Below are 114,709 nucleotides of genomic sequence, written 5' to 3' on the forward strand. Positions count from 1 at the left end.
CTTATCACCGGCGTCGTCGACAGCGGCGTCTGGGTAAGCTGACCCCGGTTGAATACGAGACCGTTTACAAAACGACCGTCGCTCTGGCGACGTAAACCCCGAGGTCAACTAAACCGTCAGCAGACCCCAGGAGCACTCCGAGACCTTGACAACTCAGGGCCTCCACGGTGCCAGGTGAACCGGCGCAAAGGGCGCCCCTTAGTGATCTTGGGCTTCGTCAGAAGCTCCTGAACACGAAAACACCCCCCTCGGGGCCTGCCTCAGTTGTGTAGTCCAGCCCGAGGTCTCTAGTCCAGGCATTCCAATCGAAGTAACATGTGACGTTCTCGGGCACTTCAGACAACAGCCCGATTTCTTCGGCGAGATTCTGGGCAAAATCGAAGAAGCTTGGCCATTCCCCGCAGTAACGCTCCGCGAATTCGCTAATGACCGGCAGTTTGCTATCACCCTCGGTAATGCAGTCGCCAGACCGCACCCAAGCACCGAGCGCATCTCGCTCATGCTTGGGCGCTTCAAGAAGCCTGTGAGCCCAGGCTGAGGCTTCGGTCGGGTCAAGTTCTCCAGTGAGGGGCAACCCCTCGTGGTCGAATACCCACAACTCTTCGTGGGTCTGGGACACGATCACTGCGTCATGTACATCGCCGGAAGTGACCTCGACAGCCTCAACAGCCGGGAACCAATCACCCATTAGAGTGCCTTCGTTGTAACACGCTAGGCATCCAACCCAGGCCCTCGGTCCGCTTGGTGTAGTTGTGGTCGCACTCATAATCAAGCCTCCAAGTCGTGAACGCGCGAGGTGCTCGCTCTCCATACGTGTTCCCGCCCCGGCTGTGCCGGGTTGCCGCGCCCTATGAGTGTTCTTGGCATTGCGCAGGTAGTCTGATTGACAGATTTTTGATTCAAACGACTCACATTTTCGTAGGAGCAAGGTATGCGCACAGAGGACCAAGTAAGGGACATAGCAAGTGGGATCCTCAATCTTGCCGGGGTCTCCCCCAAAATTGCTCAGAGCGGCGTCGGACAGATCACGACGATGAAGCAGCTTGGATTCAGCGGCGAAGGTAGCTCAAACAAGCCTGACGGCTGGTACCTACCCGTCGACAAGGGTGCGGTGGCTCTCGTGCTCGAAACCAAGGCTACGGACTCTATGCCAATCGACGCGCCAGCACTGCGCGCTCAAGTCGAAAAGTACTGCGCGATGGTGCGCAGTCAGTACGACCTTGTTGTCGGAGTCGTTTACGACGGCGAACGGACCCGCGCCTATGTGAATGGCAAACCGCTGGACGTCCCCGAGGACCTTCAACCGAAGGAGTACTACTTCGAAAAGCTCACAGATCGTCCGATCGACAAGGACCGTATCTATGAGCTGACGATGAAGATCAACAACTCACTGCATTCAGATTTTGGCATCAAGAATCTCTACCACCGAATGATCTTCACTGCTTGTGCACTCGTCGCGCGGCGGTACGACGCCATCTTGGTTCGCGGCATGGACTACGCGGCATTCCACGGTGGAGTATTGAACGCTCTGAACAAGGCCATCAGGTCTGACGTACAGCAGAACGCGAAGCTATCGCTTCTCTCCGAGGTCTACTCGGACATCAAGATGAACGTCTCGACCGATGAAGAGGATCCGCGCGCGGTCGCAAGGCTTACGAACCTTATCGGAGATTTCATTGACTGGGTGACGGAGATCTCCGGCCTCATCAATTCCAACGCTTGGAATGGTGAGGATGTGATGGCCATCTTCTTTAACGAATTCAACCGTTACAAAAAGAAGAGTGAGTCGGGTCAGGTCTTCACGCCCGATCACATCACAGGCTTCATGTACCGGCTTCTAGGCGTCGACAAGGACGATCGTGTTCTCGACGCATGCGCTGGGTCCGGGTCGTTCCTGGTCAAATCCATGAGCAACATGATCCGTGAAGCAGGCGGTGTCAACACCCCTAAGGCGAAGCAGATTAAGGCACAGCAACTTTTCGGTATCGAGTTCGATCGCGAGATCTACGCCCTCGCATGTGCCAACATGTTGATCCACAAAGATGGAAAAACAAACCTAGGTCACATGGATGCACGGACCGAGACAGCTGGAAGCTGGATCGCGCAGACTGGCGCGACGAAAGTTCTGATGAACCCGCCGTACGAAACCAAGTTCGGATGTATGAAGATCGTAGAGAACGTGCTCGATCACGTTGACCGTGGAACGCTATGCGGCTTCATTCTCCCGGACAAGAAGTTGGAGAAGACCAGCAAGGGCCAGATGTCGCGTATCCTCCGGCACCACCGCCTGGTGAAGGTGGTGAAGATCCCCGAGAACCTGTTCTTCGGTGTGGGCGTAACGACGAGCATCTTCATCTTTGAAGCCGGGAGGCCCCAGGACGGCAAGAAATTCTTTGCGGTGAACATCGAAGATGATGGCCTGATTACCGTCAAGAACAAGGGACGCCACGACGTGCGGGGGAAATGGCCCGCACACGAGGACTACTGGGTAGACGCTATTGATCGAAATGACGATAGCTACTATGGCACGGGCCAATGGGTGGACCCGACGGAGAAGCTGAGCTGGCAAGCACCTGCGAAACCATTCGTTCTTACAGAAGAGGATCTGGCGCGCACGTCTATGGATTACGCCATGTTCCGTCGCGGGGTCGATGCGAAGGCGCTGCGAGAAAGCATCGGTCGAATAGCCTTGTACTCAGCCCGATTCCACGAGACCGACGACAGCGTGGTGCTGGAGATTCCCAAGTCAACCCAAGAAGTTGACACGAGCACGTGGCAGACCTTCATGCTGTCAGAGGTGTTCGACATGAAGAACACCAAGAGCATCACATCGGCAAATCTAGTTCCTGATAGTGGACTCACACCTTATGTGACCGCCCAGGATGGAAATAACGGCGTGCAGATGTATGTCGACTGTCCTGATGAGTGGCTCGATGCTGGCGAATGCATCATGATCGGCGGCAAAACACTTTCGCTCTCATATCAAGCCGTCGATTTTTGCTCGAACGACAGTCACAACATCGCGCTCTACTCGAAGGAACGCGAGTCCAGGTCAGATAACTCCCAGCTCTTCCTAATGGCCGTGCTAAGTGCGACGCTCTCCCCAAAGTACTCGTGGGGGGACTCTATCTCGATGAAGCGTTTGCGTGAGGAATCACTTCTCTTGCCTGTAACTCCGAGCGGCTCCCCAGACTGGTCGTTCATGGACACCATGATGCAGAGTGTGTCTGACCAAGTCACGGAGAACTTGGGCGCCCTAACTGCCCTGGCTAACACCGCATCTGTCCTTGCAGAGCCAGTCAACGCATGAGCCGCCCTCCTGGCAACGCCAAAGGGTTCGGAAGGGTCGTCCAGGCCGCACGGCTTGACCGTGGATGGTCTCAAGAACAGCTCGCGGAAAGCGCTGGTGTTTCGCGTCCGACGGTTTCGCGCGTCGAACTCGGTGAGGAACCTTCAATGCGCACGGCCAAGAAGTTGGCTACTGCTCTGGGCTTGACGCTCAACCTCCGCGCTGCCGAGGACGAGTGACCTTCTAAATTGACATCTGGGACCGGGGCCCAAAGAGAGCTTCCGCGCAATGGGGGCGAGACCTCGCTCGTGGGCAACTCTATTGCACGTTGCCTAGGCTGACTCATCTCTGTTTGAATCAGTATCTCCGCTCACCGCGGTCAGGTGGCTCAGTCCGGCGGCGCGCATCGCCTCGCTGAGCTCCTCTTCCTGGTGTGTCCGGTCACCGAGGATCAGCCCCGGCAGCAGCCCGGGGGCGTCACCGACGGCGTGTGACGATGCGGCCGCCGTGGCAGAGCGCAGCCCGTTGAAGATCTGCGTGAACTCGGCGCGACCATCTGCGCGAAGCCGCTCCAGGGCCCCACCGAAGGGGAAGGCCACTGCGGTCTCGCGCTGACCTGGGTCGGTCGGGTTGAGCTTCACCAGTCCCTGGTAGCGCTGACCCGTGATCAGGGGCAGCACCTCCGCTGCGGACCTCGCGCCGGACCCCCGGGCAGGGCGTTCGCCGGACTCCCCCGCAGCTTCTTCTCCGGTCTCAGGATCCGACTGCGCTGCGGCGTCCTGGATGATCACCACCGGGGCGTCCACGGGGACCGGGCGCTGCTCCCCCGGCATGGTCGCCGCCTCCACCATCGCGTGGGCCATGACCCGGTCGGCACCGTCGAACCCCGGGGTGGCCAGGATCTCGGGCTGCCCAGAGATCCGCAGCGTCACCATCACCGGTGTGTCACCCGCCACCGCCTGCGCCCATCCGCTCATCTGGTGCGCTCGGGCATCTGTCCCGGCCTGGAGAACGACGACTCCCGCCAGGACGCAGCAGAGCAGCACATGCAGCGCTACTGGAGCGGTCACGAGTCGATTCAGCAAAGAGGCGATCATGGTCAGCAGCACTCCTGCGCCGAGCAAGCACCATCCCAGCTGCAACGTTGGTTGCCAGGGAAGATGCACCGCCAGCAGGGCTGCGGCCCAGGCCGTCAGCGCGGCGGGAAGCAGCCGCAGATCCAGCGGTCTCGCGGTGGTCACCAGGTCACCAGACCTTCTACATCCGCCAGAATCACCGGCCCGATGCCGCTGACTCCGGCGAGCTCCTCCAACGAGCCGAAGGGGCCGTTGGTCTCGCGGTGGCTGATGATCCGCTCCGAGAGCGCCGGACCGATTCCGGGCAGCTCCTGGAGAGCCGTGGCATCGGCGGTGTTGAGGTTGATCAGGTCTCCGGTGCCCGACCCAGGCGCTGCTCCGGCCGCCGATCCAGGTGCCGCGCCCGCTCCTGTGCCCGCTTCGGCGCCGGGTGCCGTCCCTGGCGGGCCGGCGGGGTCCTGCCCGGCGGTCGGTGGACCCGTCCCGGCCTCGAGCTCCTCCGGCGTCGGCACCCAGATCACCGTGCCGTCCTGGACCGGAGCGGCCAGATTCACACCACCCGGATCCGCCTTCGAGGTCATCCCACCTGCGGCCTCGATCGCCTCATGCACGCGCGCACCGGAGGGGAGCTCCACCACGCCCGGGGACGCGACCGCTCCGCCCACATGGACCACGACTGGAATCGACTCCGCGGCACCCTGCTGCGTATCTGCCGACCCTGGGTCGGCGGGGGCACCGGAGGGGTTCGGGGGCGCTGGCCCCTCGGCCTGCCCTGACATCTCCGTGGGGCCGCCTCCGGTCTGCGCCACCCCCTGCAGCGGTGGAGGTTCCGGCACGGGCGCCCCCGCCGGGCTGGTGCTGCTGAGCCAGGACACGGCCAGCCAGGTCAGCAGCGCGATGACGATCACCAGCACTCCGGCGAGCTTCAGCCGGATCCGTGCCGGGGCGGCGTGCTCAAGTTCGCGCTCCGCGCGCAGCCGCTCGCGCCGTGTCAGCTGATCCTCGGCCCAGACCTCCATGAGGCCACGCTAGAGCCGTTCTCAGCTCTGCTGCGCGGTGGAGAACCTGCTGTGCGCAGCGGGCCGCGGCGTCGTCGTCAAGCAGGAGTTGGGGAAAACCGTTCTGCGGAACGGTCCCCTCCGCAGCGTCAGGAGCCGGCGGGCAGGGCGGGATTCAACGACACCGCAAGCGCTCCGAGCCCGAGGTGGGCGCCCAGGGCGGGAGGAAGATCCACCACCGGCACCGGGGCCGCCGAGAGCGGGGCCAGAGCTTCGGCGAGCTCCAGGGCCTGTGCTGGATTGCCGAATCCGTGGACCCCCAGCCGCGGGGCGTCCATGCCGTGGGCGTGCTGCGCGACCCGGGCATGGAGTCGCTCCAGGGCGCGCGGCATGGTGCGTGGGCGCTCCACCGGCTGGATCTCGCCCTCGATGAGCTGCAGCAGCGGTTTCACCCAGAGCAGTCCCCCGATCAGCGTGGACATCGCGTTGATCCGGCCGCCGCGGCGCAGCTGGTCCAGGTTGGGCAGCACGAACAACGATTCTGCCCGCTCGGCGCTGGTCGTCGCGGCTGCGGCCACCCTCGCCAGCGAGCCGCCGAGCTGCGCGGTCATCGCCGCGTCGATCACGCTGTGCCCGAGGCCCAGCCCGGCCTGGCGGGAATCGACGACCGTGACCGGGAAGTCCAATTGACCGGCGGCCAGCCGGGCGGCCTCCACGGTGCCGGAGAGCTTCGCGGAGAGGTGGATGGACACCACCCCGGCGTAGCCCTGGTCCTGCAGCGACTGATAGGACTCCAGCAGTCGTCCCGGCGAGGGCCGTGAGGTCCGCACCGTGGTCCCCTGAGCCAGGGCAAGCGGGAGGTCCCGGTCCAGCTCCTCGCTGGTCTCCGGGTAGATCTGCTCACCGATCATCACCGGGATCGGCACCGAGATGATGTTCGCCCCGATCTGGCCCAGCAGCACCTCCTGGGTCCGGCGGTCCACCGGAAGCGAACAGGAGGAGTCGGTGACCACCGCGATGCGCCCCTTCTTGCGGCGCAGATTCGGCTTGCGCCCCGGCACCGCGGCGCGCCGCGCGAGCAGGTCGGCCTCGATGGCGCTGCGCCATCGGGCCAGACTCTGCTGGCAGCGTTCCGCGGGCCGGTCGGTCATCAGCCGGTCACGACGTTGACCAGCTTCGGTGCGCGCACGATCACCTTGCGCACCCCGCCGCCGTCGGCGATGTACTTCTGGATCCGGGGCAGCGCGAGCGCCTGCGCCTCGAGATCCGACTCGGTGATGTCTGCGGCGACCTCCAGCTTGTCGCGCAGCTTGCCCTTGACCTGGACCACCGCGGTGACGGTGTCCTGGACCAGCAGCGATTCATCCACGGCAGGCCAGGCGGAGTTCGCCACCGAGGGGGCGTGGCCGAGCATCGCCCACATATCCTCGGCGGTGTAGGGCGCGACCAGGGAGAGGATCTGCGCGGTGACCTCGGCGGCCTCGCGCACGGCAGGATCAGCCGCGCCGGCGCCCGCGTCGATCTCCTTGCGGGCGGCGTTGACCAGCTCCATGGTCCGGGCGATCACCACGTTGAACTTCTTGTCCTCGATCAGCTGCGCGGCGTCCTGGATGGTCCGGTGGGTGACCGTACGCAGCGCCTTGGTCCCGCTCGCAGGGTCAGACCCGGCGTCGGAGCTGACGTCCTGGGCGAGCCGCCAGGCGCGGGCCAGGAACTTCGCCGAGCCGAAGGGTGACACGTCGGCCCAGTCTACGTCGTCCTCCGGCGGGGAGGCGAAGACCATGGTCAGCCGAATGGCGTCGACCCCGTAGATGTCGAGCTGCTCGCCGAGGTTCACCCCGTTGCCCAGGGACTTCGACATGGCCCTGCCCCCGTTGAGCACCTGGCCCTGGTTCAGCAGCGCCTTGAACGGCTCCGTGAAGTTCACCAGGTTCAGGTCGAAGAGCACCTTGGTGAAGAACCGGGAGTAGAGCAGGTGCAGGATGGCGTGTTCGACGCCGCCCACATACTGATCGACCGGCAGCCACTTGTTGATCTCTTCGCTGGGGAAGATCTCGGCGTCGTTGTTCGGGTCGATATAGCGCAGGTAGTACCAGGAGGAGTCCACGAAGGTGTCCATGGTGTCGGTGTCCCGGGTGGCGGCGCCGCCGCAGGACGGACAGTCCACGTTGACCCAGTCGGTGGCACCGGCCAGCGGGGACTTGCCCTTCGGCGCCAGCTGCTCGCCGCGCATGCCGGTGGGCAGCTTCACCGGCAGCTGGTCCTCCGGGACCGGGACCTCGCCGCAGCCGGCGCAGTGGATGATCGGGATCGGGGCGCCCCAGAAGCGCTGCCGCGAGAGCAGCCAGTCGCGCAGCCGGTAGTTGACCTTGGCCTCGCCCACGGACTTCTCCGCGAGCACCTCGATGGCACGGGCGATCGCGGCGTCCTTGTTCAGGCCCTCCCAGGCCGGGGAGTTGATCGCGGTGCCCTCCCCGGCGGTGGCGACGCCGGTCTCGGCCGGATCCTCCGCGCCGGTGTCGACCACCACGCGGACCTTGAGCCCCATGGTGCGGGCGAACTCCAGGTCGCGCTGGTCGTGGGCGGGCACGCCCATCACGGCGCCGGTGCCGTAGTCGGCGAGCACGTAGTCAGAGGCCCACAGCGGCAGCTCTTCACCGGTGACCGGGTGGATCGCGTGGCGGCCCAGGAAGACGCCGGTGCGTTCCCGCTCGGCGGACTGGCGCTCGATGTCGGAGACGCTGCCCAGCGCCTGCCGGTAGGCCTCCAGCTCTGCCCGCTTCTCCTCGGTGACCAGCTCCATGGCCAGGTCGGCGTCGGCGGCGACCACCATGAAGGTGACCCCGTAGAGGGTGTCGGGGCGGGTGGTGAAGACCTCCACCGGCGGGTGCTCGGCGGCGCCCTGAGCGGAGGTGATGTCGAAGCGCACCGAGGCGCCGGTGGAGCGGCCGATCCAGTTGCGCTGCATGGAGAGCACCCGGTCAGGCCAGTGGCCCTTGAGCTCGTCCATGTCTTCGAGGAGCCGGTCGGCGTAGTCGGTGATCTTGAAGTACCACTGGTTCAGCGACTTCTTGATGACCGCGGTGCTGCAGCGTTCGCAGGCGCCGTCGACGACCTGCTCGTTGGCCAGCACGGTCTGGTCCTTCGGGCACCAGTTGACCGGGGAGTCCTTCTTGTACGCCAGGCCCTTGTTGTAGAACTGCAGGAACAGCCACTGGGTCCAGCGGTAGTAGGACTCATCCGAGGTGTGCAGCCGGCGGGTCCAGTCGGTGCTGATCCCGTAGCGCTTGAAGGAGGCCGCCTGGGTCTCGATGTTGGCGTAGGTCCAGTCCGCGGGGTGGGCGTCGTTCTTGATCGCGGCGTTCTCGGCGGGCAGGCCGAAGGAGTCCCAGCCGATCGGGTGCAGCACGTTGTAGCCGCGCAGCCGGGCGTACCGGGCGGGGATGTCACCGATGGCGAAGGCCTCGGCGTGACCCATGTGCAGATCGCCGGAGGGGTACGGGAACATGTCCAGCACGTATTTCTTCTCCCGAGTGTCGGCCGGATCCACCACGAAGGTGCCCTGTTCCTCCCAGAGGGGCAGCCAGCGGGCCTCCATCTCCTGGAAGGAGTACTGCTTCTTCTCGCCGCCCTGGGAGTCAGTCGAAGGGCTGCTGGGCTGAGTCGCAGTGGTATCGGCTGCAGCGGTTTCGCTCGCGTGGCTCACCTGGGGGGCACCTCGTCGTCGTCGGGTCGTATCTTGGACCCCGCTAGTCTAATTGAGTTCACCGGTAGGCTGGGCCAGTGAGCCGCACGTGGACCGAGCACCCAGCCCGGACAGGAATCAGACGAGACGTCCCGCTGGACTTCGCCTCCCCCAAGCCCGAGATGGACACCGGGATCAGCGACAAGACCGACGACGGCGCGGAGCGGCTGAGCACCTCTGCGGCGGTCTGGCACTACCCCGCCGGGGTGCCCTCGCCCGCCGCGACCGCCGTCCCGGCGGCTTCGCCGGGTCATGCGCGCCGGCTGCTGCTGATCCACGGCTTCCGCGGGGACCATCACGGGATGGCGCTGATCGTGGACGCGCTGCCGGAGTTCGAGGTCTTCGTCCCGGATCTCCCCGGTTTCGGCGCCACACCGCCGCTGCAGCGCGGGCCCGACGGTCCCGCTGAACACAGCCTGGCGACCTATGCGGCCTGCGTGGAGGCCTTGGCCGAGGCACTTCAGCTGGGGCCCGACGATGTGCTGGTGGGCCACTCCTTCGGCTCGATCGTCGTCGCGGCCCACGCCGCGCAGAGAAACCCAGCGGCCCACGCCGCGCAGAGAAACCCAGCGGCCCACGCCGCGCAGAGAAACCCAGCGGCCCACGCCGCGCAGAGAAACCCAGCGGCCCACGCCGCGCAGAGCAGACCAGCCGCCCACTCGAACAAGCCGCGGCGCTGGGCAGGGCTCGCACTGTTCGCCCCGATCAGCAATGACATCTTCACCGGCAGCCTGCTGCCCGGCGCCGCCGCCGTCGACCTCTACTACCGGTCCAGCCAGTGGCTGCCCGAACGATGGGCGCAGGCACTGCTGCGGTCGCCGCTGGCGCAGGCGGTCACGAACGTCTCTATGATCGTCACCAGGGTGCCGGAACAGGTGGCGTATATCCGGGATCAGCACCGACGGCACTTCAGCGGCTTCGCAGATCCGCACTCGCTGCTGCAGGCCTATTGGGCCTCCAGCCGGCACACCGTCACCGAATTCGCAGAGCTGCTCGACCTGCCGGTGCTCCTGGTCCCGGGGGCGCAGGACCAGTTGAGCACCCCCGCCGGACAGCGGGCGCTGCGCCGGATGATCCCGCAGGCTCACGCGGAGGTGCTGTGCGGCACCGGACACCTGCTGCACTATGAGAAGCCCGCCCAGGCGGCCCGTGCGCTGCGCCGCTTCATCGCCACCTTGGACTGAGCGCCGCCGATCGAGTCGGAACCCTGAGCTCAGATCTGCAGGCGAAGAGCCGCAGGCTCAGAACTGCAGGCTGGCGATGTCGTCCATCGCGATCCGCAGGCCACGGCCGCCGCGCGCGGCTCCCGGAGGCGCGGCGCTGTGGGTGCGGCGGATCCGGCGGATCTCGGTGACCACCGCGGCGGCCTCCGCGTAGCCGAAGAACAGCAGATAGCGGTGCCGCCCGTCGTCCAGCGGGGCCGGCCCGATCCAGCTTCGGCCCGCGGGCAGCTGCACCTGGCCGAGGAAGGCCTCCGCCTCGGCCGGGTCACCGGTGAGGCTGAGCATCCGCTGCGCCGGCGGCAGCCCCAGTTCCAGCCGGTTGTAGAGCTCCCGACGGGCATAGGTCACCGGGTCCCAGCGCACCAGGGCGGCGGTGAGCTCCTCGGCGTCGGCGGTGATGACCACGGTGCCGCCGTGGGTCTTGTGCGGGCGGACCAGGGAGGCCGCCCGGAACCAGCGTGAGAGCACCTGGCGCGGCACGTCCAGGCCCTCGCGGCTGAGCTGGGTGTCCCCGTCGAGCAGCAGCGCGGTCGCGTACCCGGCTTCCGCCACCGGCTCCACCCCGGGGGTGCTGACCACCAGGGCGGGCTCCTGGCCCACCTCGGCGATCGGGTGATCCGCGGTGGAGGAGATGACCGGGGTGTTGGGGAAGGCGCGGCCGAGCTCCTGGGCGGTGCGATCGGCTCCGCGGGTGCCGGCCCGGAAGGTGGTGGAACCGCACTCGGTGCAGCGGTGGTTGCGGTGGTGCAGCCCGCACCAGCGGCACTTCAGCGTCCGCGACTGCCCGTGGTGGGCGGGCAGGCTCAACGGTCCGTGGCACTGCGGGCACTGCTGGCGGCTGCGGCAGCGTTCACAGAGGACCGCCGGGATGAACCCGCTGCGCGCGACCTGGATCAGCACCGGTCCTTCCTGCAGCCCGTCCCGGGCCGCCTTGTACGCGGCCGCGGGAAGCCGGGCCTGCCGGAACGCCGGTTCGCGCTCCTGCTCGTAGGAGTCCGCGGTGGCGATCATCCGGGGCGCGGCGGCGCGGCGCTCTTCCCGCTCAGGGGCGGCCTCGGTGAGCCAGCCGCGCTCGATGAGTCGCTGGACCTCGAGGCTGCGTGAGGTGGAGAGCATCACCAGCTCAGCTCCGGTCTGCACCGTGCGCAGCAGCGCCACCTCGCGCACGTGGTGATACGGAGCCCTAGGCGCGGCGTGGGTCTGCTCGCCGTCTTCGAAGACCATCAGCAGCCGCAGTCGGGGCACCGGGGCGAAGACCGCCGACCGGGTGCCGACCGCCACCCGGGCCTGCCCGTAGCGCAGCTGCAGAAACGATCGGTACCTCGCGGAGGGGCCCATCTCCGCGGTGAGCTGGACCGCCACCCCACTGCCCAGCGTGCCGGTGAGCACCTCCATCAGTGCCTCGACGTCGCGCTGGTCCGGGACCACGACGACGGCGTCACCCTCCCCTGCCAGACACTCCTGCACCCGGTGCAGCACCTGCCGCGTCCAGGACTGCTCGCCATAGGACTTCAGTGCCAGCGCGGCGCTGCGCGGTCGGGGATTCTCTGGGTCAAGCACTGTGGCCGGAACGCGCAGACCGGCGTAGTCCTTCTCCACCCGGGCAGCGCGCGGGGGGATGGCGGCGCGCAGCACGTCGGCGGTGACCCCCGCGCCGCGTTCGGCGACCTGCTGGGAGAGGTGCAGGATGTCTTCACCGAGCACCGGCAGGGCGGTGACGAGCTTGGTGATCAGGGAGAGCCGAGAGGCGGTGGAGGGCTCCTGCTTGCGACGCAGAACGTAGCCGGTCATCTCCCGTCCCGAGAAGCGCAGCTTCACCCGGCATCCCGGAACGATCTTCTCGGCCAGATCGATGGGCACCACATAGTCGAAGGGGCGATCCAGATGCGGCACGGCTGATTCCAGCAGCACCTCCGCCACGGGGAGGTCATCGGTGGCCCCGGCGGGCAGCTGCGGGGCGGGCTGCGGCGCCAGCGAGTCCAGCAGGGCAGGCTGGTTCGACTGCTGCTGCACCTGTGATGCTGGCTCTTCCGCCATGCTGGTTCACCCCCTACCGAGATTTCCGCTGCCCTGCGATCGTATCTCTCACCATGGACACAGACCGATGCGTAGAGTTGACCCAATGAGCGAAAAAGCCCTCGGTCCCGCCTGGGGCTCCTTCATCCGCAACGCACTGCTCGTGGCCGTGCTCCTGGGCATGATCTACGCCGCCTTCAATCTGCGGCTTCCCCCCTTGGATGAGCTGCAGCAGCGCATCGAGGACTTCGGCTGGGCCGCATGGTTCGTGTTCATCCTGCTCTACGCGGCGGTAGCCATGACCCCGATCCCGGTCACCATCATGGCCGTCAGCGGCGGACTGATCTTCGGCACCCTGCTGGGCAGCCTGCTCTCGGTGGTCGGTGTGCTGATCGGCTGTTTCGCCGCCTACCATCTGGCCCGCTTCCTGGGCACCCAGGCCGTGCGGAAGCTGCTGGGATCCTACGCAGAGAAGGTCGAGGCGCACCTGCGGGGTGCCGGCTTCGAGGCCGTCTTCGCCCTGCGGCTCATGCCTGGGGTTCCCTATTGGCCGGTGAACTACGGCAGTGGTGCGTTCGGTGTCTCGCAGCGCGACTTCGTGGTGGCCAGCGCGATCTCCACCGTGCCCGGACAGGTCTCGCTGGTGGCGCTGGGGGCGTTCATCGCCGATCGCACCATCGTCAACGGCGTGGTGATCGGCGTGTCCTGGGCCATCGTGGTGGCGCTGACGATCTGGGCCTACCGCAGCTGGCGCGGGACCTCGAGCCACCGCCTCCCCGGCGCCTGAGCCGGCAGCCGCAGGAGAACCGGAAGCCTCGACCGGCCTGCGGCTGCTCCTGCTCGTGGGTCAGGCGTTGAAGAAGGACTTCAGCTGCTCGACCCGGTCCAGGCGCTCCCAGGGGAAGTTCTCCCCCTCCCGGCCGAAGTGCCCGTTCTTGGAGGTCTCGCGGTAGATCGGACGCAGCAGGTCCAGATCCTCGATGATGCCCAGCGGACGCAGGTCGAAGATCGCGTCGATCGCGGCCGAGATCTGCATCGGATCGACCTTCTCGGTGCCGAAGGTCTCCACGTAGATGCCCACCGGGTGGGCGCGACCGATCGCGTAGGCGATCTGGATCTCGGCGCGGTCGGCGAGTCCGGCGGCCACCACGTTCTTGGCCACCCAGCGCATCGCGTAGGCGGCGGAGCGGTCCACCTTTGAAGGGTCCTTGCCGGAGAAGGCGCCGCCGCCGTGGCGCGAGAACCCGCCGTAGGTGTCGACGATGATCTTGCGTCCGGTCAGCCCGGCGTCGCCGACGGGTCCGCCGACCACGAAGGGGCCCGACGGGTTGATGATCTCGGAGAGCGTGCCGAGGTCCAGCCCGGTGTGCTCCAGCACCGGGGCGATGACCTGGGCGCTGATGTCGCCCTGGAGCTGCTCCTGGGAGATCTCAGCGGTGTGCTGGGTGGAGACCACCACGGTGTCGAGGCTGACCGGGCGGTCGCCGTCATAGCCGATGGTGACCTGGGTCTTGCCGTCGGGACGCAGGTAGGCCAGCTGGCCGTCCTGGCGGACCCTGGTCAGCTGCGCGGAGAGCTGGTGGGCCAGCGAGATGGCGCTGGGCATGTAGGACGGGGTCTCGTTGGTGGCGTAGCCGAACATGATGCCCTGGTCACCCGCGCCCTGGGCGTCCCGGCGGTCCTCGGCACCGCCACGGGCCTCCATCGAGTTGAAGACCCCGGCGAAGATCTCCGGGGACTGCTGGCCGATGGAGATCGAGACGCCGCAGCGGGCACCGTCGAACCCGTTGGCGGAGGAGTCATAGCCGATGTCGAGCAGCGTGTTGCGCACGATCTGCGGGATCTCCACGTAGCCCGAGGTGGTCACCTCGCCGGCGACATGCACCAGACCGGTGGTGGTCAGCGTCTCCACCGCCACGCGGGAGTTCTTGTCCACGGCGAGCAGCGCGTCGAGGATCGCGTCGGAGATCTGGTCACAGATCTTGTCCGGGTGACCGATGGTCACGGATTCGGAGCTGAAGAGGCGCAGCGAGGACGCAGCCGCGGGGGTGTTGGAATTCGTCACTCCGTCATCCTACGGCAGGCCGATCAGCACCTGACCAGCGTGCTTCACACGACGTAAGCGGCGGCCGCGGCGATGATCGCCTCGGCGGCCTCATGCTTGGTACCGCGCAGGGTCACCACCGCGGAGCCTTCGACGGTGAGCCTCGGTGGGGTGAGGATGTGGATCTCGGTCTCGTCGCGTCCGAAGACCAGCGTCTCCCCCACCTGGTTGAGCACCAGCAGGTCACAGCCCTTGCGCAGCAGCTTCGCTCGGGCCAGTTCCAGCGGGTCAGCCTCTGCACTGCCGGTCTCCGCCGCGAAGCCGACGATGACGGCCGGCCCGGTTCCTGCGGACCGGCGGTGCTGGACCGTCTCGGCGAGGATGTCGGGGGTCCGCTCCAGCGTGATGACCGGGTTCTCGCCGTCCTCGGTCTTCTTGATCTTCTGCGCGGCGTAGGCGGCCGGGCGGAAGTCGGCGACGGCGGCGGCCATGATCAGCATGTCGGCAGCCGGTGCGGCGCGCTGCACCGCCGCCTGCAGCTGAGCGGCGGTCTCGATGTGCTCCACGGTGATGTTGGGAAGCTGTGCGGGGGGCCGGACGTCCATGGTCCCGGCGATCAGGTGCACCTTCGCGCCTGCGGCCGCGGCGGTCTCGGCCAGGGCCATGCCCTGTTTGCCCGAGGAGCGGTTCCCCAGGTAGCGCACCGGGTCGAGGGGTTCGCGGGTGCCGCCGGCGGTGATGACGACGGTCCGGCCCCGCAGGCGCCCTGGGGTCGGAGCTGCGGCTGGCCCCTGGTCCAGAGCCTGGTCCGGAGCTGAGGCCGAGGCTTCCGGCGTGCCATGTCCGGCCGCACCGTCGATCTCGTGGAGAAGTTCGGTGACCCGGGCGTAGATCTCCTCGGGTTCGGGGAGCCGTCCGGGCCCGGTGTCCTTGCCGGTGAGCCGGCCGACGGCGGGTTCCATGACCTCGATGCCGCGGGTCCGCAGCACCTCGACGTTCTCGGTGGTGGCCGCGCTGTTCCACATCTCGGTGTGCATCGCGGGGACCAGCAGCGTGGGGGCCTCGGAGGCCAGCAGCGTGGTGGTGAGCAGGTCATCGGCCATTCCGGCGCGGGCCCGGGCCAGGAGGTCAGCGGTGGCCGGGGCGACGACGACCAGGTCGGCCTCCTGGCCGAGCCTGACGTGGCGGACCTCGTCGACTCCGGAGAAGACCGAGGTGGTCACCGGACGGCCGCTGATCGCCTCCCAGGTGGCGCGCCCGACGAACTTCTCCGACGCGGGGGTGGGGATCACGTCGACCTGGTGGCCGGCTTCTCGCATGAGTCGCAGGAGGTGGACCGCCTTATAGGCGGCGATGCCGGCACTGACTCCAAGAACGATGCGCATCCGCCCAGATTACCCCGCAGGCCCTGTCGAGGGTGACTGCGGGGTCGGGCCGCTGAGCCGGCAGTGCCGCTGCGCAGCAGATCCTGATCAGGAGGCGGGGTTGACCGCGGGGTGGTTGACCAGCAGGTCTTCGTTGATCTCGCGCAGGGCGATGGACATCGACTTCTCGTTGAGCTTGGTGTCCACCAGCGGTCCCACGTACTCGAAGAGGCCCTCGTGCAGCTGGGCGTAGTACGCGTTGATCTGGCGGGCCCGCTTCGAGGCGAAGAGGACCAGCGAGTACTTCGAGGCGCTCTTCTCCAGGAGGGAGTCGATCGACGGGTAGATGATGCCTTCGGTCTGCTCAGTCACTTGGGGAGATGTCCTTCAGATTGGGGTGATGCATGGGTGAAGCCCATGCGGGCTACAAGTTCGGCTGCGGCACGGTCGAGCTCGTCATTGATGATCGAAACATCGAATTCCTGCTCTGCGGCAAGCTCTATCTTAGCCGTTTCCAGCCTGCGCCGCTGTTCCTCCTCGGATTCGGTGCCGCGTCCGACCAGCCGGGAGACCAGGTCCTCCCACGAGGGGGGTGCCAGGAACACGAACTGCGCCTCGGGCATCGTGGCCCTGACCTGGCGGGCTCCCTGCAGATCGATCTCAAGCAGGACCAGCCTCCCGTCCGTCAGTGCGGCGTCCACGGTGGAGCGCAGGGTGCCGTAGCGGTGCTTCCCGTGCACGGTGGCCCATTCCAGGAACTCGCCGTGCTCGATGAGCTCGTCGAAGCGTGCGGGGTCGATGAAGTGATAGTCGACACCGTCCACCTCGCTCGGGCGCGGCTCGCGGGTGGTCGCGGAGACCGAGAAGTGCACCTCGGGATAGTGGGTGCGGATGAATCGGCTCAGCGTCGACTTGCCGACGGAGGTCGGTCCGGCGAGCACGGTGACGGCGGGACTGCCGGGGACTGCTGACAATGCACTGGCTCCTTGGGCTGGGATGGTCAGCCCAATTCTGCCAGATACTCCTTCAAGGCTCGTCGCTGCTTGACCCCGAGTCCGCCGAGTCGGCGGTTCACCGAGATCCCCAGGTCCTCCAGCGCCTTGGTGGCGGTGACGCGACCGACCCCGGGGAGGGACTCCAGCAGCTCGAGCGTCTTCAGCCGAGCCACCGCCTCGGAGCTGGAAGCGCGTTCGAGGACCTCGTCGAAGCCGATGCCCCCGTTGCCGAACTCCTTCTTGAGCTGGGCCCGTTCGACGCGGGCGGCCAGTGCCTTGCGACGGGCGGTGTCCCGCTCTTCCTTGGTCAGTTCTCGCAGTGCCACGATTCTCCCCCAACGTCCGTGGTGCAGTCGCTCGGGACGGTTGTCAGCCGACAGCACCAGGTGATATTGAGCAGAATCTAGTGGCTGGGCGGTCGAACATCAATAGAGAACGGCCTGGCGAGTTCTCAGCCCAGATCCGCCTTCGCCAGTTCAATGGCCCTGGTCAGAGAATCCGGGTCCGGCCCCTGACCCAGGATCCCGCGGGAGGAGTTCACCAGGACCTGTTCGGCGTAGCGCTCACCGAAGCCTGCGCGCAGCGCCTCGGCGTCGGCGCCCTGCGCCCCGTAGCCCGGTGCCAGCAGCGGCATCCGGCCAGCTCCGAGGTCGATCCCGTGTTCGACGGCGAGCCCCGCCGTCGTCGCTCCGACGACGAGCCCGATGCTGCCCAGCCCAACGGCTGCGCCGACCTCAGCGCCCACCCCGGAGCGGGTCTCTCCGGCTGCTCCGGCTGCGGGTGCGGTCTGGGCCAGCGCCGCGGAGGCGGCCGCCGCCTCGGCGGCGATCTGCCCGGCCACGGTGACGCCCCGGGCGTCGCGCGCGAGCTGAACCTGCTGGCCCTCCGGGTTCGAGGTCAGCGCCAGCACGAAGAGTCCGGCCCGGTGCCGGGCGGCGGCGTCGATCGCTGGCTGCAGCGAGCCGAAGCCCAGGTAGGGGCTCACGGTGAGCGCATCGGCCCCGAAGTCCGCATCCGGGTCCAGCCAGGCCTCTGCGTAGCCGGCCATGGTGGAGCCGATGTCTCCGCGCTTGGCGTCGGCGATCACCAGCAGCCCGGCGGCGCGGGCCTGGTGCTGGACTTCGCTGAGCACCTGCATGCCGGAGACCCCGAAGCGTTCGAAGAACGCCACCTGGGGCTTGAGCACGCCGACCCGACCGGCACAGGCTTCGAGCACCCGGGCGCTGAACTCGCGCAGCCCGGCGGCGTCCTGGGTGAGCCCCCAGTCGGTGAGGAGCTGCGGATGCGGGTCCAGACCCACGCAGAGCCTGCCGTGGGCGCTCATCGCCGCCGCGAGCCGTCCGCCGAAGGGCATCCCGGCGGACTGGCCCGCGAGGCTGGAGGTCATGCCCCGGCCTGCCTCGCCGGCTTGCGCTGGACATCCTGCTTGCGCTGGTCGGCCTGTCTGGCCAGTTCGGCCTGGTTCAGCCGCTCGGCCTGCTTCAGTCGCTCGGCGTGCTCCTGCAGCGAGGCCACCGACCAGCTGAACTGGCCCAGCGCCTCGATGGCCTGCACGGCCGCGCCGAACTCGGCCACGGTGGTGATGACCGGGGTGCCCACCGAGGTGGCGGCGGCGCGGATCTCGTAACCGTCGCTGCGGGCGTTCCCGCCGGAGGGGGTGTTGATGATCAGCGCGATCTCCCCGCTCTCCACCCGTTCCAGGATGGTGCCGCCCTGCGTCTCGGCGTCGGCGATCTTCGCCACCGTGGTGGTCTCGACCCCGTTGCGGCGCAGCACATCGGCGGTGCCTCCTGTGGAGACGATGGAGAAGCCCAGGTCGGCCAGGCGCTTGACCGGCATGATGATCGCTCGCTTGTCCCGATTGGCCACCGAGACGAAGACGTTGCCGGAGGTGGGCAGCGGGTTGTTCGCCGCCTGCTGGGCCTTGGCGAAGGCGGTGTCGAAATGCTTGTCGATGCCCATCACCTCGCCGGTGGAGCGCATCTCCGGGCCGAGCAGGGAATCGACCACGCGTCCCTCGGGGGTGCGGAAGCGGGCGAAGGGCAGCACCGCCTCCTTCACCGAGACCGGCGCGCCCGGGGGCAGCTCGGAGCCGTCCCCGGTGGCCGGCAGCAGGCCGGAGAGCCTGTGGCCCGAGCCTGCGCGCAGCTGCGCGATGGCCACCCCGGTGCCGATGTGCGCCGCGGCCTTGGCCATCTGCACCCCGGTGGCCTTGGAGACGAACGGCACGGTGCGGGAGGCGCGCGGGTTGGCCTCGATCACGTAGAGGATGTCGGAGGCCAGGGCGAACTGGATGTTGATCAGCCCCTTCACCCCCACCCCCTCGGCGATGACCCGGGTGGCGACCCGGACGCGTTCGAGCACGTCAGGGCCCAGGGTGATCGGGGGCAGCACGCAGGCGGAGTCGCCGGAGTGGATCCCTGCCTCCTCGATGTGTTCCATGATGCCGCCCACGTAGAGCTGTTCGCCGTCGTAGAGGGCGTCCACGTCGACCTCGATCGCGTCCTCGAGGAACCGGTCCACCAGCACCGGGTGCTCCGGGGTGACCTCGGTGGCGTTGGCGATGTAGCGCTCCAGGCCGGGCTCGTCGTAGACGATCTCCATGCCGCGTCCGCCGAGCACGTAGCTGGGCCGGACCAGCACCGGGTATCCGATGCTGTCGGCGACCTTCTTGGCGTCCTCGAAGCTCACTGCGGTGCCGTTCTTCGGCGCGATCAGCCCGCCGCGCTGGAGCACCTGGTCGAACTCTCCACGGTCCTCGGCGAGGTCGATCGCCTCCGGGGAGGTGCCCAGGATGGTCACCCCGGCGTCGGCGAGCTGCTGGGCGAGCTTCAGCGGGGTCTGCCCGCCGAGCTGGACGAAGACCCCGGCCACTCCCCCGCTGCGCTCCTCGGCCGCGATGACCTCGAGCACGTCTTCCAGCGTGAGCGGCTCGAAGTAGAGCCGGGTGGAGACGTCGTAGTCGGTGGAGACGGTCTCGGGATTGCAGTTGACCATCACGGTCTCATAGCCGGCCTCGCGCAGCGCCATGGTGGCGTGCACGCAGGAGTAGTCGAACTCGATGCCCTGTCCGATCCGGTTGGGCCCGGAGCCCAGGATGATCACCGAGGGCTGATCGTGGTGCACGATCTCGTCCTCGAGGTCATAGGAGGAGTAGTGGTACGGGGTGAAGGCTTCGAACTCGGCGGCGCAGGTGTCCACGGTCTTGTAGACGGGGCGGATCCCCAGCGCGTGACGGACTCCGCGGACCACCGCGGCGTCCATGTGCCGCAGCGCGCCGATCTGTTCGTCGGAGAAGCCGTGCCGCTTGGCCAGGCGCAGCGCGGCGACGTCGAGCTCAGGCGCAGCTGCCACCGCCATCGCGGTCTCGTTGATCAGCTGGAGCTGATCCAGGTACCAGGGGTCGATCCAGGTGATCTCATGGACCGCCTCGATCGAAGCCCCGGAGAGCAGCGCCCGCTGGACCTGGTGGAGCCGCTCGGTGGTCGCTGTGGCCATCTTCTCGAGCAGCTCTTCGAGCTCTTCCGGGTCGGCGACGGTGAAGTCGAACTCGCTGCCGCGCTGTTCCAGGGAGCGCAGCGCCTTCTGCATGGCCTCGGTGAAGTTGCGCCCGAAGGCCATCGCCTCGCCCACGGACTTCATCGTGGTGGTCAGCGTGGGGTCCGCGGCGGGGAACTTCTCGAAGGCGAAGCGCGGGACCTTCACCACCACATAGTCCAGCACCGGCTCGAAGCTGGCCGGGGTCTTCTTGGTGATGTCATTGGGGATCTCGTCCAAGGTGTAGCCCAGGGCCAGCTTGGTGGCGATCTTGGCGATCGCGAAGCCGGTGGCCTTCGAGGCCAGAGCCGAGGAGCGCGAGACCCGCGGGTTCATCTCGATGACGACGACGCGACCGGTCCCGGGCTCGATGGCGAACTGGATGTTGCAGCCACCGGTGGCCACCCCGACCTCGCGGATCACGTTGATGGAGATGTCGCGCAGCCGCTGGTACTCGCGGTCGGTCAGGGTCATGGCCGGAGCCACCGTGATGGAGTCGCCGGTGTGCACCCCCACCGGGTCGAAGTTCTCGATGGAGCAGACCACGACCACGTTGTCCTTGGAGTCGCGCATCATCTCCAGCTCGTACTCCTTCCAGCCCAGGATGGACTCCTCCAGGAGCACCTCGGTGGTCGGCGAATATTGCAGGCCGGCGCCGGCGATCCGGTGCAGGTCCGTCTCGTTGTACGCCAGCCCGGAGCCCAGTCCGCCCATGGTGAAGGAGGGGCGCACCACCATCGGGTAGCCCAGCTGCTCGGCGGCGACCAGCGCCTCCGCCATGGAGTGCACGATCAGCGACTTGGCGGACTCGGCGCCGCAGCGCTCCACCACGCCCTTGAACTTCTGCCGGTCCTCGCCGAGCTCGATGGCGGCGATGTTCGCCCCGATCAGCTCGACGCCGAACTTGTCCAGCACGCCGTCCTTGTCCAGCGCGATCGCGGTGTTAAGCGCGGTCTGCCCGCCGAGGGTGGGCAGCAGCGCGTCGGGGCGCTCCTTCTCGATGATCTTCGCGACCACCTCGGGGCTGATCGGCTCCACGTAGGTGGCGTCGGCGAACTCCGGGTCGGTCATGATGGTGGCCGGGTTGGAGTTGACCAGGATGACCCGCAGGCCCTCCTCCTTGAGCACTCGCAGGGCCTGGGTGCCGGAGTAGTCGAACTCGGCGGCCTGTCCGATCACGATCGGGCCGGAGCCGATGACCATGACGGACTTGAGGTCTTGACGCTTAGGCATTGAGTGGGTTCCCTCCACGGGTCTCAGTGTCGGTGGTGGTCACGGTGTGGGTGGTGGTCTCAGTGTCGGCGGCAGTGACGGTGTCGGCGCCGGTCTTGGTGCGCGCGGCGGTCATCAGCTCGACGAAGCGGTCGAAGAGGTAGGCCGAGTCATGCGGGCCGGCGGCGGCCTCGGGGTGGTACTGGACGCTGAAGGCTGGGATGTCGAGGCAGCGCAGGCCTTCCACGACGCCGTCGTTGAGGCTGGAGTGGCTCACCTCGACCCGGCCGAAGCGGTCCTGCGGGGCGGTGACCACCTCGCCCACGGGCGCGTCCACGGCGAAGCCGTGGTTCTGCGAGGTGATCTCGACCTTGCCGGTGGCGTGGTCCATCACCGGCTGGTTGATCCCGCGGTGGCCGAAGGGCAGCTTGTACGTGCCGAAGCCCAGCGCCCGGCCCAGGATCTGGTTGCCGAAGCAGATCCCGAAGAACGGGGTCCTGGCGTCGAGCACCTCGCGCAGCAGCCCGATCTGGTTCGCCGCGGTGGCGGGATCTCCGGGCCCGTTGGAGAGGAAGACCCCGTCGGGGTCCAGCGCCTCGATCTCGGCGAAGCTGCTGGCGGCGGGGAGCACATGCACCCGCAGTCCGCGTTCGGCCATCCGCACCGGGGTCATGGTCTTGATGCCGAGGTCGATGGCGGCCACGGTGGCGACGACGCCCTGGGTCCAGCCGTGGTCGCGGGGCTCGATCACATAGGCCGTGTCGGTGGAGACCTCTTCGGCCAGGCGCGCGCCGGCCATCGAGGGCTGGGCCTTCACCTCGGCGACCAGCTCAGCGACCGGCCGGGCGGCCTGGTCGCCGGAGAAGATCCCAGCCTTCATCGATCCTGCGCTGCGCAGGTGCCGGGTGATCGCCCGGGTGTCGACGTCCTTGATGCCGATGATCTCCTGGGAGCTGAGCTCCTCGTCCAGGGTGCGCCGGGAGCGCCAGTTCGAGGGGCGGCGGGCGGCGTCGCGCACCACATAGCCGGCGACCCAGATCTTGCGGGACTCGGCGTCCTCGTCGTTGATCCCGGTGTTGCCGATGTGCGGGGCGGTCTGCACCACGATCTGGCGGGCGTAGGAGGGGTCGGTGAGCGTCTCCTGGTAGCCGGTCATCCCGGTGGCGAAGACCGCCTCACCCAGGCGTGCGCCCTGGGCGCCGTAGGCGGAGCCGTGGTGCACGGTGCCGTCCTCGAGGACCAGCAGCGCGGGCGCCGAGGTCGGCGTCGAGGCCGGTGACTGTGTCGGTGTGGACGCCGGCGCCCGGGTCGGGGCCTGTGTGGCGGAGTTGTGGTGTGTCATGAAGGTGTTGACTCCTCGTCGGAGGGACGGATGACGGATGTGAGCTCGTCGAGGAGCTCCTGGTGGGCTTCTGCGTGCCGGGCTCTGAAGGCGGTCTCCACGGGCTCCTCGCCGAGCCGCCAGCCGATGATGATGGCGCCGTCGCGTTCGACGAACTTGCCCACCACTCCCCGGTCGGTGCGCACGTGGTCCAGCGCCGTGGCGGAGATCAGGAAGTTCGGCGCCCCGGAGCGGAAGACGGCGATGCCCTGCTCGTGGACCTCGACGCGTCCGTTGGTGCGCACGCCAAGTCCGTGGACGGCGACCCGGTCGAGGTAGTCACCGGCCTTCACGGTGCCGATGACCATGCCCTCGGCGGCGGCGCGCGGCTGGGCCTCGAACAGCTCGGCGGGGACCTGGTCCGGCACCGGAAGTCCGCGCTGGCGGCGTTGGCGTCCGCGCCAGCCGAGCCAGAGCAGGCCCAGCAGCACCGCGATGATGCCCAGCGCGATCCACAGATAGGACAGGTAGGTGCCGGTCATGTCCGCGGCGGTCGTGGCAAGGGTCGTGGGCGGGATCGTGGGAAGCTGCACCGTCATGACTGCACCTGCGACTCTTCCGCCGCGCGCGCCGCGGCCTCGCTCAGCGGGCTGTTGAGCTCGCCGTCGAGCACCACCGGGTGCCCCTGCAGGAAGGTCGCGCGCACCGCGCCGGGCAGCTCCATCCCGCGGAAGGGCGAGTTCCGACCCTTGCTGGCGTGGCCGGCGGGGTCCACGGTCTGGGTCGCGCTCGCGTCCACCAGGATCAGGTTGGCGGGCTCGCCGGGCTTCAGCGGTCGCCCCTGGTGGGCGTGGCGGTAGATCTGCGCCGGCTTGATCGAGGTGACCTCGGCGAAGCGTCGCCAGCCCATGAGCCCGGTGGAGATCATCGTCTTGATGACCACCGGCAGCGCGGTCTCCAGCCCGGTCATGCCCATGGCCGCGGCGGACCATTCACATTCCTTGGCCTGGGTGGGGTGCGGGGCGTGGTCGGTGCCGATGATGTCGATGGTGCCGTCGGCGAGGCCGGCGCGCAGCGCCTCGACGTCGGCGCCGGTGCGCAGCGGCGGGTTGACCTTGTACACCGGGTCATAGCCGCGGACCAGCTCGTCGGTGAGCAGCAGGTGGTGCGGGGTGACCTCCGCGGTGACGTCGATGCCGCGCTCCTTGGCCCAGCGGATGATCTCCACCGAGCCGGCGGTGGAGACGTGGCAGATGTGCAGCCTCGAGCCCACATGCTGGGCCAGCAGCACGTCGCGGGCGATGATGGACTCCTCGGCCACGGCGGGCCAGCCGGGCAGTCCCAGGACCGCGGAGACGTCGCCCTCGTTCATCTGCGCGCCCTCGGTGAGCAGCGGCTCCTGGGCGTGCTGGGCGATGAACCCGTCCACGGTCTTCACGTACTCCAGCGCCCGGCGCATCAGCACCGGGTTGTGCACGCACATCCCGTCGTCGGAGAACATCCTCACCTGCGCGGAGGACTCCGCCATGGCCCCGAGCTCGGCGAGTCGTTCGCCGGCGAGTCCGACCGTGACGGCGCCGACCGGGTAGACCTCGGTCCAGCCGGAGGCTCGGCCGAGCCGGTGCACCTGCTCGACGACGCCGGCGGAGTCCGCCACCGGGGAGGAGTTCGCCATCGCGTGGACCGCGGTGAAGCCGCCCTTGGCGGCGGCGCGGCTGCCGGTCTCCACGGTCTCGGCGTCCTCCCGGCCGGGCTCGCGCAGATGGGTGTGCAGGTCCACCATGCCCGGGAGCATGATCAGTCCCGCCGCCTCGATGGTGGTGACCTCCTGCAGCTGCTCGGCCTGAATCCGGGCGTCGGGTCCGACGGCGGCGATCCGGCCATCCGCGATGAGCACGTCCTCGGGCGCCTCGCCGTAGGGCAGGGCCCCCAGGATCAGGGTGGCGGCGGTGGGGGTGCTTCTCATGCGGTGTTCCTCTCTGAGCTGCTCAGCAGCAGGTGCAGCACGGCCATGCGGACGGAGACTCCGTGGGAGACCTGGTCCAGGACCTGGTTCATCGGGGAGTCGGCGGCGGCGGCGGAGATCTCGACTCCGCGGTTCATCGGTCCCGGGTGCAGGATCATAGGTCGCTGCCCGGCGGCTCCGCGGTGGGCTTCGAGCCGGGCCAGCCGCTCATCGGTGAGGCCCCAGCGGCGGGTGTACTCGGCGGCGGTCGGGAAGTAGGCGCCGCCCATCCGCTCGGCCTGGACCCGCAGCATCATGATCGCGTCGGGGCCGGCCTCCGGGCCGGAGCCCAGCGCCTCGTCGAGGCTGTAGTACACGCTCACCGGCCATTTCTCCACGCCCACCGGCAGCAGCGTGGCCGGGGCGACTAGGCCGACGTCGGCGCCCAAGGTGCGCAGCAGCCAGATGTTGGAGCGGGCCACCCGGGAGTGCAGGATGTCTCCGACGATCAATACCCGCATCCCGGTCAGGTCGGTGCCGCGCGGGTACTGGCCCTGGGCGGCGGACCAGCCGCGGCGCAGGGTCAGCGCGTCGAGCAGCGCCTGGGTGGGGTGTTCGTGGGTGCCGTCGCCGGCGTTGATGACCGCGCAGTCGGTCCAGTCCGAGGCGGCGAGCTGCGCGGCAGCGCCGGAGGCCCAGTGCCGCATCACGATCGCGTCTGCGCCGATGGCCTCCAGGGTCTGCACGGTGTCCTTCAGCGACTCCCCCTTCGAGACCGAGGAGCCCTTGGCGGAGAAGTTCATGACGTCTGCGGAGAGTCGTTTGGCGGCGGCCTCGAAGGAGATCCGGGTGCGGGTGGAGTCCTCGAAGAAGAGGTTCACCACGGTGCGACCGCGCAGGGTGGGCAGCTTCTTGACCTCGCGGGTGGAGACGGCGGCCATCTCCTCGGCGGTGTCGAGGATGCTCAGCGCCTGCGCGTGGCTGAGATCGGCGGTGGAGAGCAGATGTCGCATCAGCGCTCACCCGCCTGGGACGCGCGGCCGCGCTGGATGACCACGGCCTCCTCGCTGCGGGGCACACGATCGACCTCGTCGAGGAGCACCGAGACGCGTTCGTCGCGGGAGGTCGGGAGGTTCTTGCCGACATGGTCCGAGCGGATCGGCAGTTCGCGGTGGCCGCGGTCCACCAGCACGGCGAGCCGGACGACGGCGGGGCGGCCAAGCGCCTGCAGGGCGTCCAGGGCGGCGCGCACGGTCCGTCCGGAGTAGAGCACGTCATCGACCAGGACCACTGTGGCGCCGTCGATCCCGGCGCCGGGGATCTTGGTGGGTTCGGGGGTGCGGGCCCCGTGGGCGCGCAGGTCATCGCGGTAGAGCGTGATGTCCAGGGAGCCGATGGCCTGTTCGGGATCGAAGGCTGGATCGATCCGGGCCAGCCGTTCACCCAGGCGGCGGGCCAGGATGGTTCCGCGGCGTGGGATGCCGAGCAGCAGGAGACCTTCGACTCCGCGGTGGGATTCGACGATCTCGTGGGCTATGCGCGTGAGCGCCCGGTCCATGTCGGAGGCGGACATCACGTGAGAGGTCTCGGGTGAGCGTGTCACCGTACGACTCCTTCCTCGCCTCACTGGACGATGTTTAAAGGAAGTCTGAATCTTCAGTTATGGCCTGCGCCGCCGCACCGCGGTGCAGCTGCTCGAGCCGTGCTGCGGCGCTGAGCTGAAGCGCCGCGTTCACTCTACGTCATCAACCTCGACCAGCGTGGGCTTGAGCACCTGGATCCTGCCGAGCAGTCCGTTGACGAAGCTGGGCGAGTCATCGGTGGAGAGCTCCTTGACCAGCGTCACGGCCTCGGAGACCGCCACATTGTCGGGGATCTCGTTGTTGCACAGCAGCTCCCAGGCGCCGATGCGCAGCGCCATCAGGTCCACCCGCGGCATCCGTTCAAGCGTCCAGCCGCGCGCGTAGGTGGCCAGGATCTCGTCGATGTGCTCCTGTTCGGACTTCACACCGTCGATGAGCTCGAGGACGTATTCGTTGACGATCAGGTCCGCGCGCTCGCGGCGGACCCGCAGGACCTCGAAGGGGTCCATGTCTCGCTGTTCGGCCTCGAAGAGGATCTCGAGGGCCCGGCGGCGGGCTTTGCTTCGCTTTGCCACTGGAGGGATCAGTCCGTGACTCGGCCGAGGTATGCGGAGGTGCGGGTGTCGACCTTCACGCGGGTGCCCTGGTCCACGAACAGCGGGACCTGGATCTCGTGTCCGGTCTCCAGCGTGGCGGACTTGGTGCCGGCGTTGGAGCGGTCACCCTGCAGGCCCGGCTCGGTGTAGGTGATCTCCAGGACGACCGAGGGGGGCAGGTCGAGGTAGAGCGGGGTGCCGTCATGCAGGGCGATGGTCACCTCGTGGGACTCCAGCAGAAAGTTCGCGGCGTCGCCGACCACCGTGGCGGGCACGGTGATCTGGTCATAGTCGCGCAGGTCCATGAAGACGAAGTCCTCACCGTCCTGGTAGAGGTACTGGTAGTTGGAGCGGTCGACCGTGGCGAACTCCACCTTGGCGCCGGCGTTGAACGTCTTGTCCACGGCCTTGCCGGTGCGGATGTTCTTCAGCTTGGTGCGAACGAACGCACCGCCCTTGCCCGGCTTGACGTGCTGGAACTCGAGCGTGTTCCACAGCTGTCCCTCCATCTTGAGGACGGAGCCGTTCTTGATGTCGTTCGAGCTGGCCACAATCTGCCTTTCCTGGGTCGTGGGGGCATGGAGTGTTGTGCACAGCGAATGCTGGACGCCATGGTCGCTCCACGCGGCGCCAAACGATTCTACAGGCTCGAGCGCTGGCTTCAGAGCGAGATCATGCTGCCCGTCTCCGGCTGGGCGATCTCCTGGTAGGTGGCGAAGAGGATCGAGGCGTCCGGGATCTCCACGGTGACCGGCTGCCCCTGACCATTGAGCAGCACGAACCGCAGCTGGTCGCCGCGGTTCTTCTTGTCCCGGCGGATGCCTTCGAGCAGCTGGCTCCAGCGGTCATCGCGGTAGGTGGTGGGCAGCCCGAGCAGGTTCAGCACGGCGTGGTGACGGTCCGCAGTGGCGTCATCGAGTCGGCCCAGGCTGCGCCCGAGCTCGGCGGCGAAGATCATGCCCACCGAGATGGCCGCGCCGTGGCGCCACTGGTAGCGCTCGGCGAGTTCGATGGCGTGGCCCAGGGTGTGGCCATAGTTCAGCGACTCGCGGATGCCGGATTCGAGCATGTCCGCACCCACCACCTTGGCCTTGACCGCTACGGCGCGCTCGATGAGCTCGCGGATCTGCCAGGAGTGCGGGTTCTGCGCCTGTTCCGGGCTGGCTTCGATGATGTCGAGGATCCGCTCGTCGGCGATGAATCCACATTTCACGACCTCGGCGAGTCCGGCGACCAGCTCGTTGCGGGGCAGGGTGAGCAGCGTGTCCAGATCGGCGAGCACTCCGGCGGGCTGGTGGAAGGAGCCGACCAGGTTCTTGCCCTCGGAGGTGTTGATCCCGGTCTTCCCGCCCACAGCGGCGTCGACCATGCCCAGCAGCGTGGTGGGCATGTGGACCACGCGGATGCCGCGCAGCCAGGTCGCGGCCACGAAGCCGGCGGCATCGGTCACCGCGCCCCCGCCGACGGCGACGATCGCGTCGGAGCGGGTGAAGTCGTTCTGCCCCAGGACCTGCCAGCAGAACGCGGCGACCTGGATGTGCTTGCCCTCCTCGGCGTCCGGGATCTCGGCGACCAGCGCCTGATACCCGGCCTTCTCGAGGTCCTCGCGGACCACGTCGCCGGTGGCGCGCAGCGCCCGGGGGTGGATCACCAGCACCCGTTCGGCCTGTGGGCCGACGAGCCCGGGCAGCCGGGAGAGCAGCCCGTTGCCGATGATGACGTCGTAGCCCAGCTCTTGACCGCCGGTGCCCGCGCCCTCCCCGACGGTGATGATGGTGGGTTCAGGGGCGGAAGCCTCGGTCTCGGCCTGGTGGCTCATACGCTTGGATCTCTCCTGGAGGTGGTGTTGAGGGCTCGCACGATGTGGTCGACTCGCACGTCGATGTGCGCATCGTCCGGGCTCATGACGATATCAGCGCAGTCTCGGTAGATCTGCTCGCGTTCGGCATAGATGCGCTTCCAGGCCTGCACCGGGTGCGCGCCGAGGATCGGCCGGCTGGAGCCGTCCCCCAGGCGCAGCGCGGCCTGGTCCTCGGTGAGATCCAGCATGATCACCAGCTGGTCGAGGAGGAGTCCGCGGGTGTCGGCGCTGAGCACCGCTCCCCCGCCGAGGCTGATCACCGAGGGGCGTGGGGAGTCGAGCAGCTCGGCCACGATGCTGCGCTCCTCGGCCCGAAAGGCGTCCTCCCCGTGCAGCGAGAAGTACTCCGGGATGGATCCGTGGCGGGCGACGAAGAAGTGATCGCTGTCCACGTGCGGCCGGTGCAGCCGGCGGGCCAGGGCGGCACCGACGGTGGACTTCCCGGAGCCCATCGGCCCGATCAGCACGATGTTGCGGCCGTCGCCTCGCTGCTCGGCGGCTGCGGGTTGGCGCATCAGTCTTGCATCGCGGCGGGGGCCTGCAGCGGGTCTCCGTCCGCACCGGCGCCCGAGGGGTCGCCGCCGAGCTCGGGGAGGTGGTCGAGATAGCTGCGCAGGTTGCGCTGCACCTCGCTCACCGAGTCCCCGCCGAACTTCTCCAGCACGGCTTCGGCGATGACCAGGGCCACCATGGCCTCCGCCACGACGCCGGCCGCCGGGACGGCGCAGACGTCGGAGCGCTGGTGGTGGGCGGTGGTCTGCTCGCCGGTGGCGGTGTCCACGGTGCGCAGCGCGCGCGGCACGGTGGCGATGGGCTTCATCCCGGCGCGGACCCGCAGCGGGCCGCCGATGCTCATGCCGCCTTCGATGCCGCCGGCGCGGTTGGAGGTGCGCGCGATCTGCCCGTGCTCGTCCAGGGTGATCTCGTCGTGGGCGGCCGAGCCGCGGCGTCGGGTGGTCTCGAAGCCGTCGCCGACCTCCACGCCCTTGATGGCCTGGATGCCCATGAGCGCTCCGGCCAGGCGTGAATCCAGCCGTCGGTCCCAGTGCACATAGCTGCCCAGGCCCGGGGGAAGTCCCTCCACGACCACTTCGACGACGCCGCCGAGGGTCTCCCCCGCGCGGTGGGCGTCGTCGACCTCGGCGACCATCCGTTCGGAGGTCTCCGCGTCGAAGCAGCGCAGCGGGTCGGCGTCCAGGGCTTGTGCATCGGCGGCGCGGGGCAGCGGGGCGTCGGCGGGGATCTGCACCGGGCCGATGGCGGTGGTGTGCGAGACCGTGGTGATCCCGAGCTCGCTCAGGAAGGACTGGGCGGCCGCACCGAGGGCGACGCGGGTGGCGGTCTCCCGCGCCGAGGCGCGTTCCAGGACCGGGCGGGCCTCGCTGAAGCCGTACTTCTGCATGCCGGTGTAGTCGGCGTGACCTGGGCGGGGGCGGGTCAGCGGGGCGTTGCGGGCGAGGTGCTCCAGCTCGGCGGGGTCCACCGGGTCGGCTGACATGACCTTCTCCCACTTGGGCCACTCGGTGTTGCCGACCTCGATGGTCAGCGGTCCGCCGATGGTGACGCCGTGGCGCACGCCGGCCAGCAGCGCGACCTGGTCCTGTTCGAACTTCATCCGGGCTCCGCGGCCGTACCCGAGACGGCGGCGGGCGAGCTTCTCCTGCACCGCGTCGGTGCTCAGCGTGACGCCGGCGGGAAGCCCTTCCAGGATTCCGACGAGGGATTTGCCGTGTGATTCTCCGGAAGTGAGCCAGCGCAACATGGGGTCCATCATAAACCGATCGCGCGCCTCATCTTGGCCACCATCTGGGCGTGGGACTCCGCGGAGAGCTCACCGGCCGGGGTCGAGGTGGCCGCGCTGAACAGCTCCACCTGTTTCACCGCCTGGTGCAGCAGCATCACCAGACCGCTGACCACCCGGCCGCCGCCCGCCTCCCAGGAGCTGGCCAGGAGCGAGGGCCAGGGGTCGTAGGCGACGTCGAGCAGCGGAATCGGGCGGTCCAGTCTGGGCAGCGTGGCGGCGATCTCATCGGCGGCGCGCGGGGGAAGGGTCGACACCACGGCGTCGAGCTGCCCGGAGTTCCCCCGGCCCGTGTCCAGGTCGTGGATTGCCGAGAGGTCGTGGGTTGCCGGAAGCTCGTCCGTGCCAGCGAGGTCATGCGGCAGCCCGGACAGCTGGGCCACGCTGAGCCGAAGACCCAGCGCGGCGGCCACCGGTTCCAGCTCCAGCCCGCGCTGGACGGAGCGGGCGTAGCTGCGCACCTGGGTGTAGCCGAGCTCGGAGGCGGCGGCCAGCGCGGCGGTGGCGGTGGCGCCGGCACCGATGATGCCGAAGCTGCCCCGGCTCGACGACGACGCCTGGTGCAGCCCGGCCTCGCCCAGGGCCGCGACGATGCCGTCCACGTCGGTGTTCTCACCGGAGAGCATGCGCGCGCCCTCCGGTGTGCCGGCGGGACCGTGGACGACGGTGTTGAGCACGCCCAGCGCGGTGACCCGCGCCGACGGGTGGTCCACGGCGCTCACCATGGCGGCCTTCAGCGGCATCGTGACCGACCAGCCCAGCCAGCCCGGCGCCGCGCCCTCTCCGCGCAGGAACTCCTGCAGCGAAGATTCTTCGACGTCGATCCGCCGGTAGTCGGCGTCGAGCCCCAGATGCTCGTAGGCCGCGGCGTGCAGCAGCGGGGAGAGCGAGTGGGCGATCGGGTGGCCCAGCACAGCGGCCTGACGAGTCACGGTCCGGCGTTCTCCTGGGTCGGTTCTCCGTCGCAGATCTCGGCGTTGTCCTCGCAGTACGCGTTGAACTCCTCCACGTAGCCGAGGTGCTCCTCATAGTCTTCGGCGAACTTCGTCTCACCGGTCTCGAGGTCCACGGTGACCCAGTAGAAGTAGTCGTTCTCCTCCGGGTTCGCGGCGGCCTCGAGGGTCGCCATGTTGGGTGCGGCGACAGGTCCGGGGGGCAGGCCCGGGTTCTGGTAGGTGTTGTACTCGTTGGAGGCGTCGGCTCGCTCCTCCTCGGTGAAGTGCACGCTCTGCGTCCCGAGTCCGTAGATCACGGTGGCATCGATCTGCAGCAGCCCGTCGGTCTCGGAGTTGTTCGGGGCCAGCCGGTTCTCGATGATCCCGGCGATCTCTTCGTAGTCGCCGGGCAGGCCCTCCGCGGTGAGCAGGGAGGCGACGATCACCGTGCGCCACTGCTCATCCTCCTCGGTGATGCCGAGCTCCTCGAGCCGTTCGAAGGTGGTGTCCACCATCTGCTGGAGGATCTCCTCGGGGGTCGCCTCCAGGCTCGGCTGGTACTCCCCGGCGGCGAGATAGCCTTCGAGCGTCTCGGCCTCGTCGGGCAGTCCATAGGCGCCGGGGTCAGCCGCCGCTCGGCCGATGTCGCTCTCGGGGATCCCGGTCTGCGCCGCGATGGAGCTCAGCGCCGCGTCGATGCGGGTGTTGTCCTGGAGCGAGATGTAGTGCAGCGCCTCGCCCTCCTCGAAGATCACCGCCAGCGCATCCGCGGCCGGCATCTGTTCGCGCAGCTGGAACTCCCCCGGCTGCAGCTCAGGTGCTCCGTCGAGCGCCGCGAAGGCGTCGTCGAACGCGTCGTCGCTGGCGATGATCCCGGCTTCCAGGAGGCGGTTGCGCACCAGCGCGGGACCGTCTCCCTCTTCGACGGTGAACTCCACGACCTCCCCGGCCTGGGTCTCGAAGTCTTCCGGGCCGCCGCCGCCGAACAGCGACTGCAGCACGACCACGAATCCCACGAGCAGCGCCGCGAACAGTCCGAAGGCCACGCTCAGGGTGAGGTTGCGGCGCCGCCGTCGGGTGCGCCGCTTCTCCAACACCGCCTGGGTCGCGCCCCCCTCGACGCCGGAGACCGTCTGGTAGCTGCGGCCGTGGCTTGAGGATGAGATCAGCAGCGGAGTGCCGTCGTCGTCGTGAGCGATGCGGGTACCTTCGTAATAGTCGTCCTCGAGGTCGTCCTCGAGGGGGAAGTCCGACTCCTCCGCCAGCGCGTACTCGTAATCCGCGTCGTAGTCGACGTCGGACTCGTAGTCGACGTCATAGTCAGCCTCGTCCGGGGAGAGGACCTGGTCGAAGGGGGTCACGGCCGAGGGAGCAGTGGGCTCAGAGTCAGGGTCGTCACCCGTGGCGGGGACGACGGGGTGCAGGTCAGGGTGGTGCGGGTCGGCGTGCTGGGTGTCTTCGCGCTCCAGCTTGCCTTCGCTGACGTATTCCTGGTTGAAGATCACCGAGCCCTGCACCGGCGCAATGGTGGGCAGGGACGCCGGGGACGGTGCCGCGCCGGGATCCGCCGCGGTGGGCTCATCGCGCTCTACCGCGGGCCCCGCCGAGGCCGCCGAGCGGGCGCGCGGAGTGCGCAGCGTCTCCTCCAGAGCACGCTGCTCAGCAAGTTCGAGCTCCCGAGCCTCGCGAATCTCGCGGCGGCTGCGCTGGGAGCCCGACTCATGCGGCTGTTGATCGCTCACGCGGGGTCCTCACTGGATGTCGACGGCACAAGTCCAGTGACCCACAGGGAATAGCAAATGGGTCACCAGATCTTTGACGAGTGTAATCTATTCGTTACTTCAACATATCCCGCCAGCTTCTTCGCGCGTCCAATGCCTCTTTAGCTTCTGCAATCGCCTGGGTGTCTCCGCTGACCTGGGCGGCCTCGAGTGCCGCTTCAAGTTCAGCGATGGCGTCGTCGAGCTGGGTGAGCATCGAATTCTGTCGCGCGATCGTCTCGGGGTCGGTCTTTCGCCAATGGGACTTCTCGGCGTCGTGGAACGCATCCTGGACGCGCTTGAGCCGACTCTCGATGGACTTCATGTCCCCACGAGGCACCCGACCGGCGGCGTCCCAGCGGTTCAGCAGCGCCTGGTACTGCTCCCGGACCGCCTCGGGGTTCTCGATCGGCATCAGGGCCTCGAAGTCCTCGAGGAGCGCCAGCTTCACCGTGAGGTTCTCGGCGTACTCCGCGTCGGTCTCTGCGTTGATCTTGTCCCGGGCGCCGAAGAACACGTCCTGGGCGGCGCGGAAGCGGGCCCACTGCGCGTCGTCGGTCTTGCGGGCGCCGCGGCCCAGGGCCTTCCAGTCATCCATCAGCCGGTGATAGGCCTTGGTGGTCGCGCCATAGTCGTCGGAGTCCTTGAGCTGCTCCGCCTCGACGATCAGCGCCTCCTTCGCGGCCTTGATATCACCGTGCTCCTTGTCCCGGGAGGCGAAGAACGCGCGCCGGTTCTTCTCGAAGAGATTCCGCGCGGCGCGGAAACGCTTCCAATAGGGGTCTTCCTGGGACTTGGTCAGCCGCGGCGGCTTCTTCTGCTCGAACTTCCAGGCCTCGAAGAGCTCGTTCATCCGCGCCTGGGCGCTCTTCCAGTGCTGTGTGGTCGGATCGGCCTCGGCCAGCAGCTCCACCTCGGCCACGATCTGCTCACGGACCGCCAGGTGCTCGGCGAGCACCGCTTCAGCCTCCTGCGCCTCGACCGCTGCGCGCTGATCGATCTCCGTGGAGATCTCCCCAAGCAGCGAGCTCAGGGCCGCGACGTCGCCGACCCAGGTGCCGTCGGTGAGCTCCTGGCGAATGTGTCTCAAAGACTCGTGCAGCGCCTTGGCGGAGTCGGCGCCGGCCGCGGCGCGAGCCCTCAGCAGCAGCGCACGGTTGTAGAGCTCATCGAACTTCCGGGTGAAGTAGTGCAGGGCCTCATCGGCGCTGGCTCCGGAGAACTGCCCCACATAGCTCTCGGCGGCCTTCGGCCCGGGGGTCTCGGCGGCCTCGGCGGTCTCAGGGTGCGCCGCCGCGACGCCGTCGGCCTCCGGCGCTGTGACATGGACGGCCTCCGGAGCGGCGCCGTCGGCTGTCTCGGTCTGCGCGGGAGCGGAGGCCAGTGCATAGACATGGCCTTCCTCATCCACCCGGGCGAATCGGTGGGCGTCGGCGAGGGAGGTCTCATGGTGGTCGGGCTTGACTGCAGGACTCATGCCCACCAGCGTACCGGAGCCGTTATGCTGAACGGGCCCGATTCCAGGCTCCCCCGACGACCCAAGGACTGCGCGCACACTCATGGCACGAACCACCTCTCTCTCCGGCTTCATCGAATGGCTCCCCGAGGAGCGTCTGGTGGAGCTGCACGTGCTGGACACGCTTCGCGAGGTGTTCGAACGCCACGGCTTCGCCTCCATCGAGTCCCGGGCGGTGGAGACCATCGACACGCTGCTGCAGAAGGGCGAGATCGACAAGGAGATCTACGCCGTCTCCCGGCTGCAGGAGGAAGAGGGCCGCGAGGCCCGACTGGCCCTGCACTTCGACCTCACCGTGCCCTTCGCCCGCTACGTGGTGGAGAACGCCGGGCACCTGGATTTCCCTTTCCGGCGGTACCAGATCCAGAAGGTCTGGCGCGGTGAACGCCCCCAGGACGGGCGCTACCGCGAGTTCACCCAGGCCGACATCGACCTGGTGGGCGACGGCGCGCTCCCCTTCCGCAGCGACGTGGAGATCGGCGTGGTCATGGCCAAGGCGCTCGAGGCGCTGCCGATCGGCGACTTCATGCTCCGGGTCAACAACCGCAAGCTCTCCGAGGGGTTCTACCGCTCCATCGGTCTCAGCGACACCACCGCGGTGCTGCGCGCGATCGACAAGCTGGAGAAGATCGGCGCCGAGAAGGTCAGCGAGGAGCTGGTCTCCACCGGTGCCGCCACCCCGCAGCAGGCGCAGCAGGCGCTCGAGCTCGCCCAGATCCGCGCCACCGACACCTCCTTCGTCACCGCGGTGCGCGCCCTGCTGGGCACCGTGGAGGCCGATGAGCTGCTCGACGCCGGGCTGGCCGAGCTTGAAGAGGTCGTCGCGGAGCTGAACAAGCGGGTCCCCGGTCGGGTCACCGCTGATCTCTCCATCGCCCGCGGCCTCGACTACTACACCGGCACCGTCTACGAGACCGTGCTGATCGGTCACGAATCGCTGGGCTCGGTCTGCTCCGGCGGCCGCTATGAATCACTGGCCTCCAAGGGCAGGCGCACCTTCCCCGGCGTCGGGCTCTCCATCGGGGTCACCCGACTGATCTCCCGGATCCTGGCCGAGGGCGGGCTCTCCGCCAGCCGGAAGGTCCCCACCGCAGTCTTCGTGGCGCTGCGCTCCGACGAGGACTGGGGGGCCGCCCAGGACGTGGCCGACGCGCTGCGCCTCCGGGGGATCAATGTGGAGGTCGCGCTGAAGGCTGAGAAGTTCGGCAAGCAGATCCGCCACGCTGACCGCCGCGGCATCCCTTATGTCTGGTTCACCGACGACGACGGCGCCCATGAGGTCAAGGACATCCGCACCGGTGCCCAGAGCCCCGCGGATCCGGCCAGCTGGACGCCCCCGGCCGAGGACGCGCTCCCGCGGATAGTAGAATCGGCCACCGACTGACTCCCCGGGCCGCAGGCCCGCACCAGCAACTGATCCCTCAGGAAGGACACCGTGCTCCGCACACACACCTCCGGCTCACTCACCGCCGAGAACATAGGCCAGACCGTCACCCTCACCGGATGGGTGGCGCGGCGCCGAGATCACGGCGGAGTGGCCTTCCTCGATCTGCGTGACTCCTCGGGCGTGGCCCAGGTCGTGGTGCGCGAGGAGGCCGACTTCGATCCGCTGCGCAACGAGTTCGTGCTGCAGGTGACCGGTTCGGTGGAGCGCCGTCCCGCGGGCAACGAGAACCCCAACCTGCCCTCGGGCGAGGTCGAGGTGCTGGCCGAGACCGTCACGGTGCTCAACACCGCGGCACCGCTGCCCTTCCAGATCGATGAGCACGTCGAGGTCGGCGAGGAGGCGCGGCTGCGCCACCGCTACCTCGACATGCGCCGGGAAGGGCCGCAGCGCGCGCTGCGGCTGCGCTCCGAGGCCAACCGGGTCGCCCGCGACCTGCTGCACCACGAGTCCTTCACCGAGATCGAGACGCCGACGCTGACCCGCTCCACCCCAGAGGGTGCCCGCGACTTCCTGGTCCCGGCGCGCCTGGCACCGGGCGCCTGGTACGCGCTGCCGCAGTCCCCCCAGCTGTTCAAGCAGCTGCTCCAGGTCGGTGGCTTCGAGAAGTACTACCAGCTCGCCCGCTGCTACCGCGACGAGGACTTCCGCGCGGACCGCCAGCCCGAGTTCACGCAGCTCGACATCGAAGCCAGCTTCGTGGAGCAGGAGGACATCCTCTCCCTCGGCGAGGAGCTCGTGCGCAGGCTCTGGAAGCTCATCGACGTGGACCTGCCCGCCGAGATCCCGCACATCACCTACCACGAGGCGATGGCCCGCTACGGCTCGGACAAGCCTGATCTGCGCTTCGAGCTGGAGCTCACCGAGCTCACCGACTACTTCAAGGACACCCCCTTCAGGGTCTTCAAGGCTCCCTATGTCGGTGCCGTGGTGATGCCCGGCGGCGCCTCGCAGCCCCGCCGCACCCTCGACGCCTGGCAGGAATGGGCCAAGCAGCGCGGCGCCAAGGGCCTGGCGTATGTGCTCATCGGTGAGGACGGCGAGCTCGGCGGCCCCGTGGCCAAGAACCTCTCCGAGCCGGAGAAGGCCGGACTGGCAGCCGCCACCGGGGCCTCCCCCGGGGACTGCGTCTTCTTCGCCGCCGGTGAGGTCTCGCCCTCCCGCGGACTCCTCGGCGCCGCGCGCAACGAGATCGCCGCGCGTGTGGGACTCATCGATCAGGACGCGTGGTCCTTCGTCTGGGTGGTCGACGCCCCGATGTTCGAGCCCGCAGCCCTGGCCCAGGCCGCCGGCGATGTGGCCGTGGGATCCGGTGCCTGGACCGCCGTGCACCACGCGTTCACCGCCCCCAAGCCGGAGTTCGCCGAGAGCTTCGACACCGATCCGGCCTCGGCGCTGGCCAACGCCTACGACCTGGTCTGCAACGGCAACGAGATCGCCGGCGGCTCGCTGCGCGTGTACCGCCGCGACGTCCAGGAGCGGATCTTCAAGGTCATGGGCATTCCCGAGGACGAGGCGCAGGAGAAGTTCGGGTTCCTGCTCGACGCCTTCAAGTTCGGCGCTCCCCCGCACGGCGGCATCGCCTTTGGCTGGGACCGCGTGGTCTCGCTGCTCGCCGGTGAGGACTCCATCCGCGAGGTCATCGCCTTCCCCAAGTCCGGCGGCGGCTACGACCCGCTCACCGCGGCGCCCGCCCCGATCACCGCGCAGCAGCGCAAGGAGGCCGGCGTCGACGCCAAGCCCGAGCCGAAGGCTGAGGCCGGCACCGAGGCCAAGGCAGAGGGCAGGACCGGCACCAAGGGCTGAGCCTGAGTCCCAGGCCTGAGCCGCACCGGGTAGCCTGGAACGGATTCTTATCGAATCTATCTACGAACCCAGCTCTAGGAGGCGCAGTGGCCGATCCCATCACGGGGGACCTCTTCGCCTCCGATGACTTCGGCGACGACGACGCGCCCGCCCCGGCCTCCACGGCGGAGGCGGGCGCGCGTCGTCGGCATACTCCGCTGGCGGTGCGGATGCGACCGCGCACCCTCGCGGAGGTGCTCGGCCAGCAGCATCTGCTCGAGCAGGGGTCCCCGCTGCGCGTCCTGGCTGAAGGGTCCCGCGGACCCGCCGGCGCCTCCTCGGTGATCCTCTACGGCCCTCCCGGCACCGGCAAGACCACGCTGGCCCATGTGCTCGCCCGTGGCGCCTCGCGGAAGTTCGTGGAGCTCTCCGCCATCCGGGCCGGTGTGAAGGACGTCCGACAGGTCATGGACCGTGCGCTGGAGGATCGAGATCTCCGCGGGCAGACCACCGTGCTGTTCCTCGATGAGATCCATCGGTTCAACAAGGCCCAGCAGGATGCCCTGCTGCCGGGAGTGGAGAACGGCTGGGTCATCCTGGTCGCCGCGACCACGGAGAACCCGTCCTTCTCGATCATCGCCCCGCTGCTCTCCCGGTCACTGATGCTCACCCTGCGCTCACTGACCCAGGATGACCTCTCCGGACTGATCACCCGGGCGCTGCAGGACACCCGCGGCCTCGACTCGGCCTTCGAGCTCGAAGACACGGCCAGGGATCATATTCTGCGCATGGCCGGAGGTGATGCGCGCCGGGTGCTGACCACCCTGGAGGCCGCCGCCGCCGTCGCCATGGGCCGCTCCCCCGAGGACGCTTCGGATGTGTCTGAAGGAGCCTCGGCCGATGAGCCGGCGTCGGACGCCCCGGTGCTGATCACCGCCCGGGACGCCGAACAGGCGATGGACTTCGCCGTGCAGCGGTACGACCGAGACGGGGACCAGCACTACGACATCGTCTCCGCCTTCATCAAGTCGCTGCGCGGCTCGGACCCCGACGCCGCGCTGCACTACCTGGCGCGGATGGTGGTCGCCGGAGAGGACCCGCGCTTCATCGCCCGCCGGCTGGTCATCGCCGCCGGAGAAGAAGTCGGCATGGCCGACCCCACGGCGCTGCAGACCGCCATGGCGGCGGCAGATGCCGTGCAGCTCATCGGCATGCCGGAGGGACGGATCCTGCTCGCCCAGGCCACGGTGCACATCGCCACCGCGCCGAAGTCCAACGCCTCCTATAAGGCCCTCGACGCCGCCATAGCCGACGTGCGCGCCGGGAAGTCCGGCGCGGTCCCGCCGCATCTGCGTGACGCACACTATTCCGGGGCACACCGGATGGGCCATGGCAAGGGCTACATCTACGCCCATGACCAGCCGCATCACGTCGCGACCCAGCAGTACGTGCCCGATGAGCTGATCGGGGTGGACTACTACAAGCCCACCGGCAACGGCGCCGAACGCGCCGTCTCGGAGCGGCTGGAGAAGCTGCGCTCGATCATCCGGGGCACGGACAACAGGTGACGGGCACGAGATGACGGGCAAGCGACAGCTCGCCCGCGGCACCGACAGAACCCGCTGACGCCGCAGACGCCGCAGACGACGAAGCGGCCGCCTCCCGAGAGGGAGACGGCCGCTTCTCTGCGTCCAGCGCCGGATGATCAGCGCCTCACGATGCTCAGTTCTTCTTGGACTCGATGGCTCCGACCGAACCGGCGGGCAGCTCGGCGGCAGTCCCGTGGTCATCGTGGGAGAGCGCCTCGATGTACTCCTCGCGGCTGACCGGTGCGACCCGGTCCTCGAAGAAGGTCCGGTTGAGCCTCACCCGTGACTTCTCGAGCAGTCCGACCTTGCCCCGGGAGTTGGGGCGGGCCGCGGTGACCTCGGGAGACTCGTAGGAGACCAGCGTGTAGAGCTCGTAGTCGCTGACCCGGGTGTGCTTCTCACGGAACTCACCGTGCGGAAGCATCTCGATGACGCCCGCCTCGTTGCCGTGCAGCACGATCTCGCGATCCTTGCGCTGCAGGGCCAGACAGATCCGCTTGGTGATGATGAACGTGAGGATCGGTCCGGCGAAGAACAGCACCCGGAGCCAGATGAGCACGTCGTTGAACGAGAGCGAGAAGTGGGTCGCGATCAGGTCCGAGGACGCGGCAGCCCACATCACGAAGTACCAGATCATCATGGCCATGCCGAAGGCGGTGCGTCCGGGGACGTTTCGCGGGCGGTCCAGGATGTGGTGTTCCCTCTTGTCACCGGTGATCCAGGCCTCGATCCAGGGCCAGACGAACAGACCGAGCAGCAGAGCGGTGATCGGGATGAACGTGACCAGCACAGGCGTAGCCACGCTGTTGCCGCCCCAAGGCGTCGGCAGCACGAACTCCAGCGGTATGTCGCCGATGTAGCCCGGCATCAGGCGCAGCAAGCCGTCGAACCAGCCGATGTACCAGTCAGGCTGGGTGCCTGCCTGCACCGGAGACGGGTCATAGGGCCCGTAGTTCCACAGTGCGTTGATCTGGAAGGTGCCTGCCAGCAGGGCCAGGACACCGAAGACCACGAAGAAGAAGCCGCCGGCCTTGGCCGCGTAGACGGGTCCGATCGGGTAGCCGACCACGTTGCGCTCGGTGCGGCCTGGGCCGGGGTACTGGGTGTGCTTGTGGGTGACCACCATGAACAGGTGGACCGCGATAAGGATCAGGATCACCGCAGGGATGATGAAGATGTGCAGCGAGTAGAGCCGCGGGATGACCTCGTCGCCGGGGAACTCCCCGCCGAAGAGGAAGAAGGAGATGTAGGTGCCGACCACGGGAATCGCCTTGAGCATGCCGTCGATGATGCGCAGACCGTTGCCGGAGAGCACCTCATCGGGCAGCGAGTAGCCGGTGAAGCCGGCGCCCAGGCCTGCCAGCAGCAGGGTGCAGCCGACGACCCAGTTCAGCTCGCGCGGCTTGCGGAACGCGCCGGTGAAGAAGACGCGCAGCATGTGGATCGCCATCGCCATGATGAACATCAAGGCGGCCCAATGGTGGAGCTGGCGCATGAAGAGGCCGCCGCGCACATCGAAGGAGAGCTCCAGCGAAGTGGCGTAGGCGGTGGACATCTCCACGCCCTGCAGCGGGACGTAGGCCCCGTCGTAGCGCGTGCTGGCCATGGAGGGATCGAACCAGAAGGTCAGGAACGCACCTGAGATCACGGTGATGACGAAGCTGTAGAGCGCGACCTCGCCGAACATGAAGGTCCAGTGGTCCGGGAAGACCTTGCGGCCGAACTCGCGGACCATGCCGGTACCGCCCACGCGCTGATCGACGTAGTTCGCGATCTTGCCGGTGCGGGTCGCCGGCTGGTACTGGTCCACCTCGGAGTACTGCTCCTCGGTGTACTTGGATTCTAGAGACTGACTGCTCATGAGTTTTAGCCACGCTCCCAGTAGGTGGGGCCGACGGGTTCGGTGAAGTCGCTGCGAGCGATGAGGAAGCCCTCATCGTCGACGGTGATGGGCAGCTGGGGCAGCGGCCGGCCTGCCGGACCGAAGGTGACCTTGAACTCCGCAGCGGCGTCAAAGGTCGACTGGTGACAGGGGCACAGCAGGTGATGCGTGTGACGTTCATAGAGCGCCACCGGGCAGCCGACATGCGTGCAGACCTTGGAACAGGCGATGATTCCCTCGTGCTTCCAGTCCTCGCGACCTGGGGTCACGGCCTCGAAGTCATCGGGATTCATCCGGATCAGCAGGACGACGGCTTTGGCCTTCTCGGCCAGGCGATCGCCGTGCCCGGAGACCTCGCGGAGGGTCTCCGGGATGGCGTGCACCGCCGAGCCGACCGTGAGGTCGGAAGCGCGGATCGGGGTGCCGGTGGGGTCGCGCACCAGGCGCACCCCCTCGGTCCACAGCGTGTGCCGCATCCGCTCGGGCCCGAAGTCCTCGGAGCGATCAAGATCGCGGAAGACGACGACGGCGGGCAGCGGGGCCAGCAGGGCGGCGCCGATGAGCGTGTTGCGCAGCAGCGGACGCCGCTTGATCTGGGTCTCGTCGAGGATCTCGTCGACCGTCTGGGCAGCCTCGGCGCGGTCCTCTTCCTTGCGCAGCGGCTTGCGGTCTTCGACGACCTCGTGGTCCGGCATCAGTGCGCGGGCCCACTGGACGACTCCGAGTCCGATGCCCAGCATGGCAAAGGCCACGCCGACTCCGAGCAGCGTGTTCTGCAGCCGGAGCATGCTCAGATCCCCGGCGGTGACGCCGACGGCGAAGTAGCCGACGAAGAACATCACGGTACCGATGATCGAGATCAGGAAGAGCGCAGAGACCTGCCGCTCGGCGCGCTTGGCGGCCTTCTCGTCCGCGTCTGCCAACCGCGGGCGGTGCGGGGGCAGGCCCGGGTTGTCGATGGCGTAGCCGCTCGACCTTCCCTCACCTGCTTTGATGACGGCGCCCGTGCTCGGATCACCGTTACCGTGCTCGCCCATATGGTTCTCGTCCTTTGCTTCAGTGTTTACGTGTGCGGGTGCTTAGGTGCTGCGGCGGATGCTCAGGAGGACCGTGAGGTCAGCCAGACCATCGAGCCGATCAGCAGGGCCAGTCCGAGGGTCCAGATCAGCAGACCTTCCGAGACCGGTCCCAGCGAGCCCAGGGCGAAGCCGCCCGGCGCGCTTTGAGATTCGTTGTTCTTCAGGAAGGCGATGATGTCGCGCTTGTCCTCGGGAGGGATGTTGGCGTCGGTGAACTCAGGCATGTTCTGCGGGCCGGTGACCATGGCCTCGTAGATGTGCACTGACTCCACGCCGTCCAGCCCGGGGGCGTACTTGCCTTCGGTCAGCGCGCCGCCGGCGGCGGCGGCGTTGTGGCACATGGCGCAGTTGATCCGGAAGAGCTCGCCGCCGCGGGCGATGTTGCCCTCTTCGACATCGAGGTACTCGGCCGCGGGCACCGCGGGGCCGGAGCCCAGCGAGGCGACGTAGGCCGAGAGCTGCATGGTCTGTTCATCGTTGAACTGAGCCGGCTTCTTCTGCGCCTGCGGACCTGACATCTGCATCGGCATGCGTCCGGTGCCGACCTGGAAGTCGACCGCGGCGGCACCGGAGCCGATCAGCGAGGGGCCGGCGTCGGAGCCTTCTGCGTTGATGCCGTGGCAGGTGGCGCAGTTGGCCACGAAGAGCCGCTCGCCCTCCTCCACGTCGGAGGCGGAGTAGACGTCAGCGGCGTTCGATGCCTGAGCCTCGTTGATGGAGGTCGCCGCGGCGTAGAGCCCTCCGGTGAGCAAGAGGCCCAGGAGGAGCAGCGCCACTGCCGCGAGCGGGTGGCGACGCTTCTGTGAGAGTGCCTTCACGTGCCGGTTCCTAACTTTTCGATGCGATACAAGCTGGTGTGCTTCGGCTGGGCGCGTTGATCAGGCGAACAGCGGCAGCAGGTAGACGATGCCGAACAGTGCGATCCACACGACGTCGACGAAGTGCCAGTAATACGACACGACGACGGCGGCGTGAGCCTCCTTGTGGGTGAACTTCACGCTGAAGTACGCCCGCGCAATCACATAGAGGAAGGCCACGAGACCACCGATGACGTGCAGCCCGTGGAAGCCGGTGGTGATGTAGAAGGCGGAGCCGAACGCGTTCGATGAGACGGTGATCCCATGGGAGACCATCACCGCGAACTCGTAGGTCTGACCGCCGATGAAGATGGCGCCCATGATGAACGAGAGGATGTACCACTCGACCATGCCCCAGTGCTTGATCTGGAATGTGCCGCCGGTGCGGCGCGGCTGGTGCCGCTCAGCAGCGAAGACACCGAACTGAGCCGTCACCGAGCTTGCAACCAGGATCACCGTGATCGTGGTGGCCAACGGGATGTCCAGTTCACTGGCACCCTCGGCGAACATCTCAGACTGCGTGGAACGCAGTGTGAAGAACATGGCGAACAGGCCGGCGAAGAACATGAGCTCACTGGTGAGCCAGACCATGGTGCCCACGGACACCATGTTCGGGCGGTTCGGCAGTGTTCGCGCCGGAGCGATTGGGGCTTGGGTTGCAGTCGTCACGCATTCATTATGTCCTGAAAGCCCAGCAGTTTGCGACACCGTCGGTCACTATGGCGTGGTTCCAGATCCTTGTCAGGGGGCGGATTCCGCGCCATTCCCAGGATCCGCCAAGGTGGAGCCGGTCAAAAAAGTCGACAATATTTCTACAGCGTGTCGAAATTGGTCGGACCCGGACCGTGATCGGCCGATAGTCTGGGGCTGTGAAACTTCCACACTCACCCGATCCGCTGCTCCGCGCGACCCCGGTGCCCGCGAGCTGGTCCGAGCTGCTGGAGACGCTCCTGGCCGGAGAGCACCTCAGCGCAGCCACCTCAGCCTGGGCGATGGAGAGGCTCATGAGCGGGGCCCTCGGTGACGGGCAGATCGCCGCCTTCCTGGTCGCGCTGCGTGCCAAGGGCGAGGTCGCCGAGGAGCTCGTCGGGCTCAGCGCCACGATGATGGACAAGGCCGTCCCGCTGAGCATCCCCGGACCCACCCTGGACATCGTGGGCACCGGTGGAGACATGCTGGGCACCGTGAACATCTCCACGATGGCCTCACTGACCGCCGTGGGGGCCGGGGCACGCGTGGTCAAGCACGGCAACCGCGGCGCCTCCACCACTGCCGGCGCGGCCGATGTCATCGAGGCACTGGGAGTGGACCTCAGCATGGGCGCCGAGCAGGTGGCCCGCGCCGCGGAGGAGGTCGGGATCACCTTCCTCTTCGCGCAGAGCTTCCATCCCTCGATGCGCCACGTCGGGCCGGTGCGGCGTCAGCTCGGCATCCGCACGGTCTTCAACTTCCTGGGGCCGCTGTCGAACCCGGCACGTGTGACCGCCCAGGCGCTGGGCTGCGCCAGCCCCACGCTGGCACCGAAGATGGCTGAGGTGCTCGCCATGCGCGGCACCCGCGGCCTGGTGTTCCGCGGGAGGGACGGGCGGGACAAGATCACCACCTCCGCCGCCACCGACATCTGGGAGATCCGCTCCGGCGAGGTCTCACACACCGCCCTGGAGCCTGAGGATGTCGGACTCCCCCGCGTGTCCGTGGCGGACCTGCGCGGTGGTTCCGGCACCGAGAACGCGCAGATCGTGCGGCAGATGCTCTCCGGGGAGCCTGGGCCCGTGCGAGACGCCGTCGTGCTCAATGCCGCGGCCGGACTGACCAGCCTCGATGAAATGGCCCAGGGGCCGCTGGTGGACCGGCTGACGGCCAACATGCGCCGGGCCGAAGAGTCCATCGACTCTGGCGCCGCGGCTGATGTGCTGCGCCGCTGGGTGGCGTTCAGCCAGAGTGTGAGCTGACGCCCCGCTCGGCCTGACCGGCGTCGTCGGATTGACCGGCGTCCCTTGACGCTGGGTCTTCGGCACGAGCCGGGTCTTCGGGCTCGTCATGGCCGAATGGATCAGGGTCGACTCCGGGGAGCCAGGTGAGGCCGGGCTGGTTCCAGCCCTCCTTCTTCACGACCTTCTTCCAGCGCCGCGCCCATCTGGGGTCCAGCCGATTGACATAGAGGTAGCCGTCAAGGTGGTCGTACTCGTGCTGCAGGATTCGGGCGAACCATCCGGTAGCCTCGAACTGCAGCGGCTCCCCCGCGACGTCGAGCCCGGTGATCTCCACGTGCTCGCTGCGCTTGAGCGGGTAGTTGTACCCCGGCGCGGACAGGCAGCCCTCGGATTCCTCCTCGGGGTCGGCGGACTCCTTGGAGACCTTGCCGATCAGGCGGAGCCGCGGGTTGATGATCACTCCACGGGAGGGCTGATCGCCTGAATCGGCGAAGCTGTAGGTGAAGATGCGCAGCCCGACGCCGATCTGCGGGGCCGCCAGTCCCACCCCGTGGGCGGCGTCCTGGGTCTCGAACATGTCGGCCACCAGCTCGCGGATGGAGTCGTCGATGGTCTCGACCTCCTGTGCGCGTCGGTGCAGCACCGGTTCACCGTGGATCGTGATGGGGCGGATCGTCATAGCAAGGATTCTACGCACCGCGCGGGGCGTCCGGGGACGAGAAGGCCCGCCGTGAGTCGATGCTCACGGCGGGCCTTCTCCAGCGGTGCGTCTGGGCTGATCAGTGCGCGTAGCGCTTGCGGTTGAACTCCAGCACCCAGCCGGTGATGAAGAACAGACCGGGGATCAGCGCGATGAAGAACACCCACCAGTCGATGGCCAGGCCGAAGAACGCGAACGCTGCGGAGAAGCCGAGGCCCAGCGGCCACCAGCTCCAGGGAGCGAACTCGCCGTAGTTGCCGGCCATGTGCTCGATCTCGCCCGCCGGGTTGTCCCCGTCGAGCACGTCGTGGTTCTTCGCGACCATCCGCAGGTAGAACCAGAGCATGAACGCCATGCCTGCGGTGAGCAGGAGCAGCGGGAACCCGGCCATGTCTGACCATCCGCTCCAGAAGCCGTAGATGAAGGCCACGATGAGGACGAAGACGCCCAGGCCTAGGAACAACCCGATATTTGCCTTCATCAGACGCCTTCCTTGTCCTGCTGATCCGCTGGACCGAAGATCTTGCCCGCAGGTGTCTGCAGGGTGTGCCGGTCAGCGAGCTCAGGGTGGTGCAGATCCAGCGCGGGACGCTCGGAGCGGATGCGCGGCAGCGAGTAGAAGTTGTGCCGCGGCGGTGGGCAGGAGGTCGCCCATTCGAGCGAGCCGCCGAAGCCCCACGGGTCATCCACCAGCACCTTCTTGCCCTTGCGTGCGGTGATCCAGACGTTCCAGAAGAACGGGATCAGCGAGGCGCCCAGCAGCATCGAGAACACCGTGGAGAACTGGTTCATGGTGGTGAACCCGTCCTCGACCATGTAGTCCGCGTAACGACGCGGCATGCCCATGACGCCGAGCCAGTGCTGGATCATGAAGGTGCCGTGGAAGCCGACGAAGAGCATCCAGAAGCTGATCTTGCCCAGGCGCTCGTTGAGCATCTTGCCGGTCCACTTGGGCCACCAGAAGTGGAATCCGGCGAACATCGCGAAGACCACGGTGCCGAAGACCACGTAGTGGAAGTGAGCGACCACGAAGTAGGTGTCCGAGAGGTGGAAGTTCAGCGGCGGCGCGGCCAGGATGATGCCGGTGAGTCCGCCGAAGAGGAACGTCACCAGGAAGCCGAGGCTCCAGAGCATCGGCGTCTCGAAGGTCAGCGACCCTCGCCACATCGTGCCTATCCAGTTGAAGAACTTCACCCCTGTGGGCACCGCGATCAGCATGGTCATCAGCGCGAAGAACGGCAGCAGCACGGCTCCGGTGACATACATGTGGTGGGCCCACACGGTCACCGAGAGCGCGGCGATCGCGATCGTCGCGTAGACCAGGCCCTTATAGCCGAAGATCGGTTTGCGGCTGAAGACCGGCAGGATCTCGGAGACGATGCCGAAGAACGGCAGCGCGATGATGTAGACCTCCGGGTGTCCGAAGAACCAGAACAGGTGCTGCCAGAGGACCGCACCGCCTGCCTCCGGATCGAAGATGTGCCCGCCGAACCTCCGGTCGAGACCGAGTCCGAACAGCGCGGCCGCGAGCGGCGGGAAGGCCATCAGGACCAGGATCGAGGTGATCAGCGTGTTCCACACGAAGATCGGCATCCGCCACATGGTCATGCCTGGAGCGCGCATGCACAGGATCGTGGTGATGAAGTTGACCCCGCCCATGATCGTGCCGAAGCCGGTCAAGGCCAGGCCGAACACCCATAGGTCACCACCGACTCCCGGTGAATACGTGGTGTCAGACAGCGGAGCGTAGGCGAACCAGCCGAAGGAGGCCGCACCCTGGGGGGTGAGGAAGCCTGCCATGGCGACCAGGGCGCCGAAGAGGAAGAACCAGAAGGCCAACGCGTTCAGCCGGGGGAAGGCCACGTCCGGGGCGCCGATCTGCAGCGGCATGATGGCATTGGCGAAGCCGGCGAACAGCGGGGTCGCGAACATCAGCAGCATCACCGTGCCGTGCATGGTGAAGAGCTGATTGTACTGCTCCTTGGTCTGCAGCAGCTGCATGCCGGGCTCGAAGAGCTCCGCACGGATCAGCAGCGCCATGACGCCGCCGACGCAGAAAAACAGGAAGGAGGTGATCAGGTACATGTAGCCGATCACCTTGTGATCGGTGGTCGTCAGCCAGTTGACGACGATCTTCCCCTTGGAGCGGGGGACGACGCGCGAGACCTCACGCGCTTCGTCGGCGGTGTATTCGAGGGTCGCCACAGTCAGTCGTCCCCTTCAGTTCCGGCCACGTTTTCGTGGAGGTTTGGATTGCGGTCATACTCGTCGCCGAGCTGACCCTCGGGCAGGGTCTCGAGGTAGTCACGGAACTCGTCCTCGGTGACGACCTCCACGTTGAAGAGCATCTCCGAGTGGTACTCGCCGCAGAGTTCTGCACACTTGCCGTCGAAGCTGCCAAGCTCCTGCGGGGTCAGGTGGATCTCGTTGGTGCGACCCGGGATCATGTCGCGCTTCTGCAGGAAGGCCGGGATCCAGAAGGAGTGGATGACGTCGCGGGCGTTGAGCTCGAAGGTGACGGGCTGATCCACCGGAAGGTAGAGGGTGGGCAGCGTCTCGCGCACGCCCTCTTCACCGGTGAGCTCGGCCTGGACACCGGCGAAGTAGCGCTCGTCGCCGTCGTAGTTGTAGTTGAAGTCCCAGGCCCACTGCTTGCCTCGGACGTCGACGACCAGATCGGGTTCGGTGTAGGGCTCATCGACTGAGCGCTGCACCTGGTTGGTGTAGAAGAACAGCACGCCCACCATGACCAGCGGGACGATGGTGTACATGATCTCCAGCGGCACGTTGTACGCGATCTGGCGCGGGTAGCCGGTCTCCCCCTTGCGGCGACGGTAGGCGACCATGCACCAGAGCATCAGTGCCCAGGTGATGAGGCCCACGATCAGCGCGGCGATCCAGGAGTTGACCCACAGGTCGGTCAACTCCGCAGTGTTGCTGGTGGTGTCCCGGCTGCCCGGAAGCCATCCTCGTTGTGCAGGCTGCTCTTCCGAGCAGGCGCTGAGCACCAGTGCCGCCGCGCTGGCCAGTGCAACTGACTTCAATGCACGGCCTCGGCTGCCGGTTCGATTATGCGAACTCACAGACGGCCCTTCCTCTATCTCGGTGTGCGAATGTGCGTTCTCCGTGACCCGTTGACCGCGCTGTGCGCAGAGTTCGAACCACCATGAACGCTTCGCGCTCCAGACTACTACGTCCTGTAGAGGACCGGGAGGACGGACACCCGCGCCCGACGCATCTGATCTGCTCCTTCGACCCTGCCTCCGAACCCCGGATACGAGAAAACTCCGCTTCTACCCCGTGTAGAAAACGGGAGAAGCGGAGTTTCGCTCGTGCTGGGCAGCGGCTGAATCCGCTGCCGATGTGTCTGCTTTATGACGCTGTGACTCAGCGGACCGGGTCAGGGCCCGGCGTCGGAACCCGACGGAGCGGACCGATGAGCCCTGCAGGATTCGGTCAGTGGAAGGAGTCGCCGCAGGCGCAGGAGCCGCCGGCATTGGGGTTGTCGATGGTGAACCCCTGCTTCGAGATGGAGTCCTCGAAGTCGATCTTCGCGCCCTCGAGGTAGGGCACGCTCATCTTGTCCACGACGACCTCGACACCGCTGAAGTCGCGCAGTGCATCCCCGTCGAGGACGCGCTCGTCGAAGTAGAGCTGGTAGATCAGGCCGGAGCAGCCGCCGGGCTGCACGGCCACGCGCAGCCGCAGATCTTCGCGGCCCTCCTGCTGAAGCAGCGAGGAGACCTTCTCGGCGGCGGTCTCACTGAGTTCGACCTGGTGGGTCTTGAAGCCATCGACGGCGGATCCGGTGATCTCGGCTGATTCGGTCTCAGCGGCGGATCCGGCGGCGGTGTCCTGGGTGGTGGTGCTCATGGCATACACCTCTCTGGTTGTAGCGGCAGGCCTGTGCTCTACGGTAACAACGCCGAGGGCCACGAGGTTCATTCCCGGCGGTCGAGCACGGCGCAGGGATTGAGTCCATTATTCCCGCTACACTGGCGGGGTGCTAGGACGTAAGAAAAACACTGCCGACCAGATCGCCGAGGCTGAAGCCGCGCAAGCTCGCGAGCAGGCCCAGAACACCAGGCGTCAGCCTGAGAAGAAGGGCGTGCCCACACCGAAGCGCAGCCAGCAGCAGGCGGCACGAAAGCGCCCGCTGGTGCAGAACGATCGCAAGGTCGCCCGCGCCGCCCAGCGCCAGCAGATGGCCGATCAGCGGGTGAAGATGCGCCGGGCGATGGAGACCGGCGAGGAGAAGTATCTTCCTGCTCGCGATCGCGGTCCCCAGCGACGCTACGTCCGGGACTACGTCGACGCGCGCTTCGGCATCGGTGAGTGGATGCTGGTCCTGGTGCTGGTCTTCCTCTTCGCATCCTTCGTCATGAACGAGGGGATGCGCATCATCGTCAGCCAGATCCTCTGGCTCTTCGTGCTCGCCGTCCTCGTCGAGGCCGTGTGGGTCGGGCGCACCGTGCGCAAGAAGATCGATGCCAAGTTCGGCATCGAGAACCGTGAACGCGGACTCCCCTTCTACGCCGCGATGCGATCGCTGCAGATCCGCCGACTGCGGCTTCCCAAGCCGCTGGTGGCCCGAGGACACTTCCCCGCCTGAGCATGAGCCCCGCCCGAGCGGCGGGGCCTCAGCCGCTTCGCAGCAGCGACCTCAGGTCGCGGTTGATCCGGCGCACCCAGAACGGACCCTCATAGACGAAGGCCGTGTAGCCCTGCACCAGGTCGGCGCCGAGCGCGAGCCGCTCGGCCACGTCGGCCCCTGAGGTCACTCCCCCGACGGAGATGATCGCGGTGGTGCGCGGCAGCGCGGCGCGCAGCCGGGTCAGCACCTGCTTGGAGCGTTCGGCGAGCACCGGGCCGCTGAGTCCGCCGGCCCCCGCGGCCTGCACCTGTTCCGGGTCGCTGTGCAGATCCTCGCGGGAGATCGTCGTGTTCGTGGCGATCACCCCGTCCAGCCCCAGGTCGCTGACCAGCTCGGCCACGGCGTCGACGTCGGAGTCGGCCAGATCGGGCGCGATCTTCACCAGCAGCGGCACGTGGCGCTGCGCGGCGTCGTCGGCCTCCGCACCCACCGCGGCGAGCAGCGGCCGCAGCGCGGTGATGTCCTGGAGCTGACGCAGCCCCGGAGTGTTCGGTGAGGACACGTTGACCACCAGATAGTCCGCCACCGGAGCCAGCATCCGGGCGGAGACGAGGTAGTCCTCGGTGGCGTGTTCAAGCGGGGTCACCTTGGTCTTGCCGATGTTCACGCCGATCACCGGCGCGTGCCGACCTGCCCGCTTGAGCCGGGAGATCTGCTCGCGGATCTGAACCAGTCGCGGACGGACCTCCTCCGCGCCGTCGTTGTTGAAGCCCATGCGGTTGATCAGCGCGCGGTCCTCGACGAGTCGGAAGAGCCGCGGCGTCGGGTTTCCCGGCTGCGCGGCGGCGGTCACGGTGCCGATCTCGATATGTCCGAATCCCAGGTGCGCCAGCGGCAGCACCGAGGTGGCGCCCTTGTCGAAGCCGGCGGCGAGGCCGAAGGGTGAGGGCCAGACCAGGCCCAGCGCACGGATCTGCAGCGACTCATCCGGGCGGCACAGCCGCTCCAGCACTCTGCCGCCCCCGAGTCGCCTGCTCAGCCGCAGCCCGGAGACGACCAGGTGGTGGGCCTTCTCGGGATCGAGCCGGGTGAAGACGGTCTTGAAGACGAAGCGGTACATGGCTCCCATCCTAGGATGCCGGTCGGCCCGGTGTTGCCTCCTAGGATGGTGAGCATGGATCAACTGCTCGAAGACTCCCCTGTGGGCCTCTGGTCTCCTGATCATCTCCAGGGCTGCAAGCGGCTCACGCTGCCCCTCGGTGAGGACGAGGAGGGGCCGGTCAGCGCGACTTTGGTCAGCTACTCCCCCGATCCAGAACAGCAGGCGGTCCAGGATGAGCGCCCGGCAGCGGGTGGGACCGAGTCGGCGGCCGGGCAGACCCCTGCCGAGCCGGACCACCCAGCGCAGCTGGCCCCGGTGCTGCACCTGCACGGCTGGGCCGACTACTTCTACAACATTCCGATGGCTCGTCGCTGGCAGAGCTGGGGGCGTCCCTTCTACGCGCTGGATCTGCGCAAATACGGCCGGAGCCTGCGCAGCTGGCAGACGCCGGGCTATGTCGATGACTTGAGCACCTACGACGCCGACATCGAGGCCGCGCTCAGCGAGATCCACTCGCTGCACCCCGACGCTCCGGCCCCGATCATCGAAGCCCACTCCACCGGTGGTCTCATCGCCGTGCTGTGGGCGCAGCGCAACCCTGGAGCGATCAGCGCGCTGGTGCTGAACAGTCCATGGCTGGAGCTCTCCGGCGACGTCGCCGCGCGCACCGCCACCGAGGGCTTCCTGGCACCGCTGGGGCAGTTCTCCCCCACGCGCGCGCTGAAGCTGCCGGCCGTCGACAACTACTGGCAGACGCTCTCGGATCAGGCGCAGGGCGAATGGACGCTGCATCCTCGGTGGCGCCCGCGCACGTCCTTCCCGATCCGGGTGGGCTGGATGCGTGCAGTGCTGACCGGTCAGCGCAAGGTCTACGAGGGGCTGGGGCTGCAGCTGCCGATCCTGGTGCTGCTCTCGGGTGTGACCGCCTACCGGCGGCACTGGACCGAGGAGCTGCAGGAGTCCGACTCGGTGCTCGACGTGGAGCTGCTGGCCCGCCGGGCGGTCAAGCTCGGCGATCAGGTCACCGTGGTGCGGGTGCACGGGGCGATCCATGACGTCTTCGCCTCAGAAGATGCGGTGCGCACCCGGGCGCTGGACGAGGTGCAGCGCTGGCTGCGGGCCTACGCGCCCGAGGCTGAGCGTCCTGCGGAGAACCTGTCCACCGCCGCGCCGTAGCGGCGATCACGACGGGCGTAGATCTCCACGGCCTCCCACAGAGTGGTGCGGTCCACGTCGGGCCAGAGCACGTCCATGAAGACCAGCTCGGCGTAGGCGGACTGCCAGAGCAGGAAGTTCGAGATGCGCTGCTCCCCGGAGCTGCGCAGGAAGAGGTCGACGTCGGGGAGGTCGGGCTCGTCCAGATGGGCGGCCACGGTCTTCTCGGTGATCTTGCGCGGGTCCATCCGACCGGCGGCGACCTCGGCGGCGATCAGCTTGACCGCGTCGGTGATCTCGGCGCGGCCGCCGTAGTTCACGCACATGGTCAGCGTGAAGCGGGTGTTCTGTGCGGTCAGCTCCTCGGAGGTCTCGAGCTCCTTGATCACCGAGCGCCACAGGCGTCCGGGCTGCCCGTTCCAGCGGATCCGCACGCCCCAGGAGTTCAGCACGTCGCGCTGCCGGCGCAGCACTTCGCGCGAGTAGCCCATCAGGAAGCGCACCTCATCGGGTGAGCGTTTCCAGTTCTCGGTGGAGAACGCGTAGACGCTGATGTGTTTGACGCCGATCTCGATCGCGCCGGCGATGACGTCCATCAGCGCGGCCTCACCGGCCCGGTGCCCTTCGGTGCGCGGGAGTCCGCGCTGGTTCGCCCAGCGCCCGTTGCCGTCCATCACGATCCCGACATGGGCCGGCACCAGTTCCGGGGGCAGCTGCGGTGCCGAGACGCGGTCGGGGCGGGGGGCGGGATCCTGATGGATGGGCAGGGACATGGCGTCCATTCTTCCATGTCGCGCCGGCGCAGCCGGCACCCCGACCGTGCGACACTCCCCGGATCAGCTCTCACCGGATCTGCTCTCGCCGGCGCGGCCGCGGCGACTCCAGCCTCTGCCCGCTCGGTTCAGAGTCCCAGCGAGCTCAGTCGGCGATCCAGGTGGTGTTGGGCGTAGCTGATCACCACGTTCGTGGCCTCATGCCGGATGTCGCTGCGGAAGGATCGGGTGTGTTCCCAGTGGCCGTGCTGCAGCGCGTGCAGCAGCTCCACCGTGGCCGGATCCAGGGTCCGGGTGCCCGGTGGCCGGCAGTCGGTGCAGACCGGCCCGCTGGCGGCGGGGTGGAAGCCGGTGTGGGCGCCGGGCTTGCCGCAGGACACGCAGGCGGTCCAGGTGACCGCCCAGCCGGCGGAGGACAAAGCGCGCAGCAGGTAGGAGTTCAGCACGACGTCGGCCGGGTGGACTCCGCGGGCCAGAGCCGAGTATCCGCCGTGGAGCAGCCGGAACTGGGCGCCGCCGAAGGCCGGATCCGACTCGACGTCCATCAGCCGCTCGGCAGTCTCGGCCATGGTGCTCGCCGCCATGTACTTGTCATAGTCGGCGACGATCGGCGGACCGTAGGTGTTCTTCGACGTGGCCTGGGTGACGATGTCCAGGGAGCGCCCGTGCACGAACTGCACATCTGCCACCATGAACGGCTCCACGGTGGCGCCGAACTTCGAGGAGGTGCGGCGCACCCCCTTCGCAACCGCGCGCACCAGCCCGTTCGCTGAGGTCAGCGCGGTGATGATGCGGTCCGCCTCACCCAGGTTCTGGGTGCGCAGGATGATCGCGGCGTCCCGGTAGGAGCGGGACGCGAAGGTGGAGCCGGCCATGGTGGCAGAGTACTACAGCGGCATGGGCGCAGGCCCTGGGCTGCCGGGGTGCCGGTCAGCGGACCGGGGCGGCGTCGCGCAGCGCGCGGTTCACCGCCGAGATCACTGCCTGCAGCGAGGCCAGGGTGGTGTTGTGATCCAGCCCCACTCCCCACAGCACCCGCTCCCCGATCGCCAGCTCCACGAAGGATGCCGCCTGGGCGTCCCCGCCCTGGCTCATGGCGTGCTCGGTGTAGTCCAGCAGCCGCACGTCTACCCCGTCGTCGGCCAGGATCTGCAGCAGCGCAGCGATCGGACCGTTGGCGTGGGCGGACTGCGACGTGGCGTGACCGCCGGCCTGCAGCTCCACCTCCATGTGGAACACTCCTTCGGCGTTGGAGGAGGTGTTGACCTCGTCCAGCCGGTAGTGGCCCCACTGGTGGTGCGCGGTGTCCACCGGCAGGTACTCGTCCTGGAAGATCTGCCAGATCTCCTCGCCGGAGACCTCGCCGCCGCCGTCGTCGGCTCGACGCTGGATGACCCCGGAGAACTCGACCTGGGCGCGGCGCGGAAGATCGATCCCGCGTTCGGCCTTGAGCAGGTAGGAGACCCCGCCCTTGCCGGACTGCGAGTTGACCCGGATGACCGCCTCGTAGCTGCGGCCGATGTCCTTGGGGTCGATGGGCAGGTACGGCACGGCCCAGGTGATCTCGTCGCGGGAGGCCCCGGCCGCATCGGCGCGGGCGTCCATGTGCTCGAAGCCCTTCTTGATCGCGTCCTGGTGCGAGCCGGAGAAGGCGGTGAAGACCAGGTCGCCGCCGTAGGGTGAGCGCTCCGGGACTCCCATCTGGTTGCAGTGCTCCACCGTGCTGCGGATGGTGCTCATATCGCGGAAGTCGAGCTCCGGGTCGATGCCCTGGCTGAACAGGTTCATGCCTAAGGTCACCAGGTCGACGTTGCCGGTGCGCTCTCCGTTGCCGAAGAGGCAGCCTTCGATCCGGTCGGCGCCGGCCATGTAGCCCAGCTCTGCGGCGGCGACGCCGGTGCCGCGGTCGTTGTGCGGGTGCAGCGAGAGCACGATCGACTCGCGGTTGCGCAGGTTCCGGTGCATCCATTCGATGGAGTCGGCGTAGACGTTCGGGGTGGCCATCTCCACCGTGGCCGGCAGGTTGATGATGACCGGCTTCTCCGGGGTGGCGCCGAAGACGTCGACCACGGAATCGGAGATGTGGGCGGCGAAGTCGAGCTCGGTGCCGGTGAAGGACTCCGGGGAGTACTGGTAGACGATCTCGGTGGGCGTGGAGGCCGCCGCGTGCATCGCCTCCTCGTACTTCTTGCACAGCCGGGCGCCCTGGGTGGCGATGTCGACGATCCCGTCGCGGTCAGCCTTGAAGACCACCTCGCGCTGCAGCACCGAGGTGGAGTTGTACAGGTGCACGATGGCGCGCGGCGCCCCGGCGATGGCCTCGAAGGTGCGCTCGATCAGGGCTTCGCGCGCCTGGGTGAGCACCTGGATGTAGACGTCGTCGGGGATCTTGTCCTGCTCGATGAGCTGGCGGACGAAGTCGTAGTCGGTCTGCGAGGCCGAGGGGAACCCGACCTCGATCTCTTTGAACCCCATGCTCACCAGCAGCTCGAACATCCGGTGCTTGCGATCCGGGGTCATCGGGTCGATCAGCGCCTGATTGCCGTCGCGCAGGTCCACCGCGCACCAGCGCGGGGCGGTGCGGATGGTCTTGTCCGGCCAGGTGCGGTCGGGCAGCGAGACGGTGATCTGCTCCTCGAAGGGCACATACCGCTGGAACGGCATGGGTGAGGTCTTCTGAAGTTTGCGCATGGGAGCTTCCTTGCTGTGAACGAGCTGAGGGCGAGCGGTCGAGGCGGAGGAGCTCCGCAGCGGGGATTCGACCTGGAAGTGCTGCGCTGTGCTGGATCTACGAGCTGGACCGGTGAGGTGAGCTGGGATCAGACGTGCGCGAGCTCTTCCCCGCTGCGGCGGAGAAGCTCTAGTCGTAGGACGCGCTGGCGTATCGTCTGCACATCTTTCAAACTAGCACGCAGCGCGGGCGTGTGCAGTGGGTCACCCTGATTCTCATCATGTGGACGACCCCCGCTGTCCGGGGCTAGAAGCCGAGCCGGCCGAGCTTCTTCGGGTCGCGCTGCCATTCCTTGGTCACCTTGACGTGGAGATCGAGGTAGACCGGGGTGCCCAGCAGCTTGACGATCCCGGCCCGCGCGTCGGTGCCGATGGCCTTGAGCCGGGCGCCCCGCTTGCCGATGATGATCGCCTTCTGCGAGTCGCGCTCCACGTGGATCGAGACCCGGACGTCGAGCAGCGGCTTGTCGGCGGGCCGATCTTCGCGGGGAACCATCTCCTCGACGACCACGGCGATCGAGTGCGGCAGCTCATCGCGGACGTCTTCGAGGGCCGCTTCACGGACCAGCTCGGCGACCATGATGGCCTCGGGCTCGTCGGTGAGCTCCCCCTCGGGGTAGAGCGGCGGGGACTGTGGCATCATCGCGGCGAGCTGTTCGATCACCACCTCGGTCTGGTCGCCTTCGAGGGCGGAGACCGGGATGATCTCGGCGAAGCCGCCGGCCTGGTTGCCCTCCTGGGCGAGGTGTTCGCGGCCGAGCTGGTCCACAGCCATGAGCTGCTCGGCGAGGTCCTCGCGGGAGACCTTGTCCACCTTGGTGACCAGTGCGATGACCCGCTTGTGCGGGAGCTTGGTCAGCTGGGCGGCGATGAAGCGGTCACCGGGCCCGACCTTCTCGTCGGCCGGGATGCAGAACCCGACGACGTCGACCTCGGAGAGGGTGTCGATGACCAGGCCGTTGAGCCGCTTGCCGAGCAGGGTCCGCGGGCGGTGCAGCCCCGGAGTGTCGACCAGGACCAGCTGGAAGTCGCTGCGGTGCACGATCCCGCGGATGGTGTGCCGGGTGGTCTGCGGCTTCGAGGAGGTGATCGCCACCTTGTCCCCGACCAGCGCGTTGGTCAGCGTGGACTTCCCGGCGTTGGGGCGCCCGACCAGGCTGGCGAATCCGGCGCGGAAGTTCTCGTCGAACGCGGCGAAGCCCTCCTGCTGCGGCGGCATCTGTATTGGGCTCATCGTGGTGTTCCGATCCTCTCCTGCGCCGAGGCCGCGGCTGCGGCCCGGTCGTCCTGCTGGGCTGCTGTCTGGACTGCGGTCTGGGCCGCTGTCTGGGGTGCCGTCTGTGCTGCTGTCTGTGCTGTCTGTGCTGTCGTCTCTGTCGGGTCGAGGTGCAGAGCGTCGGGCTCGGCGTCGGTGCCCAGCCCCGCTCTGGCGCCTCGCCGGTCCTCGGCCTCCCAGGCGAGCACGTGGCTCACCCGGTTGCGTCGCCCCTCGAGCCGGTCGGCGCGCAGCACCACTCCGGGGCCGTGGCGGCGCGGAATCTCGACCTCGGATCCGGCGATCGCCACCCGGCCCAGGGCCTTGGCGAGCAGACCGCCGACGGTGTCGACCTCTTCCTCGTCGTCGAGGTCGAGCTCGTAGAGCTCGGCGAAGTCGTCGACCGACATGCGGGCCGAGAGCCGGCGTCGTGAGTCGTCGAGGTCTTCGATCTCGGCGGACTCGGTGTCGTATTCGTCCACGATCTCCCCCACGATCTCCTCGATCAGGTCCTCCAGGGTGACCATCCCGGCGGTGCCGCCGTATTCGTCGACCACGATGGCCACGTGGGTGGACTCGCGCTGCAGCTCGGAGAGGAACTCGGAGACCGGTTTGGACTCGGGCACATAGCGGACGTCGCGCTGGAGCTCGTCGATGAGGATCGAGTCCGGGTCGCGGTCGGTGTAGGCGCTGAGCAGCTCCCCGCTGCGCAGCCGGTGGTGCAGGAACGCGGCATCCTTGAGGTAGATCATGCCGGTGATGTCATCGGCTGAGCCGCGCACCACCGGGATCCGCGAGTGTCCGGAGCGGAAGAACAGCGTCATGACCTCGGCGAGGCTGGTCCCGGACTCCACGGTGACCATGTCGGTGCGCGGGACCATCACGGCGCGGACCCGGGTGGCGGAGAGGTCGAAGACAGACTGGATCAGCTCGGCCTCGGAGTGCTCGATGATGTCCTTCTCCGAGGCGCGGGCCACGAATTCGCGGAACTCCTCGTCGTCGAAGAAGCCCTGGTCGGTGTGTGCGGTGCCCGGGACGGTGCGCGCGCCGATGCTGCTCAGCGCCTCGGGGAAGGGTCCGAGCACGACCCGCAGGGTGCGCACCAGCTGCGCTGTGGAGGCCGCGACCAGCAGGTGGTGGCCCCGGCCGACCCGCCGCGGGGAGATCGCCGCGGCGATGACCCCGCCGATGAGCAGGACCGCGGAGCCTGCCACGGCGCCGGCGGCAAGCCCGTCGAGGGCCAGCGCGGAGGCCACGATGACCAGCACGACGACGGCGGTGGTGAAGAACCAGCGCCAGGTCTGCAGCGCGAGCGTGTGCGCCACGGGCTGGGCGAGGATCTTCTCCACGGCGGTGGAGCCGCGCTGCTCGGCGATCTCCTCGGCCTCACGGCGGCTCAGCCGCAGGAACGCGGAGTCGGCCGCGGAGAGCGCGAAGGCCAGCACGGCGCAGACCAGCGCAAGGATGATGAGGATGCCGAGGGCCATGGATCAGACCGTCGGCGTCGGGGCAGCGTGACCGAGGTACTCCTCCAGGAGCACTCGCTGCAGGGTGAACATCTCTTCACGGTCAGCCGCCTCGGCGTGGTCATGTCCGAGCAGGTGCAGCACCCCGTGGGTGGCCAGCAGCGCGAGCTCCGCGCTGAGCGGGTGCCCGTTGGCCTTCGCCTGCGCGGCGGCGACGCCGGGGCAGATCACGATGTCGCCGAGCAAGCCCTCGGTGACCGGGTCCTCGGCGGTGCCGGCGGTGAGCTCGTCCATCGGGAAGCTCATCACATCGGTGGCCCCGGGCAGGTTCATCCAGTCCAGGTGAAGCTGCTCGATGGCCTCTTCGTCCACCAGCGTGATCGACAGCGTCACCGCAGGTGCCAGGTGGAGCTTGGCGTAGAGGAATCCGGTGAGGTCCAGCAGCTCGGCAAGGTGCGCTCCGGAGATCTGATCGGAGCCGGAGCTGTCCTCGACCGTGACCTGGACCTCGGTCATCGCCGTCCTCCGCGTCGGGTCGCGGGGGCGGGAGTCCGGTCCTGGTGGCGTTCATAGGCGTCCACGATGCGGCCCACCAGTTCGTGGCGGACCACGTCCTCGGAGCCGAAGCGGGAGATCTCGATGCCCTCGACGCCGTCGAGGATCTCGATCACGGTGCGCAGTCCGGAGTCGGTGCCGCGCGGCAGGTCCACCTGGGTGATGTCACCGGTGACCACGATCTTGGAATTGAACCCCAGCCGGGTCAGGAACATCTTCATCTGCTCGGCGGTGGTGTTCTGCGCCTCGTCGAGGATGATGAAGGAGTCGTTGAGCGTGCGTCCGCGCATGTACGCCAGCGGGGCGACCTCGATGATGCCTGACTCCATCAGCCGCGGTATCGAGTCCGGGTCGATCATGTCGTGCAGCGCGTCATAGAGCGGGCGCAGGTAGGGGTCGATCTTCTCGTTGAGGCTGCCGGGCAGGAACCCGAGCTTCTCGCCGGCCTCCACGGCGGGGCGGGTCAGGATGATCCGGTTGACCTCGCGGGCCTGCAGCGCCTGGACCGCCTTGGCCATGGCCAGGTAGGTCTTGCCGGTGCCGGCGGGGCCGATGCCGAAGACCACGGTGGACTCGTCGATGGTGTCCACATAGGTCTGCTGGTTCTTGGTCTTGGGCCGGATGGTGCGCCCACGGTGGGAGAGGATGTTGGTGGTCACGATCCGCGCGGAGTCCTGCGCGGCGTCGGCGCGCACCATGGTGGCGACCTGTTCGATGATCTCCTCGGTGACCGTGGTCCCGGAGGCGGCCAGGGTCTTGAGCTGGGTGAGGATCTCCACGATCCCGGTGATCTCCCCGGCGGGCCCACCCACGGTGACCAGCTGATCACGCAGCCCGATGGAGGACGCCGGGTAGATGCCCTGCAGGATGCGCAGCGCGAGGTCCCCGGCGCCGAGGCTGCGGAACATGGTCTCGGCGTCGGCGAAGTGGACCTGACGCTCGATGTTGCCCAGCGCGGCGGCGGTGGCGCCGCGGGCCGCTCCGGAGATGGGCGATGTGCTCGGGTTCTGCGAAGTCTCAGTCATTGGTCCCCAGTCTATGCGGTCTGCTCAGGCTGACCAGTCTCAGCACCCCAGTCCCAGCGGCCCAGCAGCAGCTGCGCGGCGGCCAGCGCCGCGGGACCGGCGGTGGAGGAGCGCAGCACGGTGGGGCCGAGCCGGGCGACCTGCGCTCCGGCGCCGGTGAGCAGCTCGATCTCGCGGTCGCTGATCCCGCCCTCCGGACCGACGACCAGGTGCAGCTCCTGCAGCTGGTGCGTGGAATCCTGCTGCATCGGATCCTTCAGCGTCGGATCCTTGCGTGCGGGCTTCTGCAGCGCGGCGATGGCCTGGGCCAGCGAGGTCTCGTCGGTCTCATGCAGCACGACGACGCCGATCTCGGCGCCCGCGGACCGGATCGCCGTGAGGTAGCCGGCGGTGCTCTGCAGCGGGCGCACCTCGGGGATGGTGGTGCGTCTGGTCTGTTTGGCCGCGGTCGTCACCAGGGCGACCCACTCGGCGTGCTTCTTGGTCTCGCGGCCGGCCTTCCAGCGGGCCACTGAGCGTTCGGCGTGCCAGGGGATCACCGCGTCCACGCCGAGCTCGGTGGCGGACTCCACGCCTTGGAGGTCGCGGCGGTCCTTGGCAAGCGCCTGGACCAGCACCAGCCGGGGCAGCGGCACCGGCTCCTCGATCACGGCGAGGATCTCCACCTCGAGCTGCCCGCCGCCGGCGGAGCGGACGCGGCCTTCGGCGCGCCGCCCCACGGTGTCGGAGAGCAGCACCGGCTCGCCGGGCTGCAGCCGCATCACGGTGGCGGCATGGTGGCCCTCCGCGCCGGTGAGCGTGACCACCTCGGCCACGGCCGCGTCGTCCAGCGCACCCGGGCCGAGGTGGAACAGCGGTGCCGTCATCTCAGATCGCGCATCTCTAGAGCGCGTCCCAGCGTTCGCGAAGCTTGGCGAAGACGCCACGGTGTTCGGTGGTGGACTCCCCGCGCTCCTCACCGCGCTCGAGGGCGAGTTCGCGCAGCAGCTGGGCCTCGCGGTCGGAGACCTTGGTGGGGGTCTCGACCTTCAGGTGCACCTTCAGCGCGCCGCGACCGCCGCCGCGCAGGTGGGTCACCCCGCGCTCCTTGAGCGTGAGCACCTCACCGGACTGGGTGCCCGGCTTCACGGTGAGCTCCTCGGCGCCGTCGAAGGTGTCCAGGTCGACCGTGGTGCCCAGGGCGGCCGCGGTCATCGGGATCGAGACCGTGGCGTGCAGGTCGTTGCCGCGGCGGGTGAAGACCTCGTGCTGCTTGACCTCGACCTCGATGAACAGGTCTCCGGAGGGGCCGCCGGCCAGTCCGGCCTCGCCCTCGCCGGCCAGGTGGATCCGGTTGCCCCGGTCCACGCCTGCCGGGACCTTGACCTTCAGGGACTTGCGCTCGCGCACCCGACCCTGGCCGTCGCACTCCTGGCAGGGGTCCTCGATGATGTTGCCGAAGCCGGCGCAGCGGGCGCAGGTCTGGGTCTGGATGACGGTGCCCAGGATCGAGCGCATCGGCCGCTGGACCTGGCCCTGGCCGTGACAGTCCGGGCAGGTGGTGGGCGAGGTGCCCTTGCGGGTGCAGGAGCCGTCGCAGACCGTGCAGGTCACGGCGGTCTCCAGCTCCACCTCCTTGGTGGTGCCGAACACGGCGTCGCGCAGGTCGATGCGGACCCGGATCAGCGAATCCTGGCCGCGGCGGGTGCGTGAGGCGGGGCCTCCGCCTCCCCCGCCGAAGAAGGTCTCGAAGATGTCGCCGAAGCCGCCGAAGCCGGCGCCGCCTGCTCCGCCGCCGGGGAATCCGGAGCGGCCGTTCTCATCACCGGTGGCGTCGTAGTTCTGCCGCTTCTGCGGGTCGGAGAGCACCTCGTAGGCGCGGCCGAGCGCCTTGAACTGCTCGGCGGCATCCTCGGAGGGGTTCACATCAGGGTGAAGCTTGCGGGCCTGTTTGCGGTAGGCCTTCTTGATCTCTTCGGTGGACGCCGAGCGGCTGACGCCGAGCGCTTCGTAATAGTCAGTCGTCATCTTCAAGGACGTTCACCCTTCGGAGAGAATTCGGGACAGGTAGCGCGCCATTGCGCGCACCGCGGACATGGTGGAGCCGTAATCCATGCGGGTCGGACCGACGACGCCGAGCTTGGCACCTTCGGCTCCCGCCTGGGAGCCATACTCTGCTGCGACGACAGCGGTCTCGATCAGCGAATCATGACTGGTCTCGTGACCGATGCGGATGGAGAGACCGCGTCGGTCCTGCTCCATCTCTGTCAACAGTCGAAGCAGCACTACTTGTTCCTCGAGCGCCTCAAGAATGGGACCGATGGAGGGACCGAGGTCGCGGCCCGACCTGGCGAGGTTAGCAGTCCCGGCCATGATGATGCGATCCACGCGGGAAGACTCGAGGATCGTCTCCACCGCCTGGGCGATGATCGCCATGGACGGCCGCAGCACCGGCTCCACCCGGCTGATCAGGGTGTCGGTGGGCAGCGGCAGGGCAGAGATGGAGCGCTGATGCAGTTCGGTGGAGAGCACCTGGGCGATCCGGTGCAGCGAGTCGTCGCCGATCGCGTCGGCGAGGGTGACCATGCGCTGCTCGACCTTCCCGGAGGAGAGGATCACGATGGCCAGCGCCTTGTGCGAGGACATCGAGACGATGTCGATATGTCGGATCTTCGCGGTGGAGCGCTGCGGATGCTGGATCACGGCGACCTGGTTGGTGAGCATCGCGAGCAGCCGCACGGTGTGCTCGAGCATCGCGTCGTGGTCATCGGCGGTCTCGAGCAGGGTGTCCATGGCGCGCCGCTCGGCGGCCGAGAGCGGACGGACCTCGGTGATCTTGTCCACGAAACGTCGGTAGCCGAGGTCGGTGGGGATCCGCCCGGCAGAGGTGTGCGGGGCGGCGATCAGACCCTCCTCCTCGAGGTGGGCCATATCGTTGCGGATCGTGGCGGGCGAGACCTCCAGGTCATGGCGCTCCACCAGGGCCCGGGATCCGACCGGCTCCCGGGTCTGGACGTAGTCCTCCACGATGGCACGCAGAACCTGCAGACGACGGGTGTCTGACATGTAAGCTTGGCGCCTCCTGAACTTCTGGCACTCTTCGAGTACAAGTGCCAATTCTACAATGGGTGATCATGAGCGCTCCGCACTTCCCCGACTGGCGTCCCTCCTCCACCCTGAACTGGGGTGCCCAGGACCTCTCCCGGCTCCGCCAGAGCCAGCTCCGCAAGGTCTCCGCGATGCCCGCCGACTACGGCGCCGTGATCGAGGAGGTGGAGTCCGGCTGGGTCGGCGCCATCATCTCGGTGGAGGCCTCCGGCGGTGTCCATGTGGTGAGTCTCGAGGACCGGCGCGGCAAGGTCCGCTCCTTCCCGCTGGGCCACGGCTTCCTGTATGAGGGCCAGCCGGTGGAGCTGACTCCCCCCACCCCGCGGGCCGCCGCGGCGAAGCCCACCCGCACCGCCTCGGGTTCGGTGGCGGTGGCGAACGCGCCGGCGCGGGTCGCCCGGGCCTCACGGATCTGGGTCGAGGGCACCCACGACGCCGAGCTGGTGGAGAAGGTCTGGGGCGAGGACCTGCGGATCGAAGGCATCGTCGTGGAGCCGCTGCACGGCGCCGATGACCTGCTCGGCGCGATCCGCGCGTTCGGGCCGGGACCCCGGCGTCGGGTCGGAGTGCTGCTGGATCACCTGGTCCCCGGCTCCAAGGAGTCGCGCATCGCCCGCGAGGTCATGCAGCAGCGCGGCGCACAGGGCAACATCGCTGTCCTGGGCCATCCCTATGTGGATGTCTGGCAGGCCGTGAAGCCGCATCTCTTCGGGCTGAAGCGCTGGCCGGACATCCCGCGCAGTCAGGACATCAAGGTCGGCACGCTGCAGGCGCTGGGCTGGCCGCATGCGAACCAGCGTGACATCGCGCACGGGTGGAAACGGATCCTCGGCCAGGTCAGCAGCTACGCGGATCTCGAGCCCTCGCTGCTCGGTCGGGTGGAGGAGCTGATCGACTTCGTCACGGTGGAGCACTGAACTTAGGAACCGAGCGAGACCACCGGGTCCGGGCACACAGGCGCAGCGCGCAGAATCTGGACTCCGACACGCCTCCGTCGGCCAGTCGATGTCCAGGCCGATTGGGTAGAATTCGAATCGGGAACGGCCAGGTGCCGCAAGGGTGGCATCGCAGACACGGAGGTGCAGTGGAGCATAATCAGAAACCCCAGGGTGACCGGTCGGGGCAGGATGCTCGAACGGATTCTTCTGCACGCCTGAAGGGTTCCTCCGCTGCCGCCGCGGCGCTGACCCCGGCAGAGGATCGACGCTGGGCCACGTTGTCGCACTTCGGCGCGCTCATCGGCTGCTTCCCCGCCCTCGCGGTGTATCTGGTCTACCGCGACCGCGGCCCGTTCACCGCCCAGGAGTCCAAAGAGGCGCTGAACTTCACGCTTCCGCTGACCGCAGTGATGCTGGCCTGCTACATCCTTGCCCTGATCCCGGCCATCGGTTGGGTCTTCGGCCTCCTCGCGGTGCTGATCTGGGTCACGATGACCATCTCTGGGCTCGTGGCCGGCATCCAGTGCAACAAGGGCCGCCCCTACCGGTACCCCTTGAACCTTCGCCTGATCCACTGAGAATCCTCAGCTGATCCGCTGGGCATCGCCGCCTGCTCCACCGAGCGCCCGGCCTTCGGTCAGGGCGCCAGTCGGCGGGTCACGGCATCGGCCAGCAGCCGTCCGCGCAGGGTGAGCACCGCTCGGCCCTGCGGATGAGCGGTGCTGGGCTCCGCGGCGTCGTCGTCGATCAGCCCGTCATGCACCAGTGACTGCAGGCTCTTCCGCGAGATCTTCTCGCCCTGGCTGCGGCGCAGCTCCGGCAGCGCGTTGTACCCGGCGACGTCGAGCCCGTCGGCCAGACGCACCCGCAGCATCAGGTGCTCCAGGGTCTTGTCCTGATCCGCCAGCAGCTCCCGGCCGTGGCCCGGGGTGGTGCCGCTGGAGAGCCGCTGTGCATAGGCCGCGGGGTGCTTCACGTTCCACCAGCGCAGTCCGGCCACATGGGAGTGTGCGCCAGGCCCGGCGCCCCACCAGTCGGAGTCCACCCAGTAGTTCAGGTTGTGCTCCGAGCGGGTCGCGGCACTGGTGGAGAAGTTGGAGACCTCGTACCAGCTCATCCCGGCGGCGCCGAGCACCTGATCGGTGAGCAGGTACTTGTCTGCCTGATCATCGGGGTCGATGTCGGGCAGCACGCCGCGCTTGATCTTGGCGGCCATCGCCGTGCCCTCTTCGATGATCAGCGAATAGGCCGAGATGTGGTCCGGCCGCAGCGCGACCGCGTGGTCCAGGCTGGTGCGCCAGTCTTCGAGGCTCTCCCCCGGCGTGCCGGAGATCAGATCCAGGCTGACCTGCAGGCCGGCGGTGCGGGCGGCTTGGACCGCGCGCTCCACGTTGGCCGGGTCATGGGTGCGGTCCAGGGTGCGCAGCACCTCCGGCACGGCGGACTGCATGCCCAGGCTCAGCCGGGTGAACCCGGCCTCGGCGAGGACCTGCGCGGTGGCAGCGGTGATGGTGTCGGGATTGGCCTCGGTGGTGATCTCGGCGTCCGGACGGAAGCCGAAGAGCTCACGGGCCCGGGTGAGGATCCGGGCGAGCTCCTCGGGCGGCAGCAGCGTCGGGGTGCCGCCGCCGAAGAACACCGTGGAGAACGGGCGCTCCGGGGCACCCATGGCGTCGAGCACTGAGCGGGCGAAGACCAGCTCGGAGATCAGCGTGTCCGGGTAGGACACCTGGGAGGCGCCGGGGCCGAGGTCCTCGGCGGTGTAGGTGTTGAAGTCGCAGTAGCCGCAGCGCACGCTGCAGAACGGGATGTGCACGTAGAGGCCGAAGGGCACCTCGGCACGGGCGGGCAGGGCCCGCTGCACGGCGGCGGGAAAGCCGCCGTCGGCGGGGACCGGGTCGCCGAGGGGAAGGGTGGAGGGCAACGCCTACTTCTTCCCGGCCTTCTCTTTGCCGGCCTTGTCCTTGCCGGCGTCCTCGTCCGAGGACAGCGCGGCGATGAAGGCCTCCTGCGGCACCTCCACGGTGCCGACCATCTTCATCCGCTTCTTGCCCTCCTTCTGCTTCTCCAGCAGCTTGCGCTTGCGGCTGATGTCGCCGCCGTAGCACTTGGAGAGCACGTCCTTGCGGATCGCGCGGATGTTCTCGCGGGCGATGATCCGCGAGCCGATGGCGGCCTGGATCGGGACCTCGAACTGCTGGCGCGGGATCAGGTCCTTCAGCCGGGAGGCCATCTTGACCCCGTAGGCGTAGGCGGAGTCGCGGTGGGTGATCGCGGAGAACGCGTCGACCTGATCACCCTGGAGCAGGATGTCGACCTTGACCAGGTCGGCGGCCTGCTGACCGGTGCCCTGCCAGTTCAGCGAGGCGTAGCCCTTGGTGCGGGACTTCAGCTGGTCGAAGAAGTCGAAGACGATCTCGGCCAGCGGCATCTTGTAGCGGATCTCCACGCGTTCGGCGGAGAGGTAGTCCATGCCTTCCATGGTGCCGCGCCGGGACTGGCAGAGCTCCATGACCGGGCCGATGAACTCGGCGGGGACGATGACCGTGGCGTCCACGATCGGTTCGCGGATCTCGCTGACCTTGCCCTCGGGGAACTCCGATGGGTTGGTCACCCGATGGATCTCGCCGTCCTCGGCGGTGACCTCGTAGACCACGTTGGGAGCGGTGGAGATCAGATCAAGGTTGTACTCGGTCTCGAGCCGTTCCCGGGTGATCTCCAGGTGGAGCAGGCCCAGGAAGCCCACGCGGAAGCCGAAGCCCAGCGCGGTGGAGGTCTCCGGCTCGAAGTTCAGTGCGGCATCGTTGAGCTGCAGCTTCTCCAGGGCCTCGCGCAGCACCGGGAAGTCGGAGCCGTCGAGCGGGAAGAGCCCGGAGAAGACCATCGGGCTGGGGTCGTCGTAGCCGCCGATGATCTCCGCGGCGGGCCGGTTCTGGGCGGTGACGGTGTCACCGACCTTGGAGAGGCGCACGTCCTTCACACCGGTGATCAGGTAGCCGACCTCGCCGACGCCGAGACCCTTGGTGGCCTCGGGCTCCGGGGAGGAGACCCCGATCTCGAGCAGCTCGTGGGTGGCGCCGGTGGACATCATCTTGATCTTCTCGCGGTGCGAGAGCTTGCCGTCGACCACGCGCACGAAGGTGACCACGCCGCGGTAGGTGTCATAGACGGAGTCGAAGATCATCGCGCGGGCCGGAGCGTCGGCGTCGCCCTGCGGGGCGGGGATCTCGGCGACGATCTTGTCCAGCAGCTCCTCGACGCCGTCGCCGGTCTTGCCGGAGACGCGCAGCACGTCCTCAGGCTCGCAGCCGATCAGGTAGGCGATCTCCTCGGCGTACTTCTCCGGCTGGGCCGAGGGCAGGTCGATCTTGTTCAGCACCGGGATGATCTTGAGGTCGTGCTCCATGGCCAGGTAGAGGTTGGCCAGGGTCTGCGCCTCGATGCCCTGGGCGGCGTCGACCAGGAGCAGCGCGCCTTCGCAGGCGGCGAGGGAGCGGGACACCTCGTAGGAGAAGTCCACGTGGCCCGGGGTGTCGATCATGTGGAAGGCGTAGGTCTGCCCGTCGAGCTCCCAGGGCATCCGCACGGCCTGGGACTTGATGGTGATGCCGCGGTCGCGCTCGATGGCCATCCGGTCGAGATACTGGGCCTTCATGTCGCGGGCCTGCACCACCCCGGTCAGCTGCAGCATGCGGTCCGCAAGCGTGGACTTGCCGTGGTCGATGTGCGCAATGATGCAGAAGTTCCTGATGACACTGGGGTCAGTGGCGGCGGGCACCTGCGAGCTGCGGGCCTTCGGTGACACGGTGGTGGGAGTCCTTTGCTTCGTCGAGACGCCGGGCATTGTGCTGCACCTGGCACTTCATTGTTCCATGACTGCGGCGGTGGCTGCGCTGGGACGCTGCCGACGGCGCGGTCAGGTCTTACACGAACGGGGCCCCGCGCAGCGCGCAGGGCCCCGTTGCTCGCTCGCGTGTGAGCGGACGTTCTAGAGAGTCAAGCTCACAGAGCGTTGACGGTGGCGGCCAGACCGGACTTGCGGTTGGCGGCGTTGTTCTTGTGCAGAACGCCCTTGGAGACGGCCTTGTCGAGCCTGCGAGCTGCCTCGCGGTTGGCTGCGATCGCTGCGTCCTTGTCGCCGGCGGCAACAGCGTTGCGGACCTTCTTGATGGCGGTCCGCAGCTGGGACTTGACGCCCTGGTTGCGCTGGCGCGCCTTCTCGTTGGTGAGAATGCGCTTCTTCTGAGACTTGATGTTTGCCACGAGTTGTCTTTCTGTCTGAGGTCACTGGACGTGAGGATACATCCCTGTCGGCCGGCAGCAGACAAACTTCAGTGGCGTGGGGTTGCCATAGCGATTGCGCAGCCCATTGAGGTAGAGGGCCCAGGACTGCGCGAGACTTGCTGCCGCAGGGTTTTGGGGCTCTTTCGAACCCCAGACACTGCCTATAGACGATAGCAGAGAAGCCGCACTCCAGCCACCGAGCAGGGCGGTGTCAGGGTGTGTGTCAGGTCCGGTGCCGGGCTCGGCGTCGGGCTCGGCGTCCGGCTCGGCGTCGGGCTCAGCGGCCCGCCGAGGAGGCGATCACGGTGATGGCGCGTTCCACCGCGTATTCCGGGGTCCGCGAGGCGCCCTTGGCCTCGGCGTCGGCGCGGGCGATCGCCTCGATGGCCTCGGCCGCGCGCAGCGGGTGCCAGCGCCGCGCGGTCTCGGCGACCTGCTGCAGCTGCCACGGTGGAGCACCGAGGGTGGCGGCCAGCGCGGCGGGGCTGCCGCGATGGTCCACCAGCGCTGCGATGTGCCGGCCCTTGCGGGCCAGCGCGGCGGTGACGGCGATGGGCGAGACCCCGGTGGCGATGGCGTGGCGGTAGAGCCGGGTGGCGGCCTCGCGGCGACCCTCGAAGGCGGCGTCGGCCACCTTGAAGGCGCTGGCCTCGACCCGGCCCCCGTGATAGCGGTCCACGTGTTCCTCGGTGATGTCCCCGGCGACGTCGGCCATGAGCTGCTGGCAGGCCCCGCCGAGGTCCGAGAGCGTGGAGCCGGCGGCGGCCACCAGCGCGCGGGCGCCGTCGGCGTGGATCTCACGTCCGGCGGCGCGGAACTCGCGGCGCACGAAGTCGAGCTTCTCGTTGTCGTTGCGGGTCCCTGCACAGTCGACGACGACGGCGCGCCTGGCCAGCGCGTCCAGCAGCTTCTTGCCCCGGTTGCCGCCGCTGTGCCGCAGCACCAGGGTCACGTCCTCGGGCTTCTCCTCGAGGTAGGCCAGGGCGTCGGTGAGGAAGGTGTCGTTCATCGAGGCGAGGTCCTCGGCCAGGACCAGGCGCGCCTCGCCGAAGAGCGAGGGCGAGGTGACGGTGAACAGCTCTCCCGGTCCGGCGACTGCGACGTCGAGCCGGGTGAACTCCAGGTCCGGGTGCTGCGCCCGGAGTGCCCGCTTGATCTTGTCCAGCGCCCGGCCGGCGAGGTAGTCCTCGTTGCCCTTGAGCAGGATCAGCGGGGCGGGTTCCACGCTGCGAAAGTCAAGGCCCTCGGCCTTGTTCGCACCGCGGCCCGCACCGCCGCCGCGCTGTGTGCCGGTCCGCGAGGACCCGGTCCGCTGAGAAGCCATGGGGCTCATCCTAGCGGCCCGGGTCCCACGCGGATCCTGGGGTGGAAAGACCGGCCGTGGTGCTGCAGGTCAGAATCCTGTGCAGACTCCTCCGGCACCGAATCAGGGCAGCCGGATCAGGGCAGCTGCAGCTCGGCGCTGAAATGCCGCCGGGCCTTGCGCGGGTTCCAGCCGGTGAAGCGCACCGCCTTGGGCCCATGCGGCTCCGCGGCGAACGCCACGGTCCCGGGCAGGGTCACCGGCGCCTCGAAGCGGATCCACCAGCGGTGTCCGGCGCCCTCGGGCTCCCGCCCTTCCAGCATCCTGCCCGCGCAGTACATGCCGTGCACGATCGCGGCGGGCATGCCCAGCGCCTTGGCGGCGAGCTGGGAGACGTGGATCGGGTTGTAGTCCCCCGACACGGCGGCATACGCCCTGCCCGCCTCCGAGCCCAGCCGCCAGGAGGCGGTCTTGACCGGCGGGACGAAGGACTTCGGCTCGGCGTCGGAGCGGGTCACGTCCGTGGACCCCGAGTCTGCAGAGATCTCTGTGCCCAGCTGGGTGCCCTTGCTGAGATAGGTCGAGACCGAGCGCCACAGCACCGAGGTCTCCGCTGCATTCTCCGAGTCAGCGTTCGCCGGGTCTGCCCCCTGCTCGAGCACGGTGACCTTGATGTCGACCTGGGTGCCTCGGCGGTGCGGGCGCAGATTCTCCGCGGCCACCAGGATCTGCACCGGCTGGCCCACCCGGACCGGGCGCAGGTGCTCAACCTCGTTGGCCACATGCACAAGCCCCATCAGCGGCAGCGGGAACTCGCCGTCGCTCATCAGAGCCATCTGCATCGGGAACCCGATGATGTGGACCAGCACCGAGGGCAGCGCGGCGCGGTGGGCGCCGTCGAAGGATTCTCCGCCGAAGAGCCGGCGGTAGCTCTCCGCCTGCTCGACGCTGACCCCTGGGTGCTGGGCCAGCACGGACCTGCCCGGCAGGGTGCGGGCGCCAGCGCCCGGGCGCAGCTTCGAGCGCGCGGCGCCCAAGGCGGCGCGGCCGTAGAGGCTGCTCAGCGAGGGCATCTCGATTTCAGTGACCATGGCTCAGGCCCCCACGAGGTTCTGTCCGCAGACCCGCAGGGTCAGCCCGGAGGTGCCCCCGGCCTGCGGCGAGGCCAGGAACGCGATCGTCTCGGCCACGTCCACGGGCAGTCCGCCCTGGTTCAGCGAGTTCAGCCGCCGGGCGACCTCCCGGGTGGCGAAGGGGATCTTCGCCGTCATCTCGGTCTCGATGAAGCCCGGTGCGACGGCGTTGATGGTGCCGTGCCGGGCGGCCAGCTGGGCGGCGGTCGCGGAGACCATCCCCATGACCCCGGCCTTGGAGGCCGCGTAGTTGGTCTGGCCGCGGTTGCCGGCGATCCCGGAGGTCGAGGCCAGCGAGATGATCCGCGGACCCATCGCGCCGCGGGCGTCGGCGTTGAAGAGCTCCGAGGCCAGGAAGGCCCGGTTCATCCGCAGCTGCGACTCGATGTTGACTGCGATGACCGAGTTCCAGCGGGACTCGTCCATGTTGGCGAGCAGCTTGTCCCGGGTGATCCCGGCGTTGTGCACCACGATGTCGAGCCGTCCGTGGTGCTGCTCCGCGTGGGCGAGGATCCGGTCCCCGGCGTCGGGTGCGGTGATGTCCAATTGCAGCGCGGTGCCGGAGACCTCGTTGGCGACGCCGGCGAGCTGCTCGCCTGCGGCGGGGATGTCCACCAGGATCAGTGTGGCGCCGTCGCGGTGCAGCACCCGGGCGATGGACGCGCCGATGCCGCGGGCGGCGCCGGTGACCACTGCGACCTGGCCCTGCAGCGGGCGGTCCCAGTTGCCCGGCAGCGCCCCGTTGACGCTGTCCACCGAGATGAACTGTCCCGAGACGAAGGCCGAGCGTCCGGAGAGCAGGAAGCGCAGCGCTCCGGCCGCACCGGGCGCTGAGGGGTCCAGGTCGTCGGCGAGCACGATGCCGTTGGCGGTGCCGCCGGCGCGCATCTCGTGCGCCGTCGAGCGGGTCAGGCCCTGGACCGCGCTGCGGGCGGCGCGCACGGCCGGATCCGAGGTGCCCTGCGGATCGCGCGAGACGGTGATGACCCGGCCGGAGGGCTTGAGCTGCTTGAGCAGCATCCCGATCTCCAGCACGGTGCTGCTGAGGTCCGCGGGGCTGGAGGCGGAGTCGAAGCAGGCGACGACGCCGGCCACCTTCTCCTTGGGCCCGACGTTGCGGCGGACATCGAGGTCCCAGCCGAGCAGCCGGTCCGCGAGCGCCGAGGCGGCCTCGGAGCTGCCCAGCACGACCACGGGGCCTTCGATGAGCGGGCGTCCGGGCCGGTGGCGGCGCAGCTTCGCCGGCTGCGGGAGACCGAGGTTCTTGGTCAGGGTGCGGCCGAAGCTGGTGTTGGCGAATTCGGTGTAGGTGTCTCTAGCCATGAAGCGGTTACCGTCCTTCGATGATCGCGGTGATGCCCTGGCCGCCGGCGGCGCAGACCGAGATGAAGCCGAGCTTGCCGGGCTTGCCGTGCAGCGCCTTGGCCAGCGAGGCGACGATCCGTCCGCCGGTGGCGGCGAAGGGGTGCCCGGCGGCGAGCGAGGAGCCGTTGACGTTGAGCCGGCTGCGGTCGATGGTTCCCAGCGCGGAGTCCAGGCCGAGCTTGTTCTTGCAGAACTCCTCAGACTCCCAGGCCTTGATCTGGGCCAGCACCGTGGAGGCGAAGGCCTCGTGGATCTCGAGGTATTCGAAGTCCGAGAAGCTCAGGTTGTTGCGCTTGAGCATCCGGGCCGCGGCGTAGGCGGGAGCCATCAGCAGGCCCTCGGCGCCGTCGACGAAGTCCACTGCGCCTTCTTCGTAGTCGATGAAGTTCGCCAGCTTGGGCAGATCGTGCTGATCGGCCCATTCCTCGGAGCCCAGCAGCACCGCGGAGGCGCCGTCGGTCAGGGCGGTGGAGTTCGCCGCGGTCATGGTGGCCTCGGCGCCGAGGTCACGCCCGAACGCTGGGGAGAGCTTGCCCAGCTTCTCCAGCGTGGAGTCGGCGCGCATGTTGGTGTCACGTCCGACGCCCTTGAAGGGGGTGACCAGGTCGTCGAAGAAGCCGCGGTCGTAGGCGGCGGCGAGGTTCTTGTGGCTGGCCAGGGCGAGCTCGTCCTGCTCCGCCCGGGTGATCCCCCAGGCGTGGGCGGTGATCGCCATGTGCTCGCCCATGGACATGCCGGTGCGGGGCTCGTTGACGCCGGGGGCCTGCGGGGACAGGTGGCCGGGGCGGATCTTCGCCAGCGCCTTGAGCCGCTGGGGCACCGACTTGGCCCGGTTGGCCTCCATCAGGATCCCGCGCAGCTCATCGGTGACCACGATCGGGGCGTCGGAGATGGAGTCCACTCCCCCGGCGATGGCGGAGTCGATCTGGCCCAGCTTGATCTTGTTCGCCATCGAACCGATGGCCTCCATGCCGGTGGCGCACGCCATCTGCACGTCGAAGGCCGGGGTCTTGGGGTCCAGCGGGGTGCCCAGCACGGACTCGCGGGTGAGGTTGAAGTTCTTCGAGTGCTTCATCACCGCACCGGCGGCGACGGTGCCGATCTGTTCGCCCTGCAGCCCGAAGCGGGCCACCAGGCCGTTCAGCGTCGAGGTGAGCATGTCCTGGTTGCCCGCGGTGGCGTAGGCGGTGTGGGCCCGCGCGAAGGGGATGCGATTTCCGCCGATGATGACGGCGTCGCGGATGTTCTGTGCACTCATGGATCTGACTCCTGGGTCGAGGGGTGCAGGCACCCGACGGAACGTCCGCTGGGTCAGCGGGTCCGGCAGGTCTTGCATTTGTTACTGGTCAGTATCATAGACTATTTTGTGTGCAGGATCACTGATCAGCCCCGCGCCGAGGAACCGGCGCAGATCATCCCGTGCGCCTGACGCTCAACCCCCAGTCTGAGGAGACCTCATGTCACACCACCCGGTCACCCACCCGGTCACCGACCCGATCGAGGCCATCGATTCCGCCGACTCCGCTCGCGTGGACAAGAAGGTGATGGAGGACGTGCTGCTCGGACACTGGGCCGACACCCGGCGTCAGGCCCGCGAGCTGCTCAAGGACTCCGCCTTCCACAAGGTCGAGGGCATGTCGAAGGAGGATCACCGCGAGCGGGTCTTCGAGCAGATGGCGAAGCTCGCCGAGGACGGCGCCGTGCACCGCGCCTTCCCCAAGGAGTTCGGCGGCTCCGATGCACACGGCGCGAACATCGCCGCGTTCGAGGAGCTGGTCACCGCTGACCCCTCGCTGCAGATCAAGGCCGGGGTCCAGTGGGGCCTCTTCGCCGCCGCGGTGCTGCACCTGGGCTCCGAGGATCACCACCGCAGGTTCCTTCCCGCGACCATGGACCTCCGGGCTCCCGGCGCGTTCGCGATGACCGAGTTCGGCCACGGCTCCGACGTCGCCTCCATCGGCACCACCGCGACCTACGATCCGGCCACCGAGGAGTTCATCCTCAACACCCCCTTCCCCGCGGCCACCAAGCGCTACCTGGGCAATGCGGCGAACGACGCCAAGGACGCCGTCGTCTTCGCCCAGCTGATCACCAACGGGGTCAACCACGGGGTGCACTGCATCTACACCAACATCCGTGGCGATGACGGCCAGCCGCTGGCGGGGATCACCATCACCGATGAGGGGCAGAAGGGCGGCCTCAACGGGGTGGACAACGGCTGCTTCACCTTCGACAACATCCGGGTCCCGCGGACCAACCTGCTCAACCGCTATGGCGACGTCGCGGCCGACGGCACCTACAGCTCCCCGATCGACTCCCCCGGTCGCCGGTTCTTCACGATGCTCGGCACCCTGGTGCAGGGCCGGGTCTCGCTCACCGGCGCCTCGGTGGCGGCCTCGAAGCTCGCGCTGATCGGCGCGGTCACCTACGGCAACCAGCGGCGCCAGTTCAACGCCTCCTCCACCATCGAGGAAGAGGTGCTGCTGGACTACCGGCTGCACCAGCGCCGACTGCTCCCGCGCCTGGCCACCACCTTCGCGGCGAACTTCGCCCATGAGAACCTGCTGGTCAAGCTCGACGACGTGTTCTCCGGCAAGGACGACTCCGATGAGAACCGGCAGGAGCTGGAGACCCTGGCCGCGGCGATCAAGTCCGTGACCACCTGGCACGCGCTGGACACGCTGCAGGAGGCCCGCGAGGCCTGCGGCGGCGCCGGCTTCATCTCCGAGAACCGGCTGGTCTCGCTGCGCGCGGACCTCGACGTCTACGTCACCTTCGAAGGTGACAACAACGTGCTGCTCCAGCTGGTGGCCAAGCGTCTACTCAGCGACTACGCCGCAGAGTTCAAGGATGCCGACTTCGGGGTGCTCTCCCGCTATGTGGCCACCCAGGCGCAGTCCACGGTGATGAACCGCTTCGGTCTGCGCCGGGCGTTCCAGTCGGTGCAGGACACCGGGGATGAACGCCGCAGCGCCAACTGGTTCAAGCAGCCCGACGTGCAGCGCCAGCTGCTCACCGAACGCTCCCGGCAGATGGTCATCGACGTGGCTTCAGAGCTGCGCTCGGCGTCGAAGCTGCCCGCGGCCAAGCAGGCGGCGATCTTCAACGACCACCAGTACGAGATCATCAACGCCGCCAAGGCCCACGCGGACCTGCTGCTCTGGGAATCCTTCACCGAAGCCCTCGAGAAGGTCGACGATCCGGGGACCTGGCAGATCATGACCTGGCTGCGTGACCTCTACGCGCTGACCAAGATCGAGGACACGCTGGACTGGTACCTGCTCAACGGGCGGATCTCCTCCCAGCGCGCCCGCACGCTGAGCCCGTATGTGAACCGGCTGCTGCAGCGGCTGCGCCCGCACGCCCAGGACATCGTGGACTCCTTCGGCTACTCCCCCGAGCACGTGCGCATGGAGATCACCTCCGGCTCCGAGCAGCGACGCCAGGACGAGTCCATGGAGTACTACCGGACGCTGCGGGCCTCTCCCACCGCGCCGGTGGATGAGAAGCTGCTGCACTCGCGCCGGAAGTGAGCTGGGCCGCTCGGGCCGCTCAGCTGATCAGCCGCTGAGCTGAGCTGAGCGGTCGACGGGCTGGCGATTCTCGGGTGATGGGCGGCTGAGCAGGCGTCTGCTTGAATAGCAGGATGACTGCTCAGCTGCCCTTCCCCCGTGCCGACGTCGAGAATCTGACCCGCGAGGAGGCCGCCCAGCGCGGCACCCTGCTCGAGGTCACCCACTACCGCGTCGAGGTGGATCTGCGCGGCGCGCCCGCCCCTAAGGCCGAGACCTACCCGGTGCGGACCAGGATCGACTTTGCGTCCTCCGAGGTCGGTGTGAGCACCTTCTTGGACCACCTGGGCGCCTCGGTGGAGTCCCTGGTGCTCAACGGGGAGACCCTGGATGTGGACGCCCATGTGGGTCCGGCTCGGATCCTGCTGCCCGGGCTGCGGGCGGAGAACACCGTGGAGATCCGGTCCACCTCGCGGTACTCCCCCTCAGGCGAGGGGCTGCACCGGTTCGTGGACCCGTCGGACGAGCAGGTCTACCTCTACACCCAGTACGAGCCGGCCGATTCCCGCCGGGTGTTCCCGGTCTTCGAGCAGCCGGATCTGAAGGCCCGGTTCAGCTTCTCGATCATCGGCCCCCAGCACTGGCAGCTGCGCTCCAACAGCCCCGCGATCTCGCGGATGCCGCTGGAGAGCGGTGAGGCCGCAGGGGCTGCGAAGGGTGAGCCCGCTGGGGCGGACGATGCCGCGGAGGCTGCCGGTGGCGCCGTCGTCGGCCCGCTGGTCCGGGTGGAGTTCGCCGAGACCCCGCGGATGTCCTCCTACATCACCGCGCTGCTGGCGGGTCCCTATCACCACGTGGAGGGCCATTACCGCGGCGGAGTGCCCGGCGGCGAGACCGTCCAGATCCCGCTCAGCGTGCTCTGCCGGGCGTCGCTGGCGGAGCACTTCGACGCCGACGCGCTGCTGGAGCTCACCCAGCGCGGGCTGGACTTCTTCCACGCCGAGTTCGCCTACCCCTACCCCTGGGGCAAGTACGACCAGGTCTTCGTCCCGGAGTACAACCTCGGGGCGATGGAGAACCCGGGGCTGGTGACCTTCACCGAGACATACGTCTTCGACACCGCCGCCACCGACGCCCAGTACGAGACCCGGGCCAACACCCTCATGCACGAGATGGCTCACATGTGGTTCGGCGACCTGGTGACCATGCACTGGTGGGATGACCTGTGGCTCAAGGAGTCCTTCGCCGACTACATGGGTTCCCTGGCCGTGGACGAGGCCACCGACTGGACCACCTCCTGGATCTCCTTCGCCAACGGGCGCAAGGCGTGGGCCTACGTGCAGGACCAGCTGCCCACCACCCACCCGATCGTCGCGGACATCCCCGACCTCGAGGCCGCGGATCAGAACTTCGACGGGATCACCTACGCCAAGGGCGCCTCGGTGCTCAAGCAGCTCGCCGCCTACGCCGGACGTGAGGCCTTCCGCGAGGCCGCGCGGCGCTATTTCAGCCGCCACGCCTTCGGCAACGCCTCGCTGGGCGACTTCCTCGCCGTGCTCGAAGAGGTCACCGGGGCGAACATGGACGACTGGGCCCGGGCCTGGCTGCAGACCGCCGGGGTCCCGGTGCTCTCCGCCGAGCTCGACGCCGCCGGTGGCGGTGCGGGCCGGGTGCTGGTCCGCGAGCAGGGCGTCGACCCGGCCACCGGGGAGTCGGTGTCCCGGCCGCACAAGATCCGCGTCGGGGTCCATGTGCTGGATGCCGCAGGCGAGACGCTTGCACTGCACGCCGCCCAGGAGGTCTTCCTGGACCCGACCGCCCCGGAGGGCCTCACCCCGGTGCCGGAGCTGAGCGTGCCGGCGGACCGGCCGCGGCTGCTGCTGCCCAATGAAGATGACCTGACCTACGCCAAGCTCAGCCTCGACCCGGAGTCGCTGGCCGCGGTGCTGACCTACCCGGTGGCCGATCCGCTGGCGCGCGCCACCGTGTGGGCTGCGCTGTGGTCCATGGTGCGCGACGGCGAGCTGCCCGCCCGCCGCTTCCTGGCGGCCGTGCAGCAGCTGGGCCTGGGCATCGACGAGATCGTCGTCGTCCAGGGGCTGCTGCGGCAGTCGCTGACCGCACTGGAGCGCTACACCCCCGCCGACGAGCGGCCGGCGCTGCAGCGCGACCTCGCCGCCCGGCTCGCCGCGGAGCTGACCCGCCGCACCGGCGGGGACCATCAGCGCGCCACCGCTCGAACCCTGGCCACACTCTCCCGCCGAGAGGGCTCACAGCTGGAGCTGCTCGAGGCGCTGCTCGACGGCGGCGCCGCAGACCATGGGATCTCGGGGCTGCGCATCGATGAGGAGCTGCGCTGGGCGTTCCTGCAGGCCCTGGCCGCGCACGGTCGGGTGAGCCTGGATCAGCTCGATGCGGAGCTGGCCGCCAAGACCACGGCCCGGGCCCGGATCGCGCACCGGCTCGCCGCCGCCGCGAGGCCCGACCGTCGGGTCAAGCAGGCGGCCTTCGGGCAGGCGCTCGCCGGGACGGATGACTCCGGCGAGGAGCTCTCCAACGATCACCTCACCGCCACCGTGGACGGCTTCACCGTGGCAGGTGACCCGGAGACCGCGGCGGTGATAGAGCGGCAGACCGATGCGTACTTCGACGCGCTGACCGACGTGTGGGAGCGGATGAGCCAGGGACAGGCCACCCGGGTGGTCTCCGGGCTCTACCCCGGGGCTCAGGACCTCGACGCCGGAGCGGAGCCGACCGAGCACCCGCTGGCGCTGCGCACACAGCGCTGGCTCGATGAGAACGCGGATGCCCCCGCGGCGCTGCGCCGGCTGCTCATCGAGGAGCAGGATCAGCTGCTGCGCGGACTCCGCGCCCAGGCGGCGGCCCAGGGCTGAGCCCGGCGGGCGGGGTGCGGGCGGCGTGCGGCCCGGCTCAGTCGATCAGCAGCTCGTCGATCTCGGACTCGGCGGCGGCCTCGCGTCTGCGGCGCCGGCGGTCGTTGAGCATGCAGAGCAGGATCGCGACGCCGAAGAGCACGGTCAGCGGCAGTGCGATGAAGAACATGCTCACCGCGTCGCCGCCCGGGGCTGCCAGCGCGGAGACCACCGCGATGAGCATCACCACCCCGCGCCAGGCCTTGAGCACCTGTCTGCCGGTGACCAGGCCCATCATGTTGATCCCGACCAGCACCACCGGGATCACCATGGCCAGCCCGAAGGCCAGGAACAGATGCAGCACAAAGGTGAAGTAGACGTCGGGGTTGATCAGGTTCGACGTGCCTTCGGGGTTCAGCGCGAAGAAGAAGTCGATGGCCTGGGGCAACACGCTGTAGGCGCCGACGATCCCGCCGAGGAAGAGCGGCACCGAGGCGGCGATGAAGCCGATCGCGTAGCGCTTCTCGGTCTTCTTCAGCCCCGGCATGATGAAGGCCCAGATCTGGTAGAGCCAGATGGGTGAGGAGATCACGACGCCCACGAAGAGCGAGAGCCTGATCATCAGATCCAGCGGGCCGCCCACGGTGTTGAAGGCGATCTCCGCGAGCCGGCCCTCCCCCTCATAGCCGACGATAGGCTCAGCCAGCAGACGGAAGAGCCAGTCGTAGAGGAAGAATCCGGCGATGGCCCCGAGCAGAATGCCGATGCCGGCCTTGATGAGGCGATTGCGCAGTTCCCTGAGGTGATCCTTCAGAGCCATCGTGCGCTCGGGATCGCGCCGCCGCTTCTTCGATGTGGCCATGCGGCTTAGCGGTGGTCTCCCCGCTGCTCCCGCTCATTGCGGCGGGCCTGCTCGGCGGTGGGGTCATTGGGGTTGAGCACCCGGCCCTCGACGGGGGCGCGCTCATCTTCACGCGGGTCCCTGCTGGGCGCAGCGGAGACGTCCGGGGATTCGGAATCAGAATCAGAGGAGTTCCGCTTGGATTCGTCGCTCATGGTGCGCACCTCAGACTTGAAGATGCGCATCGACTGGCCCACTGACTTGGCCAGCTTCGGCAGCTTCGGGGCGCCGAAGAGCAGGATGATGAGCAGTGCGATGATCGCGAACTGCCAGCCTTGGATACCCATAGTGACTTCCTTTCCTCGAGCCCAATCGTACGCCAATCACTCAGACAGGACCGACAGCTCCTCGCGTGCCCGCATAGTCACCTTCTCGCGAATCTCGGCAGGGACCAGGACGGTGAGATCTCCCCCGAGCTGCAGGCAGAGCCTGATCAGAGCCTCGCGGCTCTGGAACCAGGTGCTGATGATCCGGACGCCGTCGGGCTGGATGCGCTGACGCTGCGGCGCATAGCGATCGGCCAGCGCGGCAGCGGCCGGGGAGAAGCGCAGGACGACGTCGAACGCTCCGCTGCCCTGCGGCGGTCGTGGCGGCTCCGCCGGGGACTGGGCGAGCAGACGTGCGGTCTCGCTGATCGGCTCCTCGGGCAGCGGGCGCTGCGCCCGGATGCGTGAGCCGAGGAAGTTCCGTGGTCCCTGCGCCAGGCGGCACCAGGCCTGCAGATAGGTGCGGGGGCCGTCGATGTAGACGTGCGTCGGCTCGACCACCCGCTCGGTGATGGTCCCGGAGGCGTCCTCATAGCGCAGCTCGACGCAGCAGCCGCCCGTCACCGCGGCGCGCAGTTCGGCGGTGGATTCATTGCGCGCCTGGGCGCCGGCGGCCACCTTGGTCGCGGCCTCCTGCAGACCCGCGGGGAGCACGCGGGCGATCTTCCCGCGCAGAGACTCGGCCGCGGCCGTGGTGGCCGTGTCGTCAGCGGCCGTGTCGTCAGTGGCCGTGTCGTCGTCGGCGGAGTCCGCGGCGCTGATCATGGTGTTGAGCGCGATCAGCAGCGAGAGTGCGCCGGGCTTGGTCAGCGTCAGCGGGCGTGCCAGGACGTCGCCGGTGCGCGCGGAGGGCATCGCCAGGGTGATCGGCGCGTCGGTCACCAGGTAGTCCTGGGTGAAGGCGTCCAGGTTCAGCGGCGGCGCGGGGTGGATGTCGATGAACTCGCCGTACTGTCCGGGGCCGAAGCTGCCGGACTGCTGGATGGAGAGCAGGTCCTTGAGCAGCTGCTTGGGCGTGATCTGGTGTCGTGTCAGCAGCTCAGACGGACGCACCCCGTCGGCGCTGAGCAGATAGGCGGCCATGGCCAGCACACGCTCCACCTTGCGGTGGGCGGGATCGGCCCGGCGCGGCGCGGCGGCCGGCGCCAATCGGGGCGGCTTCGGGGCGGGGCCCTCATGGGCTTCGAGGGCTCCGCGCAGCAGCCGCGCCGGATCCTCTTCCCCGGCGAGTCCGTCCAGCGCGGCGCCGACGTCGGCCGCGTCGATGGCGGCGCGGTCCTGCTCGGTCAGCTGCGGTGCGGGGCGCAGCGGGCCGATGGGTCCGTGCACCCGGTCCAGCCGGAAGGTCCTGCGGGCACCCCGGTCGAGATCATGCCCGATCAGGTACCAGTGACCGCGGGCGGCAAAGTCCAGCAGCACCACCCGGCGCGGCTCGGGCTGCTGAGCGCCCCTGCCGGTGTAGTCGAAGCCGATCGGCTGTCGCGGCTCGAGCGCGGCGAGCTCGGTGAGCCGTTCGAACTCCTCGTCGCTGCCCAGGTTGAAGCTCAGAGCGGTGGAGGCCTGCGCTGGTGCGGCCGCGGGCGACGACGAGCTGGGCGTCACGCTCGGCGAGGCGGACGACGGCGGGGGCTCGCCTGGTCCGGCAAGCGCCCAGCTGGCCTGCTCCAGCCAGGAGCGGGTGCGGCTGCCGGCCCAGAGCTGGGTGGCGCGGGAGAGCACCAGGGTCTCGGTCTCGCTCAGCGGCAGCGGCGGCAGGCCGTAGTCGGCCGGGTCGATCCGGTAGCGGTAGTCCTCGCGGTCCGCGGCGGGCTCTTCGATGGCGATGCCGCAGCTGCGCAGATGGTCCTTGTCGCGGCTGAAGAGCCGTTCCCAGGCGTCCTGAGACTGCTCCTCGGACTGGCTGCGGTAGTGCTCGACCCGGTCGCGGATCTCCGCCTTGGTCAGTCCGCCCTGACCGGCGTCGAGGATGCTCGCGGCCAGCGAGAAGGCGCGCGCCACGCCATAGTCGGCGTAGACGTCCTGCTCATCCTCGGCCGCCTGGAGATCTTGCGCATCCGTCGCGGGCGGCGCCGTCTCGCTGTCGATCTTCTCAGTCACCGTGGCGGATCAGGAGGGCTTGCGGACGCTGACCAGGTCCACCACGAAGATCAGGGTCTCGTTCGGGCCGATGGCGGCGCCGGCGCCCTGCTCGCCGTAGGCCAGGTGCGGCGGGATCTCGAAGCGGCGCCGTGCGCCCTCCTTCATCCCGATCAGGCCCTGGTCCCAGCCCTGGATGACCTGGCCGATGCCGGCGGTGAAGTCGAGGGTCTCCCCACGGTTCCAGGAGGCGTCGAACTCCTCGCCGGTGGACCAGGAGACGCCCACGTAGTGGCAGGAGATGGAATCGCCGGGCTCCACGGGGTGTCCGCCGCCGGCGATGAGCTCCTCGATGACGAGGTCCTCGGGCGGGGTCTCTCCGGGGAAGTCGATCTCGGGGCGGGTGCGGTCATAGCTGCGCTGGCCGAAAGACATCAGTCGGTCTCCTCTTCGTTCTCTGCATCAGTGTTCGCGTCATCATCGTTGCCTGCATCGTCGCTGCCGGCGTCGTCGCCATCAGCGCCGTCGGCACCGCCCTGCTCGGCCTCCATCTGCTCGATCATCTCTTCGATGTCTTCCTCGGAGAGCTCGGGCTGGCCCCCCTCGGGAGCGGGTGCCGCCTGGGGTGCTTCGGCGGAGGCGATCAGGTCGACCACGAAGATCAGGGTCTCGCCGGCGAGCTCGTGTTCGGCGCCCTCTTCGGCGTCCTCGTCGCTCTCTCCGTAGCCGGACTCCGGCGGGATGACCAGCAGCACGCGGGAGCCGACCTGCTCGCCCTCGAGACCCTCGGCCCAGCCGGGGACCAGGCTGCTCAGCGGGAAGCCTGCCGGACCTGCGTCGGGCTCTTCGTCGTCCTGGGGCCAGTTCGAGTCGAAGAGCTCGCCGTCGGACCACTTCCAGCCGGAGTAGCGCACGACGACCTGGTCGTCGGCGGCCACCTCGTCGCCGTCGCCCTGGATGAGCACCTCGGTGCTGACCTCCTCGGGCTCCTCGCCGTCGTTGCCGCCGTTCAGCTCCGGGAGCACGCCTTCTTCGTTCTCGATCTCGGGCAGCTCGCCGTCCTGCTCCTGGACCTCGCCCTCGGCGAAGGCCGGGGACTGGCCCTCCACACGCAGCACCAGCAGCGTGGCCTGGGCGCCGGTCTCGGCGTTGGCCGGTTCGAAGAGCGCGATCTCAGAGCCGACGGTGAGGTCGGTGTCGGTGAGCGAGTCGTAGATGAACTCGCTCTGCTCCTGCATCTGCGGCAGGTAGATCATCGAGGGGCTGCCCTCGCTGAAGCTCTCCTCCTGGATCTCTCCGGAGCTGGGGTCGGCCACAGCATGGGAGACCTCCAGGATCTGCTCCTCGTCGAGGTCTTCGCCGTCGCCGCGGTCGAGCACCCGGGAGGCTTCCTCCTCGAGCTCCAGCGGGCTGCGCAGGATGACCTCGGGGGTGCCTTCATCGGTGAAATGCAGGTCCACGCCGGAGAGTGCGTCGGTGTCACCCAGACCGTCGTCGGAGCAAGACGTGAGCAGCAGGACTGCCGGGATGGACAGAGCCACGCTGGTGCGGCGGAACGAAGAATGCACGGTGTTTCCTTCAGCTTGAACGGCGACCTGACAAGGTCTGGGCCTGCCCAGCACTGTACAGGCCGGACACCTGGTTCGTCAGATCAGCGGAGGCTCAGCAAGCTCCTGGGGATGCCCCAGCTTGTAGCGCTCGCTCAGGGCCAGCGGGACCTCCTGGGCGCGGCGCTGATCGAGGGTCTGCTCGCTCAATGTCGCGACCCGTTCACCGAGCCGACCGAGCAGGGTGTCCAGCCGGGGATCCTCTGCGCTGAGCGGGTCTTTGAGCATCAGCGCGTCCAGCGGGCGGTCCACCAGCTTGTGGTGCACCCAGTCCACGGTGTGTTCGGCGCCCATGGCCCGGGCGGTGGAGAGGAAGCGTCCGCGCAGCGCGGCGCGAGTGGTGGCCGGGGGGTCCACGATGGCGCGCTGGATCCGCTCCGGCTGAAGCTGGGTGCTGGCTCGCCCGTGGGCGGCGAGCAGGTTGAACACCCCGCGCGTGGGGTGGACGTCGTGATAGGCCATGTCGAGCTGTTCCAGCTTCGGGTGGCCCATCGGGAGGCTGCCGCGTTCGGCGACGTCGGTGAGCAGCCGCTTCTTGATCGCCCAGTCGATGTCGCGCTCGATCGGCGCGTGCTGACCGCTGGCCACCGCCTGCAGGGTGCGTTCCCAGAGTTCGAAGATCTGCTCGACCCGCTCGTGATGGGCCCCGTTCTCCCGGACGAAGCGCCGCGCCCGGTCCAGCAGCCGGGCCTGGATGTCCACCGCGGTCTGCTCGCCTCCGTTGCGTATCTTCACGGCGGCCTGACCGGTGATGTCGTGGCTGATGTGCCGGATCGCGCTGATCGGGTTCTCCAGCTCGAAGTCCCCCACCGGGACCCCGGACTCGACCATGCGCAGCACCAGGTCGGTGGCGCCGTAGCGGAGCAGGCTGGTGGTCTCGGACATGTTGGAGTCGCCCACGATCACGTGCAGCCGGCGGTGCACGGCGGCGTCGGAGTGCGGCTCGTCGCGGGTGTTGATGATCGGCCGGGACCGGGTGGTGGCCGAGGAGATGCCCTCCCACATGTGGTCTGCGCGCTGGGAGAACGCGAAATGGGGGTCGCTCTCGTCGGTGGCCGGAACCAGCCGTCCGGCGCCGACCATGATCTGCCGGGTGACCAGGAAGGGCAGCAGGATGGTGGAGAGCCGACGGAAGTGAGTGGTGCGCGGGATCAGGTAGTTCTCGTGGCTGCCATAGGAGTTGCCCTGGGAGTCCACGTTGTTCTTCAGCAGGTAGACGCTGCCGTCGAAGCCGTCCTGGGCCATCGCCGCTTCGGCGCGCTGGGCCAGGTCATGCATGATCAGCTCGCCGGCGCGGTCGGAGGCGATCAGATCCAGCAGGTCATCACATTCGGCGGTGGCATATTCCGGGTGTGAGCCGACGTCGAGGTAGAGCCGGGAGGCGTTGGGGATGAAGACGTTGGAGCTTCTCCCCCAGCGCAGCACCGGGCGGAAGAGGTAGCGGGCCACCTCGTCCGGGGGCAGGCCGCGGTGGGTGCCGCCGGTGTGGGTGATGCCGAACTCGGTCTCGACCCCGATGACGCGCCGATCCATGGAGGCCTACTCGCCGCCCTTCTGCACGAAGCCCTTGACGAACTCCTCGGCGTTGGACTCCAGCACCGAATCGATCTCGTCGAGCAGGCTGTCGAGCTCGCCTGCGCGTTTCTGCGCCTGCGCGTTGGCGCCGGCCGTGGCTGCGGCCTCGGGCGCTGCGCCGTCGTCGTTGCCGCCCTGCGGGCGCTTCTGCGGTTGTGTGGACATGGTGTCTCCTTTATTGACCCAGCAGCCGCTGGAGTCCAGTGATGAGGTCCTCAGGGGTCGCCGCGCTGACAAGTGTATTCTCCGCCGCCGCGCGGGTCCCGGCATAGGGGTCCGGCAGTCCCAGGCGCACCACCGGGGAGACGTCATCAGCGCGCAGCAGGATCTGGTCCCAGCTGGCGCCGACGACGACGTCGGCGTGGTCGCTCACCAGCTGGCCGCGCAGCCAGGCGCGGGTCTCCTCGGGCGGGTGCTCCGAGGCCCAGGCGATCTGGTGGTCGGTGAAGAGACGGCGCATCCGGCCGGCGCGGGCCAGCTTGTAGTAGAGGCCCTTCTCCGGGCGCAGATCGGCATACTGCAGATCCACCATGCCCAGCAGCGGGGCGTCCCAGGCCAGGCCATCGCGGCGGCGGTAGGACTCCAGCAGGGTCAGCTTCGCGATCCAGTCCACCCGGTCCGCGGCGGCGTAGAGATCGGTGCCCAGGTCCTGCAGCAGCTCTTCCCAGGCCTCGAGCACCTCGGCGGTCTCGGTGTCCGGGACCGTGTGGGTGCCAGGCGGCGGGGTCTTCTCCCGCTCCCAGTCCAGAGCGGCCTGCAGGTAGAGCTGCTGGATCTGCACCGCGGTCAGCTCCCCGCGGGAGGTCGGCACCGTGGCGGTGAGGCTGGGGTCATGGGAGATCGTCTTCAGCGCGGCCACCGGGTCGGTGAGCGTCAGCTCCGGGGCTCGGCCGGATTCGATCAGGTCCAGCACCAGCGCGGTGCTGCCCACCCGCATCCAGGCGGAGTACTCGCTCATGTTCGCGTCGCCGATGATCACATGGAGCCGGCGGAACCGGTCGTGATCGGCGTGGGGCTCGTCGCGGGTGTTGATGATCGGGCGGCGGACCGTGGTCTCGAGTCCGACCTGCTCCTCGAAGAAGTCGGCACGCTGGGAGATCTGATAGCCGGCCTGAGCGCTGGTCTGTCCGATCCCCACCCGCCCGGCGCCGCAGAGGACCTGCCGGGTCGCGAAGAACGGCAGCAGCCCTGCCACGAGGGCGTCGAAGTCCACGCTGCGCGGCACCAGGTAGTTCTCGTGGGCGCCGTAGGACACGGACTTGTTGTCGGTGTTGTTCTTATACAGCAGCACCTGCGGGGCGTGCTGCTCCTGGCTCAGCCGGCGGGCGGCGGCGAGCGCCACCCGGTCTCCGGCCACGTCGTAGAGCACCGCCCGGCGGGCGCCGATGGCCTCGGGTGAGGAGTATTCGGGGTGGGCGTGGTCCACGTAGAACCGGGCCCCGTTGCCCAGGACCAGGTTCATCAGCAGCTTCGGGGCGCCCTCATCGGCCTGGAAGAACTCGCCTCGCCAGTGCGGTGAGCCGGGGGCGTGGAAGGACCCGGCGAGGTCGGCCGGGCTGGGGTCTCCTCCACTGACGTTGCCCAGCGCATCGCGCACCGGGCCCTGGCCCGCTTCCTGCTCGGTGGCGTGGGTGAGCGCGTCGTCGTGGCTGGCATGGGCCAGCGCCTCCCCGGTGTCGGTGAGCTGGGAGGGGTGCGCGGCGGAGCGCGGGAGCACCCAGCCGCGGGCGTCGACCAGCGGGGATTCGGACTGGTAGTCCCATTCGGTGCCGGCCACCGCACCGCCGGACTCGGTGATGTGGGCCGCGTAGGCGTTGACCAGTTCGATGGACAGCGCGATGTGGCTGGCGCGCGGGTTGGCCGGGGCGTGGATCCCGTATTCGGTCTCCATCCCGATCAGTCGGCGCACGGTCATCCCTGCACCTCGGGGGCTCCGGTGTGTGCGGCGGCTGCCGCCTCGCCGGGCCGTTCGATCCGGACCACCGGGGAGGTCGAGGCGCCGACCACCCGAGCCCAGGCCTGCGGGTCTGCGGTGTTGACCAGGTCCTCCTGGTCGCGCAGCTCCTCCTCGGCGGCGGCGAGCAGATGTTCCAGGGTGAGGCCCTTCTGCGCCGGGTCGGTGCCGGCGCGCAGGAAGTCCTTGATCGCGGCCTTCTTCGCCCGGTCCACGATGTTGCTGAGCACCGCCCCGGACATGAAGTCCGCCGCCTGGAACGCGGTATGGGTGCCGTCCGCGTGGATCAGGCGCAGCCGGGCCTTGGGCGTCCCGGGGAACAGCCGGTCCAGCAGCGCGTCGACCAGGCCGGCGACGGCGGCGCCGCGGTCACCGTGGGCGGCGAGCAGGTCGGCGTGCAGCGGGACTGCTCCGCCGAGGTGGATGCCCAGGATCTCTCCGGCGCCCTCCCGGCCGGGGCGCTGGACCCGGATCTTCACGTCGAGGCGTCCGGGGCGCAGGATGGCCGGGTCGATCATGTCTTCGCGGTTGGAGGCGCCGATGACGATGACGTTCTCCAACGATTCCACCCCGTCGATCTCGGCGAGGAGCTGCGGGACGATGGTGGTCTCCACGTCGGAGGAGACCCCTGAGCCGCGGGTGCGGAAGAGCGCCTCCATCTCATCGAAGAACACCACCACCGGCTGCCCGGCGGAGGCCCGTTCGCGGGCCCGGGCGAAGATCACACGGATGTGCCGCTCGGTCTCGCCCACGTACTTGTTCAGCAGCTCGGGGCCCTTGATGTTGAGGAAGAACGCGCCCCTGCTCGGACCCGGGCTGGGCTGGCCGGGGCTGGGCTGGCCGGCGTCGTCGGCTGCCGCCTGTCCGGTCTCGGCCAGCGAGCTGGCCACGGCCTTGGCGATCATGGTCTTGCCGCAGCCGGGAGGCCCGTAGAGCAGGATCCCCTTCGGTGCGCGCAGCCCGTGCTCCTGATAGAGGTCGGCGTGCAGGAAGGGCAGCTCCACGGCGTCGCGGATCGCTTCGATCTGCTCGGAGAGGCCGCCGATGTCGGAGTAGGAGACGTCCGGTGACTCTTCGAGCACCACGTCTTCGACCTCGGAGAGCGGCACGATCTCGGTGGCGGTGCCGGTGCGCAGGTCCACCATCACGGCGTCGCCGACCCGGGCGCCGTGCAGGCCTTCGCGCTGGGCCTGGGCGGTGGCGGCCTCGGTGAGGGTGACCACCCGCTCGTCCTCGCCGCGGGAGATGATCACCAGCCGCGCATCGGGCAGCACCTCTTTGACCCTCGCGAGCTCTCCGGTGCGCTCGGCGCCGAGGATCGCCACGATGGTGAAGTTCTCGTTCAGCAGCACCTCGTCGCCGGCCTGCAGCTGGTCCGGGCTGATCAGCGGGGACAGGCTGACCCGGAGCTTGCGTCCGGCCTGGAGGATGTCGACCCCGGCCACCGTGGTGGCCTGGATCTCGCGGCCCTCGGCCTGGGGGTGTTCGGGGCGGTAGCCGATGACCGTGCCGAAGGTGAACGGCGCCTGACCGTCGGCCTGCAGCGCGTTGCGCAGCTGGGAGATCTCGTTGCGGGTGGTCTCCAGCAGGTCGGTCATCCGCTGGTTGTTCCGCCCGGCGCTCTGCAGCTGCGCCTCGAGCTGCTTGGAGCGGCTGCGCAGCGTGTCCAGCTGGCGGTGCGCCTGGGAGAGCCGCTCCTGCTGCAGCTGCGCCTCACGGGTCTGCGCCGGGGCCTGCGCGGGCTCCGGGTCAGGGGTCCGTGCCGGGTGGCGCTCGGTGCTGTGCTCGGTGTTTCGCTCGTTGCCTGTCTGCTCACTCACGGGTGAACACCTCCTTGGCCTGGGCGGCGATCTTCTGTGAATAGGCCGCAGCCTTGCGGGCCTTCTTCCCGGAGACGGTCCGGGTCTTCAGGCTGGCCTCGTCCCAGACGACGTCGGGGTCGTTGGCCGGCCAGGCGGCGTGGTCCTCCTCGCTGACCACGGAGACCTTCTCGCGCTTCTTCAGCTGGAGCGGGGTCTGGTCGTCGGCGAGCCGACGGGCCGAGAGCAGGAAGCCGGTGTGGGCGACCATCCGGTGATCGGGGCGCACGGCGAGGCCGTCGAGGTGCCAGGTGCGCAGCATGGTCTCGTGCGCCTCGGGCTCGGTGAAGCCTTCTGAGGAGCGGATCTCTTCGGCCAGCCGGGACAGCTGGGTCACCGAGGCGACGTAGCTGACCCAGACGCCGCCGGGCGCCAGCACGGTCTTCACCGCGTCCAGGCACTCCCAGGGGGCGAGCATGTCCAGCACCACCCGGTCCACGCTTCCGGGCTCCTCCACGGTGAGGACCTCCTCCTGCATGTCGCCGAGGTAGACCTCCCAGCCGGGGTGGGATTCACCGAAGAACGCCTCGACGTTGCCCACGGCGATGTCCTTGAAGTCCTCGCGCCGCTCGAACGAGTGCAGCACCCCGCTCTCCCCCACCGCGCGCAGCAGCGAGATGGACAGAGCGCCGGAGCCCACGCCGGCCTCGACCACGCGGGCGCCGGGGAAGATGTCGGCGACCTGGACGATCTGGGCGGAGTCCTTGGGGTAGACCACGGTGGCGCCGCGCGGCATCGAGAGCACGAAGTCGTTGAGCAGCGGGCGCAGCACCTGGTACTCGTGGCCGGCGTCGTTGGCCACCAGGATGCCTTCGCTGGCGCCGATGAGCAGATCGTGGCGCAGCACGCCCTGGTGGGTGTGCCATTCCCCGCCGGGCTGCAGCGTGATGGTGCTGGGCCGGCCCTTGCGGTCGGTGAGCTGCACGCGCTGGCCCGCGCGCAGCGGACCCGAGCGCATATGGGCCCCGATGGGACCGGAGGGGGTCGTCGCCGGGGACTCGCCGGAGGTGCTCGTGGTCACTGAATCTCGCTCTCTGAGGTGCTGCGGCTCCGCCGACCATGATCCGGTCCGGGCGGACGTATCGTCTGCGTTCAGCCTATCCCTGTCACGGCCTGGCCATCAGCGCGGAGCGATCCCCCGTCGGACCCGGAGGCAGCAGTCGTGGTCGGCGCCAGCGGAGCTGAGGCTCAGCGCGGCCGTTTCAGCCGCGCATTGGCCACCCGCACGTTCTCCGAGGCGCCCTGCCAGATGAAGAAGCTGACCATCACCGCCACGACGACGACGACCAGGCTCACCTCGCGCACCCCGGTGATCACCACGACGGCCAGTCCGACAAGCAGCGCGACGACGACGAGGCGCCCGGCCCATCCGGCGGCGCGCATGCCCCGGTCCTGATCTCCGGTGGCGGCCCAGACTGCGGACTCCACGATCCGTCCGCCGTCCAGCGGCAGCCCGGGGAGCAGGTTGAAGATCCCGACGAAGAAGTTCACCAGCACGGTGACCTGGACCAGCATGGCGGTGACCCCGGTGAGCTCGAGCGCGCCGGAGAGGTAGAAGCCGAGTCCGGCGATGACCAGGTTGGCGGCGGGGCCGGCCAGGGAGACCGCGAGAGACTTCGACGGTGTGGCGCGGTGGGCCAGGAACTCGGTGTGTCCGCCCCAGAGGTTGAGCTCGATCTCGGTGGCGGGCCAGCCGAAGGAGCGCGCGGCCAGCGCGTGGGCGAGCTCATGGGCCAGCACCGAGAACATCAGCAGCACCGCGTAGCCCAGCGCCACCAGGTAGGCCAGGACGCCCAGCTCAGGGAAGATCCGCTGCACCTGGGGTCCGAAGAGCACCACGATGACGGCGCTGACCAGGAACCAGGAGGCGCGGAACCGCACCGGGATGCCGGCGATCCGCACCCGGGTCGTCGCCTTCTTGCGCCGTCTGCCGGGGCTTGCGGTCATCGGGCCAGGAGCCGTTCGAGGTCTGCCGCGCTCACGCCCGCCAGCCCGTCAAGGGTCTGCCAGCGCGCATCCGCGGGGATCGGGGTGTAGTGCGGGACCGCGATGGTGACCAGTCCGGAGTCAGAGGCGGCGGTGACCCCGGGGACCGAGTCCTCGATCGCGATGCAGCGGCTCATCTGCAGCGGCTCCCCGCTGCGCTGTCCGTGGTCGCCGGACATCCTGGTGAACGCCTGCTGATAGGCCTCCGGATCCGGCTTGCCGCGGCTGACCATGTCCCCGCTGACGATGAACTCCAGCTGCCCCGCCGGAAGCGCGGCGACGATCGCCTCGGCCAGCGGCTTCTCGCTCATCGTGACCAGGGCGCAGCGCACTCCGGCGGCGCTGAGTTCCGCGAGCAGCTCGCGGGCTCCGGGACGCCAGGGCATCTCGGCGACGGCGCGCTCCGCGACCCGGGTGATGAGGTGGTCGATGATCTCGCGCACCGTCATGTCCACCCCGGCCTCGCGCAGCATCAGGGCGCTGTAGCTCAGCGCCTGCCCGACCAGCCCGTGCGCCTGTTCCTGGGACCAGGTGCCGCCGTGGGCCTCGACCAGGGCGCGCTGCTCCCAGATCCAATACGGCTCGGTGTCCACCAGCGTGCCGTCCATGTCCCAGAACACGGCCTGAAGCTCCCCGGAGAGCGCCTCAGGGGCGGCGGAAGCACCGGAGGTCTGGTGCTGAACAGTGGCAGAAGAGGTCGAAGGCATGGGCTCAATCGTACGCTTCCCGTGGGGTCACCAGGGGGATAGTGTGAGAAGCGTGAGCGACGAGACAGCGCCTCAGGACTCCTCCCCCGAGGACTCCGGCGAACCCCAGGCGGCCGGAGAATCCGCGCTGCCCGAAGGCTTCGCACAGCGCTTCGCCGAGCACCTGCGCGCCAACCAGACCGCCGCGGTCACCGGCGAAGGTGAAGCTCCCCGCTCGCGGCCCACCGTGATGGTGATGGCCTTCGAGGGGTGGAACGACGCCGGCGCGGCCGCCTCCTCCGCGGTGCGCGCGGTGGGACAGGCCTGCGGCGCCGAACTGGTCGGCAAGGTCGACGACGAGGGGTACTACGACTACCAGTTCTCCCGGCCCAAGGTGCGCAGCTCCGGGGGGCACCGGGAGATCATCTGGCCCTCCACCAAGATCTACCGGGCCAGACCGGCCCGGGCGGCGGTGGATCTGCTGCTGGTCCACGGCGTGGAGCCGAGCTTCCGCTGGCAGGCCTTCACCGCAGATCTGCTGACCCGCGCCGCGGAGAACGACGTCTCCGGGATCATCCTGGTCGGCGCGCTGCTGGCCGATGTGCCGCACACCCGCCCGATCCCGGCCTCGCTCTCCAGCGAGGACGTCGCGCTGCAGGAGATCCTGGACATCGATGAACCCACCTATGAGGGTCCCACCGGGATCGTCGGGGTGCTCGCGCACACGGCGGCTCAGGCCGGGCTTCCCGCCGTCTCGCTCTGGGCGGCGATTCCGCACTATGTGGGTCAGGCGCCCTCACCGAAGGCGCAGCTGGCGATCATGCGGGAGCTCGAGGATCTGCTCGGGCTGACCCTCGATGAGAGCGAGGTCGTCGAGGATGCCGAGGCCTGGGAGCGCGGGGTCGATGATCTGGCCGAGGAGGACGCCGAGATCGCTGACTACGTCAAGCGTCTTGAAGAGGCCACCGACACCACGAATCTGCCTGAGGCCAGCGGCGAGGCCATCGCGCAGGAGTTCGAACGCTACCTGCGCCGACGCAAGCGCCCCGAGGGCTGATCGCGTCAGACGCTTCAGCCGGCGGTCTCTGCCGGCGCCTACCGGCTTGGCCGGCGTCGTCAGCCGGCGGTCTTGGCCTTGGTGGCATGCCCGCTGTGCGCAGGAGTCGCTTCCTGGAGCTCGATGCCCAGCAGCGCCTTGACCACCGCGATGACCCGCGCCCGGCTGGTGCGGCCGGCGAGCTGGCCGGTGGCCCACATGTCGAGGGTGTCCAGGGCCGCCGGAGCGTTGAGGTTCTGTGAGAGGGCCGAGTGCAGCGCGTGCTGCAGGTCCTCGGGCACGGCGCCGGCGGTCCCGAGCTCGCCGTAGCCGTCGGTCTCCGGAGCCGCGTCCAGCGCGGCGTTCCAGCGCTCCCAGCGCTGCGCCGCGGCGTCGAGCAGGTCGGGCGTGTAGTTCCACTCCGCGCGGTAGTGGTGGCTGAGCAGCAGCGTGCGGATCACCTGCGGGTCGACCCCTTCGGCGCGCATCCGGGAGGAGAGCACCAGGTTGCCCTTGGACTTCGACATCTTCTCTCCGTCGAGGCCGACCATCCCGGCGTGCAGGTAGGTCTGGGCCAGCGCCACGCCGTCGGCGGCGGTGGCGTGGGCGGCGCTGAACTCGTGGTGCGGGAAGCGCAGGTCGGAGCCGCCGCCCTGGACCATGAACGGCGCGGGCAGGTGGCGGCGGGCGATCACCGAGCATTCGATGTGCCAGCCGGGGCGGCCCTGGCCGAGGCTCTGACCGTCCCAGTGCGGCTCGGAATTGCGGCGCGCACGCCACAGCAGCGGATCCAGCGGGTCGCGCTTGCCGACCCGTTCGGGGTCTCCGCCGCGCTGCGGGAAGAGCTCTTCCATCTCGGCGCGGTCGTAGTGGCCGATGCTGCCCAGCGTCCACGGGGTGGTGGCCTGGGCCGCCGTGGTGTCGAAGTAGATGTCGAAGGATTCCGGCTCACCGGGAGTCACGCCGTCGGCCAGCTCCTCCAGCGGCACCGGCACCGGGTAGCCCATGCCGAGCTCGACCAGCTGGGCCACGTCGTGGGCGACGACCGGGATGGTCTCCACCGCGCCCAGATAGGTGTCGGGGGCGATCACGCCCAGGGCGGCCATGTCCTCACGGAAGAGCTCGGTCTGCTCCTTGGCGAGTTCGAACCAGTCCACGCCGGTGGCGGTGGCGCGCTCCAGCAGCGGGTCGTCGATGTCGGTGACGTTCTGCACATAGTTCACGCGCAGTCCGGCGGCGCGCCAATAGCGCACCAGCAGGTCGAACTGGACGTAGGTGTTCGCGTGGCCCAGGTGCGTGGCGTCATAGGGGGTGATGCCGCAGACGTAGAGGGACCCCACGCCGTCGGTGGACTCCACCGGGACCAGAGCGTCCGCCGAGGTGTCGTGCAGCTGCAGGGTCTCCGGCAGCGCAGGCAGGGTGGGCACGTCCGGGGAGGTCCACGATTTCACGCAGAGGTCCTTTCACCAGTGGGGCAGCCCGGCAGGTGATCGGCAGCGTTGAGCCGCCGCGGAACCCGCTGCCGGGAAGAGAGTCGTTATTGACTGAACGCCGATCAGGCGTTGATGATTCCGAGGCCCAGCATGACGTACACGAACAGGCCCAGCAGAATCCGGTAGTTCACGAACAAGGTGTAGGAGTTCGTGGAGACGTATTTGAGGAACCAGCCGATGATCAGATAGGCCACGAAGAACCCGACGACCGTCGCGACCATGGTCTGGCCCATCGTGTAGGGGCCGGTCTGCTCCCCCAGCGAGCCGAAGAGCTTGTAGAACCCGGAGCCGAAGACCGCCGGGATCGCCAGCAGGAAGGAATACCGGGCGGCGGCCTCACGGGTGTAGCCCATCAGCAGACCCGCGGTGATCGTGCCGCCGGAGCGGGAGACCCCGGGGATCAGCGCCATGGCCTGGGCGAAGCCGAAGATGATGCCGTCCCGGACGCTGAGCTGATCCAGCGGTTTGCGCTGCTTGCCGTAGGCGTCGGCGAAGGCCAGGAGCACGCCGAAGATCACCAGCATCGTCGCAGTGAGCCAGAGCGTGCGGAAGACCGATTCGATCATGTCCTCGAGGAGCAGCCCGAGCACGACGATCGGGACGGTGCCCACGATGATGAGCCAGCCCATCCGCACATCGGCGTCGGAATGGGGCAGCTTGCCCATCAGGGCGGCGAACCAGGCCTTCACGATCCGCACGATGTCACGCCAGAAATAGACCAGCACCGCGAATTCGGTGCCGAGCTGGGTTATCGCGGTGAACGCCGCGCCGGGGTCAGCGGCGCCAGGCAGGAACTCCCCCACGATCCGCAGGTGCGCGGAGGATGAGACGGGGAGGAACTCGGTGAGGCCCTGCACCAGGCCAAGAATGATTGCTTCTATCCACTGCACAGGCCGAGCTTAGAGCATCGGAGTCTGCTTGCCGGTGACCGACCACAGTGGCGAAGATCACGCGGGGCTGTGAACCCGCTGAAAGACCTCTGGAGATGCTCTGGGAGAGGACCGGGGTGCTGGGTCTGCTGGAGTCGCTGAGCGCCTAGCGCTCCTCGTCCTCCTCGTAGACCTCTGCCTCGCCGTCGTCGTCTTCTTCTTCTTCGAGCTCGTCGTCGCTGTCATCGTCGTCGTCGTCATCGTCGCTGTCGTCCTCGTCGCTGTCGTCCTCGTCGTAGAGGTCCAGCGGGGTGACCTCGCCGCTGGCGGCGAAGAGCGCGTCTTCGTAGGCTTCGAAGGCGTCGGAGATCTCGTAGAACGCGGACTCCACTGCCGGATCCTCATTCCCACGGCGGTTCAGCGAGGCGGAGAGGTGCTCTTCGAGAGCGTTCGTCAGCGCGTTGAGTGCCACGCGAGGATCCATAGTCATATGCTCACCGTACCAACGAGACACCACTTCGGTAAGTCCTGGTTGAGACCTCGGATCGAGACTCTGTCCGACGTAGGCTGAAGCTTCTCCACGAAAGTGACGGTGAACCTCTGATGACCCAGCAGAACTGGTGGTCCCAGCCCATGGCCGAGCTCTACACCACGACCGACGACGCCGGCCCCACCTGGGAATACATGGTCATCACCTGCCAACCGCAGGAGTCGCTGAAAGAGGTTCGCCGCCGGGTCACCGACCACGCGGAGTACGGCAAATGGGAGCTGCGCCGCTCCATGATCTATACCGGCGGAATGCGTCGATACTGGCTGCGCCGCCGGGTGATGCGGGTCCAGCGCACGCTGTAGGGCAGTCAGGTGGTGACGCGGCCCGGAGGTCGGCTCAGCGCAGGCCGGTCTCCGCGGGCCGGTCAGCACAGGCCGGTCAGAGGGGGCGGCTCAGAGCGGGCCGAGGGTGTAGTTCGCCAGCGTCCGGTGCGCCGATTCGTCGTCGGAGGGGTGGTGGATCCCGGCGAGCACGTCGCGGTAGAGCCGGCTGAGCTCGGACTCGCGGTGGTACTGCGCTCCCCCGCTGACTCCCAGGACCAGGTCCAGCACCTTCCGCGCGGTCCGCGTGGCGCTGGTGCGCAGCGCCGCCAGCCGGGGCGACCAGGAGGCGCCGTGCTCGGCTCCTGCTTCGATCTCTGCGGCGAGTCCGCGCAGCTGAGAATCCAGGGACAGCTGGGCCAGCTGAGCCTCGGCCAGCTTGTACCGGGCGTCGGGGTCCCGGTCCATGGTCTCCCCGCTGAGCAGCGAGCGGCGCTGGGCCACCAGCTCCGCGCCCAGGGTCAGCGCGCGGTCCCCGATCCCGGTGTAGACCGCGGCGAGCAGGGTCAGGAACGAGGAGAAGATCGCGAAGACCAGCGGGTCCGGGTTCGGTCCCACCGGGAGCCGTCGCACGATCCGCTCCGCCGGGATCCTGGCCCCTTCCAGGGCGGTGGCGTGGGACTGGGTGGCGCGCATCCCGAGGGTGTCCCAGTTCTCGATGGTGCGCCAGCCCGGGGCCTCGCGCTCGAGGAACCCGAAGATCAGCGGGGTCTCCCCCTCCTGCCCGGTGGCGGCGGTGTCCTTGCCGAAGAGGCCCAGCCGGGTCCAGACCGGGGACAAGGTGGTGAAGATCTTGGTGCCGGTGAAGCTGACCGCGCCGTCGTCGTCAAGGACTGCCTGGGTCGTGGAGTCGAAGAGCACCGCGTCGTTGCCGGCCTCGGAGATGCCGAAGGCGAAGATCTCCCCGGCTGCGGCCTCCTTCAGCACCTGCTCGAAGGCGTCGTGCCCGCCGGCGACCATGCTGCGCGCCACGGACACCCAGATGTGGTGCATGTTCACCGCGAGCGCCGTGGCCGGTGCGGCGGCCGCGAGCCGACGCTGCGCGGCGACGAGGGTCGGCAGGTCCCAGTCGAGCCCGCCCATCTGCGCCGGGACCATGGCCCGCAGGTACCCGGCCTCGGTGAGCTCGGCGAGGTCCTCGTGGCAGAACTCGTTGCGGGCGTCGTATCCGGGGGCGCGGGCGGCGATGCGCGCCAGCAGCTCCGGGCTCAGCACGGTGGTGACGGGGTCCATGGTGCGCTCCTGCGGTGGGGGCTCGGGTGTTGCTTGGAAGGTGATGTGCCGGCGCGCAGCTCAGGGCCGTCCGCCGGGGTCGTCTGCTGCGGTACTTACTGGACGGCGAGGAAGCGGTGCAGCACGCGGACGCCGAAGGTCAGCGCCTCGGTGGGGACCCGTTCGTCCACGCCGTGGAACATGCCGGTGAAGTCCAAGTCGGCGGGGAGCTGCAGCGGGGCGAAGCCATAGCCGGAGATCCCCAGCGAGGCCAGGTGCTTGTTGTCGGTGCCGCCGCCGAGCATGTAGGGCAGCACCACGGCCTCGGGGTCCTCGGCCTTCAGCGAAGCGACCATCTGTTCGACCAGCAGCCCGGAGAAGGGGACCTCCAGCGAAGGCCCGCCGTTGAGCAGCTCGAAGCTGACCTTCTCCCCGGCCAGCTCCTTGAGCTTCGCGGCGACCTGGTCGTCCTGCTCCGGGAGGGTGCGCGCGTCGACCAGCGCGGAGGCGGAGCCGGGGACCACGTTGTGCTTGTAGCCGCCCTCGAGCAGGGTCGGGTTGGAGGTGTTGCGCAGCGTGGCGGAAATGAACTTCGAGGCGCTGCCGGTGGCCTCGAGCAGCTTCGAGGGGTCCTTCTCGTCGAACGGGATCCCGGTGAGCTCGGAGAGCTGCTCCATCAGTGCCCGGGTGGTCTTGGTGTAGTCCAGCGGCCATTCGTATTCGCCGATGGCGGCCACGGCCGCGCCGAGCCGGACCACGGCGTTGTCGCTGTGGACGGCCGAGCCGTGCCCGGCGGTGCCGGAGGCGGTCATCTTGGTCCAGTGCAGCCCCTTCTCCCCGGTCTGGATCAGGTAGGCGCGCTGGCCGGCGACGTCGGTGGAGAACCCGCCGACCTCGCTGATGGCCTCGGTGGCCCCGTCGAAGACCTCGGGGTGGTGCTCGACCATCCATTTCGCGCCGAACCTGCCGTTGTCCTCCTCATCGGCGAAGAAGGCGAAGATCAGGTCGCGCTGGGGCTGGTGGCCCTCGCGGTGCATCCGCAGCATCGCGGCGAGGATCATCGCGTTCATGTCCTTCATGTCCACAGCGCCGCGGCCCCAGATCATCCCGTCACGGATCTCCGCGGCGAAGGGGTCGACCTGCCAGTCCTCCGCCTGGGCGGGGACGACGTCGAGGTGCCCGTGCACCACCAGCGCGCCGAGCTCCGGGTCGGCGCCCTTCATCCGGGCCACCACCGAGGTGCGCCCCGGAGCGGATTCGTAGATCTCCGGCACCAGCCCAGCCTGACGCATCACCGCGGCGCAGTATTCTGCGGCCTCGCGCTCCCCGTTGGACCTGCCCTCGCCCCAGTTGGAGGTGTCGAAGCGGATCAGGTCGCGGCAGAAGTCGATGACCTCGGTCTCGGCTGCTGCGGCGGGATCTGCGGGATTCGTGCCGGGGGCGATGCTCACAGGGCGTCTCCTGGGGTTGGGATTCTTCTGCCATCAGCCTATCGAGTCTGACTTGCCCAGGCCCTGTTCAGCTCGCGTGTGCTGGGCGGGGTGGGGGCTCGGCTATGCTCCGGAGATGATCATCAGAACAGTCCTCATGTGGCTCGGCCGCAAAGTCTTCCGCACCGTGCGCAGCCGTTCAGGCCGCAACCCCGGCAACCCCGGCGCAGGCACCGCCCCGCGCTGACACTTCTCTTCCGTCCCCGTTGAGGGGCGAACCTTCCCGTTGAGGGGCGGATTCTCCGACCAGTTGGGCCCGAAATGGCCCGATGCAGTCGGAGAATCCGCCCCTCAGTGCGTGGTGGTGGGTGTTCTTCTGCTCCATCACCGCGATCTGCCAAACTTCTGGATCGCCGCAGGCCCGGACCCTCTACATGGGCCTGGGTGAAGAGCATTCCTTTGACGCACGCTTCGCTGAGCTAGGTGCGACCCCCGTTGAGGGGCGGAATCTCCGGGTAGTTCACCCCAAGATCCGGGTCGAATGGTCGGAGAATCCGCCCCTCAACGCCTGGATCGGGCCTTGGGCTGCTCTGTTCTGACACCCTCGTCATCATCATGGCCAAGTCCCGCGGCGAACTCGGTCAGCTGCTGGGCCGCGAGGCGGAGATACCGGTTGATCGCTGCCTGCTCCTGGGCGGTGAAGTGGGCCGGCAGCTCATCGAGGGAGTCGAAGAGCGGCTTGAGCTAGGTCAGGATGCGGTCCACCCAGGCCAAGCGGCCCACGACGCGGCAGCGGCGAATCACTGAGGCGGCACGCCTGGCCGCGCTGGGCCAGCGGGCGAACCGACGGCGCCCCTCACCGCGCGGAACGGAGTGCGGACTGCCGGTCGAGGTGTTGGCGTCGCGCGAAGTTCAGAAGCACCCCGACGCCGAGCAGGACGCAGGTCAGCGCGGAACCACCGGCAGAGATGAAGGGCAGCGGCACCCCCACCACGGGAAGCAGACCGGTGACCATGCCGATGTTGAGGAACGCCTGACCGGCGATCCATACAGCCACGCCGGTGCCGATGAGGCGGATGAACCTGCCTTGGGATGCGGCGACCACCCGGAGGATTCCCAGCAACAGCACCGCGAAGAGTCCCAGCACCACCGCTGCGCCCAGCAGGCCGAGCTCCTCGCCGAGGATGCTGAAGATGAAGTCATGCTCTGCCTCCGGGAGGGAAGACCGGTGCCGGGACTCCCCCAGCCCGACACCCCAGAAGCCCCCTGAGGTGAGTGCAGAGAAGCCTTGTTCCCACTGCCGGCAGGGCCCGAGCGGATGATCACAGTTCAGGCGCAGCCAGGCAGAGACCCGCATCATCCGGTACGGCGTGGTCCACATCAGCAGGACCACCGCAGCCAGGGCGGCCCCCGCCGTGATGAGGAGGTATCGCTTGGCGATGCCAGCGCTGAACAGCAGGGCACCGACGATCAAGATGATGATCAGACTTGTGCCGAGATCGCCGCCCATCCAGACCAGTGTGAGCACCACGAGCGCCCCCGGCATCACGATCGGGACCAGCCAGTCAAGGAGCCTCCGGTCGCCGCTGGCTCTGCGGGTGAGAACCGTGGAGCCCCAGAGCACCAGCGCGAGCTTCGCCACCTCGGAGGGCTGACCCGTGATGGGGCCGAGCCGGATCCAATTGGTGCTCCCGCCGGCTTCGACACCCAGCGGCGTGACGACCATCAGCACCAGCAGCACGCAGGACAGCGCCATGAGCACCCAGCCGAGAGCCCCCAAGAGCTGCACCCTGACCCGGGAGACCAGCATCATCCCCAGCAGCCCGACCGCCGCCCACTCTGCCTGACCCCGGAACACGCCGGTGCTGCCCTCGGCGTCGCCGAAAGCGTTGATCGCGGTGATGGAGAACACCATGGTGAGCCCGATAGCGGTCAGCGCCAGGGTGGAGCCGAGGATCAGTGCGTAGTTGATGCGCGGGGTTCCTGCTGCGATCACCGACGACGAGCCGTGCTGCTCCTCCGCGGACCGGACATCAGACGGTTCTCGCCGAGGCGTCGAGGGGGCGTCCTCGGCATGGTGCTTCATCGGCTGCTCCGTCTCTGAACACGTGGCGAAGTCGGCGAGATGAACGGTCTGAAGTCTGTTGCCGAGACCTGCACCGCGACCGGGGAATCCGGCGCGGGTGGAGGCCCCTGCCGGGGACCGTATGACGCTAGCACACGGGCTTTTTCCAGGAGGAACCAGGTGCGCTCAAGGAGATGACGCGCAGCGCGTCGGCCAGGCGTGCCGGGCGACACGCCAGGATCGCAAGGTTTCCCCGCTCGGCTCGGCCAAGATGATTGCTCATTGTTGTTCACTTGAGAATCAGCGATATGTATGGTGTGAACATGCCTGACAGACGCTGGATTCCGGTATTCTCGACCGTCGGAGCGGCCCTGCTGCTCTCCTCCTGCGCGGCCGATGTTCCCGCCGAGAATGATCCTGCCGACGATGTCGCTGCGGCTGAGGAGCCGGCGTCGAGTTCCAGTGAGACCGCAGAGCTTGCGGCAGACACCAGCGACGAAGACGCCCCCGCCGAGTCAGATGCCGCCGGGCCGGGCACCGCGGATGCCGCTGAGGGTGACGCTGAGCATGACGCTGAGCAGCACCCCGGAGGCCAGCAGCTCATTGGCGGGCCCGATGGCGTGGAGTTCTTCTACATCTCTCCGGAGGAGGACGACGGCAGCGAGGTCTTCCATCTGCACTGCAACGACGACGAGGCGCTGGCCGCGAAAGCCGCGCACAACGACGGCGCCCAGCCTGCAGGTTGGCCGCAGGACTGGGACGGCAGCGGAGCGATGCCGGACCCGCTGTGCCACCCGGACTACCTGCAGATCGATGAGTGGGAACACCTGGAGTCCCACTTCGCCTGCTGGGAAGGAATCGAGACCTCGACGCTCGTGCGGGGCGGACAGTCCCAGGAAGAGGTCGACCAGAACCTGTGGCAGCAGTCCCAGGCCCGCGCCGACTGGGAGCCGAATCCCCCCGGGGCACCTGCGCGGAGCAGTGGGCACAGCACGACGGCGGTGACCCGGAGGACTACGCCGACCGAGGCAACGCCAACGACGGCTGAGCGGCGCCCCCTGCGTTGAGGGGCGGGGATGAGGACCCGAACCCTGGACAGGCCATACGCGCCGGTGCTTGAATCCTAACTATGTTAGGTGGAACTACGCGTGATAGGCAGGCCGAACGGCGTGAGGCCACGCAGCTCGAAATCCTCGACGCGGCCTGGTCCATGGCGCGTGAGGCCGGGCTCGCGGAGATCACCCTGCGCGGGGTGGCCGAGCGGGTCGGCATGCGCGCGCCGTCGCTCTATACGCACTTCGGATCCAAACACGCGATCTACGACGCCATGTTCGGGCAGGCCTGGGCCGAATGTCTCACGCAGTTCGAGGCCCTGCGGGACCAGGTCCCGGAGGACGCGCGCGAGGCGCTCCGGTTCATCGCGCGGAGCTTCTTCGACTTCGCCGTCAGCGACCTTCCCCGACATCAATTGATGAATCTGCGGACGATCCCGGGCTTCACCCCGAGCGCGCACAACTACGCCCCTGCCGTCGCCACGCTGGACCTCGCTCGCGAGATCTTCATTCGTCACGGCATCACGGCACAAGAGGACCTCGACCTGTTCACCGCGCTGGTAGGGGGCCTGGTGGATTCTCAACACGCCAACGATCCCGGCGGAGACCGCTTGGCTCGACTGCTCGACCGTGCCATCGACATGCTGGCCGACGACCTCGGCCTGCCCTGACTCCAGAACCACCCACTGCCTAAGGAGCAGTCATGAGCACCAAGCAGCAAGAGTTGACCCGGGAGGCCCGCCTCCCCCAGCTGGACCGCGCCCTCGCGACCCAGCTCGCCGCCACCGAATACGCGCGCATCGCCGATCTCTTGGACCAGCTCACCCCTGAACAGTGGGCCGCCCAGACCGACTGCCCCGAGTGGGATGTGCGCGCGATGGCCGGGCACATGCTGGGGATGGTCCAGATGGCGGCCTCGGTGCCCGAGATGATCCGCCAGCAGGCGACGGCCGCCCTGCGCGCACGGCGCCGCGGCGGCCTGCAGATCGATGCGCTGACCGCGCTCCAAGTCGAGAAGAACGCAGCGCTCACCGCCGAGGAGGTCGCCCGTCAGTACCGGAGGCTGAGCCCACAGGCTGTCCGCAACCGGCGCCGCTCACCGACGTTCCTGCGAAACCAGACCATGGAGGAGGAGACCGACGGGCGATGGACCTTCGGCTACCTGTTCGACGTGATCCTGACCCGCGACCCGTTCATGCACCGGATCGACATCACCCGGGCCACGGGCATGGAGATGCTCGCCACGGCCGACCATGAGGGCGTCATCGTCGACGACGCCGTCCACGAGTGGGCCCTGCGCCACGGGCGGCCCGTCGTCCTCGAGCTCAGCGGACCCGCCGGCGGGCACTGGACATTCGGCGACGGCGGGAACGCCGGCGGGGGCGGAGAGCACCTCGCCATGGACCCGTTTGAGTTCTGCCGCGTCACCAGCGGTCGCGCACCGGCGGCCGGGCTGCTCGCCACCCAGGTGCCCTTCTGAAGGAGGCAAGCAAAAGACCCCGGCCGACATGGATTGCTCCATGTCAGACCGGGGTCTCTGCTTCGTTCTCAGATGTGCGCGGAAGGGGACTTGAACCCCTACCCTCTTTACGAGGACTAGCACCTCAAGCTAGCGCGTCTACCTATTCCGCCACCCGCGCATCTTGTTTTTGCCTCAGAGGCAACGACAAGAAACATTAGCACGACGCTGAACTGGACCGCGAATCGTGGACCTCAGCCCCGTCGTCGGACTCTGTATCCTCCCAGCTCAGGGGACTCTGGCGGTCCATTCTGGAGTGCTGAACTTCTCCTTCACCAGCTGTTCGGCGCGGGCCAGCTCCTCGGGACGGATCTCGGCGATCCGCGCCCCGTACTTGGTGGCGAAGGTCTGCACGAACGCGTCCAGGATCTCCGCTCGGGCCAGCCCGGTCTGGCTGCGCAGCGGATCCACCCGCTTCGCTGCGGAGGTGATCCCCTTGTCGGAGATCTTCTCCCGCCCGATGCGCAGCACCTGGAGCATGTCGTCGGCGTTCATGTCGTAGCTCATGGTCACGTGGTGCACCATTCCGCCGCTGGCCAGTCGCTTCTGCGCGGCCCCGCCGATCTTGCCCTCGGTGGAGACGATGTCGTTGAGCGGCTTATACGAGGCGGTGATCCCGATCGAGGTCAGCGCCTCCATCGCCCAGGCGTCCAGGAACGGGTAGGAGTCGGCGAAGCTGAGCCCGTCCACCAGGGACTGCGGCACCGAGAGCGAGTAGGTGACGAAGCTGCCCTCGTCCATGTACATCGCTCCCCCGCCGGTGATCCGCCGCACCACGGTGGCGTCGAGCCGCTCGGCGGCCTCGGAGTCGACCTCGTTGACCAGGGACTGGAAGGAACCGATCACCACGGCCCGGCCGGCGTAGTCCCACATCCGCATCAGCGGCGGCCGGGTGCCGCGGCCCACCTCCTCGGTGAGGACCTGATCCAGCGCCACGTGCATCTCCACGGGCATCTGCACCGCCGGCATGACCTCCCAGTCGTGGTCCTCCCAGCGGGTGGCATGGCCCAGGGCGCGGCGCACCGCGGTGGCGACGGCGTATTCGTCGAAGCCGAACATATGGGCCTCCGCGGGCAGCTCGGCGCGCACGGATTCGGCGATCTCCTCCCGGGTGGCGCGGGTCGGCAGCCCGATCAGCGCGGCGTTGAGCGAGTCCAGCGCCTCATCGGGCTCCAGGAAGAAGTCCCCGTTGACCGAGGCGGCGGTGATGTGCGCGTCGCGCGGGTGGGTGCGGGGATCAAGGTCGGTGTGGAGGTCGACGACGACGAGCTTGCCGCCCACGACCTTGTACTCCCCGTGCTGCTGATGCGTGTCCGTCATGGGGCAATCCTATTCCTGCCGGTGATAGGGCGAGCAGGGGCAGGAATGTTTCACCACCGGGAATCACGGGGGTTCCCCCGTAGTCCCCGCGGGGGTTCGCCCATCACTGTGATGCAGGGCCGGCCTCCCGACCTAGCGTGGTCAGTGCACCGTGACAGGCGCCCCTCCGTTCCAGGGGCGCCCTGAACATCTGCGATGTCGGACCTCGGGGAGCTGCAGAGCCGACGGGCATGCGCCGTCCCCGTGATCGACAGAGCCCCACGTTTGGAGTAGATCTATGAAAATTGGCAACCGCATACCCTGTGATTACTTCGAGACGCAGGGGAAGGGTGAGAGTGATGTGACCATCCACGCGGGGTCCTACCACCTGGCACTCCACGACGCCGGGATCGAGATGGCGAACATCATGACGTACAGCTCGATCCTGCCGAAGACTGCGGTGCTGAAGGAGTATCCCGGTCGCAAGGCGATCGCCCACGGCGAGGTGATGGAGTCCATCGTGGCTGAGTTCTCGTGCGGCCCGGGCGAGCGGGCCACCGCAGGGATCATCTACGGACTGCTCCACGATGAGAACGGGGAGAAGCAGGGCGGCCTGGTGTGCGAGTTCGGCGGGGGGATGGGCGAGGAGGACGTCAAACCTCATCTTCGCGACATGCTCGATGAGCTGTACTACAACGGCTACCAGCACTTCGAGCTGAGCGGCATCCGCTACATCGTGGAGTCGATCGTCCCCTCCAAGGCCTATGGCACCGCGATCGCGGCGCTGTGCTTCATGAACTACATCTACCCGGTGGTCGCTGACGACTGAGAGCACCCGCGCAGCGGTGACCCTGCAGGACAGTTCCGGGTCAGCCAGGCTCGCACTGCGCACCGGCGCCGTCGTCGCTTCCAGCCCACACGACGCCGCCTCCGGGGCAGAGCGCCACTTCGAACGCCATCCCCTCCCGCTGGGCCCGCAGATGGCGTCCGTCGTCCTCGATCACTTCCCAGCCCGCCTCGGGCAGCGCTGCCCGATAGTGCTCGAGCACATCGACCTCTTCGGAGACCACCAAGCTGCGGTCACAGCCATCGACCCCACTGGCGCCGCCGCCGCCGAAGTGTCCGACGTGTTCGATGGAGTCGAATGCCCGCTGGGACTCACGCTCTGCAGCGGCAGCGGGTTCACCCGAACCCTCGGTCACGCATTGCGGAACGGCGTCGTACTGGGCCTCAGTCTTCTGCTGGAGCGCCACGGGGGTGAGAGCAAGCATCCCGAGCAGCATGAGGACCGGGATGGCGACGGCCGTCCACCGCATCCACGGTCGCGGTGAGAGCACCAGGGCGCACACGGCGACGACCCCGACCAGCACGAGAGCTGCTCCGGAGAGGCCGGCCGTAAATCCCCAGACCAGGCCCTCGACTGCACTATGCGTGATGATGCCGTACTCAGCCGTGAAACTGTGATGGACCAATACCCCAAGCAGCGCCAGCGCTGCCGCTGCCACGAGCAGCACCGCCGCGGCGGTGTTCCGGCCGGTCTTGGTCATGACTCATTCTAGTCGGCGTTGCGCCTCACTGCCCAGGGCCTTGAGACAGCAGCAGGGCCGCAGTCGAGGTGACTGCGGCCCTGCTGAGGATGCTTGAGACGCCAGAAGCGTGAACTGCCTACTTCTTGCCGCCGAAGCCCTTGAAGCGTGCGTTGAAGCGCTCGACGCGACCCTCGGAGTCCATGATGCGCTGCTTGCCCGTGTAGAACGGGTGCGAGGCGGCGGAGATCTCGACGTCGATGACCGGGTAGGTGTTGCCGTCTTCCCACTCCATGGTCTTCTTCGAGGAGGTGGTGGAGCGGGTGAGGATCTTCTCACCGGAGGCCAGGTCGTTGAAGATGACCGGCTCGTACTTGGGGTGGATATCAGACTTCATGGAGTGTGTCCTTTTCATCTGCCGCTGGATTTTGCCAGAGGCGTGGAACTGAGGGTGGGCCGAGTTTGGACCAACACAGCACTATATCAAATCGGCCGTGCCCCTGTCCGGCGCCGGTCGCGAAGAACCTAACCCTCCCGGGTGGTTGAGTTTTCCGGCGGGTAAGTAGTAGCCGGAAAACTCAACCACCCGGGAGGGTCAGAGGAGGGGTCAGGCGACGAAGAGGTTGCGCAGCATCACGAAAAGCGCCACCAGGCCCAGGGTGACGATGATCATTCGCAGCACCAGCGGCGAGAGGCGGCGTCCCACCCAGGCGCCGATGAGGCCGCCCAGCGTGGAGCCCACGGCGATGACCACCACCACCTCCCAGAGGATCACGCGGTCCCCGGCTTCGCGCAGCACATAGTCCACGAACACGTAGCTGATCGCGGCGGTGAGGTTCACGACGGCGACCAGCAGGTTCTTCACGCCGTTGGCCTGTTGGATGTTGGCCATCAGGAAGATCCCGAGGATGCCCATGAGCAGGATCCCCTGCGCGGCGACGAAGTAGCCGCCGTAGATGCCGGCCGCGAAGACCAGCAGCATCAGCGCCAGGCTCACCGTGGGCATCGAGGGCCTGCCCGCCGTGGGCGCGTCACCCGCACCGGATTCGGCCGGCCGGGAAGTTCCGGCAGCCCCGGAAGTTCCGGCGGCCCCGGCGTCGGACTCCCGGGCCGCGGCGCGCGCCCGGACCCAGGCCGAGAGTCTGGGCTGGGCGATGACGAAGCCCAGCGAGACCACGATCAGGATCGGGGCGACCCTCCCGAAGATCTCCTCGGGCAGGGTGATCAGCAGCGTGGCGCCGATGACGCCGCCCAGGATCGAGGCCGGCACCAGCTTCACCAGCACCGACTTCACCTGCCGGATCTCGCGCCGGTACCCCCAGGCGCCGGTGAAGTTGCCGGCGATGAGGCCCATCGCATTGGAGACCGTGGCCGAGACCGGCGGCACTCCCATGGCGACCAGCACCGGGAAGGTCACCAGGGTGCCGGAGCCGACCACCGTGTTGATCGCGCCGGCCCAGATCCCGGCCACCAGGATCAGCAGCAGCTGCGCGACGCTGAGCTCGTTCAGGAAGAAGTCAGCGAGCGCCTCCATCAACCACGAGCCTGCGACAGCCCAGCCGCCGGAGCAGCCATGGAGCCGGCCACAGCCGCCTCGGGCTGCTTCTTGAAGGCCGAATAGCGCCCGTCGCGGTGGATCAGATCAAGCTCGGTGTCAAAGGTGGTGGAGAGGTTCGCCGAGGTCATGGTCTCCTCGATCGGTCCCGCGGCGACGGTCTTGCCGTCGCGCAGCAGCAGCACGTGGGTGAAGCCGGGCGGGATCTCTTCGAGGTGGTGGGTGACCAGCACGGTGGTGGGAGCCTCTTCGCTGCGGACCAGCTCGCTGGTCCGCGCCACGAGCGCCTCGCGTCCGCCCAGGTCCAGTCCGGCGCCGGGCTCGTCGAGCAGCAGCAGCTCTGGGTCGGTCATCAGCGCCCGGGCGATCTGGACCCGCTTGCGCTCCCCCTCGGAGAGGGTGCCGAAGGGACGGTCGAAGACCGTGCCCACGCCCCACTCGTTGAGCAGCGCGAAGGCCCGGCGCTCATCGAGCTGCTCGTACTCCTCGCGCCAGCGTCCGGTGACCCCGTAGGCGGCGGTGACGACGACGTTGAGCGCCGTCTCCTGCATCGGGACCGTGGTGGTCAGCGAGTTGGAGCTGAAGCCGATCAGCGGGCGCAGCTCGAAGACGTCGACGGCGCCGAGCTGCTCATCGAGGATCTCGGCCGTACCGGTGGTCGGGAACATCCGGGCGGCGGCGATCTGCAGCAGAGTGGTCTTGCCCGCCCCGTTCGGCCCCAGAATCACCCAGCGCTCGTCCTCGTTCACCGTCCAGGAGACGTCATCGAGGAGTTTCTTGCGCCCGCGGCGCACGCTGACATTCTGAATATCGAGGACAGGGCTCATGGGCCCAACACTATCGAACCCGATGAGGCGCTATAGGCTGAACACGCTATGACTGCGCACCCTCACCATGATCTCCGCACACCTGATCTGCCCAGCCCTGATCTCCCCCACGGCACGGTGGCCATGTTGGCGGCCGCTGAGCTGGACGGGCCGCTCATCCGCTCGCTGACCCACGAGTTCTCCCGGCGCGGCGTCGTGCACAGCGTGGAGCTGCGCCAGGTCCCGCTGGGCGACGGCACCGAGGTCTCCGCCGTGCGCTGGTCCCTGACGCTCGATGACTCCGATGACTCCTACGGCTCGCAGCTGGCGGTCTCGCTGCTCGAAGACGCCGCTCATCAGCTCGAGGGCACGGTCACCCAGACGGTGCTGCCCGCCCCGCGGCGGGCCCAGCTGCACGCCGAGGACGGCCGGCTGATGCTGCTGATGGACGTGGACTCCACGCTCATCGACCAGGAGGTCATCGAGCTGCTGGCCCGCGACGCCGGCCGCGAGGCCGAGGTCGCCGAGGTCACCGAGCGCGCGATGCGCGGAGAGATCGACTTCGCGGCCTCGCTGCACCAGCGGGTCCAGGCGCTCACCGGACTGCCCGAGGGCGTGATCGATTCCACCCTCGCCGCGATCACCCCCACGCAGGGCGCCCGCGAGCTGCTCGCAGACCTGCGCCGCCGCGGCTGGCCCAGCTACGCCGTCTCCGGCGGGTTCCTCCAGGTGCTGGCTCCGCTGGCCGCTGATCTGGGGCTCACCGGCTACCACGCCAATGACCTGGCCATCTCGGCGCAGGGAACCCTGGAGGGGACCGTCCGGGGCGCCGTCGTCGACCGTGCGGCCAAGAGGGAGTATCTTGAACAGTGGTCGGCGTCACAGGGCCTGCTCCCCCGCAATGTGGTCGCCGTCGGCGATGGCGCCAACGACCTGGACATGCTGGCAGCCGCCGGAGTGGGGATCGCCTTCTGCGCGAAGCCCGCACTGGCCGAGCAGGCAGACCTGGTGATCGATCACCGCTCCTTCGAGCTCATCTCCCTGGCCCTGGGGATGGGCTGAGCTGCCCGAAGACGTCGCAGCTCCAAGACCTCATACTCGCGATCATCACGCGTGAGCATTCTGCAATGCTCTGATGATCCGCCAGGAATAGCCTCTACCCCGGTAGGGTTGAACCTGCGCGGCACAACGATGTGCGCGGCCCTCGTTGTCCACCGTCCCTCACCATCTGGAGGAAACATAGTGACCGATAATGCCGTATTCACCGATCTGGACAAGCGAGCAGTCGACACGCTGCGCGTGCTGGCCGCAGACGCCGTCGAAAAGGTCGGCTCCGGCCACCCCGGCACCGCGATGTCGCTGGCCCCAGCCGCCTACCTGCTGTTCCAGAAGGTGATGAAGCACGATCCGACCGATCCCAAGTGGATCGGCCGCGACCGCTTCATCCTCTCCCCCGGTCACACCTCCCTGACCCTGTACCTGCAGCTCTACTTCTCCGGCTACGGCCTCGAGGTCGAGGACCTGGCCGCGCTGCGCACCTGGGACTCGCTCACCCCCGGCCACCCCGAGTACGGCCACACCGCCGGCGTGGAGATCACCACCGGCCCGCTGGGCCAGGGCCTGGCCTCCTCGGTCGGCTTCGCCTACGGCCAGCGCCGGATGCGCGGACTGATGGACCCCGACGCCCCCGCCGGAGAGTCCCCCTTCGACCACACCATCTGGGTCATCGCCTCCGACGGCGACCTCCAGGAGGGCGTGACCTCCGAGGCCTCCTCGCTCGCCGGGCACCAGGAGCTCGGCAACCTCGTGGTGATCTGGGACGACAACAAGATCTCCATCGAGGACGACACCGACATCTCCTTCACCGAGGACGTCCAGGCCCGCTACCGGGCCTACGGCTGGCACGTCCAGCGCGTGGACTGGATGCAGACCGGTGACTACGACGAGGACATCAACGAGCTGCACCGCGCGCTGGAGGCGGCCAAGGCAGAGACCTCCAAGCCCTCGCTCATCGCGCTGCGCACCATGATCGGCTACCCCTCGCCGAAGAAGAAGAACACCGGCGGGATCCACGGCGCCAAGCTGGGCACCGAGGAGCTCGAGGCGCTCAAGGAGCTGCTCGGCTTCGACACGTCAGCCCACTTCGCCGTGGAGGACGAGGTCATCGACCACGCCCGCAAGATCCTCACCCGCAGCGTCGAGACCCGCAAGGAATGGGACTCCAAGTACGCCGCCTGGCGCGAGGCCCACGCCGATGAGGCCAAGCTGCTGGACCGGCTCACCGCCGGCGAGCTGCCCGAGGGATGGGAATCCCAGCTGCCGGAGTTCCCCGCCGGGGAAGAGGTCGCCACCCGCTCGGCCTCGGGCAAGGTGCTCAACGGCATCGCCGAGGTGCTGCCCGAGCTCTGGGGCGGCTCCGCCGACCTCGCCGGGTCCAACAACACCCTGCTGGCCGGCTACGACTCCTTCATCCCGGAGTCCCACTCCACCGAGAAGTTCACCGGCAACCCCTACGGGCGCAACCTGCACTTCGGGATCCGCGAGCACGCCGCGGCCGCGATCAGCAACGGCATCTCGCTGTCCACCCCGCTGCGCACCTACAACGGGACCTTCCTGATCTTCTCCGACTACCAGCGCCCCGCCATCCGGCTGGCCGCGCTGATGGGCGCGGGCTCGATCTTCGTCTGGACCCATGACTCCATCGGCCTGGGCGAGGACGGCCCCACCCACCAGCCGGTGGAGCAGCTCGCCACCCTGCGCGCCATCCCGAACCTCGATGTGGTGCGTCCCGGCGACGCCAACGAGGTGGCCATCGCCTGGCGCGAGGTGCTGCGCCGCAACGACCGTCCCGCCGGTCTGGCGCTGACCCGACAGAACATCCCCACCTACGCCCGCGGCGCCGGTGCGGCCACCGCCACCGAGTTCGGTGCGGTCGAGGGCGCGGCCAAGGGAGCCTACGTGCTCGCCGAGGCCGTCCGCGACGGTGCCGTGGTGACCCCCGACGTCGTGCTCATCGGCACCGGCTCCGAGGTCCAGCTGGCCGTGCAGGCCCGCGAAGCGCTGGCCGAGCAGAGCATCGCCGCCCGGGTGGTCTCGATGACCTGCCGCGAGTGGTTCTTCGAGCAGGACGCCGCCTACCGCGAGAGCGTCATCCCGGCCGCGGTCAGGGCGCGCGTCTCGGTGGAGGCCGCGTCCTCCATGGGCTGGCGCGACATCGTCGGTGACGCAGGCCGGATCATCGGGCTGGATCACTTCGGCGCCTCCGCCGACTACAAGGTGCTCTACGAGCAGTTCGGCATCACCGCCGCCGCCGTCACCGAGGCCGCCCAGGAATCCATCGCCGCCGCCTCCTAATCGCCGCCGCCTCCTGGAGGCACCCGGCGCGCAAAGACTCATCCATCACCTGGCATCAGGAGAACAGATATGACTGCAAACAAGAACACTCAGGCGCTCTCCGACCTCGGCGTCTCGATCTGGCTCGACGACCTCTCCCGCGAACGGCTGAACTCCGGCTCGCTGGCGAAGCTGATCGAGACCCACAACATCGTCGGCGTCACCACCAACCCGACCATCTTCGAGTCCGCGCTGAAGGACGGTGAGGCCTACGAGGCGCAGCTCACCGAGCTGGCCGCCGCCGGAGCCGACGCCGAGAAGGCCGTCTTCGACATCACCACCGCCGATGTGCGTGAGGCCTGCGACGTGTTCGCCGGGGTCTACGCCGCCACCGACGGCGTCGACGGCCGGGTCTCCATCGAGGTCGACCCCCGGCTGGCCCGCGACGCCGCCGGCACCATCGCCCAGGCCCGCGAGCTCTACAAGGCGGTGGACCGGGAGAACGTGCTGATCAAGATCCCCGCCACCGTCGAGGGCATCGAGGCGATCGCCGCGGTGACCGCCGAGGGGATCAGCGTCAACGTGACCCTGGTCTTCTCGCTCGAGCGCTACCGCGCGGTCATCAACGCGTTCATGCTCGGCCTGGAGAAGGCCCACTCTGACGGGATCGACATCTCGAAGATCCACTCGGTGGCCTCCTTCTTCGTCTCCCGCGTGGACGCCGAGATCGACAAGCGCCTGGAGCTCGCCGCCGAAGCGGGCAAGCCCGGCACCGAGAAGCTGAAGTCCCAGGCCGCCGTCGCCAACGCCCGACTGGCGCACCAGATCGCGGTGGAGACCTTCTCCTCCGAGCGCTGGCAGCTGCTGGCCGAGCGCGGCGGACGCCCGCAGCGGCTGCTGCTGGCCTCCACCGGCACCAAGGACCCGAACCTCTCGGACACCCTGTACGTGACCGAGCTGGCCGGCGCCGACGTGGTCAACACCATGCCGGAGAAGACCCTGCTGGCGCTGGCCGACCACGGCGTCGTCGAGAAGGACACGCTCGCCGACACCTACGTGGAGGCCAACCGGGTCCTCGACGGCATCTCCGCCGCCGGGATCAGCTACCGCGAGGTCGTCGACACCCTGGAGACCGAGGGTCTGCAGAAGTTCGAGGTCTCCTGGACTGGCCTGCTGGGCACCATCGATGATGGGCTCAAGCGCAACAGCTGAACCGTGCATGCCGGTCGGCTCGCACGCTGAGCTGATCATTCGACTGTTCACCCCGTACGGCGCCCGGCCCGGGCGGCGTCTTGATCCAGCAAGACTGGAGCAGAGACTCCCCCACCGGGCGCCGATCAGGGACAACAGCCACGTCAATCCCACCGGCCCCCTATAAGCGCAGATGCTGGCCAGGCTGAACCGAGGCGTTCGGCTGAGAAAGGAAGCACGTCATGAGCTCACTCTCCCTGACACTGACCGGAGCGGCCCGTCAGGCCGCCGAGAACCAGGTTCCAGGTCTGCTCGACCACGAATTCGCCTCCCGGCTGGCCGCCAAGGACCACACCCTCTGGGGTGTGGCCGCCGAGGACGAGGCCAGCAAGCGGCTCGGCTGGGTCTCGCTCTTCGAGGACTCCCGCGCGCTGCTGCCCAAGATCGCCGCGCTGCGCGAGGAGCTCGCCGCCGAAGGCCTCACCCGGGTGGTGCTCGCGGGCATGGGCGGGTCCTCGCTGGCACCCGAGGTCATCTGCGCCACCGCCGGGGTCGAGCTCACCGTGCTGGACTCCACCGACCCGCAGCATGTCGCCGCCGTGATCGGCACCGACATCGAGAAGACCGTGCTCGTGGTCTCCTCGAAGTCCGGCTCCACCGTGGAGACCGACTCGCAGCGCCGGATCGTGCAGCAGGCCATGACCGAGGCCGGGATCGACGCCGTGACCCGCACCGTGATCGTCACCGACCCCGGCTCCCCGCTGGCGAAGTCCTCCGCCGAGGCCGGGGTGCGCGCGATCTTCGAGGCCGACCCCACCGTGGGCGGGCGCTACTCCGCGCTCACCGCCTTCGGTCTGGTCCCCTCCGGCCTGGCCGGTGCCGACGTGGAATCCCTGCTCGACGACGCCGAGGACTCGCTCGCGATCCTCGCCGAGGACGACGCCGACAACCCCGGCCTGCGCCTGGGCTCCGCCATCGGCGGCACCGTCCCGCTGCGCAACAAGCTCGTGATCGTCGACGCCGGCTCCCCGCTGATCGGGCTGGGCAACTGGATCGAACAGCTGGTCGCCGAGTCCACCGGCAAGAACGGCACCGGTCTGCTGCCGGTGATCGTCGCCGACGGCGAGCCCGAGCTGCACCGCGACGTCGACGACGTGCTGATCACCCAGATCATCGATGTCGAGGTCGAAGACGGCGCCTCGGTGGACAACGACGACGCAGATCTGGTGGTCAGCTCCCACGCGGTGCGCACCGGCGGCAGCCTCGGGGCGCAGTTCATGCTCTGGGAGGTCGCCACCGTGGTCGC

At 68.4% G+C, this 114,709-nt stretch carries 101 protein-coding genes and 1 tRNA gene (1 of these 102 cut by a window edge); 25 read left to right on the forward strand and 77 right to left on the reverse strand.

Features of this window, described 5'->3' with window-relative positions:
• Positions 1-217: 217 nt before the first annotated feature.
• Positions 218-811: an antirestriction protein ArdA gene (locus LSI54_RS10505; protein WP_342357819.1), complete on the reverse strand. Its 594-nt coding sequence runs from the start codon at positions 809-811 to the stop codon at positions 218-220.
• Between the two features lie 120 nt (positions 812-931).
• Here LSI54_RS10505 and LSI54_RS10510 point away from each other — a divergent pair, with 120 nt between their 5' ends.
• Together LSI54_RS10510 and LSI54_RS13290 are read left to right on the forward strand one after the other, a co-directional pair.
• Entirely contained in the window at positions 932-3,310 is a 2,379-nt protein-coding gene (locus LSI54_RS10510) for an N-6 DNA methylase (RefSeq protein WP_241478329.1), read from the forward strand.
• A complete protein-coding gene (locus LSI54_RS13290) occupies positions 3,307-3,528 on the forward strand; it encodes a helix-turn-helix transcriptional regulator (RefSeq protein ID WP_446740428.1) in 222 nt (73 codons plus the stop codon). Before LSI54_RS10510 ends, LSI54_RS13290 begins: the two co-directional genes overlap by 4 nt.
• A 93-nt stretch (positions 3,529-3,621) precedes the next feature.
• Here the strand turns inward: LSI54_RS13290 and LSI54_RS10515 are convergent, their stop codons facing one another.
• The 4 genes from LSI54_RS10515 to leuS all read right to left on the reverse strand — a co-directional run bounded on the left by LSI54_RS10515 (position 3,622) and on the right by leuS (position 9,069).
• On the reverse strand, positions 3,622-4,530 hold the full coding sequence (locus LSI54_RS10515) for a hypothetical protein (RefSeq protein ID WP_241478330.1): 909 nt from the start codon (positions 4,528-4,530) through the stop codon (positions 3,622-3,624).
• Entirely contained in the window at positions 4,527-5,384 is an 858-nt protein-coding gene (locus LSI54_RS10520; protein ID WP_241478331.1) for a ComEA family DNA-binding protein, read from the reverse strand. The genes LSI54_RS10515 and LSI54_RS10520 overlap by 4 nt, the downstream gene beginning before the upstream one ends.
• A 128-nt stretch (positions 5,385-5,512) precedes the next feature.
• Positions 5,513-6,514 carry a DegV family protein gene (locus LSI54_RS10525; protein WP_241469650.1) on the reverse strand — a complete coding sequence of 334 codons (1,002 nt, stop codon included), beginning with the start codon at positions 6,512-6,514 and terminating at the stop codon, positions 5,513-5,515.
• Complete coding sequence (gene leuS, locus LSI54_RS10530) at positions 6,514-9,069, reverse strand: leucine--tRNA ligase (RefSeq protein WP_342357820.1); 2,556 nt, start codon at positions 9,067-9,069, stop codon at positions 6,514-6,516. Before leuS ends, LSI54_RS10525 begins: the two co-directional genes overlap by 1 nt.
• Positions 9,070-9,146: 77 nt before the next feature.
• On the opposite strand from leuS, the gene LSI54_RS10535 reads away from it, so the two are divergent.
• Positions 9,147-10,292 (forward strand): alpha/beta fold hydrolase, encoded by a 1,146-nt coding sequence (locus LSI54_RS10535; protein WP_241478332.1) that lies wholly within the window; start codon positions 9,147-9,149, stop codon positions 10,290-10,292.
• A 57-nt stretch (positions 10,293-10,349) separates the two neighbouring features.
• Here the strand turns inward: LSI54_RS10535 and LSI54_RS10540 are convergent, their stop codons facing one another.
• Entirely contained in the window at positions 10,350-12,368 is a 2,019-nt protein-coding gene (locus LSI54_RS10540) for a primosomal protein N' family DNA-binding protein (protein WP_241478333.1), read from the reverse strand.
• Between the two features lie 85 nt (positions 12,369-12,453).
• Here LSI54_RS10540 and LSI54_RS10545 point away from each other — a divergent pair, with 85 nt between their 5' ends.
• Entirely contained in the window at positions 12,454-13,134 is a 681-nt protein-coding gene (locus LSI54_RS10545; RefSeq protein ID WP_241464578.1) for a TVP38/TMEM64 family protein, read from the forward strand.
• 60 nt (positions 13,135-13,194) lie between these two features.
• On the opposite strand, the gene metK is transcribed toward LSI54_RS10545, so the two are convergent.
• The 20 genes from metK to LSI54_RS10645 all read right to left on the reverse strand — a co-directional run bounded on the left by metK (position 13,195) and on the right by LSI54_RS10645 (position 34,778).
• Complete coding sequence (gene metK, locus LSI54_RS10550; RefSeq protein WP_241464577.1) at positions 13,195-14,412, reverse strand: methionine adenosyltransferase; 1,218 nt, start codon at positions 14,410-14,412, stop codon at positions 13,195-13,197.
• A gap of 44 nt (positions 14,413-14,456) precedes the next feature.
• Positions 14,457-15,776, reverse strand: a complete 1,320-nt coding sequence (locus LSI54_RS10555) for a bifunctional phosphopantothenoylcysteine decarboxylase/phosphopantothenate synthase (protein ID WP_241478334.1) — start codon at positions 15,774-15,776, stop codon at positions 14,457-14,459.
• An 87-nt stretch (positions 15,777-15,863) separates the two neighbouring features.
• The gene (gene rpoZ, locus LSI54_RS10560; RefSeq protein ID WP_036476028.1) at positions 15,864-16,127 is read right to left on the reverse strand and encodes a DNA-directed RNA polymerase subunit omega; all 264 of its coding nucleotides are present in this window, start codon (positions 16,125-16,127) and stop codon (positions 15,864-15,866) included.
• A complete protein-coding gene (gmk, locus tag LSI54_RS10565; protein WP_241478335.1) occupies positions 16,124-16,729 on the reverse strand; it encodes a guanylate kinase in 606 nt (201 codons plus the stop codon). The genes rpoZ and gmk overlap by 4 nt, the downstream gene beginning before the upstream one ends.
• 26 nt (positions 16,730-16,755) lie before the next feature.
• Positions 16,756-17,076, reverse strand: a complete 321-nt coding sequence (gene mihF / locus LSI54_RS10570) for an integration host factor, actinobacterial type (RefSeq protein WP_241464574.1) — start codon at positions 17,074-17,076, stop codon at positions 16,756-16,758.
• A 125-nt stretch (positions 17,077-17,201) separates the two neighbouring features.
• Positions 17,202-18,137 (reverse strand): orotidine-5'-phosphate decarboxylase, encoded by a 936-nt coding sequence (pyrF, locus tag LSI54_RS10575; RefSeq protein WP_241478336.1) that lies wholly within the window; start codon positions 18,135-18,137, stop codon positions 17,202-17,204.
• Positions 18,134-21,520: a carbamoyl-phosphate synthase large subunit gene (gene carB / locus LSI54_RS10580; protein WP_241478337.1), complete on the reverse strand. Its 3,387-nt coding sequence runs from the start codon at positions 21,518-21,520 to the stop codon at positions 18,134-18,136. Before carB ends, pyrF begins: the two co-directional genes overlap by 4 nt.
• Positions 21,513-22,841 carry a glutamine-hydrolyzing carbamoyl-phosphate synthase small subunit gene (carA, locus tag LSI54_RS10585; protein ID WP_241478338.1) on the reverse strand — a complete coding sequence of 443 codons (1,329 nt, stop codon included), beginning with the start codon at positions 22,839-22,841 and terminating at the stop codon, positions 21,513-21,515. Before carA ends, carB begins: the two co-directional genes overlap by 8 nt.
• Positions 22,838-23,419 carry a PH-like domain-containing protein gene (locus tag LSI54_RS10590; RefSeq protein ID WP_241478339.1) on the reverse strand — a complete coding sequence of 194 codons (582 nt, stop codon included), beginning with the start codon at positions 23,417-23,419 and terminating at the stop codon, positions 22,838-22,840. Before LSI54_RS10590 ends, carA begins: the two co-directional genes overlap by 4 nt.
• Positions 23,416-24,786 carry a dihydroorotase gene (locus tag LSI54_RS10595; RefSeq protein ID WP_241478340.1) on the reverse strand — a complete coding sequence of 457 codons (1,371 nt, stop codon included), beginning with the start codon at positions 24,784-24,786 and terminating at the stop codon, positions 23,416-23,418. Before LSI54_RS10595 ends, LSI54_RS10590 begins: the two co-directional genes overlap by 4 nt.
• On the reverse strand, positions 24,783-25,778 hold the full coding sequence (locus LSI54_RS10600) for an aspartate carbamoyltransferase catalytic subunit (protein ID WP_241478341.1): 996 nt from the start codon (positions 25,776-25,778) through the stop codon (positions 24,783-24,785). The genes LSI54_RS10595 and LSI54_RS10600 overlap by 4 nt, the downstream gene beginning before the upstream one ends.
• Positions 25,778-26,368, reverse strand: coding sequence for a bifunctional pyr operon transcriptional regulator/uracil phosphoribosyltransferase PyrR (gene pyrR / locus LSI54_RS10605; RefSeq protein WP_342357740.1), 591 nt, complete (start codon positions 26,366-26,368; stop codon positions 25,778-25,780). The genes LSI54_RS10600 and pyrR overlap by 1 nt, the downstream gene beginning before the upstream one ends.
• A gap of 129 nt (positions 26,369-26,497) precedes the next feature.
• Positions 26,498-26,923, reverse strand: a complete 426-nt coding sequence (gene nusB, locus LSI54_RS10610; RefSeq protein ID WP_241464567.1) for a transcription antitermination factor NusB — start codon at positions 26,921-26,923, stop codon at positions 26,498-26,500.
• A gap of 8 nt (positions 26,924-26,931) precedes the next feature.
• The gene (gene efp, locus LSI54_RS10615) at positions 26,932-27,495 is read right to left on the reverse strand and encodes an elongation factor P (RefSeq protein WP_207172284.1); all 564 of its coding nucleotides are present in this window, start codon (positions 27,493-27,495) and stop codon (positions 26,932-26,934) included.
• Between the two features lie 110 nt (positions 27,496-27,605).
• Positions 27,606-28,763, reverse strand: a complete 1,158-nt coding sequence (gene aroB, locus LSI54_RS10620; protein ID WP_241478342.1) for a 3-dehydroquinate synthase — start codon at positions 28,761-28,763, stop codon at positions 27,606-27,608.
• A complete protein-coding gene (locus LSI54_RS10625) occupies positions 28,760-29,320 on the reverse strand; it encodes a shikimate kinase (RefSeq protein WP_241478343.1) in 561 nt (186 codons plus the stop codon). Before LSI54_RS10625 ends, aroB begins: the two co-directional genes overlap by 4 nt.
• Complete coding sequence (aroC, locus tag LSI54_RS10630; protein ID WP_241476229.1) at positions 29,320-30,567, reverse strand: chorismate synthase; 1,248 nt, start codon at positions 30,565-30,567, stop codon at positions 29,320-29,322. Before aroC ends, LSI54_RS10625 begins: the two co-directional genes overlap by 1 nt.
• Positions 30,568-30,575: 8 nt before the next feature.
• Entirely contained in the window at positions 30,576-31,538 is a 963-nt protein-coding gene (locus LSI54_RS10635; protein ID WP_241478344.1) for a shikimate dehydrogenase family protein, read from the reverse strand.
• Positions 31,535-33,283: an endolytic transglycosylase MltG gene (locus LSI54_RS13210; protein WP_241478345.1), complete on the reverse strand. Its 1,749-nt coding sequence runs from the start codon at positions 33,281-33,283 to the stop codon at positions 31,535-31,537. Before LSI54_RS13210 ends, LSI54_RS10635 begins: the two co-directional genes overlap by 4 nt.
• A gap of 94 nt (positions 33,284-33,377) precedes the next feature.
• Positions 33,378-34,778 carry a DUF349 domain-containing protein gene (locus LSI54_RS10645; protein ID WP_241478346.1) on the reverse strand — a complete coding sequence of 467 codons (1,401 nt, stop codon included), beginning with the start codon at positions 34,776-34,778 and terminating at the stop codon, positions 33,378-33,380.
• An 82-nt stretch (positions 34,779-34,860) separates the two neighbouring features.
• Here LSI54_RS10645 and hisS point away from each other — a divergent pair, with 82 nt between their 5' ends.
• From hisS to LSI54_RS10660, 3 genes are all read left to right on the forward strand, one after another.
• The gene (gene hisS / locus LSI54_RS10650) at positions 34,861-36,201 is read left to right on the forward strand and encodes a histidine--tRNA ligase (RefSeq protein WP_241476233.1); all 1,341 of its coding nucleotides are present in this window, start codon (positions 34,861-34,863) and stop codon (positions 36,199-36,201) included.
• A gap of 51 nt (positions 36,202-36,252) precedes the next feature.
• Positions 36,253-38,067: an aspartate--tRNA ligase gene (gene aspS / locus LSI54_RS10655; RefSeq protein ID WP_241478347.1), complete on the forward strand. Its 1,815-nt coding sequence runs from the start codon at positions 36,253-36,255 to the stop codon at positions 38,065-38,067.
• A gap of 86 nt (positions 38,068-38,153) precedes the next feature.
• Positions 38,154-39,614 carry a replication-associated recombination protein A gene (locus LSI54_RS10660; RefSeq protein WP_241469690.1) on the forward strand — a complete coding sequence of 487 codons (1,461 nt, stop codon included), beginning with the start codon at positions 38,154-38,156 and terminating at the stop codon, positions 39,612-39,614.
• A 154-nt stretch (positions 39,615-39,768) separates the two neighbouring features.
• Here the strand turns inward: LSI54_RS10660 and qcrB are convergent, their stop codons facing one another.
• The 4 genes from qcrB to ctaE all read right to left on the reverse strand — a co-directional run bounded on the left by qcrB (position 39,769) and on the right by ctaE (position 44,122).
• Positions 39,769-41,496 (reverse strand): cytochrome bc1 complex cytochrome b subunit, encoded by a 1,728-nt coding sequence (gene qcrB / locus LSI54_RS10665; protein WP_241478348.1) that lies wholly within the window; start codon positions 41,494-41,496, stop codon positions 39,769-39,771.
• Between the two features lie 5 nt (positions 41,497-41,501).
• Entirely contained in the window at positions 41,502-42,554 is a 1,053-nt protein-coding gene (gene qcrA / locus LSI54_RS10670; RefSeq protein WP_241478349.1) for a cytochrome bc1 complex Rieske iron-sulfur subunit, read from the reverse strand.
• 62 nt (positions 42,555-42,616) lie between these two features.
• On the reverse strand, positions 42,617-43,414 hold the full coding sequence (gene qcrC, locus LSI54_RS10675; protein ID WP_241464555.1) for a cytochrome bc1 complex diheme cytochrome c subunit: 798 nt from the start codon (positions 43,412-43,414) through the stop codon (positions 42,617-42,619).
• A 60-nt stretch (positions 43,415-43,474) separates the two neighbouring features.
• Complete coding sequence (gene ctaE / locus LSI54_RS10680; protein WP_370642613.1) at positions 43,475-44,122, reverse strand: aa3-type cytochrome oxidase subunit III; 648 nt, start codon at positions 44,120-44,122, stop codon at positions 43,475-43,477.
• Positions 44,123-44,322: 200 nt separating this feature from the next.
• On the opposite strand from ctaE, the gene trpD reads away from it, so the two are divergent.
• Positions 44,323-45,405, forward strand: a complete 1,083-nt coding sequence (gene trpD / locus LSI54_RS10685) for an anthranilate phosphoribosyltransferase (RefSeq protein WP_241478350.1) — start codon at positions 44,323-44,325, stop codon at positions 45,403-45,405.
• On the opposite strand, the gene def is transcribed toward trpD, so the two are convergent.
• The 5 genes from def to LSI54_RS10710 form a co-directional block, all read right to left on the reverse strand.
• Positions 45,386-46,066: a peptide deformylase gene (def, locus tag LSI54_RS10690; RefSeq protein WP_241478351.1), complete on the reverse strand. Its 681-nt coding sequence runs from the start codon at positions 46,064-46,066 to the stop codon at positions 45,386-45,388. The two genes, trpD and def, sit on opposite strands and share 20 nt — an antisense overlap.
• A 100-nt stretch (positions 46,067-46,166) precedes the next feature.
• Positions 46,167-46,568 (reverse strand): cytochrome c oxidase subunit 4, encoded by a 402-nt coding sequence (locus LSI54_RS10695; RefSeq protein ID WP_241464554.1) that lies wholly within the window; start codon positions 46,566-46,568, stop codon positions 46,167-46,169.
• Positions 46,568-48,292: an aa3-type cytochrome oxidase subunit I gene (gene ctaD / locus LSI54_RS10700; protein ID WP_241478352.1), complete on the reverse strand. Its 1,725-nt coding sequence runs from the start codon at positions 48,290-48,292 to the stop codon at positions 46,568-46,570. The genes LSI54_RS10695 and ctaD overlap by 1 nt, the downstream gene beginning before the upstream one ends.
• A gap of 2 nt (positions 48,293-48,294) precedes the next feature.
• Complete coding sequence (gene ctaC / locus LSI54_RS10705; protein ID WP_241478353.1) at positions 48,295-49,170, reverse strand: aa3-type cytochrome oxidase subunit II; 876 nt, start codon at positions 49,168-49,170, stop codon at positions 48,295-48,297.
• 373 nt (positions 49,171-49,543) lie between these two features.
• A complete protein-coding gene (locus tag LSI54_RS10710) occupies positions 49,544-49,960 on the reverse strand; it encodes a HesB/IscA family protein (protein ID WP_241464551.1) in 417 nt (138 codons plus the stop codon).
• Positions 49,961-50,090: 130 nt separating this feature from the next.
• Here LSI54_RS10710 and LSI54_RS10715 point away from each other — a divergent pair, with 130 nt between their 5' ends.
• Positions 50,091-50,699, forward strand: coding sequence for a DUF3043 domain-containing protein (locus LSI54_RS10715; protein WP_241464550.1), 609 nt, complete (start codon positions 50,091-50,093; stop codon positions 50,697-50,699).
• Between the two features lie 28 nt (positions 50,700-50,727).
• Here LSI54_RS10715 and LSI54_RS10720 read toward each other — a convergent pair whose 3' ends face one another.
• A complete protein-coding gene (locus tag LSI54_RS10720) occupies positions 50,728-51,801 on the reverse strand; it encodes a quinone-dependent dihydroorotate dehydrogenase (protein ID WP_241464549.1) in 1,074 nt (357 codons plus the stop codon).
• A 54-nt stretch (positions 51,802-51,855) separates the two neighbouring features.
• Between LSI54_RS10720 and LSI54_RS10725 the strand changes: the two genes are divergently transcribed.
• Entirely contained in the window at positions 51,856-52,959 is a 1,104-nt protein-coding gene (locus LSI54_RS10725) for an alpha/beta hydrolase (RefSeq protein ID WP_241464548.1), read from the forward strand.
• On the opposite strand, the gene LSI54_RS10730 is transcribed toward LSI54_RS10725, so the two are convergent.
• From LSI54_RS10730 to hrcA, 10 genes are all read right to left on the reverse strand, one after another.
• Positions 52,905-53,711: an isoprenyl transferase gene (locus tag LSI54_RS10730; protein WP_241464547.1), complete on the reverse strand. Its 807-nt coding sequence runs from the start codon at positions 53,709-53,711 to the stop codon at positions 52,905-52,907. The two genes, LSI54_RS10725 and LSI54_RS10730, sit on opposite strands and share 55 nt — an antisense overlap.
• A 128-nt stretch (positions 53,712-53,839) precedes the next feature.
• The gene (gene recO / locus LSI54_RS10735; RefSeq protein WP_241464546.1) at positions 53,840-54,586 is read right to left on the reverse strand and encodes a DNA repair protein RecO; all 747 of its coding nucleotides are present in this window, start codon (positions 54,584-54,586) and stop codon (positions 53,840-53,842) included.
• 55 nt (positions 54,587-54,641) lie between these two features.
• Positions 54,642-56,402, reverse strand: coding sequence for a 2-isopropylmalate synthase (gene leuA / locus LSI54_RS10740; RefSeq protein WP_241469705.1), 1,761 nt, complete (start codon positions 56,400-56,402; stop codon positions 54,642-54,644).
• A 286-nt stretch (positions 56,403-56,688) separates the two neighbouring features.
• On the reverse strand, positions 56,689-57,675 hold the full coding sequence (gene era, locus LSI54_RS10745; protein ID WP_370642616.1) for a GTPase Era: 987 nt from the start codon (positions 57,673-57,675) through the stop codon (positions 56,689-56,691).
• Positions 57,672-59,183: a hemolysin family protein gene (locus LSI54_RS10750; protein WP_241478354.1), complete on the reverse strand. Its 1,512-nt coding sequence runs from the start codon at positions 59,181-59,183 to the stop codon at positions 57,672-57,674. The genes era and LSI54_RS10750 overlap by 4 nt, the downstream gene beginning before the upstream one ends.
• Positions 59,184-59,186: 3 nt before the next feature.
• Positions 59,187-59,678, reverse strand: coding sequence for an rRNA maturation RNase YbeY (ybeY, locus tag LSI54_RS10755; protein WP_241478355.1), 492 nt, complete (start codon positions 59,676-59,678; stop codon positions 59,187-59,189).
• Positions 59,675-60,742 carry a PhoH family protein gene (locus LSI54_RS10760; RefSeq protein ID WP_241464542.1) on the reverse strand — a complete coding sequence of 356 codons (1,068 nt, stop codon included), beginning with the start codon at positions 60,740-60,742 and terminating at the stop codon, positions 59,675-59,677. The genes ybeY and LSI54_RS10760 overlap by 4 nt, the downstream gene beginning before the upstream one ends.
• Positions 60,743-60,753: 11 nt before the next feature.
• On the reverse strand, positions 60,754-61,608 hold the full coding sequence (locus LSI54_RS10765; RefSeq protein ID WP_241478356.1) for a 16S rRNA (uracil(1498)-N(3))-methyltransferase: 855 nt from the start codon (positions 61,606-61,608) through the stop codon (positions 60,754-60,756).
• A gap of 16 nt (positions 61,609-61,624) precedes the next feature.
• Complete coding sequence (gene dnaJ, locus LSI54_RS10770) at positions 61,625-62,749, reverse strand: molecular chaperone DnaJ (protein ID WP_241464540.1); 1,125 nt, start codon at positions 62,747-62,749, stop codon at positions 61,625-61,627.
• A 12-nt stretch (positions 62,750-62,761) separates the two neighbouring features.
• Positions 62,762-63,787 (reverse strand): heat-inducible transcriptional repressor HrcA, encoded by a 1,026-nt coding sequence (gene hrcA, locus LSI54_RS10775; protein WP_241464539.1) that lies wholly within the window; start codon positions 63,785-63,787, stop codon positions 62,762-62,764.
• A gap of 68 nt (positions 63,788-63,855) precedes the next feature.
• Between hrcA and LSI54_RS10780 the strand changes: the two genes are divergently transcribed.
• Positions 63,856-64,746 (forward strand): DUF3097 domain-containing protein, encoded by an 891-nt coding sequence (locus tag LSI54_RS10780; RefSeq protein ID WP_241478357.1) that lies wholly within the window; start codon positions 63,856-63,858, stop codon positions 64,744-64,746.
• A 167-nt stretch (positions 64,747-64,913) separates the two neighbouring features.
• Positions 64,914-65,345, forward strand: coding sequence for a DUF4870 domain-containing protein (locus LSI54_RS10785; RefSeq protein WP_241464537.1), 432 nt, complete (start codon positions 64,914-64,916; stop codon positions 65,343-65,345).
• 59 nt (positions 65,346-65,404) lie between these two features.
• On the opposite strand, the gene hemW is transcribed toward LSI54_RS10785, so the two are convergent.
• The 7 genes from hemW to LSI54_RS10820 all read right to left on the reverse strand — a co-directional run bounded on the left by hemW (position 65,405) and on the right by LSI54_RS10820 (position 74,110).
• Complete coding sequence (gene hemW, locus LSI54_RS10790) at positions 65,405-66,691, reverse strand: radical SAM family heme chaperone HemW (protein WP_241478358.1); 1,287 nt, start codon at positions 66,689-66,691, stop codon at positions 65,405-65,407.
• A gap of 3 nt (positions 66,692-66,694) precedes the next feature.
• Complete coding sequence (lepA, locus tag LSI54_RS10795; protein WP_241464535.1) at positions 66,695-68,572, reverse strand: translation elongation factor 4; 1,878 nt, start codon at positions 68,570-68,572, stop codon at positions 66,695-66,697.
• A 197-nt stretch (positions 68,573-68,769) separates the two neighbouring features.
• A complete protein-coding gene (rpsT, locus tag LSI54_RS10800) occupies positions 68,770-69,030 on the reverse strand; it encodes a 30S ribosomal protein S20 (protein ID WP_241464534.1) in 261 nt (86 codons plus the stop codon).
• A gap of 298 nt (positions 69,031-69,328) precedes the next feature.
• Positions 69,329-70,375 (reverse strand): DNA polymerase III subunit delta, encoded by a 1,047-nt coding sequence (gene holA, locus LSI54_RS10805; RefSeq protein WP_342357821.1) that lies wholly within the window; start codon positions 70,373-70,375, stop codon positions 69,329-69,331.
• A gap of 116 nt (positions 70,376-70,491) precedes the next feature.
• Positions 70,492-71,445 (reverse strand): MaoC/PaaZ C-terminal domain-containing protein, encoded by a 954-nt coding sequence (locus LSI54_RS10810; protein WP_241464532.1) that lies wholly within the window; start codon positions 71,443-71,445, stop codon positions 70,492-70,494.
• A 3-nt stretch (positions 71,446-71,448) separates the two neighbouring features.
• Positions 71,449-72,810, reverse strand: coding sequence for a 3-oxoacyl-ACP reductase (locus LSI54_RS10815; protein ID WP_241469717.1), 1,362 nt, complete (start codon positions 72,808-72,810; stop codon positions 71,449-71,451).
• Between the two features lie 7 nt (positions 72,811-72,817).
• Positions 72,818-74,110, reverse strand: coding sequence for an acetyl-CoA C-acetyltransferase (locus LSI54_RS10820; protein WP_241464530.1), 1,293 nt, complete (start codon positions 74,108-74,110; stop codon positions 72,818-72,820).
• Positions 74,111-74,309: 199 nt separating this feature from the next.
• On the opposite strand from LSI54_RS10820, the gene LSI54_RS10825 reads away from it, so the two are divergent.
• Together LSI54_RS10825 and pepN are read left to right on the forward strand one after the other, a co-directional pair.
• Entirely contained in the window at positions 74,310-76,385 is a 2,076-nt protein-coding gene (locus tag LSI54_RS10825; RefSeq protein WP_241478360.1) for an acyl-CoA dehydrogenase family protein, read from the forward strand.
• A gap of 113 nt (positions 76,386-76,498) precedes the next feature.
• Positions 76,499-79,258 (forward strand): aminopeptidase N, encoded by a 2,760-nt coding sequence (gene pepN / locus LSI54_RS10830; protein ID WP_241478361.1) that lies wholly within the window; start codon positions 76,499-76,501, stop codon positions 79,256-79,258.
• A 37-nt stretch (positions 79,259-79,295) separates the two neighbouring features.
• Here the strand turns inward: pepN and tatC are convergent, their stop codons facing one another.
• From tatC to LSI54_RS10890, 12 genes are all read right to left on the reverse strand, one after another.
• Positions 79,296-80,099: a twin-arginine translocase subunit TatC gene (gene tatC / locus LSI54_RS10835; protein ID WP_241478362.1), complete on the reverse strand. Its 804-nt coding sequence runs from the start codon at positions 80,097-80,099 to the stop codon at positions 79,296-79,298.
• Positions 80,100-80,104: 5 nt separating this feature from the next.
• Positions 80,105-80,425, reverse strand: a complete 321-nt coding sequence (gene tatA / locus LSI54_RS10840; protein WP_241464526.1) for a Sec-independent protein translocase subunit TatA — start codon at positions 80,423-80,425, stop codon at positions 80,105-80,107.
• Positions 80,426-80,461: 36 nt separating this feature from the next.
• Positions 80,462-82,501: a helix-turn-helix transcriptional regulator gene (locus tag LSI54_RS10845; RefSeq protein ID WP_241478363.1), complete on the reverse strand. Its 2,040-nt coding sequence runs from the start codon at positions 82,499-82,501 to the stop codon at positions 80,462-80,464.
• Between the two features lie 9 nt (positions 82,502-82,510).
• Positions 82,511-82,915 carry an FKBP-type peptidyl-prolyl cis-trans isomerase gene (locus LSI54_RS10850; RefSeq protein WP_241478364.1) on the reverse strand — a complete coding sequence of 135 codons (405 nt, stop codon included), beginning with the start codon at positions 82,913-82,915 and terminating at the stop codon, positions 82,511-82,513.
• Positions 82,915-84,048, reverse strand: coding sequence for an FKBP-type peptidyl-prolyl cis-trans isomerase (locus LSI54_RS10855; protein WP_241478365.1), 1,134 nt, complete (start codon positions 84,046-84,048; stop codon positions 82,915-82,917). Before LSI54_RS10855 ends, LSI54_RS10850 begins: the two co-directional genes overlap by 1 nt.
• 78 nt (positions 84,049-84,126) lie before the next feature.
• Positions 84,127-85,620, reverse strand: coding sequence for a Pup--protein ligase (pafA, locus tag LSI54_RS10860; protein WP_241478366.1), 1,494 nt, complete (start codon positions 85,618-85,620; stop codon positions 84,127-84,129).
• Between the two features lie 6 nt (positions 85,621-85,626).
• The gene (locus tag LSI54_RS10865; protein ID WP_241464521.1) at positions 85,627-85,827 is read right to left on the reverse strand and encodes a ubiquitin-like protein Pup; all 201 of its coding nucleotides are present in this window, start codon (positions 85,825-85,827) and stop codon (positions 85,627-85,629) included.
• Between the two features lie 10 nt (positions 85,828-85,837).
• Entirely contained in the window at positions 85,838-87,577 is a 1,740-nt protein-coding gene (gene dop / locus LSI54_RS10870) for a depupylase/deamidase Dop (RefSeq protein WP_241464520.1), read from the reverse strand.
• The gene (gene arc, locus LSI54_RS10875) at positions 87,574-89,436 is read right to left on the reverse strand and encodes a proteasome ATPase (protein WP_241478367.1); all 1,863 of its coding nucleotides are present in this window, start codon (positions 89,434-89,436) and stop codon (positions 87,574-87,576) included. The genes dop and arc overlap by 4 nt, the downstream gene beginning before the upstream one ends.
• Complete coding sequence (locus LSI54_RS10880) at positions 89,429-90,433, reverse strand: tRNA (adenine-N1)-methyltransferase (RefSeq protein ID WP_241465074.1); 1,005 nt, start codon at positions 90,431-90,433, stop codon at positions 89,429-89,431. The genes arc and LSI54_RS10880 overlap by 8 nt, the downstream gene beginning before the upstream one ends.
• 230 nt (positions 90,434-90,663) lie before the next feature.
• Positions 90,664-91,422, reverse strand: coding sequence for a site-2 protease family protein (locus LSI54_RS10885; protein WP_241469734.1), 759 nt, complete (start codon positions 91,420-91,422; stop codon positions 90,664-90,666).
• Complete coding sequence (locus LSI54_RS10890) at positions 91,419-92,168, reverse strand: HAD family hydrolase (RefSeq protein ID WP_241464517.1); 750 nt, start codon at positions 92,166-92,168, stop codon at positions 91,419-91,421. The genes LSI54_RS10885 and LSI54_RS10890 overlap by 4 nt, the downstream gene beginning before the upstream one ends.
• Before the next feature lie 52 nt (positions 92,169-92,220).
• Between LSI54_RS10890 and LSI54_RS10895 the strand changes: the two genes are divergently transcribed.
• Entirely contained in the window at positions 92,221-93,204 is a 984-nt protein-coding gene (locus LSI54_RS10895) for a PAC2 family protein (protein WP_241469738.1), read from the forward strand.
• 59 nt (positions 93,205-93,263) lie between these two features.
• On the opposite strand, the gene mshC is transcribed toward LSI54_RS10895, so the two are convergent.
• From mshC to LSI54_RS10910, 3 genes are all read right to left on the reverse strand, one after another.
• Entirely contained in the window at positions 93,264-94,634 is a 1,371-nt protein-coding gene (gene mshC / locus LSI54_RS10900; protein WP_241469739.1) for a cysteine--1-D-myo-inosityl 2-amino-2-deoxy-alpha-D-glucopyranoside ligase, read from the reverse strand.
• Between the two features lie 104 nt (positions 94,635-94,738).
• Positions 94,739-95,566: an undecaprenyl-diphosphate phosphatase gene (locus LSI54_RS10905; RefSeq protein ID WP_241478368.1), complete on the reverse strand. Its 828-nt coding sequence runs from the start codon at positions 95,564-95,566 to the stop codon at positions 94,739-94,741.
• Positions 95,567-95,711: 145 nt separating this feature from the next.
• Positions 95,712-96,035 (reverse strand): primosomal protein, encoded by a 324-nt coding sequence (locus LSI54_RS10910; protein ID WP_241478369.1) that lies wholly within the window; start codon positions 96,033-96,035, stop codon positions 95,712-95,714.
• Between the two features lie 143 nt (positions 96,036-96,178).
• On the opposite strand from LSI54_RS10910, the gene LSI54_RS10915 reads away from it, so the two are divergent.
• Positions 96,179-96,397: a DUF5703 family protein gene (locus tag LSI54_RS10915; protein WP_241465073.1), complete on the forward strand. Its 219-nt coding sequence runs from the start codon at positions 96,179-96,181 to the stop codon at positions 96,395-96,397.
• Positions 96,398-96,487: 90 nt separating this feature from the next.
• On the opposite strand, the gene LSI54_RS10920 is transcribed toward LSI54_RS10915, so the two are convergent.
• Positions 96,488-97,648 carry an acyl-CoA dehydrogenase family protein gene (locus LSI54_RS10920; protein WP_241464512.1) on the reverse strand — a complete coding sequence of 387 codons (1,161 nt, stop codon included), beginning with the start codon at positions 97,646-97,648 and terminating at the stop codon, positions 96,488-96,490.
• A 95-nt stretch (positions 97,649-97,743) separates the two neighbouring features.
• Entirely contained in the window at positions 97,744-99,078 is a 1,335-nt protein-coding gene (locus LSI54_RS10925) for a M20/M25/M40 family metallo-hydrolase (protein WP_446740382.1), read from the reverse strand.
• A gap of 594 nt (positions 99,079-99,672) precedes the next feature.
• Here LSI54_RS10925 and LSI54_RS10930 point away from each other — a divergent pair.
• Positions 99,673-99,864, forward strand: a complete 192-nt coding sequence (locus LSI54_RS10930) for a hypothetical protein (RefSeq protein WP_241478370.1) — start codon at positions 99,673-99,675, stop codon at positions 99,862-99,864.
• A 49-nt stretch (positions 99,865-99,913) separates the two neighbouring features.
• On the opposite strand, the gene LSI54_RS10935 is transcribed toward LSI54_RS10930, so the two are convergent.
• Entirely contained in the window at positions 99,914-101,143 is a 1,230-nt protein-coding gene (locus tag LSI54_RS10935) for an FtsW/RodA/SpoVE family cell cycle protein (protein WP_241478371.1), read from the reverse strand.
• A gap of 302 nt (positions 101,144-101,445) precedes the next feature.
• Here LSI54_RS10935 and LSI54_RS10940 point away from each other — a divergent pair, with 302 nt between their 5' ends.
• From LSI54_RS10940 to LSI54_RS10950, 3 genes are all read left to right on the forward strand, one after another.
• On the forward strand, positions 101,446-102,189 hold the full coding sequence (locus LSI54_RS10940) for a hypothetical protein (protein ID WP_241478372.1): 744 nt from the start codon (positions 101,446-101,448) through the stop codon (positions 102,187-102,189).
• Positions 102,190-102,251: 62 nt separating this feature from the next.
• The gene (locus LSI54_RS10945; RefSeq protein WP_241478373.1) at positions 102,252-102,845 is read left to right on the forward strand and encodes a TetR/AcrR family transcriptional regulator; all 594 of its coding nucleotides are present in this window, start codon (positions 102,252-102,254) and stop codon (positions 102,843-102,845) included.
• Positions 102,846-102,877: 32 nt separating this feature from the next.
• Entirely contained in the window at positions 102,878-103,654 is a 777-nt protein-coding gene (locus tag LSI54_RS10950; protein WP_241478374.1) for a maleylpyruvate isomerase family mycothiol-dependent enzyme, read from the forward strand.
• A 75-nt stretch (positions 103,655-103,729) separates the two neighbouring features.
• Here LSI54_RS10950 and LSI54_RS10955 read toward each other — a convergent pair.
• Together LSI54_RS10955 and LSI54_RS10960 are read right to left on the reverse strand one after the other, a co-directional pair.
• A tRNA-Leu gene (locus LSI54_RS10955) sits at positions 103,730-103,814 on the reverse strand.
• Between the two features lie 107 nt (positions 103,815-103,921).
• Entirely contained in the window at positions 103,922-105,013 is a 1,092-nt protein-coding gene (locus LSI54_RS10960) for a lipoate--protein ligase family protein (protein WP_241478375.1), read from the reverse strand.
• A gap of 277 nt (positions 105,014-105,290) precedes the next feature.
• On the opposite strand from LSI54_RS10960, the gene LSI54_RS10965 reads away from it, so the two are divergent.
• Positions 105,291-105,821: a pyruvoyl-dependent arginine decarboxylase gene (locus LSI54_RS10965; RefSeq protein ID WP_255727100.1), complete on the forward strand. Its 531-nt coding sequence runs from the start codon at positions 105,291-105,293 to the stop codon at positions 105,819-105,821.
• 40 nt (positions 105,822-105,861) lie between these two features.
• Here LSI54_RS10965 and LSI54_RS10970 read toward each other — a convergent pair whose 3' ends face one another.
• The 4 genes from LSI54_RS10970 to LSI54_RS10985 form a co-directional block, all read right to left on the reverse strand.
• Positions 105,862-106,539: a hypothetical protein gene (locus tag LSI54_RS10970; RefSeq protein ID WP_241478376.1), complete on the reverse strand. Its 678-nt coding sequence runs from the start codon at positions 106,537-106,539 to the stop codon at positions 105,862-105,864.
• A gap of 118 nt (positions 106,540-106,657) precedes the next feature.
• Positions 106,658-106,915 carry a type B 50S ribosomal protein L31 gene (locus tag LSI54_RS10975; RefSeq protein WP_036474713.1) on the reverse strand — a complete coding sequence of 86 codons (258 nt, stop codon included), beginning with the start codon at positions 106,913-106,915 and terminating at the stop codon, positions 106,658-106,660.
• 210 nt (positions 106,916-107,125) lie between these two features.
• Positions 107,126-108,052, reverse strand: a complete 927-nt coding sequence (locus LSI54_RS10980; protein WP_241476256.1) for a sulfite exporter TauE/SafE family protein — start codon at positions 108,050-108,052, stop codon at positions 107,126-107,128.
• Positions 108,052-108,900, reverse strand: a complete 849-nt coding sequence (locus tag LSI54_RS10985) for an ABC transporter ATP-binding protein (protein ID WP_241478377.1) — start codon at positions 108,898-108,900, stop codon at positions 108,052-108,054. The genes LSI54_RS10980 and LSI54_RS10985 overlap by 1 nt, the downstream gene beginning before the upstream one ends.
• A 48-nt stretch (positions 108,901-108,948) precedes the next feature.
• On the opposite strand from LSI54_RS10985, the gene serB reads away from it, so the two are divergent.
• The 4 genes from serB to LSI54_RS11005 form a co-directional block, all read left to right on the forward strand.
• Positions 108,949-109,941: a phosphoserine phosphatase SerB gene (serB, locus tag LSI54_RS10990; protein ID WP_241469765.1), complete on the forward strand. Its 993-nt coding sequence runs from the start codon at positions 108,949-108,951 to the stop codon at positions 109,939-109,941.
• A gap of 129 nt (positions 109,942-110,070) precedes the next feature.
• Complete coding sequence (gene tkt, locus LSI54_RS10995) at positions 110,071-112,233, forward strand: transketolase (protein ID WP_446740429.1); 2,163 nt, start codon at positions 110,071-110,073, stop codon at positions 112,231-112,233.
• 69 nt (positions 112,234-112,302) lie between these two features.
• Entirely contained in the window at positions 112,303-113,424 is a 1,122-nt protein-coding gene (tal, locus tag LSI54_RS11000; protein WP_241464498.1) for a transaldolase, read from the forward strand.
• A gap of 221 nt (positions 113,425-113,645) precedes the next feature.
• Positions 113,646-114,709: the 5' portion of a glucose-6-phosphate isomerase gene (locus tag LSI54_RS11005; protein WP_241478379.1), read on the forward strand. Its footprint extends 586 nt past the window's final position; the window shows 1,064 of its 1,650 coding nt (coding positions 1-1,064); it begins with the start codon at positions 113,646-113,648; its stop codon lies beyond the right edge, outside the window.

Source organism: Nesterenkonia sp. AY15, assembly GCF_022565855.1.
Classification (GTDB): Bacteria; Actinomycetota; Actinomycetes; order Actinomycetales; family Micrococcaceae; genus Nesterenkonia.

What these genes read in the sequence shown, in the direction of transcription:
- aroB (WP_241478342.1), bottom strand. Translation starts at nt 28,763, where the DNA reads ATGAGCCACCAGGCCGAGACCGAGGCTTCCGCCCCTGAACCCACCATC.
- LSI54_RS13290 (WP_446740428.1), top strand. Translation starts at nt 3,307, where the DNA reads ATGAGCCGCCCTCCTGGCAACGCCAAAGGGTTCGGAAGGGTCGTCCAG.
- aroC (WP_241476229.1), bottom strand. Translation starts at nt 30,567, where the DNA reads ATGTTGCGCTGGCTCACTTCCGGAGAATCACACGGCAAATCCCTCGTC.
- LSI54_RS10980 (WP_241476256.1), bottom strand. Translation starts at nt 108,052, where the DNA reads ATGGAGGCGCTCGCTGACTTCTTCCTGAACGAGCTCAGCGTCGCGCAG.
- LSI54_RS10985 (WP_241478377.1), bottom strand. Translation starts at nt 108,900, where the DNA reads ATGAGCCCTGTCCTCGATATTCAGAATGTCAGCGTGCGCCGCGGGCGC.
- dnaJ (WP_241464540.1), bottom strand. Translation starts at nt 62,749, where the DNA reads ATGACGACTGACTATTACGAAGCGCTCGGCGTCAGCCGCTCGGCGTCC.
- hisS (WP_241476233.1), top strand. Translation starts at nt 34,861, where the DNA reads ATGGCACGAACCACCTCTCTCTCCGGCTTCATCGAATGGCTCCCCGAG.
- LSI54_RS10720 (WP_241464549.1), bottom strand. Translation starts at nt 51,801, where the DNA reads ATGTACCGCTTCGTCTTCAAGACCGTCTTCACCCGGCTCGATCCCGAG.
- era (WP_370642616.1), bottom strand. Translation starts at nt 57,675, where the DNA reads ATGAGCCCAATACAGATGCCGCCGCAGCAGGAGGGCTTCGCCGCGTTC.
- LSI54_RS10625 (WP_241478343.1), bottom strand. Translation starts at nt 29,320, where the DNA reads ATGCGCCAACCCGCAGCCGCCGAGCAGCGAGGCGACGGCCGCAACATC.
- LSI54_RS10710 (WP_241464551.1), bottom strand. Translation starts at nt 49,960, where the DNA reads ATGAGCACCACCACCCAGGACACCGCCGCCGGATCCGCCGCTGAGACC.
- LSI54_RS10505 (WP_342357819.1), bottom strand. Translation starts at nt 811, where the DNA reads ATGGAGAGCGAGCACCTCGCGCGTTCACGACTTGGAGGCTTGATTATG.
- LSI54_RS10695 (WP_241464554.1), bottom strand. Translation starts at nt 46,568, where the DNA reads ATGAAGGCAAATATCGGGTTGTTCCTAGGCCTGGGCGTCTTCGTCCTC.
- LSI54_RS10970 (WP_241478376.1), bottom strand. Translation starts at nt 106,539, where the DNA reads ATGACCAAGACCGGCCGGAACACCGCCGCGGCGGTGCTGCTCGTGGCA.
- carA (WP_241478338.1), bottom strand. Translation starts at nt 22,841, where the DNA reads ATGACACACCACAACTCCGCCACACAGGCCCCGACCCGGGCGCCGGCG.
- LSI54_RS10950 (WP_241478374.1), top strand. Translation starts at nt 102,878, where the DNA reads ATGAGCACCAAGCAGCAAGAGTTGACCCGGGAGGCCCGCCTCCCCCAG.
- LSI54_RS10645 (WP_241478346.1), bottom strand. Translation starts at nt 34,778, where the DNA reads ATGAGTCCTGCAGTCAAGCCCGACCACCATGAGACCTCCCTCGCCGAC.
- recO (WP_241464546.1), bottom strand. Translation starts at nt 54,586, where the DNA reads ATGGCCGGCTCCACCTTCGCGTCCCGCTCCTACCGGGACGCCGCGATC.
- LSI54_RS10815 (WP_241469717.1), bottom strand. Translation starts at nt 72,810, where the DNA reads ATGGCTAGAGACACCTACACCGAATTCGCCAACACCAGCTTCGGCCGC.
- pyrF (WP_241478336.1), bottom strand. Translation starts at nt 18,137, where the DNA reads ATGACCTCCAGCCTCGCGGGCCAGTCCGCCGGGATGCCCTTCGGCGGA.
- LSI54_RS10750 (WP_241478354.1), bottom strand. Translation starts at nt 59,183, where the DNA reads ATGGCCCTCGGCATCCTCATCATCCTTGCGCTGGTCTGCGCCGTGCTG.
- LSI54_RS10525 (WP_241469650.1), bottom strand. Translation starts at nt 6,514, where the DNA reads ATGACCGACCGGCCCGCGGAACGCTGCCAGCAGAGTCTGGCCCGATGG.
- hrcA (WP_241464539.1), bottom strand. Translation starts at nt 63,787, where the DNA reads ATGTCAGACACCCGTCGTCTGCAGGTTCTGCGTGCCATCGTGGAGGAC.
- def (WP_241478351.1), bottom strand. Translation starts at nt 46,066, where the DNA reads ATGACGATCCGCCCCATCACGATCCACGGTGAACCGGTGCTGCACCGA.
- LSI54_RS10965 (WP_255727100.1), top strand. Translation starts at nt 105,291, where the DNA reads ATGAAAATTGGCAACCGCATACCCTGTGATTACTTCGAGACGCAGGGG.
- LSI54_RS10945 (WP_241478373.1), top strand. Translation starts at nt 102,252, where the DNA reads ATGTTAGGTGGAACTACGCGTGATAGGCAGGCCGAACGGCGTGAGGCC.
- LSI54_RS10725 (WP_241464548.1), top strand. Translation starts at nt 51,856, where the DNA reads ATGGATCAACTGCTCGAAGACTCCCCTGTGGGCCTCTGGTCTCCTGAT.
- serB (WP_241469765.1), top strand. Translation starts at nt 108,949, where the DNA reads ATGACTGCGCACCCTCACCATGATCTCCGCACACCTGATCTGCCCAGC.
- LSI54_RS10850 (WP_241478364.1), bottom strand. Translation starts at nt 82,915, where the DNA reads ATGTCTTTCGGCCAGCGCAGCTATGACCGCACCCGCCCCGAGATCGAC.
- LSI54_RS10910 (WP_241478369.1), bottom strand. Translation starts at nt 96,035, where the DNA reads ATGACTATGGATCCTCGCGTGGCACTCAACGCGCTGACGAACGCTCTC.
- LSI54_RS10595 (WP_241478340.1), bottom strand. Translation starts at nt 24,786, where the DNA reads ATGAGAAGCACCCCCACCGCCGCCACCCTGATCCTGGGGGCCCTGCCC.
- LSI54_RS10880 (WP_241465074.1), bottom strand. Translation starts at nt 90,433, where the DNA reads ATGCGCTCGGGTCCGCTGCGCGCGGGCCAGCGCGTGCAGCTCACCGAC.
- carB (WP_241478337.1), bottom strand. Translation starts at nt 21,520, where the DNA reads ATGCCTAAGCGTCAAGACCTCAAGTCCGTCATGGTCATCGGCTCCGGC.
- LSI54_RS10865 (WP_241464521.1), bottom strand. Translation starts at nt 85,827, where the DNA reads ATGTCCACACAACCGCAGAAGCGCCCGCAGGGCGGCAACGACGACGGC.
- LSI54_RS10920 (WP_241464512.1), bottom strand. Translation starts at nt 97,648, where the DNA reads ATGGACCCCGTCACCACCGTGCTGAGCCCGGAGCTGCTGGCGCGCATC.
- LSI54_RS10600 (WP_241478341.1), bottom strand. Translation starts at nt 25,778, where the DNA reads ATGCGACATCTGCTCTCCACCGCCGATCTCAGCCACGCGCAGGCGCTG.
- LSI54_RS10820 (WP_241464530.1), bottom strand. Translation starts at nt 74,110, where the DNA reads ATGAGTGCACAGAACATCCGCGACGCCGTCATCATCGGCGGAAATCGC.
- LSI54_RS10555 (WP_241478334.1), bottom strand. Translation starts at nt 15,776, where the DNA reads ATGCGCATCGTTCTTGGAGTCAGTGCCGGCATCGCCGCCTATAAGGCG.
- LSI54_RS10780 (WP_241478357.1), top strand. Translation starts at nt 63,856, where the DNA reads ATGAGCGCTCCGCACTTCCCCGACTGGCGTCCCTCCTCCACCCTGAAC.
- pepN (WP_241478361.1), top strand. Translation starts at nt 76,499, where the DNA reads ATGACTGCTCAGCTGCCCTTCCCCCGTGCCGACGTCGAGAATCTGACC.
- qcrB (WP_241478348.1), bottom strand. Translation starts at nt 41,496, where the DNA reads ATGAGCAGTCAGTCTCTAGAATCCAAGTACACCGAGGAGCAGTACTCC.
- LSI54_RS10545 (WP_241464578.1), top strand. Translation starts at nt 12,454, where the DNA reads ATGAGCGAAAAAGCCCTCGGTCCCGCCTGGGGCTCCTTCATCCGCAAC.
- tatA (WP_241464526.1), bottom strand. Translation starts at nt 80,425, where the DNA reads ATGGGTATCCAAGGCTGGCAGTTCGCGATCATCGCACTGCTCATCATC.
- tatC (WP_241478362.1), bottom strand. Translation starts at nt 80,099, where the DNA reads ATGGCCACATCGAAGAAGCGGCGGCGCGATCCCGAGCGCACGATGGCT.
- LSI54_RS10885 (WP_241469734.1), bottom strand. Translation starts at nt 91,422, where the DNA reads ATGACCGCAAGCCCCGGCAGACGGCGCAAGAAGGCGACGACCCGGGTG.
- LSI54_RS10540 (WP_241478333.1), bottom strand. Translation starts at nt 12,368, where the DNA reads ATGGCGGAAGAGCCAGCATCACAGGTGCAGCAGCAGTCGAACCAGCCT.
- ybeY (WP_241478355.1), bottom strand. Translation starts at nt 59,678, where the DNA reads ATGACCGAGGTCCAGGTCACGGTCGAGGACAGCTCCGGCTCCGATCAG.
- LSI54_RS10765 (WP_241478356.1), bottom strand. Translation starts at nt 61,608, where the DNA reads ATGACGGCACCGCTGTTCCACCTCGGCCCGGGTGCGCTGGACGACGCG.
- LSI54_RS10730 (WP_241464547.1), bottom strand. Translation starts at nt 53,711, where the DNA reads ATGTCCCTGCCCATCCATCAGGATCCCGCCCCCCGCCCCGACCGCGTC.
- LSI54_RS10935 (WP_241478371.1), bottom strand. Translation starts at nt 101,143, where the DNA reads ATGAAGCACCATGCCGAGGACGCCCCCTCGACGCCTCGGCGAGAACCG.
- LSI54_RS10590 (WP_241478339.1), bottom strand. Translation starts at nt 23,419, where the DNA reads ATGACGGTGCAGCTTCCCACGATCCCGCCCACGACCCTTGCCACGACC.
- LSI54_RS10825 (WP_241478360.1), top strand. Translation starts at nt 74,310, where the DNA reads ATGTCACACCACCCGGTCACCCACCCGGTCACCGACCCGATCGAGGCC.
- LSI54_RS10810 (WP_241464532.1), bottom strand. Translation starts at nt 71,445, where the DNA reads ATGGTCACTGAAATCGAGATGCCCTCGCTGAGCAGCCTCTACGGCCGC.
- LSI54_RS10940 (WP_241478372.1), top strand. Translation starts at nt 101,446, where the DNA reads ATGCCTGACAGACGCTGGATTCCGGTATTCTCGACCGTCGGAGCGGCC.
- tkt (WP_446740429.1), top strand. Translation starts at nt 110,071, where the DNA reads ATGTGCGCGGCCCTCGTTGTCCACCGTCCCTCACCATCTGGAGGAAAC.
- LSI54_RS10510 (WP_241478329.1), top strand. Translation starts at nt 932, where the DNA reads ATGCGCACAGAGGACCAAGTAAGGGACATAGCAAGTGGGATCCTCAAT.
- pafA (WP_241478366.1), bottom strand. Translation starts at nt 85,620, where the DNA reads ATGGATCGGCGCGTCATCGGGGTCGAGACCGAGTTCGGCATCACCCAC.
- dop (WP_241464520.1), bottom strand. Translation starts at nt 87,577, where the DNA reads ATGACCGTGCGCCGACTGATCGGGATGGAGACCGAATACGGGATCCAC.
- LSI54_RS10915 (WP_241465073.1), top strand. Translation starts at nt 96,179, where the DNA reads ATGGCCGAGCTCTACACCACGACCGACGACGCCGGCCCCACCTGGGAA.
- LSI54_RS10520 (WP_241478331.1), bottom strand. Translation starts at nt 5,384, where the DNA reads ATGGAGGTCTGGGCCGAGGATCAGCTGACACGGCGCGAGCGGCTGCGC.
- tal (WP_241464498.1), top strand. Translation starts at nt 112,303, where the DNA reads ATGACTGCAAACAAGAACACTCAGGCGCTCTCCGACCTCGGCGTCTCG.
- qcrA (WP_241478349.1), bottom strand. Translation starts at nt 42,554, where the DNA reads ATGGGCGAGCACGGTAACGGTGATCCGAGCACGGGCGCCGTCATCAAA.
- LSI54_RS10760 (WP_241464542.1), bottom strand. Translation starts at nt 60,742, where the DNA reads ATGACTGAGACTTCGCAGAACCCGAGCACATCGCCCATCTCCGGAGCG.
- LSI54_RS10930 (WP_241478370.1), top strand. Translation starts at nt 99,673, where the DNA reads ATGGCCAAGTCCCGCGGCGAACTCGGTCAGCTGCTGGGCCGCGAGGCG.
- holA (WP_342357821.1), bottom strand. Translation starts at nt 70,375, where the DNA reads ATGGCTTCTCAGCGGACCGGGTCCTCGCGGACCGGCACACAGCGCGGC.
- leuA (WP_241469705.1), bottom strand. Translation starts at nt 56,402, where the DNA reads ATGCGCAAACTTCAGAAGACCTCACCCATGCCGTTCCAGCGGTATGTG.
- LSI54_RS10960 (WP_241478375.1), bottom strand. Translation starts at nt 105,013, where the DNA reads ATGACGGACACGCATCAGCAGCACGGGGAGTACAAGGTCGTGGGCGGC.
- LSI54_RS10890 (WP_241464517.1), bottom strand. Translation starts at nt 92,168, where the DNA reads ATGCCTTCGACCTCTTCTGCCACTGTTCAGCACCAGACCTCCGGTGCT.
- LSI54_RS10975 (WP_036474713.1), bottom strand. Translation starts at nt 106,915, where the DNA reads ATGAAGTCTGATATCCACCCCAAGTACGAGCCGGTCATCTTCAACGAC.